This window comes from Bradyrhizobium sp. AZCC 1721 (assembly GCF_036924715.1).
Classification (GTDB): domain Bacteria; phylum Pseudomonadota; class Alphaproteobacteria; order Rhizobiales; family Xanthobacteraceae; genus Bradyrhizobium.
Window position 1 is genome coordinate 340490 of sequence record NZ_JAZHSB010000001.1, and the last position, 115343, is coordinate 455832.

The 115343-nt window shown below is 62.7% G+C and carries 101 protein-coding genes, 1 tRNA gene and 3 pseudogenes (2 of these 105 running past the window's edge); 56 read left to right on the top strand and 49 right to left on the bottom strand.

Annotated features, from left to right (window positions below):
• Positions 1-935, top strand: the 3' portion of a protein-coding gene (locus V1273_RS01635) for an NAD-dependent succinate-semialdehyde dehydrogenase (protein WP_334365947.1). 562 nt of this gene lie to the left of the window's left edge; 935 of the gene's 1497 nt are visible here — the last part of the coding sequence; the start codon falls outside the window, past its left edge; the stop codon is at positions 933-935.
• Positions 936-1058: 123 nt separating this feature from the next.
• Here V1273_RS01635 and V1273_RS01640 read toward each other — a convergent pair whose 3' ends face one another.
• The 3 genes from V1273_RS01640 to V1273_RS01650 all read right to left on the bottom strand — a co-directional run bounded on the left by V1273_RS01640 (position 1059) and on the right by V1273_RS01650 (position 3954).
• The gene (locus tag V1273_RS01640; RefSeq protein WP_334365948.1) at positions 1059-1862 is read right to left on the bottom strand and encodes a crotonase/enoyl-CoA hydratase family protein; all 804 of its coding nucleotides are present in this window, start codon (positions 1860-1862) and stop codon (positions 1059-1061) included.
• Between the two features lie 190 nt (positions 1863-2052).
• The gene (locus tag V1273_RS01645; RefSeq protein WP_334379564.1) at positions 2053-2967 is read right to left on the bottom strand and encodes a phosphoribosylaminoimidazolesuccinocarboxamide synthase; all 915 of its coding nucleotides are present in this window, start codon (positions 2965-2967) and stop codon (positions 2053-2055) included.
• Positions 2968-3036: 69 nt separating this feature from the next.
• Positions 3037-3954 carry a pirin family protein gene (locus tag V1273_RS01650; RefSeq protein WP_334379563.1) on the bottom strand — a complete coding sequence of 306 codons (918 nt, stop codon included), beginning with the start codon at positions 3952-3954 and terminating at the stop codon, positions 3037-3039.
• A 360-nt stretch (positions 3955-4314) separates the two neighbouring features.
• Here V1273_RS01650 and V1273_RS01655 point away from each other — a divergent pair, with 360 nt between their 5' ends.
• A complete protein-coding gene (locus V1273_RS01655; protein WP_334408504.1) occupies positions 4315-5379 on the top strand; it encodes an AraC family transcriptional regulator in 1065 nt (354 codons plus the stop codon).
• A 149-nt stretch (positions 5380-5528) separates the two neighbouring features.
• Complete coding sequence (locus tag V1273_RS01660; protein ID WP_334408505.1) at positions 5529-6959, top strand: serine hydrolase domain-containing protein; 1431 nt, start codon at positions 5529-5531, stop codon at positions 6957-6959.
• 219 nt (positions 6960-7178) lie between these two features.
• Here the strand turns inward: V1273_RS01660 and V1273_RS01665 are convergent, their stop codons facing one another.
• The 7 genes from V1273_RS01665 to dnaA form a co-directional block, all read right to left on the bottom strand.
• Positions 7179-8549 carry an MmgE/PrpD family protein gene (locus V1273_RS01665; protein ID WP_334408506.1) on the bottom strand — a complete coding sequence of 457 codons (1371 nt, stop codon included), beginning with the start codon at positions 8547-8549 and terminating at the stop codon, positions 7179-7181.
• A gap of 199 nt (positions 8550-8748) precedes the next feature.
• Positions 8749-10161 (bottom strand): MATE family efflux transporter, encoded by a 1413-nt coding sequence (locus tag V1273_RS01670; RefSeq protein WP_442893693.1) that lies wholly within the window; start codon positions 10159-10161, stop codon positions 8749-8751.
• Between the two features lie 177 nt (positions 10162-10338).
• Positions 10339-11637 (bottom strand): UDP-N-acetylglucosamine 1-carboxyvinyltransferase, encoded by a 1299-nt coding sequence (gene murA / locus V1273_RS01675; protein WP_334379559.1) that lies wholly within the window; start codon positions 11635-11637, stop codon positions 10339-10341.
• 14 nt (positions 11638-11651) lie between these two features.
• A complete protein-coding gene (gyrB, locus tag V1273_RS01680; RefSeq protein WP_334408507.1) occupies positions 11652-14090 on the bottom strand; it encodes a DNA topoisomerase (ATP-hydrolyzing) subunit B in 2439 nt (812 codons plus the stop codon).
• Positions 14091-14365: 275 nt separating this feature from the next.
• Entirely contained in the window at positions 14366-15502 is a 1137-nt protein-coding gene (gene recF / locus V1273_RS01685; protein WP_334408508.1) for a DNA replication/repair protein RecF, read from the bottom strand.
• 221 nt (positions 15503-15723) lie between these two features.
• Complete coding sequence (gene dnaN, locus V1273_RS01690; RefSeq protein WP_334408509.1) at positions 15724-16842, bottom strand: DNA polymerase III subunit beta; 1119 nt, start codon at positions 16840-16842, stop codon at positions 15724-15726.
• A 413-nt stretch (positions 16843-17255) separates the two neighbouring features.
• The gene (gene dnaA, locus V1273_RS01695; RefSeq protein WP_334365959.1) at positions 17256-18686 is read right to left on the bottom strand and encodes a chromosomal replication initiator protein DnaA; all 1431 of its coding nucleotides are present in this window, start codon (positions 18684-18686) and stop codon (positions 17256-17258) included.
• A 1119-nt stretch (positions 18687-19805) separates the two neighbouring features.
• Between dnaA and V1273_RS01700 the strand changes: the two genes are divergently transcribed.
• Entirely contained in the window at positions 19806-19988 is a 183-nt protein-coding gene (locus V1273_RS01700; protein ID WP_334365960.1) for a hypothetical protein, read from the top strand.
• 21 nt (positions 19989-20009) lie between these two features.
• On the opposite strand, the gene rpsT is transcribed toward V1273_RS01700, so the two are convergent.
• The gene (gene rpsT, locus V1273_RS01705) at positions 20010-20276 is read right to left on the bottom strand and encodes a 30S ribosomal protein S20 (protein ID WP_028347803.1); all 267 of its coding nucleotides are present in this window, start codon (positions 20274-20276) and stop codon (positions 20010-20012) included.
• Between the two features lie 370 nt (positions 20277-20646).
• Here rpsT and V1273_RS01710 point away from each other — a divergent pair, with 370 nt between their 5' ends.
• The 4 genes from V1273_RS01710 to V1273_RS01725 all read left to right on the top strand — a co-directional run bounded on the left by V1273_RS01710 (position 20647) and on the right by V1273_RS01725 (position 23935).
• Entirely contained in the window at positions 20647-20964 is a 318-nt protein-coding gene (locus tag V1273_RS01710) for a hypothetical protein (protein ID WP_334365961.1), read from the top strand.
• 123 nt (positions 20965-21087) lie between these two features.
• Positions 21088-21744 carry a peptide-methionine (S)-S-oxide reductase MsrA gene (msrA, locus tag V1273_RS01715; protein WP_334408511.1) on the top strand — a complete coding sequence of 219 codons (657 nt, stop codon included), beginning with the start codon at positions 21088-21090 and terminating at the stop codon, positions 21742-21744.
• Between the two features lie 143 nt (positions 21745-21887).
• Positions 21888-22640, top strand: coding sequence for a polysaccharide biosynthesis/export family protein (locus V1273_RS01720; protein WP_442894052.1), 753 nt, complete (start codon positions 21888-21890; stop codon positions 22638-22640).
• A gap of 287 nt (positions 22641-22927) precedes the next feature.
• A complete protein-coding gene (locus V1273_RS01725) occupies positions 22928-23935 on the top strand; it encodes a Bug family tripartite tricarboxylate transporter substrate binding protein (protein WP_334365962.1) in 1008 nt (335 codons plus the stop codon).
• 142 nt (positions 23936-24077) lie between these two features.
• Here the strand turns inward: V1273_RS01725 and V1273_RS01730 are convergent, their stop codons facing one another.
• The 4 genes from V1273_RS01730 to V1273_RS01745 form a co-directional block, all read right to left on the bottom strand.
• Entirely contained in the window at positions 24078-24752 is a 675-nt protein-coding gene (locus V1273_RS01730; protein WP_334408513.1) for a dienelactone hydrolase family protein, read from the bottom strand.
• 50 nt (positions 24753-24802) lie between these two features.
• A complete protein-coding gene (locus V1273_RS01735; protein ID WP_334408514.1) occupies positions 24803-25147 on the bottom strand; it encodes a hypothetical protein in 345 nt (114 codons plus the stop codon).
• Positions 25144-25932, bottom strand: a complete 789-nt coding sequence (locus tag V1273_RS01740; RefSeq protein WP_334408515.1) for an alpha/beta fold hydrolase — start codon at positions 25930-25932, stop codon at positions 25144-25146. The genes V1273_RS01735 and V1273_RS01740 overlap by 4 nt, the downstream gene beginning before the upstream one ends.
• Positions 25933-26134: 202 nt before the next feature.
• The gene (locus V1273_RS01745; RefSeq protein WP_334408516.1) at positions 26135-26746 is read right to left on the bottom strand and encodes a TetR/AcrR family transcriptional regulator; all 612 of its coding nucleotides are present in this window, start codon (positions 26744-26746) and stop codon (positions 26135-26137) included.
• A 101-nt stretch (positions 26747-26847) separates the two neighbouring features.
• Between V1273_RS01745 and V1273_RS01750 the strand changes: the two genes are divergently transcribed.
• Together V1273_RS01750 and V1273_RS01755 are read left to right on the top strand one after the other, a co-directional pair.
• Entirely contained in the window at positions 26848-27660 is an 813-nt protein-coding gene (locus V1273_RS01750) for an oxidoreductase (protein ID WP_334412149.1), read from the top strand.
• A gap of 250 nt (positions 27661-27910) precedes the next feature.
• Positions 27911-29008 carry an HD-GYP domain-containing protein gene (locus tag V1273_RS01755; protein ID WP_334408517.1) on the top strand — a complete coding sequence of 366 codons (1098 nt, stop codon included), beginning with the start codon at positions 27911-27913 and terminating at the stop codon, positions 29006-29008.
• 9 nt (positions 29009-29017) lie between these two features.
• Here the strand turns inward: V1273_RS01755 and V1273_RS01760 are convergent, their stop codons facing one another.
• Positions 29018-30607 (bottom strand): AMP-binding protein, encoded by a 1590-nt coding sequence (locus tag V1273_RS01760; protein ID WP_334408518.1) that lies wholly within the window; start codon positions 30605-30607, stop codon positions 29018-29020.
• A gap of 95 nt (positions 30608-30702) precedes the next feature.
• The gene (locus V1273_RS01765; protein WP_334365969.1) at positions 30703-31122 is read right to left on the bottom strand and encodes a VOC family protein; all 420 of its coding nucleotides are present in this window, start codon (positions 31120-31122) and stop codon (positions 30703-30705) included.
• Positions 31123-31271: 149 nt separating this feature from the next.
• Here V1273_RS01765 and V1273_RS01770 point away from each other — a divergent pair, with 149 nt between their 5' ends.
• From V1273_RS01770 to V1273_RS01820, 11 genes are all read left to right on the top strand, one after another.
• Positions 31272-32249, top strand: coding sequence for a Bug family tripartite tricarboxylate transporter substrate binding protein (locus V1273_RS01770; protein WP_334408519.1), 978 nt, complete (start codon positions 31272-31274; stop codon positions 32247-32249).
• A gap of 81 nt (positions 32250-32330) precedes the next feature.
• Positions 32331-32588, top strand: a complete 258-nt coding sequence (locus V1273_RS01775) for a DUF3551 domain-containing protein (protein WP_334365971.1) — start codon at positions 32331-32333, stop codon at positions 32586-32588.
• Positions 32589-32740: 152 nt separating this feature from the next.
• Positions 32741-33211 carry an ArsR/SmtB family transcription factor gene (locus V1273_RS01780; RefSeq protein WP_334408520.1) on the top strand — a complete coding sequence of 157 codons (471 nt, stop codon included), beginning with the start codon at positions 32741-32743 and terminating at the stop codon, positions 33209-33211.
• Positions 33211-33552 carry an SRPBCC family protein gene (locus V1273_RS01785; protein ID WP_334412150.1) on the top strand — a complete coding sequence of 114 codons (342 nt, stop codon included), beginning with the start codon at positions 33211-33213 and terminating at the stop codon, positions 33550-33552. The genes V1273_RS01780 and V1273_RS01785 overlap by 1 nt, the downstream gene beginning before the upstream one ends.
• Before the next feature lie 16 nt (positions 33553-33568).
• Entirely contained in the window at positions 33569-34306 is a 738-nt protein-coding gene (locus V1273_RS01790; RefSeq protein WP_334408521.1) for a DUF899 domain-containing protein, read from the top strand.
• 181 nt (positions 34307-34487) lie between these two features.
• Positions 34488-34850 (top strand): DUF1428 domain-containing protein, encoded by a 363-nt coding sequence (locus tag V1273_RS01795; RefSeq protein ID WP_334365973.1) that lies wholly within the window; start codon positions 34488-34490, stop codon positions 34848-34850.
• 147 nt (positions 34851-34997) lie between these two features.
• Complete coding sequence (locus V1273_RS01800; protein ID WP_334408523.1) at positions 34998-36155, top strand: ABC transporter ATP-binding protein; 1158 nt, start codon at positions 34998-35000, stop codon at positions 36153-36155.
• A gap of 28 nt (positions 36156-36183) precedes the next feature.
• Positions 36184-37098 carry a carbohydrate ABC transporter permease gene (locus V1273_RS01805; protein WP_442894134.1) on the top strand — a complete coding sequence of 305 codons (915 nt, stop codon included), beginning with the start codon at positions 36184-36186 and terminating at the stop codon, positions 37096-37098.
• Positions 37095-37931: a carbohydrate ABC transporter permease gene (locus tag V1273_RS01810; RefSeq protein ID WP_334408525.1), complete on the top strand. Its 837-nt coding sequence runs from the start codon at positions 37095-37097 to the stop codon at positions 37929-37931. The genes V1273_RS01805 and V1273_RS01810 overlap by 4 nt, the downstream gene beginning before the upstream one ends.
• Positions 37932-37961: 30 nt before the next feature.
• Complete coding sequence (locus V1273_RS01815; protein WP_334408526.1) at positions 37962-39236, top strand: ABC transporter substrate-binding protein; 1275 nt, start codon at positions 37962-37964, stop codon at positions 39234-39236.
• A 76-nt stretch (positions 39237-39312) separates the two neighbouring features.
• A complete protein-coding gene (locus tag V1273_RS01820; RefSeq protein WP_334408527.1) occupies positions 39313-40137 on the top strand; it encodes a phosphodiesterase in 825 nt (274 codons plus the stop codon).
• Positions 40138-40171: 34 nt separating this feature from the next.
• Here V1273_RS01820 and V1273_RS01825 read toward each other — a convergent pair whose 3' ends face one another.
• Positions 40172-41290: an amino acid ABC transporter permease gene (locus tag V1273_RS01825; RefSeq protein ID WP_334408528.1), complete on the bottom strand. Its 1119-nt coding sequence runs from the start codon at positions 41288-41290 to the stop codon at positions 40172-40174.
• 4 nt (positions 41291-41294) lie between these two features.
• Positions 41295-42482, bottom strand: coding sequence for an amino acid ABC transporter permease (locus V1273_RS01830; protein WP_334408529.1), 1188 nt, complete (start codon positions 42480-42482; stop codon positions 41295-41297).
• Between the two features lie 146 nt (positions 42483-42628).
• Between V1273_RS01830 and V1273_RS01835 the strand changes: the two genes are divergently transcribed.
• From V1273_RS01835 to V1273_RS01850, 4 genes are read left to right on the top strand one after another with little or no spacing between them, the layout of a single operon-like run.
• Positions 42629-43504 carry a MurR/RpiR family transcriptional regulator gene (locus tag V1273_RS01835; protein WP_334408531.1) on the top strand — a complete coding sequence of 292 codons (876 nt, stop codon included), beginning with the start codon at positions 42629-42631 and terminating at the stop codon, positions 43502-43504.
• 5 nt (positions 43505-43509) lie between these two features.
• Positions 43510-44859 (top strand): aspartate aminotransferase family protein, encoded by a 1350-nt coding sequence (locus V1273_RS01840; protein ID WP_334379546.1) that lies wholly within the window; start codon positions 43510-43512, stop codon positions 44857-44859.
• A gap of 10 nt (positions 44860-44869) precedes the next feature.
• Complete coding sequence (locus V1273_RS01845; RefSeq protein ID WP_334379545.1) at positions 44870-45880, top strand: amino acid ABC transporter substrate-binding protein; 1011 nt, start codon at positions 44870-44872, stop codon at positions 45878-45880.
• 57 nt (positions 45881-45937) lie between these two features.
• A complete protein-coding gene (locus V1273_RS01850) occupies positions 45938-46579 on the top strand; it encodes an arylsulfatase (protein ID WP_334408532.1) in 642 nt (213 codons plus the stop codon).
• Between the two features lie 28 nt (positions 46580-46607).
• On the opposite strand, the gene V1273_RS01855 is transcribed toward V1273_RS01850, so the two are convergent.
• Together V1273_RS01855 and V1273_RS01860 are read right to left on the bottom strand one after the other, a co-directional pair.
• On the bottom strand, positions 46608-47816 hold the full coding sequence (locus V1273_RS01855; RefSeq protein ID WP_334408533.1) for an MFS transporter: 1209 nt from the start codon (positions 47814-47816) through the stop codon (positions 46608-46610).
• Between the two features lie 12 nt (positions 47817-47828).
• Positions 47829-48398, bottom strand: a complete 570-nt coding sequence (locus V1273_RS01860) for a hypothetical protein (RefSeq protein WP_334408535.1) — start codon at positions 48396-48398, stop codon at positions 47829-47831.
• A 332-nt stretch (positions 48399-48730) separates the two neighbouring features.
• Between V1273_RS01860 and V1273_RS01865 the strand changes: the two genes are divergently transcribed.
• Positions 48731-49504, top strand: a complete 774-nt coding sequence (locus V1273_RS01865) for a helix-turn-helix transcriptional regulator (RefSeq protein WP_334408537.1) — start codon at positions 48731-48733, stop codon at positions 49502-49504.
• Positions 49505-49622: 118 nt separating this feature from the next.
• Here V1273_RS01865 and V1273_RS01870 read toward each other — a convergent pair whose 3' ends face one another.
• On the bottom strand, positions 49623-49934 hold the full coding sequence (locus tag V1273_RS01870; protein WP_334365986.1) for a hypothetical protein: 312 nt from the start codon (positions 49932-49934) through the stop codon (positions 49623-49625).
• Positions 49935-49946: 12 nt separating this feature from the next.
• On the opposite strand from V1273_RS01870, the gene V1273_RS01875 reads away from it, so the two are divergent.
• Positions 49947-50150 (top strand): hypothetical protein, encoded by a 204-nt coding sequence (locus V1273_RS01875; RefSeq protein WP_334365987.1) that lies wholly within the window; start codon positions 49947-49949, stop codon positions 50148-50150.
• 44 nt (positions 50151-50194) lie between these two features.
• A complete protein-coding gene (locus V1273_RS01880) occupies positions 50195-51892 on the top strand; it encodes a methyl-accepting chemotaxis protein (protein WP_334365988.1) in 1698 nt (565 codons plus the stop codon).
• Positions 51893-52005: 113 nt separating this feature from the next.
• On the opposite strand, the gene V1273_RS01885 is transcribed toward V1273_RS01880, so the two are convergent.
• On the bottom strand, positions 52006-53109 hold the full coding sequence (locus V1273_RS01885; protein ID WP_334408538.1) for a transporter: 1104 nt from the start codon (positions 53107-53109) through the stop codon (positions 52006-52008).
• Between the two features lie 389 nt (positions 53110-53498).
• On the opposite strand from V1273_RS01885, the gene V1273_RS01890 reads away from it, so the two are divergent.
• Positions 53499-54017 (top strand): copper chaperone PCu(A)C, encoded by a 519-nt coding sequence (locus V1273_RS01890; RefSeq protein WP_334408539.1) that lies wholly within the window; start codon positions 53499-53501, stop codon positions 54015-54017.
• 640 nt (positions 54018-54657) lie between these two features.
• Positions 54658-54882, top strand: a complete 225-nt coding sequence (locus V1273_RS01895) for a hypothetical protein (RefSeq protein WP_035726722.1) — start codon at positions 54658-54660, stop codon at positions 54880-54882.
• A 163-nt stretch (positions 54883-55045) separates the two neighbouring features.
• Here V1273_RS01895 and fabA read toward each other — a convergent pair whose 3' ends face one another.
• Positions 55046-55576, bottom strand: coding sequence for a bifunctional 3-hydroxydecanoyl-ACP dehydratase/trans-2-decenoyl-ACP isomerase (gene fabA / locus V1273_RS01900; RefSeq protein WP_334412151.1), 531 nt, complete (start codon positions 55574-55576; stop codon positions 55046-55048).
• A 233-nt stretch (positions 55577-55809) separates the two neighbouring features.
• Here fabA and V1273_RS01905 point away from each other — a divergent pair, with 233 nt between their 5' ends.
• The gene (locus V1273_RS01905) at positions 55810-57117 is read left to right on the top strand and encodes an MFS transporter (RefSeq protein WP_334408540.1); all 1308 of its coding nucleotides are present in this window, start codon (positions 55810-55812) and stop codon (positions 57115-57117) included.
• A gap of 291 nt (positions 57118-57408) precedes the next feature.
• Here V1273_RS01905 and V1273_RS01910 read toward each other — a convergent pair whose 3' ends face one another.
• Together V1273_RS01910 and V1273_RS01915 are read right to left on the bottom strand one after the other, a co-directional pair.
• The gene (locus V1273_RS01910; RefSeq protein ID WP_334379532.1) at positions 57409-57807 is read right to left on the bottom strand and encodes an MAPEG family protein; all 399 of its coding nucleotides are present in this window, start codon (positions 57805-57807) and stop codon (positions 57409-57411) included.
• Positions 57804-57953, bottom strand: a complete 150-nt coding sequence (locus tag V1273_RS01915; RefSeq protein WP_334408541.1) for a hypothetical protein — start codon at positions 57951-57953, stop codon at positions 57804-57806. The genes V1273_RS01910 and V1273_RS01915 overlap by 4 nt, the downstream gene beginning before the upstream one ends.
• 550 nt (positions 57954-58503) lie before the next feature.
• Here V1273_RS01915 and V1273_RS01920 point away from each other — a divergent pair.
• From V1273_RS01920 to V1273_RS01930, 3 genes are all read left to right on the top strand, one after another.
• Positions 58504-59784 carry a 2-hydroxycarboxylate transporter family protein gene (locus tag V1273_RS01920; protein WP_334408542.1) on the top strand — a complete coding sequence of 427 codons (1281 nt, stop codon included), beginning with the start codon at positions 58504-58506 and terminating at the stop codon, positions 59782-59784.
• A gap of 42 nt (positions 59785-59826) precedes the next feature.
• Positions 59827-60756 (top strand): LysR substrate-binding domain-containing protein, encoded by a 930-nt coding sequence (locus tag V1273_RS01925; protein WP_334408543.1) that lies wholly within the window; start codon positions 59827-59829, stop codon positions 60754-60756.
• Positions 60757-60878: 122 nt separating this feature from the next.
• On the top strand, positions 60879-62960 hold the full coding sequence (locus tag V1273_RS01930; protein WP_334365997.1) for a DUF4387 family protein: 2082 nt from the start codon (positions 60879-60881) through the stop codon (positions 62958-62960).
• 221 nt (positions 62961-63181) lie between these two features.
• Here V1273_RS01930 and V1273_RS01935 read toward each other — a convergent pair.
• A tRNA-Arg gene (locus V1273_RS01935) sits at positions 63182-63258 on the bottom strand.
• A gap of 69 nt (positions 63259-63327) precedes the next feature.
• Complete coding sequence (locus tag V1273_RS01940) at positions 63328-64080, bottom strand: GntR family transcriptional regulator (RefSeq protein WP_334408544.1); 753 nt, start codon at positions 64078-64080, stop codon at positions 63328-63330.
• A 149-nt stretch (positions 64081-64229) separates the two neighbouring features.
• On the opposite strand from V1273_RS01940, the gene V1273_RS01945 reads away from it, so the two are divergent.
• The 4 genes from V1273_RS01945 (at position 64230) to V1273_RS01960 (ending at position 67836) form a co-directional block, all read left to right on the top strand.
• Positions 64230-65237 carry a TRAP transporter substrate-binding protein gene (locus V1273_RS01945; protein ID WP_334408545.1) on the top strand — a complete coding sequence of 336 codons (1008 nt, stop codon included), beginning with the start codon at positions 64230-64232 and terminating at the stop codon, positions 65235-65237.
• Between the two features lie 70 nt (positions 65238-65307).
• Entirely contained in the window at positions 65308-65856 is a 549-nt protein-coding gene (locus V1273_RS01950; RefSeq protein ID WP_334408547.1) for a TRAP transporter small permease, read from the top strand.
• Positions 65857-65882: 26 nt separating this feature from the next.
• Positions 65883-67193: a TRAP transporter large permease gene (locus V1273_RS01955; RefSeq protein ID WP_334376964.1), complete on the top strand. Its 1311-nt coding sequence runs from the start codon at positions 65883-65885 to the stop codon at positions 67191-67193.
• Between the two features lie 166 nt (positions 67194-67359).
• Positions 67360-67836: a universal stress protein gene (locus V1273_RS01960; protein ID WP_334371323.1), complete on the top strand. Its 477-nt coding sequence runs from the start codon at positions 67360-67362 to the stop codon at positions 67834-67836.
• Positions 67837-67855: 19 nt separating this feature from the next.
• Here the strand turns inward: V1273_RS01960 and V1273_RS01965 are convergent, their stop codons facing one another.
• Positions 67856-68263: a YccF domain-containing protein gene (locus V1273_RS01965; RefSeq protein WP_334366002.1), complete on the bottom strand. Its 408-nt coding sequence runs from the start codon at positions 68261-68263 to the stop codon at positions 67856-67858.
• 144 nt (positions 68264-68407) lie between these two features.
• On the opposite strand from V1273_RS01965, the gene V1273_RS01970 reads away from it, so the two are divergent.
• Entirely contained in the window at positions 68408-69439 is a 1032-nt protein-coding gene (locus tag V1273_RS01970) for an LLM class flavin-dependent oxidoreductase (protein ID WP_334408548.1), read from the top strand.
• Positions 69440-69653: 214 nt separating this feature from the next.
• A complete protein-coding gene (locus tag V1273_RS01975; RefSeq protein WP_334408549.1) occupies positions 69654-71588 on the top strand; it encodes a patatin-like phospholipase family protein in 1935 nt (644 codons plus the stop codon).
• Here V1273_RS01975 and V1273_RS01980 read toward each other — a convergent pair.
• The 4 genes and pseudogenes from V1273_RS01980 to V1273_RS01995 form a co-directional block, all read right to left on the bottom strand.
• Positions 71504-74568: pseudogene (locus V1273_RS01980) on the bottom strand (bifunctional diguanylate cyclase/phosphodiesterase). The gene V1273_RS01975 and the pseudogene V1273_RS01980 overlap by 85 nt on opposite strands.
• Before the next feature lie 138 nt (positions 74569-74706).
• Positions 74707-76482: a putative bifunctional diguanylate cyclase/phosphodiesterase gene (locus tag V1273_RS01985; protein WP_334408550.1), complete on the bottom strand. Its 1776-nt coding sequence runs from the start codon at positions 76480-76482 to the stop codon at positions 74707-74709.
• Between the two features lie 162 nt (positions 76483-76644).
• Positions 76645-77607, bottom strand: coding sequence for a sensor histidine kinase (locus V1273_RS01990; RefSeq protein ID WP_334366006.1), 963 nt, complete (start codon positions 77605-77607; stop codon positions 76645-76647).
• A 13-nt stretch (positions 77608-77620) separates the two neighbouring features.
• Positions 77621-77797 (bottom strand): hypothetical protein, encoded by a 177-nt coding sequence (locus tag V1273_RS01995; protein ID WP_334366007.1) that lies wholly within the window; start codon positions 77795-77797, stop codon positions 77621-77623.
• Between V1273_RS01995 and V1273_RS02000 the strand changes: the two genes are divergently transcribed.
• On the top strand, positions 77796-78632 hold the full coding sequence (locus tag V1273_RS02000; RefSeq protein WP_334408551.1) for an SDR family NAD(P)-dependent oxidoreductase: 837 nt from the start codon (positions 77796-77798) through the stop codon (positions 78630-78632). The genes V1273_RS01995 and V1273_RS02000 overlap by 2 nt on opposite strands.
• 33 nt (positions 78633-78665) lie before the next feature.
• A complete protein-coding gene (locus tag V1273_RS02005) occupies positions 78666-79163 on the top strand; it encodes a cupin domain-containing protein (protein ID WP_334366009.1) in 498 nt (165 codons plus the stop codon).
• A gap of 145 nt (positions 79164-79308) precedes the next feature.
• Here the strand turns inward: V1273_RS02005 and V1273_RS02010 are convergent, their stop codons facing one another.
• Both V1273_RS02010 and V1273_RS02015 read right to left on the bottom strand, forming a co-directional pair.
• Positions 79309-80685, bottom strand: a complete 1377-nt coding sequence (locus V1273_RS02010) for a cytochrome P450 (protein ID WP_334408552.1) — start codon at positions 80683-80685, stop codon at positions 79309-79311.
• Positions 80686-80907: 222 nt separating this feature from the next.
• Positions 80908-82149, bottom strand: a complete 1242-nt coding sequence (locus V1273_RS02015; RefSeq protein WP_334366011.1) for an LLM class flavin-dependent oxidoreductase — start codon at positions 82147-82149, stop codon at positions 80908-80910.
• A 251-nt stretch (positions 82150-82400) separates the two neighbouring features.
• On the opposite strand from V1273_RS02015, the gene V1273_RS02020 reads away from it, so the two are divergent.
• Positions 82401-83807 carry an MFS transporter gene (locus tag V1273_RS02020; RefSeq protein WP_334408554.1) on the top strand — a complete coding sequence of 469 codons (1407 nt, stop codon included), beginning with the start codon at positions 82401-82403 and terminating at the stop codon, positions 83805-83807.
• 127 nt (positions 83808-83934) lie between these two features.
• Positions 83935-85146: an extracellular catalytic domain type 1 short-chain-length polyhydroxyalkanoate depolymerase gene (locus V1273_RS02025; protein WP_334408556.1), complete on the top strand. Its 1212-nt coding sequence runs from the start codon at positions 83935-83937 to the stop codon at positions 85144-85146.
• Between the two features lie 34 nt (positions 85147-85180).
• Here the strand turns inward: V1273_RS02025 and V1273_RS02030 are convergent, their stop codons facing one another.
• Positions 85181-85861: an MBL fold metallo-hydrolase gene (locus tag V1273_RS02030; RefSeq protein ID WP_334366014.1), complete on the bottom strand. Its 681-nt coding sequence runs from the start codon at positions 85859-85861 to the stop codon at positions 85181-85183.
• Positions 85862-86046: 185 nt separating this feature from the next.
• On the opposite strand from V1273_RS02030, the gene V1273_RS02035 reads away from it, so the two are divergent.
• From V1273_RS02035 to V1273_RS02045, 3 genes are all read left to right on the top strand, one after another.
• Positions 86047-86880 (top strand): RMD1 family protein, encoded by an 834-nt coding sequence (locus V1273_RS02035; protein WP_334366015.1) that lies wholly within the window; start codon positions 86047-86049, stop codon positions 86878-86880.
• 159 nt (positions 86881-87039) lie between these two features.
• Positions 87040-87525 (top strand): MmcB family DNA repair protein, encoded by a 486-nt coding sequence (locus tag V1273_RS02040; RefSeq protein ID WP_334408557.1) that lies wholly within the window; start codon positions 87040-87042, stop codon positions 87523-87525.
• A 376-nt stretch (positions 87526-87901) separates the two neighbouring features.
• A complete protein-coding gene (locus V1273_RS02045; protein WP_334366017.1) occupies positions 87902-88114 on the top strand; it encodes a DUF2945 domain-containing protein in 213 nt (70 codons plus the stop codon).
• A gap of 49 nt (positions 88115-88163) precedes the next feature.
• Here the strand turns inward: V1273_RS02045 and V1273_RS02050 are convergent, their stop codons facing one another.
• Positions 88164-88382 (bottom strand): hypothetical protein, encoded by a 219-nt coding sequence (locus V1273_RS02050; RefSeq protein WP_334366018.1) that lies wholly within the window; start codon positions 88380-88382, stop codon positions 88164-88166.
• 61 nt (positions 88383-88443) lie between these two features.
• A complete protein-coding gene (gene opgC / locus V1273_RS02055) occupies positions 88444-89826 on the bottom strand; it encodes an OpgC domain-containing protein (protein ID WP_334408558.1) in 1383 nt (460 codons plus the stop codon).
• 417 nt (positions 89827-90243) lie between these two features.
• On the opposite strand from opgC, the gene V1273_RS02060 reads away from it, so the two are divergent.
• Positions 90244-90906 (top strand): response regulator transcription factor, encoded by a 663-nt coding sequence (locus tag V1273_RS02060; RefSeq protein WP_334366020.1) that lies wholly within the window; start codon positions 90244-90246, stop codon positions 90904-90906.
• On the opposite strand, the gene V1273_RS02065 is transcribed toward V1273_RS02060, so the two are convergent.
• The 4 genes and pseudogenes from V1273_RS02065 to V1273_RS02080 all read right to left on the bottom strand — a co-directional run bounded on the left by V1273_RS02065 (position 90901) and on the right by V1273_RS02080 (position 97232).
• Positions 90901-93021, bottom strand: a complete 2121-nt coding sequence (locus V1273_RS02065) for an MASE1 domain-containing protein (protein ID WP_334408559.1) — start codon at positions 93019-93021, stop codon at positions 90901-90903. The two genes, V1273_RS02060 and V1273_RS02065, sit on opposite strands and share 6 nt — an antisense overlap.
• Positions 93022-93322: 301 nt before the next feature.
• Positions 93323-95042, bottom strand: a pseudogene (locus tag V1273_RS02070) (SulP family inorganic anion transporter).
• Between the two features lie 194 nt (positions 95043-95236).
• Positions 95237-95791, bottom strand: a complete 555-nt coding sequence (locus V1273_RS02075; RefSeq protein ID WP_028347745.1) for an ActR/PrrA/RegA family redox response regulator transcription factor — start codon at positions 95789-95791, stop codon at positions 95237-95239.
• 115 nt (positions 95792-95906) lie between these two features.
• Complete coding sequence (locus V1273_RS02080) at positions 95907-97232, bottom strand: ActS/PrrB/RegB family redox-sensitive histidine kinase (RefSeq protein WP_334408561.1); 1326 nt, start codon at positions 97230-97232, stop codon at positions 95907-95909.
• 125 nt (positions 97233-97357) lie between these two features.
• On the opposite strand from V1273_RS02080, the gene V1273_RS02085 reads away from it, so the two are divergent.
• From V1273_RS02085 to V1273_RS02100, 4 genes are all read left to right on the top strand, one after another.
• A complete protein-coding gene (locus V1273_RS02085; RefSeq protein WP_334366024.1) occupies positions 97358-98152 on the top strand; it encodes an ABC transporter ATP-binding protein in 795 nt (264 codons plus the stop codon).
• On the top strand, positions 98149-98967 hold the full coding sequence (locus V1273_RS02090) for an ABC transporter permease (RefSeq protein WP_334379509.1): 819 nt from the start codon (positions 98149-98151) through the stop codon (positions 98965-98967). Before V1273_RS02085 ends, V1273_RS02090 begins: the two co-directional genes overlap by 4 nt.
• Before the next feature lie 128 nt (positions 98968-99095).
• Positions 99096-100445, top strand: a complete 1350-nt coding sequence (locus V1273_RS02095) for a polyhydroxyalkanoate depolymerase (RefSeq protein WP_334379508.1) — start codon at positions 99096-99098, stop codon at positions 100443-100445.
• A 226-nt stretch (positions 100446-100671) separates the two neighbouring features.
• Entirely contained in the window at positions 100672-101493 is an 822-nt protein-coding gene (locus tag V1273_RS02100; RefSeq protein WP_334366027.1) for a M48 family metallopeptidase, read from the top strand.
• Between the two features lie 152 nt (positions 101494-101645).
• Here V1273_RS02100 and V1273_RS02105 read toward each other — a convergent pair whose 3' ends face one another.
• Positions 101646-103862, bottom strand: a complete 2217-nt coding sequence (locus tag V1273_RS02105; RefSeq protein ID WP_334408563.1) for a transglycosylase domain-containing protein — start codon at positions 103860-103862, stop codon at positions 101646-101648.
• 145 nt (positions 103863-104007) lie between these two features.
• On the opposite strand from V1273_RS02105, the gene V1273_RS02110 reads away from it, so the two are divergent.
• Positions 104008-104433 (top strand): DUF1330 domain-containing protein, encoded by a 426-nt coding sequence (locus V1273_RS02110; protein ID WP_334379506.1) that lies wholly within the window; start codon positions 104008-104010, stop codon positions 104431-104433.
• A gap of 81 nt (positions 104434-104514) precedes the next feature.
• Here the strand turns inward: V1273_RS02110 and V1273_RS02115 are convergent, their stop codons facing one another.
• Complete coding sequence (locus V1273_RS02115; RefSeq protein WP_334366030.1) at positions 104515-105741, bottom strand: ABC transporter substrate-binding protein; 1227 nt, start codon at positions 105739-105741, stop codon at positions 104515-104517.
• 107 nt (positions 105742-105848) lie between these two features.
• Here V1273_RS02115 and V1273_RS02120 point away from each other — a divergent pair, with 107 nt between their 5' ends.
• Positions 105849-105992, top strand: a complete 144-nt coding sequence (locus tag V1273_RS02120; protein ID WP_334408565.1) for a hypothetical protein — start codon at positions 105849-105851, stop codon at positions 105990-105992.
• Between the two features lie 34 nt (positions 105993-106026).
• Here V1273_RS02120 and V1273_RS02125 read toward each other — a convergent pair whose 3' ends face one another.
• Positions 106027-107250 (bottom strand): ABC transporter substrate-binding protein, encoded by a 1224-nt coding sequence (locus V1273_RS02125; RefSeq protein WP_334408566.1) that lies wholly within the window; start codon positions 107248-107250, stop codon positions 106027-106029.
• A 274-nt stretch (positions 107251-107524) separates the two neighbouring features.
• On the opposite strand from V1273_RS02125, the pseudogene V1273_RS02130 reads away from it, so the two are divergent.
• Positions 107525-108037: pseudogene (locus tag V1273_RS02130) on the top strand (methylated-DNA--[protein]-cysteine S-methyltransferase); the annotation flags it as partial.
• 833 nt (positions 108038-108870) lie between these two features.
• Here the strand turns inward: V1273_RS02130 and V1273_RS02135 are convergent.
• The 3 genes from V1273_RS02135 to V1273_RS02145 form a co-directional block, all read right to left on the bottom strand.
• Positions 108871-109257, bottom strand: a complete 387-nt coding sequence (locus tag V1273_RS02135; RefSeq protein WP_334366032.1) for a response regulator transcription factor — start codon at positions 109255-109257, stop codon at positions 108871-108873.
• A gap of 95 nt (positions 109258-109352) precedes the next feature.
• Positions 109353-110024 (bottom strand): response regulator transcription factor, encoded by a 672-nt coding sequence (locus V1273_RS02140; protein ID WP_334366033.1) that lies wholly within the window; start codon positions 110022-110024, stop codon positions 109353-109355.
• Positions 110021-111787 carry a PAS domain-containing sensor histidine kinase gene (locus tag V1273_RS02145; RefSeq protein WP_442894053.1) on the bottom strand — a complete coding sequence of 589 codons (1767 nt, stop codon included), beginning with the start codon at positions 111785-111787 and terminating at the stop codon, positions 110021-110023. Before V1273_RS02145 ends, V1273_RS02140 begins: the two co-directional genes overlap by 4 nt.
• A 161-nt stretch (positions 111788-111948) precedes the next feature.
• Between V1273_RS02145 and V1273_RS02150 the strand changes: the two genes are divergently transcribed.
• Entirely contained in the window at positions 111949-112470 is a 522-nt protein-coding gene (locus V1273_RS02150) for a hypothetical protein (protein ID WP_334408567.1), read from the top strand.
• A gap of 278 nt (positions 112471-112748) precedes the next feature.
• On the opposite strand, the gene V1273_RS02155 is transcribed toward V1273_RS02150, so the two are convergent.
• On the bottom strand, positions 112749-115343 hold the 3' portion of the coding sequence (locus tag V1273_RS02155) for a [protein-PII] uridylyltransferase (protein ID WP_334408568.1). Its footprint extends 201 nt past the window's final position; only the last 2595 of its 2796 coding nucleotides appear in the window; its start codon lies beyond the right edge, outside the window — the gene reads right to left on this strand; the stop codon is at positions 112749-112751.

Genomic DNA, 115343 nt, shown 5'->3' on the forward strand with positions numbered 1-115343 from the left:
CCGGCTGCACCGTGGTGCTCAAGCCCGCCAATGAAACGCCGCTGACCGCGCTGGCGCTGGTCGCGCTCGCCGAAAAGGCCGGCGTGCCCAAGGGCGTGTTCAACATCCTCACCGGCAATTCGTCCGCGATCGGCAAGGTGCTGTGCGAGCATCCCGCGGTGCGGTTCGTCGGCTTCACCGGCTCGACCGAGGTCGGAAAGATTCTCTATCAGCAGGCCGCCGTCGGCGTAAAGAAGCTCGGCCTCGAGCTCGGCGGCAACGCGCCGTTCGTGGTGTTCGACGACGCCGATATCGATGCCGCGGTCGAGGGCGCGATGATCTCGAAATACCGCAACATGGGCCAGACCTGCGTCTGCGCCAACCGCATCTACGCCCAGGACAAGATCTACGACGCGTTCGTCGAGAAGCTTTCCAAGAAGGTCGCTGCGATGAAGATCGGCGACGGCACGGAGCAAGGCGTGGTGCAGGGTCCACTGATCAACATGGACGCGGTGCTCAAGGTCGAGAAGCACATCGAGAATGCGGTGAAGGGCGGCGCCAAGATCGTCACCGGCGGCAAGCGCCATGCGCTCGGCGGCAGCTTCTTCGAGCCGACGGTGCTTTCGAATGTGAAGCCGGACGCGCTGGTCGCGCACGAAGAAACGTTTGGGCCGCTGGCGCCGGTGTTCCGCTTCAAGGACGAGGCCGACGTGATCGCGATGTGCAACGCCTCGCCGTTCGGCCTCGCCTCCTATTTCTATTCCCGCGATCTCGGCCGCGTCTGGCGCGTCGCCGAAGCGCTGGAATCAGGCATGGTCGGCGTCAACACCGGCCTGATCACGACCGAAGTAGCGCCGTTCGGCGGCGTCAAGGAGTCAGGCTTGGGCCGCGAAGGCTCGCATCACGGCATGGAAGAATATGTCGAGATCAAATACGTGATGATGGCCGGGGTGTAGCCTGGTCCCCGCGAACGCGGGGACCCATAACCACCGGCTTCAGCTTCGAAAGAAGATGGAGCCACAGCGACCTTAACAACAGACATCAGTGGTTATAGGTCCCTGCGTTCGCAGGGACGACAGTCAATCGCTGGCGTCACTCGCAAACGCGCCGTGACGTCCCACGCCGGAAGCAAACCGCGTCGCGCCCGACAGCGTTTCGCCTGAGGCAATCACCGCGAGCCCGCCGCGCATCTCGTTGTCGATCGCTTCCTCTTCCGCAAGATCCCATTGCCGCAGCGCCGACAGCCGGTCGGCGCGCAGGCATTTTTGCGGAAAGCGCGCGATCTCCCGCGCCAGCGCAATCGCCTGGGCGGCAGCCTCGCCGCGGCCAACGACGCGATTAGCCAGCCCCATCCGCAGCGCTTCCTGCGCGCCGACCGGCCGGCCGGTGAGGATCAGATCGATCGCCTGCGAATGGCCGATCAGCCGCGGCAGCCGGATGGTGCCGAGATCGATCAATGGCACGCCGAACCGGCGACAGAAGATGCCGAAAGTCGCGTCTTCCGCAACCACGCGCATGTCCGCCCATAGCGCGAGCTCCATGCCGCCGGCCACCGCAAAGCCTTCGACCGCGGCAATCACGGGCTTCGACAGCCGCAGCCGGCTCGGTCCCATCGGCGCGATCGAATCGTGGCCGCCTAGCTCGCGCCGCTTATTGGGATCACCCGCCGCCACCGCCTTGAGATCGGCGCCGGCGCAGAAATAGCCGCCGGTGCCGGTGAACACCGCAACCGACGCGCTCTCGTCGGCATCGAAAGCAAGAAACGCGTCGTAGAGTTTCCGCGCGGTCGCGCCATCCACGGCGTTGCGGCAATGCGGACGGTTGATGGAAACGATGGTCACCGGACCATCACGCTCGACGAGCACGGAATCGACTTCGGTCATTGAGGCGCTCCCTGAATGTTATTTCCCGGAAGCTTGGCATTAGACGCGAGGGTGACGCAATCCCAACGCCATCATCGCGAGCCAACCGGTCGCGCGAATGCGCGCCCGACGAGAGGCTACGCGAAGCAATCCACACTTTCCGTGCGGCGGGATGGATTGCTTCGTCGCTGCGCTCCTCGCAATGACGCGGTTAGATACTCAACTCATCCCCCGTTACGCGCTGGTACGCTTCGAGATAGCGCTTGCTCGTCGCCTCCACCACGCTGTCGGGCAGCGGAGGCGGCGGGGCGTCGCCGTTCCAGCGGCCGGCATGGCGCTCGGCGTCGAGATAGTCGCGCAGCGGCTGCTTGTCGAAACTCGGCTGCGGCCGGCCGGGCCTGTAGACGTCGGCCGCCCAGAACCGCGAACTATCCGGCGTCATCACCTCGTCGATCAGGATGATGCGGCCGTCCGCCGCGCGGCCGAACTCGAACTTGGTGTCGGCGATGATGATGCCCTGGTGGCGGGCGATCCGCTCGCCGAAATTATAGACCGTGCGCGCCATGCTCTCGAGCTTCTCGGCGACATCGCTGCCGACGATCTCGCGCATGCGCGCGATGGTGATGTTCTCGTCATGGCCGGTCTCGGCCTTGGTCGCCGGGCTGAAGATCGGCGGCTCGAGCTTTCCGCTTTCGAGCAGACCTTCCGCCAGCTCCTCGCCCGCAAGCGTGCCGGAGGCCGCATACTCCTTCCAGGCGGAGCCGGAGATATAGCCGCGGATCACGCATTCGACCGGAAACACGGTGGTGCGCCGGCACAGCATCGCGCGCCCGAGAATGTCGGCGCGGTGGTCCTTGAGGCCAGGCACCTTGCGGATGATCTCGTCGGCGTCGGCGCTGATCATGTGATGCGGGACCACGCCTTCGAGCTGGCGGAACCACCACGCGCTGATCTGCGTCAGCACCGCGCCCTTCATCGGGATGGTTTCCGCCATCACCACGTCAAACGCGCTGATGCGGTCGGTGGTCAGCAGCAGCACGCAGTCGCTGCCGACGGCGTAGATATCGCGCACCTTGCCGCGGCCGATCCGGGGCAGGGGCAAGTCGCTGGCGAGCATCGCGTTCATCTGGTCAGGCTTTCGAACAGGCGGCCTCGTGCAAGCGCGAGGCGGCAAATGAGAAAGCGGAGCAATAGCTCACTCCGGCAGCGGAATGAACTCATGTTCTTGCGGAACGGCTGCAAACCGGCCGGTTTTCCAATCCTGTTTGGCCTGCTCGATCCGCTCCTTGCTTGAGGAAACGAAATTCCACCAGATGTGCCGCGGGCCTTCCAGCGCGTCGCCGCCGAGAAACATCATCCGCACCGGCGTGACCGCCTTCACCGTGATGCGGTCGCCGGGCCGGAAGATCAGGAGCCGCGGCCCCTCGTAGCGCTCGTTCGCGATCTCGACTTCGCCTTCGACGAGATAGATCGCGCGCTCCTCATGGTCAGGGTCGAGCGGCACGCTGGTGCCGGCCTGCGCCGTCACTTCAGCGTAGAACCAGGGCGAGACCATGCCGACCGGCGATTTCACGCCAAAGCCGCTTCCTGCGATAATGCGCGCGGTGAATCCGCTCTCCTTCACGGTCGGCAGCGCTTCGGCCGCGTAATGCTGGAACGACGGTGCGATTTCTTCGGAGCCCGCCGGCAGCGCGATCCAGCTTTGCAGGCCGAGCATCTTCTGGCCATCGCGGCGCTGCACATCGGGCGTGCGCTCGGAATGAGCGATGCCGCGGCCTGCCGTCATCAGGTTCATCGCGCCGGGCTGGATCTCCTGAATGTTGCCCTCGCTGTCGCGGTGCATGATCGAGCCGTCGAACAGGTAGGTGACGGTGGCAAGTCCGATATGCGGATGCGGCCGCACGTCCATGCCGCGGCCGGCCATGAACTGCACCGGGCCGAAATGGTCGAAGAAGATGAACGGCCCGACCATCTGCCGCTTGCCATGCGGCAGCGCGCGCCGCACCGCAAATCCATCGCCGAGATCGCGGGTGCGCGGCACGATGATGAGGTCGAGCGCGTCGCAGCTTTTGGGGTCGCCGAGCACGGGATCGTTGGACGGTTGCCAGCTCATGGGGAGCTCCTTGATGTTTGCGACGATTATAGCAGGAATCGCGGGATTGCGTTCAAATGCCTCAGCATGTCGTCCCTGCGAACGCAGGGACCCATGCCCCGTGTCCTATCGTTTGGCAGGAATGGCAGATATCGTCTCCAACAATCGACAACGGTGGTTATGGGTCCCGGCGTTCGCAGGGACGACGTAGGACGATGAATCAATGATCCCTCCGCTCAAGCCCGGCGCAAAATTGCTGAAGGTCGATGGTCCCGTCATCGAGACCGCGCGCCTGGAAAGGCTGATCGGTGGAAATTGAACCACAAAATGATTCACACTAGATTGACGGCGCGGGGATGACCCGCGCGAACGGACCGTCCGATGCTGCTATCCACCTTCGACATCGCCCTGCGCGGCGCCACCGTGGCGCTGCTCCTGGTGCTGGCGGCGTCGCTGTTTCGCAGTTTTGGAACGGTGCTCGCCGGACGGCTCGCAGTGGCCGTTGCAGTGGGATCAGCGGCGCATGCCGTGACCTCTTCGATCGGTGTGACATCGAAGGTAGCCCCGGCGCTCGCGCCCGTGATCGCGCTGTCGACCGGCAATGCCGTGGTGTTCTGGCTGTTTACGCGCGCGCTGTTCGAGGAGACGTTCAAACTGCGCTGGTGGCACGCGCTGGTCTGGGTGGCGGTCGCAGCTTTCAGCTTCGTCAACTGCATGTGGCTGGCGCCCGCATCCGGCGTGCAGTTCTCCATCATCACGGTCAACATTCTCGCGCTCGGCTTCATCGTGCTGGCCGTCGTGCAGACCGTCGCATCATGGTCGGCCGATCTGGTCGAGGGCCGACGCCGCATCCGCGTCTTCATCGTCAGCGCGGCGGCACTGTACGGCGGGCTGAATGCGGTGCTGCAGATATCACTGTCCGGCGGCGGCGCCGCGGACCTTGCCAACACGCTGAATTCGGCGGTGCTGGCCGCGGTAGTGGCGGCAATCGCGATTGCGATGATGCGTGTCGATGGGGCCGATTTGTTCCCGGCCGCCGCGGTCGGCAAGGCCGATCCAATCGAAGCAGCGATCGTCGCCGAGTCCAGCGCCGCCGATCGAAAACTCATCGATGCACTGACGCGCCTGATGGCCGACGAGCGCATCTATCGCCACGACAACGTCACCATCGGCACACTCGCAACCAAACTCGCCATTCCCGAATACCGGCTGCGGCGGCTGATCAACCAGCGGCTCGGCTACCGCAATTTCAATGTCTTCCTCAACGAGCACCGGATCGCCGAAGCCAAGGCGGCGCTGGCTGATCCAAGCCAGGCCGAGGTCCCCGTGATTACGATCGCGATGGATGCCGGCTTCCAGTCGCTCGGCCCGTTCAACCGCGCCTTCAAGGCTATCACAGGCGTCACGCCGACCGAATATCGCCGGCTGAAGACGAGCGCGGCCTAGTCCGCATCATATTGTTGTTGCTGCATAATTTTAGAATCGTCGAGGCGTGTCGAGCATTCGGCCAGCGCGAATTCCAAATCCGGCGAGCGGCCGGCGGCGGCCTCATCAACATCTCCGGCACGCGCTGATGCGTCATACCGGAGGCCTCCGTGACCAGACGAAATCTCACCCTCATCCTCGCCGCCACCACGGCGATCAGTGCGCTCGCGCTCTCAGTTGCCCGCGCCCGCGACGTGCCGAAGGTCGCGACCGGCTTCGTCGCCAGCGTGCTCTGCACCGAGACCTTCGTCTCCGGCCTCGACCCGGCGCGGGTATTCGCCGAGACCACGTCCGCGATGCCGGGCGCCGGCCTGATCGCCTGGGCGCTCGACTATCGCCTCGACCGCGCGCGCAAGGACGTCACCGTGACACTGTTCGGCCTGGGCGGGAGCCACGCGGTCTACCGCGGCGAAGGTCTGGGCTGTTATCTCGATCATGGTGGTGCCGTGGCCGAGATTGTGTTGCCGCCGTCGGAGACCAAACCGGCGCTGCTGCCCGACATCGCTGGCCGTGCCATTGTCGAACCGCAGGCGCCGCAACTGGCTCTCGCACTCGACCGCGCCTTCGCCGAGCCGGACAGGTCGACGCCGCCAAATACCCGCGCTGTGGTGGTCCTGAAGGACGGGCGCATCGTGGCCGAACGCTATGCCGAGGGCATCGGCGTCGACACGCCGCTGCTTGGCTTCTCCGCCACCAAATCGGTCATCTCGGCGCTGGCCGGCGTCCTCGTGCGCAAGCGCGCGCTGAAGCTGCATGAGCCCGTGCCGATCGCCGCGTGGCAACAGCCTGGTGATCCAAGGCGCGCCATCACGCTCGATCATCTGCTGCGGCACACCGCGGGGCTAAAGCTCGGCAGTTCGCTGCAGGCCTCGCTGGCGTCAGCGCTCGAGCCGGTCAATCGCATGAAGTTCATGGAGCCTGATATGGCGGCCTATGCCGTGAGCATGCCGCTGGAGTCGGCGCCGGGCGCGGCATGGAACTACCACGACGGCAACACGGTCATCCTCGCGCATCTGATCCGCCAGGCCACCGGCGGCAGCGCGGCCGATATGATCGACTTCGCGCGGCAGGAGCTGTTCGAGCCGCTCGGCATGCGCAGTGTGACGCTCGAATTCGACACCTCGGGCAATGCGGAAGGATCAAGCCAGTTACTCGCCAGCGCGCGCGACTGGGCGCGCTTCGGCCAGGTCTATCTCAACGATGGCGTTGCCGGTGGAAAGCGCATCCTCCCCGAAGGCTGGGTGAAATATACGGCGACGCCGACACCGAACGCCTGGGTCGGCCAGGGCGCCGGCTTCTGGACCAATCTCGGCGACAGTTTTGGCGCAACCTACCGCACCGAGCGCGGCTGGCCGCGCGACGCGTTCTACGCGAAGGGCACGCTCGGGCAATACGTGATCGTCGTGCCCTCCGAACGGCTGGTGATCGTCCGGCTCGGGCGCTCGCCGAATTGGCCACCGGAAGCCGACGGCGTGTTCGAGCTCGTGCGAAATGTGGTCGCCGCGACGGGCAATAAGGGGAAGGTGGCAGGGACGAATTAAGGCGCGCATACCCTCCCCTGGAGGGGTCCGAGACGAGCAAAGCTCGCTCGTGGGTCGCCGCTCATGAAATAAGCGGCGGGGTGGGGTGACGGTCTCTCCACCTCCAACAAAGCCCGAGTGGAGAGATCACCCCACCCCGTCTCGCATTCACTACGCTCACGCGAGCCGACCCTCCCCCTCCAGGGTAGGGTAAACGCCGCCGATGTTGATAGTTTCGGTCTACTGCCGCCCCAATTGCGTGGCCTTCTCGACGCGGTCGAACCGCTCCAGCGACAGGATCGCGTCGGCGAGCTGATCGGCGCGGCCGTTCAGCACGGGGCGGGCGAGCGTGAGGAATTTTTGCTGCATCGCCTGCGCGTCGGGAAACGTATCCGGCTCGCCGGAGGGATCGGCATAGAGCCTCTCATGCACGCCGTCGTCGGTGGTGATCGAGACGCGCGCACCGAAGGGATGGGTGCGGCCGATTTCCAGGCGATCGTCCTGCACCACGTCGAATTTATCCGCGAGCGCATTGACGGCGGCATCGCCGAGCCGCTCGTAATCGTCCCAGCCAAAACGGCCCTGGTCGAGCGCCAGCGCGCCGGTGAAGAACATCGAGAATTGTCCGCCGACGATCGAGGTCGGATGCCGCTTTGTGGCGGCATCGCCAGTCAGTGTGATGCCGTTGCGGTGCAGGCCAATCTCGACCCGCTTGATCTGATCCGGCGTCAGATTGTGCTCCCTGCGCATCGCGATCAGCGCATCGAGCGCCGCATGAGTATAGCGGCAGCTTGGATACGGCTTCACGCCGATCCGCAGCGTCTCGTAGGTCTTGCCGAGGCCGGCTGTCGCCTTGTCGGGATGAGCGTCGTCGCTGTAGCCGACGAGGAGGCCATGCTTGCCCTCGACCGACTCGGTCGAGCCGACAAAATTGTTGCGTGCCAGCGTGGCGGCGATGACGCCGTTCATGGCGGCGGCACCGACCTGGTAGCGCTTGTTCCACGCGCCGTTGACGAGGAACTGCAGCGAGCCGGCGGCCTGGCTGCCGGAAACGCCGAAGGCTGAGATGATCTGGTCCTTCGAGAGGCCGAACAGCTTCCCCGCCGCGGCTGCCGCGCCATAGGTTCCCGCCGTCGCGGTCGGATGAAAGCCGCGCGCATAGTGCGAGGTCGGATCGAGCGCGTTGCCGAGCCGACAGCACACTTCATAGCCGGCCACGATCGCAGTCAGCACGTCGCGCCCGGATGCGCCGACCATTTCGCCGACCGCAAACGCCGCTGGCACCACGGGTGCGCTCGGATGCAGCGAGGAGTCGGCATGCGTGTCGTCGAAATCGAGGGAATGGCCGAGCGCGCCGTTAAGCAGCGCGGCGACCGCGGGCGTCCAGGTCTTCGCATCGCCGAACACAGTGGCCTCGCCCTTGCCGTCCAGCGCCAGCGCTTCCAGCATCTTCAGCAGCGAGGGCGTGGATTCCGCATCGCGCCGCGCCCGGATCGTGCTGCCGAGGAAATCCAGCGTCAGCACCTTGGCGCGCTCCAGCACTTCGGGCGGAATATCTCTAAATTTCAGGTCGGCGACATAGGCTGCGAGCGTTGCGGTTTCGTGGGCCATCGTGTTTCCTCGTTCTGCCTGATAAGGGTAGGCGGGCCAACTTGACCTTTCAAGCCGCCTCCCGTCGCAGGCGCCAGCCGTGCTTGACGTCGTCTAGCACAGACGCGGCGCGCAGATTCCGGAACGCGGCGCATGATGGCCTTCGCAAAACGCATGCTTGGATCGCTTCGCAGCCGCAAGACGCAACTGGCGCTAGCGGTCAGGCTCGCCATCGTCGCGGCCTGCTCGCCAGCAGCCGGAAGCGCAACAGCAGAAGCACGGCATAGACAGCGGTCCCGACCGAGAGCCCGCTCCACACGCCGACGGCGCCCAGCGAGGTCCAGAAGCCAAGCCACCAGGCGCAGGCGAACCCGATCAGCCAGTAACTGAGGATCGCGAACAACAGCGGCACGCGCGTGTCGTTCATGCCGCGCAACGAGCCGGCGGCAATCGTCTGGATCGCGTCAGCGATGAAGAAGGTCGATCCGACCAGCAGCAGCGTTGCCGAGAGTTCGGCCGTCGCGTCGGTGTTCTCGCCAAGAAAAATCTCCGCAATGCCAAAGCGGCTGATCACCACCGCGAGTGTCAGAATCGCCGCCAGTACGATGCCGAGCCAGGTTGCGACGTAACCGGCACGCCGCACCGCGCCGGCGTCGCCGCGGCCGATGGCATGACCGACCCGCACGGTGGCGGCCATGCCGATGCCGAACGGCACCATGAACAGGATGGCCGCGACCTGCAGCGCGATCTGATGTGCCGCCAGCGCGGTGGTGCTGATGATGCCCATCAGCAGGCCCGCGGCGCCGAACAGGCCGTATTCGAGCAGGAAGGAGAGCGAGATCGGCGCACCGATCACAACGAGCTGCCGCATCAGCTTCCAGTCGACGTGCCAGAAATGGCCGAGTATCTGAAATTTTCGGAATGGGCGGCGCCGTGCGGCAAACCACAGGCCCGCCAAGAATGTGCCGAGATTGACGATCGAGGTCGCCAATCCCGCGCCGAACAGGCCAAGCTGCGGCAGGCCGAAGGCGCCATACAGCAAGAGATAGACCAGTAGCGCATTGGCCGGGATCGCGGCGAGCGTGATCCACAGGATCGGCTCGGGCCGGTTGACCGCGCTCATGAAGCCGCGAATCGCCATGAACCACAGTGCGGGCAAGACGCTCCAGGTCAGGCCGAGCAGATATTCTTGCGCAAGGCGTGCAGCCGTCGGCGCCTGGCCCAGCATCAACAGGATCGGCTCGCCGTAGAACGACAGCGCCATCATCGGCAGCGACATCAGGAATGCAGCCCACATGCCGACGCGGAGCGACCGCCGGATCAAATGCGGATTGCGTGCGCCAAATGCCTGCGCCGCCAAGGGTGCTACGGCGGATACCAGTCCCATGCCGAAGGTGAAGCTGACAAAGAAGACGGTATGCGCCAGCGCGGCCGCAGCCATGGCCTCGCTGCCGAGCCGGCCGATCAGGGCAATGTCGGTCGTCATCATCGCGATCTGCCCGAGTTGGGTCAGCGCGATCGGCACCGCGAGTTTGAGCGTCTCGGCAAGCTCGATCGCGAGGTGACGGCCGGGCACGGCCGCAGAGACGGGCGGCGCCATCGCTGCGCGTTCAATTTTATCAAGCGAGGTCATTGCAACAGACTAACACCGGCGAAGGTCAAAAAAGTGACGCCGGCGTTCGCGGCCTGGAGCGTTTTCCAGCGAAAGCCGCCCCGGACTTGGTCCGGGGTGGAAACCGGTTCGCGTCAAGAAAACGCGTCAAAACAAGAATCTAGAGCCCGGTTCTGATGCAATCAGAACCGAAAGGCTCTAGTGGCCGTCGCGTGCCGGAACTCGGGTAATTCGCGCGCCCAGCGCATTGAGCCGCTGCTCGATGCGCTCGTAGCCGCGCTCGATCTGGTCGGCGTTGTTGATCGTTGACGTGCCTTCGGCGGCGACCGCCGCCAGCAGCATCGCCATGCCGGCGCGGATGTCGGGCGAAGTCATCGGCGCGCCGCGCAGCCGGCTCGGGCCGGCCACGATCGCGCGGTGCGGGTCGCACAGCACGATACGGGCGCCCATAGAGATCAGCTTGTCGACGAAGAACATCCGCGACTCGAACATTTTTTCAAACATCAGGATGACGCCGTCGCATTGCGTCGCGGTCACGATCGCAATCGACATCAGGTCGGCCGGGAAGGCCGGCCACGGCTGGTCCTCGAGCTTCGGCACATGGCCGCCGAAATCATCATGGATCTTCATGGTCTGGCCCGAGGGCACCACGAGATCGTCGCCCTCGACGCCGCAGACGATGCCGAGCCGTTCAAATCCCATCCGGATGGAGCGCAGATGCTCGACGCCGGCCTTGGCGATGCGCAGCGGCGAGCGCGTCACCGCGGCAAGTCCGATCAGCGAGCCGACTTCGATATGGTCGGGCTGGATCGAATAGCTTGCGCCGCAAAGCGTCGCCGGGCCGTGCACGATGATGGTGTTGGTGCCGATGCCCTCGATCTTGGCGCCGAGCGCTACGAGGAAATGCGCGAGGTCCTGTACATGCGGCTCGGAGGCCGCGTTGCGCAAGAATGTGGTGCCGTGAGCGGCGACCGCCGCGACTAGCGCGTTCTCGGTGGCCGTAACGCTCGGCTCGTCGAGAAAGACGTCGGCACCCTCGAGGCGGGAGGCGCGGAATTCCAGCCGGTGGGTGGCGGTGACGGTGGCACCTAACTGCTCAAAGGCGAGAAAATGCGTATCGAGACGACGGCGTCCAATGACGTCGCCGCCGGGCGGCGGCAGCGCCACCTCGCCGCAGCGCGCCAATAGCGGCCCGGCCAGCAGGATCGAGGCACGGATCCGCGCGCAAAGTTCAGGATCGAGATCGGCGGCGCGGACCTCCTTGGCGTGGATCGCAAGCGTATTGCGCGCCTGCCATTCGGCGGAAGCGCCGACCGAGCGGATCAATTCAACCAGCGTCTCGGTGTCGCGGATGCGCGGCACGTTTTCCAGCGTGACCGGATCTTCGGTGAGCAGGGCGGCCGCGATAATCGGCAGCGCAGAATTCTTGTTGCCGGATGGCTCGATTGTTCCCGCCAGCCGGTGGCCGCCTTCAACGATATACTGAATGGGCGGCATGGGCGCGTCCTGCCTCACACGTCGACATTGGCGCTGAGCGAATTATCCTGGATGAATTCGCGGCGCGGTTCGACGACGTCACCCATCAGCTTGGTGAAGATGTCGTCGGCCTCGTCGACCTCCTTGATCTTCACCTGCAGCAGCGAACGTTCGTTGGTATCGAGCGTGGTTGTCCAGAGCTGTTCCGGGTTCATTTCGCCGAGGCCTTTGTAGCGCTGCAGCGCCACGCCCTTGCGGCCGGCGTCGGTTATCGCCTCGAATAGGCTGACCGGTCCATAAACGGCGGTTTCCGTATCCTTACGGCGCAACACCCCGGTCGGGTTCGGATAGGCCTCCTGAAGTCTCACGGCATAGTCGTCGAGCTTGCGGGCGTCGGCGGAGCCGAGCAGGGCGTCGTCGATGATGGCGACATCCTTGACGCCGCGGATGGTGCGCTCGAAGAAGAAGCCTTCGCCTTCGGTGAAACGGCCGATCCAGCCGCGCTCGACCTCGTCGGCCAGCGCATCGAGACGCCTGGCGATGTAATCGGCGGCGGCATTGGCGGTGGCGATGTCGCCGGTGATCCTCGGGTTGAGCACGCCCGCGATAGCGGCTTGCTCGACCACCTTGCGGTTATAGCGGCTGTGCAGATTGTTCAGGATGCCGCGGATCACGCGCGCGTCCTCCACCAGCGACAGCAGGTCGCGCCCGCCGCGTTCCGAGCCCGACGCCGGCTTGAACACGCAGTCATCGAGGCCGGTCGCGATCAGGTAATCCTCCAGCGCCCGCTCGTCCTTCAGGTACTGCTCGGACTTGCCGCGCGTCACCTTGTAGAGCGGCGGCTGCGCGATATAGAGGTGGCCGCGGTCGATCAATTCGCGCATCTGCCGGTAGAAGAATGTCAAGAGCAGCGTGCGGATGTGGGCGCCGTCGACGTCGGCGTCCGTCATCACGATGATCTTGTGATAGCGCAGCTTGTCGGCGGAGAAGTCGTCGCTGATGCCGGTGCCGAGCGCGGTGATCAGCGTGCCGATCTGCTCGCTCGACAGCATCTTGTCGGTGCGGACGCGCTCGACATTGAGGATCTTGCCGCGCAGCGGCAGCACCGCCTGGAATTCGCGGTTGCGGCCCTGCTTGGCGCTGCCGCCGGCCGAGTCGCCCTCGACGATGAACAGTTCGGACTTGGCTGGATCCTTCTCCTGGCAGTCGGCGAGCTTGCCGGGCAGCGAGGAAACGCTGAGCGGGCTCTTGCGCGTCAGTTCGCGCGCCTTGCGGGCGGCTTCGCGCGCGGCCGCCGCCTGGATCACCTTGCCGACGATGACCTTGGCCTCGGCCGGGTGCTCCTCGAACCACGCCGCCAGCGCCTCGTTGATGACGTTCTCGACCACCGGGCGCACTTCCGAGGACACCAGCTTGTCCTTGGTTTGCGACGAAAACTTCGGGTCCGGCACCTTGACCGACAGCACGGCGGTGAGGCCTTCGCGGCAATCGTCGCCGGTCAGCGCGATCTTTTCCTTCTTCGCGTTGGCGTCAGCATAGCCGTTGACCTGGCGTGTTAGCGCGCCGCGGAAACCGGCGAGATGGGTGCCACCGTCACGCTGCGGGATGTTGTTGGTGAAGCACAGCACGTTCTCATGGTAGCTGTCGTTCCACCACAGCGCCGCCTCGACGCCGATGCCGTTGGATTCCGACCGCACCATGATCGGGACAGGCACAATCGCCTTCTTGTTGCGGTCGAGATATTTGACGAACTCCTCAACGCCACCGTCGTAGCGCATCTCCTCGCGCTTCTCGACCGCGTGACGCATGTCGGAGAGGATGATGTGAACGCCGGAATTGAGGAACGCGAGCTCGCGCAGCCTGTGCTCCAGCGTCGCGAAATCATACTCGATGTTCTTGAAGGTCTCGCCCGAGGCGAGGAAGGTGACCTCGGTGCCGCGCTTGCCTTCGGCCTCGCCGATCACCTTCAAAGGTGCCAGCGCGTCGCCGTGGGCGAACTCGACGAAATGCTCCTTGCCGTCGCGCCAGACCCTGAGCTTCAGCGAGCTCGACAGCGCGTTGACGACGGAGACGCCGACGCCGTGCAGCCCGCCCGATACCTTGTAGGAATTCTGGTCGAATTTACCGCCGGCGTGGAGCTGGGTCATGATGACCTCGGCGGCGGAAATGCCTTCACCCTTGTGGATGTCGACGGGAATGCCGCGGCCGTCGTCGCGCACGGTCACCGAATTGTCTGCGTTGAGGATCACGTCGACGCGCGTGGCATGGCCCGCGAGCGCTTCGTCAATGGCGTTGTCGACGACCTCGTAGACCATGTGATGCAGGCCGGAACCGTCATCGGTGTCGCCGATATACATGCCCGGCCGCTTGCGAACGGCATCGAGGCCCTTCAACACCCGGATCGATTCCGCACCATATTCAACGGGAATGGGATGCTCAGTGTCGGCAGGGGTCCGCCGGGCAGGTTCTGTCATGTGAGGCCTTCGAGGGTGTCCCGAATCAGCTGCGCAATATGAGGCGCTGATTAGTCTATTTGTGCCATGAAACAGGCACCGCGCCTAGCGCAATCTCTCTGTACGCAAGTTATTGAATAAATGGTGGTTTTTTACCCTTTTTCAAGGTCTCCAAGGGCCGATTCTGGAGGCCCCGAAAAGCGCGATTCGGGGGCCTGTTCTGCGCTCTCGATCGCCGGATTTTTGGACGCCGCGCGATGCGAAATGGCAGTCTGTTGCGAGGCGTTGAACAGCTTCTAGGTACGGCGGCTCACCTGGCCAGACTCGACGTCAAAAATCTCGCCGGTCTCGCCGATGTCGACGAACGCTGCCGGATCGGCGCCGGTCATCCAGATCTGCGCGCCGAGCTTTGCGAGTTCATCGAACAGCGCCTTGCGCCTGACGGGATCAAGATGCGCGACGACTTCGTCGAGCAGCAGCAGCGGCACGATCCCGGTCATCTCGGCGACCAGCGTGGCATGGGCCAGCACCAGCCCGATCAGCAGCGCCTTTTGCTCTCCGGTGGAGGCGTCGCGGGCCGGCATGTTTTTTGGTGCGTAGATCACCTGCAAGTCCGTGAGATGGGGCCCGTCCAGCGTGCGGCCGGCGGCGGCGTCGCGGGCGCGGCTGGCGCGCAGGATATCGCGGTAGCGATCCTCCACGGCGGTTGCGGATTCATTGACCAGCGCATTCTCCATCCAGCCGTCGAGCATGATCTGCGCCGACGGAAAGGCCGAAGCCGCGCCACGTTCACGCAGCATCGCCGCCAGTCTAGTCACCGTCTGGCCGCGCGTGGCGGCAACCGCAACCGCCAGTTCGGCAGTTTCGCGCTCGATCGCGTCACACCAATGGTCGTCATAATTGCGCACTTCGAGCAGACGGTTGCGCGAACGCAGCGAGCGCTCCAGCGCGGAAACGCGACTGGAATGCTCGCTGTCGATCGCCAGCACCAGGCGGTCGAAGAAGCGCCGCCGCTCCGAGGCCGCGCCAAGGAACAGGCCGTCCATCGCCGGCGTCAGCCACACCATGCGCAAATGATCGCCAAACGCCGCCGCCGAACCCACCGGCTCGCGGTCGATCCGGCAGCGACGGCTGGACGAGGCCTCTGTTCCCGGCGCGTCGATGCCGGTGCCGAGCGTGGCAAGCCCCAGCGCGCCCTCGACCTCGGCCGATACCGCCCAGGAGCCGTCGCCCTGATTGTCGGCGACATCCTCCAGCCTCGCGCGCCGCAGGCCGCGTCCCGGCGACAGAAACGAGATCGCCTCCAGGCAATTGGTCTTGCCGGCGCCGTTTGGCCCCACCAGCACCACCATATCGCCGCGCACCTGCACGCTCGCCGCGCGATAATTGCGGAAATGTGTGAGCGAGAGCCGATGGATACGGGACGGGGTCATAGCCACTCGTCATTGCCAAGATTCAGAAAAATGGCGGCAACCTCTGTCGTCATCATCCGCGAAGGCGGATGAATCCAGTACGCCGAGCTGCTCGATTTTTTCACTGAGGCTGGCGATTACTGGATACCCGCCTTCGCGGGTATGACAGTTGGATTCTTGTCGTGTGCCACCCTCTCCTCCAAGAGGAGCGGGACGATCAGTGCGCGTCTCGCCAGAAGGGGTCACACCCGCATCGGCATCAGCACGTAGAGTGCGCCCTTGTTGTCCTTGTCCTGTACCAGGGTCGGCGAGCCGGGGTCGGCGAGGCGGAGCACGGCGACTTCGCCTTCGATCTGGGCGGCGATGTCGAGCAGGTAGCGCGAGTTGAAGCCGATATCGAGCGCGTCGGAGGCGTATTCGACTTCGAGCTCTTCGGTGGCGCTGCCGGAATCCGGATTGGTCACCGACAGCACGAGCTTGCCGGCGGACAGCGCCAGCTTTACGGCACGGCCGCGCTCGCTCGAAATGGTCGAGACACGATCTACCGCCGCCTCGAAATCCTTCTTGTCGACGATCAGTTCCTTGTCGTTGTTCTGCGGGATGACGCGGCCATAATCCGGGAAGGTTCCATCGATCAGCTTTGAGGTCAGCACGACATTGCCGAGGGTGAAGCGGATTTTGCCCTGCGACAGTTCGATTTTGACTTCGGCTTCATTGTTCTCGATCAGCCGCAGCACCTCGCCCACCGTCTTGCGCGGCACGATCACGCCGGGCATGCCGGTGGCGCCGGAGGGCAGCGCCAGATCGATCTGCGCCAGCCGATGTCCGTCGGTCGCAACCCCGCGCAGCGTCGCGGCCTTGGCGCTGCCGGCCGTGTGCAGGTAGATGCCGTTGAGGTAATAGCGGGTCTCTTCCGTCGAGATCGCAAACTGCGTACGGTCGATCAGGCGCTTGACGTCGGCAGCCGCGAGCGAGAACGAATGCGTCATGTCGCCGGCGGCGAGATCGGGGAAATCGCTTTCAGGCAGGGTCTGAAGGGTGAAGCGCGAGCGGCCGGCGCGGATGGCCATCACCGAGCGGTCGCCGTCGGCCTCCAGCACGATCTGCGCGCCGTCGGGCAGTTTGCGGACGATGTCATAGAACATATGCGCCGGCACGGTGGTGGAGCCGGCGGTTCCGGTCTCCGCCGCCAGCGTTTCGGTCACCTCGAGATCGAGGTCCGTAGCCTTCAGCGACAGCCTGGCGTTTTCGGCGCGGACCAGCACATTGCCGAGGATCGGAATGGTGTTGCGGCGCTCGACCACGCGATGGACGTGACCCAGCGATTTCAGCAGTTGCGCGCGTTCGACGGTGACCTTCATTGCAATATCCGCCAGAGATGGAAAAGCCGGGCGGCCCGTCAAGGCAGCGCCGCGGCATTAGGAAACCCGAAAAGCCGGATCAGGACCGGATTTGATCAAACCCCCGGGGGGACCGCAAGGTGGCGCGGATGGGGCGCCGGTGCAAGGGAGGCAGGCCGCCGTTCCCCCACTTTTGCGGCGAAAATTGGCGGCAGAAAAAAATTCTCCCGCCCACCCAACTCGGGTTTACCCGAGTTGGGTGGGCGGGAGAGGCTGGGGAGGAGCCAGATCCTGTTCCCTGCTGGAGCATCGGCTCTGACTGAATCAGAACCGATGCTCTAGATTCGTGTTTTGACGCGTTTTCTTCACGCGAACCGGTAACCATCCACGGATCAAGTCCGAGGGACATGCTTCGCTCAAAAACGCCATAGGCGCTATTCCTGCAATTGCCGCTTCAGAGAGTCGACCTCTTCGGACAGCGCGATATCCCGGGCCACCAGTGCCTCTATCTTGCGCACGGCGTGCAGCACCGTAGTGTGGTCGCGTCCGCCGAACCGTCGGCCGATTTCGGGCAGCGAACGCAGTGTCAGCGTCTTTGCCAGATACATCGCCACCTGGCGCGGGCGAACCACGTTCGCGGTCCGCCGCGATGACAAGAGGTCCGAACGGCTGACATTGTATTGCCGGGCGACAACCCGCTGGATGTCCTCGATCTTGATCCGCTTCGGTTCCTGCGGACGGATCAGGTCGCGCACTTCGCGCTCGGCCATTTCCAGCGTCACCGGCTGGGCGTTGAGCTTGGAATGGGCGAGCAGGCGGTTGATGGCGCCTTCGAGGTCGCGGCCGTTGTGGGTGATGGTGCGCGCCAGATAATCCAGCACTGCCTCCGGCACATCGAAGCTCGCATGATGCGCGCGGGCTGCTGCGACGCGCGATTTCAGGATGCCGAGCCGCAGCTCCTCGCCGAGCGAGCCCATCTCGACAACGAGACCGCCAGCCAACCGCGAGCGCACGCGGTCGTCCAGACTCTCGAGATCGGACGGCGGGCGGTCGGCGGCGATCACCACCTGACGTCCGGCATCGATCAGCGCGTTCAGCGTGTGGCAGAACTCGGCCTGGGTCGACTTGCCCTGCAGGAACTGCAGGTCGTCGATCACGAGCACGTCGATGCCGCGTAGCGCCTCCTTGAACGCCAGCGCCGTCTGTGTCTTCAGCGCAGCGACAAAGCCGTACATGAATTTCTCGGCGGTGAGATAGAGCACCTTGCGCTCGTTCCCCGAATTGCCGGCCCATGTCACGGCCTGCAGCAAATGGGTTTTGCCGAGGCCGACGCCGGCGTGAATGTAGAGCGGGTTGAACATCACGGGATCGCCGCGGCGGCCTTCTGCAACCTGGCGAGCCGCCGCGTGGGCGAGGGTATTCGAGCGACCGATGACAAAACTTGCAAAGGTCAGGCGCGGGTCGAGCGGAGAGCCGCCGAGCGCATCATGGCTGGCGGACACCGGCGCAGTGGCGGTGGCGCGCAGTTCAGGCGCGGGCCGGCCATTGATCTGCTCGATACGGCGTTGATCGGCCGGCGCGGTCGGTTCCTTGACGGGCGCGGCGGATCGCATCGCCGTGCGCACGGTGAGGTCGATCCGGTGTACTTCCGGCATCTCGGCCTGCCAGCAGGTCAGGACACGGTCGGCGTAATGCGCCTGGATCCAGCTCTTGAGAAAGCGGGTCGGCACCGACAGACGGACGCTTTCGTCCTGCACGCCTTCGAGGTCCATGCGCGCAAACCAGCTCGTGTAGACGTCCTCGCCCACACTCGTCCGCAACCGCCCCTTCACGCGCGACCAGCGATCCTGTTCCGTATTTGTCATTGCCTGAGAACTTTTCTGAATGAGTAATGGTGTCTTGTGAAATCGGCTGGCGGTACCTTTGCAGGTTTCCTGCCAGACCTGACCTCGGCGCGGCGCTTCAACCACCAGACACAGATCTAACGTTCGGCGGAATCGCCGTTGCACAGATCAAAGGCTGGATGGAGTGGAAGGCTGCCGCGAGGTCAGCGCGTACTCGACGCTCGGTGTGGAGCTCGCGTAGGGGGACGGCCAAAAACGTTGTTCAGGAATTCTGAAGCGGTCTCGATGGAAATAAGCGTGCCGAATGTCGCGTTGATTTCGTAAAGCATAGTACCTCCCCCTCTCGCCGCGAGAGCGCGCGGCGAGTAACCAAATCACCAGTGTTTCAAAGCCAGTCTGCCGCTACCGAACATCCGCTTGTCCGACCGCTGCGTCCGCCGCGTACCTCAGTCTGTCGTCTTCAACACGTTCACGAGCTCCGCGTTCCCAATCGCTGCATGGTCGGCAAGCATCTTATTCCCCTTGTCCGGAGCGCGCTTCAAACGTGAGCGCCACGTCGGGAAATTTAGACACAGAACAACCGTCCTCATATTGCTATGAGTTACCAACTCAGCTTCGCTTGGAAAGCGTCGCTAACGCGCACACCGCCGCCGATTTGCACGTCCGCTCTTGGGTCTCATACCGCGCTGGTCAGGAGAGCCTTGAGCGTCGCGAACGAGTAACAAATACACCAAGCGTGATTTCTGACAATCCGTGATTCGACGATGTCGCGTGACTCTTCGGCTGTGTTGCAACACTGCAAATGCGACACTCCACACCAAGTTTTTGAATCAGCGCAGAGAATCCCGCGGCGCGAACGATCGTGACAATTTTCGCCGCACGCGCAAAATTTTTTAAGAAACCGTTACAATCTTGGTTACCGGGACCAATTTTCAAAACGCTTGTCCTCGCTATGTGGATAAGTGACTAGCGAGACGAAGCTTTTCGGAATTGTTTTTGCAGGGTAACTCGCGCGGCGATGCCGGCGGAGAGGCGGGTGTTGTCTGATCAGGTCAGCCGCCGCGATCGCACTTCGCGCAAATGCGCACGGCAACGCTGGTGCAATAAGTTGCACCTCGTAAAACTACGGGTGCCCGAAATATGACACGCAAGCCGGCGCTCAGCAACGAGACAATTGAATTGTCACGGTTGATCCGGCGCGCGGCCTTTGGTGTGTGTCCGAAATCCAACAGGGTGCACGTCCGTGACGAAAATGAATTTCGTGCTCGTGCTCATGCGCCGGTATGGCAGAAAAAGAAAAGCCCGGCGGCGCCGGGCTTTTGACGAATATCTATTTCTGTCAGTTCACTTCGCGAGCTTGGCGATCGCATGCGTCAGGCGCGACACCTTCCGGCTCGCATTGTTCTTGTGAATGATGTTGCGCTGCGCCGCCTGCATCAGTTCTGGTTCCGCGCGCTTCATTGCTTCCAGCGCCGCATTGCGGTCGCCGCTCTTGATCGCTTCCTCGACGGTCCGGACCGCGCCGCGCATCTGGGTGCGACGCGACTTGTTGACGATGGTGCGGCGGGCAATCTTGCGGGTCGCCTTTTTGGCGGAAGTCGTATTGGCCATGTTCTCAACTATCCTTCGGCTGTCATCGCTCGGGTGGTCGGCCCTTGAGCGCGCCGGCCGTTCAAATCGCGTGATCGCTGGTTGTATTTTCCAGGGTGTTCGTGACCTAAGCCGTTCTTGAGGATGCCATGGACGGAAGCCAAAATGCTCCCGCAGCGGCGCTCCTCAAAGAACAGCGGCGGCGGGATTGCGCCCGCCGCCATTGGGGGTCTTATAGAGGGCGCATCCTGCACCGTCAACGCTTTCCGGCTTCCCGAAAGGCCGGAAAAGGCGGCGAAACGGGGCGCGTAAGGTGCTGACGAGGTTGAATTTCCGGGGTGCCCCCGGTATTGGCTGACGGCCTTTGGGGGCGACAGATATAAGGTGACCCATGATCCGCGGTTTTTTCCGGCTTATCGGCCTGCTCCTTCTGGCCGGCGGATTCATCTTCATGGTCTATGACGGGGCCCGTTTCGTTGCCGACCAGACCCTGCGGTTTACCCGGTTCGGCCAGTTCTGGAACGATGTCCATCAGTCCAGCCAACTTGCGTTCCGGACCTGGATCGAGGCTAACGCACCCTGGCTCTGGGACAGTATTATGAAGGTCCTGCTGGACCAGCCGGTATTCGCCGTCCTGGGCGTGGTCGGCATTCTGCTGATGATCCTGTTCCGGCCCCGCAAGCCGTTGATCGGCTATTCGCGGGACTAGCCTGGCCGGCCGCCGGCCTCGGCCAGGTAACAGGGCTGCGGCAACAGGCGTAAAGACATATATAGAAGTCCAACCGGCCGATGCTGTCGTCGCGTCCGCCGATCTCCCGCCTGGAGGTACTCCATGTTGTTCATGCGCAAGACCACCGCGTTGCCGAGCGCAGCCGAAGCGCTGCCGGGCCGTGCCACCCCGATACCGACCGCAACCACGCATTTCGTCAACGGCCGCAAGCTTCAGCCACCCTATCCTGCGGGCCTCGAACAGGCAGTTTTTGGATTGGGTTGCTTCTGGGGCGCCGAGCGCAAGTTCTGGGAGCTCGGCGACGGCATCTATGCGACCGCCGTCGGTTATGCCGGCGGGCATACGCCCAACCCGACCTATGAAGAGGTTTGCTCCGGTCGCACCGGTCACACCGAAGTGGTGCTGGTCGTGTTCGATCCGAAGATGATCACCTACGAGCAGCTCCTGAAGACGTTCTGGGAAAATCACGACCCGACGCAGGGCATGCGCCAGGGCAACGATGTCGGTACCCAGTATCGCTCGGCGATCTACACGTTTGGGGACGCGCAGCGCCAAGCCACCGACGCGTCGAAGACTACGTACCAGAAGGCGCTGGCGGCGAAAGGCCTTGGCGCCATCACCACCGAGATCACGCCGGCGGGCGAATTCTATTTCGCCGAGGACTATCATCAGCAATATCTCGCCAAGAATCCGGCGGGCTACTGCGGGCTAGGCGGCACCGGCGTGTCCTGCCCGATCGGCGTCGGCGTGAGTGCTTGATTCTTGCTTCTCTCTCCCTCTCCCCGTGAAGAACGGGGAGAGGGAGCTTTGAGCGCCGTCGTCGCACTCGACCTTCCAAAAAACCGTTTATTAACCATACCCGATGCAAGACTAGAGCTGTCTCGCTTTGAGGGATGGCCTAGGTGCGGGTTGTGCGCGCGTTTCGAATACCGATCACTGCGATCATCACCGCGCTCGCGCTGTCGGGCTGCATGCGCACGACCGGGCCGGTTGCGGTCGCACCACAAGGCGATCTCGACCAGATGGCCTATGGCCAGCCCAACAGTCCACCGCCGCGGACGGTCGTGGTCGATTCCGGTGGTGGCGCCATTGGCGCGCTTCGCGCCGCCTTTGCCGCGGCGCCACGCACGGCGTCGGCACCCGCCGTCGTTGCCGCGCCTGTCGCCTATCCCGAACCCGCGCCCGCGCGATACGACGCGGCCTATCATCTCGATGCCGGCGACAAGCTGCGCGTCGTCGTCTATGGTCAGGAGGGCCTGACCAACACCTACGCGATCGACGCCGGCGGCGCGATCACGATGCCGCTGATCGGCTCGGTGCGGGCGCGCGGCCGCACGACCGCGGGGCTGGCGGCGGCGATTTCAGCGAAACTGCGCGCCGGCTTTATCAGGGAACCATCGGTCGCCGTCGAGATCGAAGCCTATCGGCCATTCTTCATCCTCGGCGAGGTCGCAGCACCCGGGCAATATCCCTACGTCCCCAACATGACGGTCGAGAGCGCGGTGGCGATCGCCGGCGGCTTTTCGCCGCGCGCCCGCCGCGACAGTGTCACGGTCACCCACGCCGATGCGTCCGGCACGTCGCGCTTCGTCGTTCCGCCCGGCAGCCCGATCAGCCCCGGCGATACCGTGCTGGTCAGCGAGCGCTGGTTCTAAAGCGCCACGCCATCATCGAATTGTCATCTCGACCGGGCTTGTTTCCTGAGCATTTGTGTCAGGCAAATGCCTCGCATTTGACCAAGAAAATTCACCATCCGTTGTGCGTGAGCGCGAACGCTGCGTTCTGCATCACCTCGAGCCGCTTCGGTGCGATGAATTGGCGCTATGCGCCGAATGCGTTCGAAAGCATGTTCCATCTTGCGCTGCAGCGATGTAGAAACCCGCGTCATTGAATCGAGGCGCTCCGGTTTGTCGGTTGAGTGCCTGCAATCCGGAGTATGACCATGAACTATCACTTGCCGGTCCGCGTGGTGCGCGCGGCGACTGCGGCAGCGTTGCTCGCTTCCATCGCCGTGACGGCCCTGTGCGCCTCTTCGCATCCGGTGTCGGCGGCGGATCCCTATCCGAGCCGGCGCATCACCTTCGTCGTGCCGTATCCCGCGGGCGGCGCCACCGACGTCCTCGCCCGTCTGCTTGCCAACAAGCTGTCGGAGTCGTGGAAGCAGACCGTCCTCGTGGAGAACAAGTCCGGCGGCGGCGGCGTGGTCGGCAACGACTACGTGGCCAAGGCACAGCCCGATGGTTACACCGTGCTGGTCGGCATCACGCAGATCATTCAGGCGCCGAGCCTCGTTACGAAGCTGCCCTACGATGTCTTCAAGGATCTCGCGCCCGTTACCCAGATCGCCTTGTCGACCATCGTTCTGGTGGTCCCCGAGCAGCAGCCGATCAAGTCCGTCAAGGAACTGATCGAATATGCCAAGGCGAATCCCGGCAAGCCTTACGGCACCTTCGGCAACGCCACGACGTCCCACCTCTACGGCGAATTGCTCAAGAAGACCGCCAATATCGACATGACCCATGTCCCCTATCGCGGCTCGGCTCCGCTGACGAACGACCTGCTCGCCAACACGGTTACCTCGGCGTTCCAGGACCTGACCACGGCGAGCTCGCAAATCAAGGCGGGCAAGCTCAGGGCGCTGGCGGTTGGCGGCGAGAAGCGCAGGAAAGCGTTGCCCGACGTGCCGACGATGGGCGAACTCGGTTACCCCGGCTTTGAAATCGAAGGCTGGCTCGGCGTGTTCGTGCCTGCCGCAACGCCCAAGGAGATCGTGAAGAAGCTTTCGGACGAACTCGCCCGCATCATCGCCTCGCCCGAGGGCGTCGCCGGGATCGAGACGCTCAGCCTCATACCGGTGGGCGGATCGGCGGAAACGTTCGAGAAAGTCCTGCTCCGCGACCACGCGAAATGGGCCGATGTCGTGAAGGCTACCGGCGTCAAGGGCGAGTGAGCAGGGGCACTGGTACTTGTGTCGTCGTTCCGGGGCGCGTCGAAGACGCGAACCCGGAACCTCGAGATTCTCAGCTGCGCAATTGCGCACCATAGTTCGCGCTAAAGCACGCCCCGGAATGACGGCGGAGAGGGTGCGCGTCCTACTTCTTCAAATGCTTCTCAAAGAACGCCAGACTGCGCGGCCAGGCGATATCGGCGCTGGCCTTGTCGTAGTTGGCGCGCTCGTCGCAGTGAAAGCCATGCTGCGCGCCGGGATAGAGATGGACTTCGACGTCCGGCCGCTTGGCCTTGATGGTTTCGACGTCGGTTAGCGGAATGCCCGCATCCTTTTCGCCGAAATGCAATTGCGTCGGCACTTGCGGCCTGTCGTCGGCGAAGCGGACAACGGCGCCGCCGTAATAGCCGACTGCGGCAGACAAGCCCGACAATTTGGTCGCTGCCGCATAGGCGATGCTGCCGCCGAGGCAGAAGCCGATGATGCCGACCGGGCCGACATCCTTCACGGCGTCGATCGCGGCCTGGGTATCGCGCAGCATCGCGGCCCAATCCGGATTGGCGATGAACTTTCGTGCGTTTGCAATCTCGTCAGGCGAATAGCCGCACTGGAAGTTCGGTTGCGTGCGATCGAAAATCGACGGCGCAATCGCGACATAGCCTTCGTCCGCCAATCGGTCGCACACCGAGCGGATGTGGTGGTTGACGCCAAAAATCTCCTGGATCACGACGATCGCCGCTTTCGGCCGACCTGCAGGATCGGCGCGATAGCCGCCCAGCTTGAAACCGTCCGAAGCCGTCAGTTCGATATCTTGTCCCACGGGTCATCCATTTGCGTTTGAGTTGCACGAGATCGATGTTCTGGGGTCGGCTACTGCCACATCCAGTTGTGACCCCAGTCGCCCTTCCAGCCGGCCAGCCTGCCCTTGCGAAATTGCAGATAGAGCCGGTCCTTCTTGTAGAACAGCCCGCTGCCGCCGACGTTGCGGAACGCGAGAAAGATTTCATCGCCGGGACGGCCCCTTATGTAATTGAGCGGGACGCCGAGCGCGCGTTCGGCTTCATCGGTCTCCATGCCGAACGCCAGCGGGATGTTGTTCGACAGCGTCTCAGTGAACGGTGGCGGGTAGGGGCCGCCGAGCGGCGGCAAGTGCTGCGCGGCCGCTTGCGTGAAGCTGCCTGCGATAAGGGCGAGGGCCACTGCGGCTGTCTTCATGACGCGGCCTTCTGCGGTGCCTTGGCATCTAGACTGTCGAGGAACGGCAGCACGGCATCGATGAAGGCCTGCGGTTGGTCGATGTTGACGGCGTGGCCGGCAGCCGGGATCACCACCTTCTGCGCGCCCGGAATCTTGGCCGCCATGTAGTCGGAAGCGGCGAGGAACGGGGTGTCGTCGGCGCCGACCACGATCAGCGACGGCACCTTGATATCGGGCAGCGATTCGATCACGCGGGCATCGCGCTGGGTCAGCATGCCGCGCGCGGCGCGCGCCAGTCCCGACGCATCGCGATGGGTGACGCTGGAGCGTTCGCGGCTGGCCGATTTCAAAGCCTCCAGGCCCTCGCGCTCGAAGCGATCGCCAGTATCGTTCGCGCGCTTGTTCCAGGCCTCGCGGGCCTCGTCCTTTTTGAAGCCCGGGCCGGTATCGATGATCAGCAGCGCGCGGACGCGGTTTGGATGGGCACGGTAGAACGCCAGCGACATGTAGCCGCCCAGCGAGAGCCCGCCGACGATCGCCTTGTCGGTGCCGACGGCGTCAAGCAGCGCCGCCATGTCGGCAACCGTCAGCGCTTCGCTATAGGCTGCGGGATCACTGGGATAATCGGACTGGCCGTGGCCGCGCATGTCCCACAACACGAGCTTGTGATGCTTCGACAAGGCCGCGATTTGGCCCTGCCACATCCCACTGGTCGATGAATAGCCGTGGGTCAAGAGCAACGGTGGGCCGGAGCCGTGAACCTCGTAATAGATGCGGACCCCGTCGCGATCGATCGTCGGCATTGCGGCTCCCTGGGAATTCCCATGCAATTGTCGGCCGCATCCTAGCGCGATCTGATCGCGAATGGGAAATGCGGAAAGCGAGGGGCATATCAGCGCTTTGACAAGGCCATGACCGCTTGTTGACGACAGCCCGAATTACTCCAGCGAACGATGAGCAAAACAGCGACCAGCATCGGCTCGCGATCTCCGCCGCTTTAATATTTCATCCTTGTACCCCTTCATGTTCGGCCGAACCGTCGGCCAAGCCGGCAAGCGCCGTTGCCGCACGAATGCCCGCAGCAAGCATGGCGTCTGACAACTCCGGGTCATCGACGGCGCGCGAAAGCTGAAGCGTCCCGATGAAGACGGCAAGGATCGCGATCGCTGTATCCTGCGCTTCGGGGATGGAGTTCTCCTGCGGCAACCGTCGCGCCATCTGGTCGATAAGCGTGCGTAACCGAGCGGTGTAAGCCTTCCGGATGGAGAGGGGCTGGCGCGCAATTTCGGGCAGTAGCGCCGCGGAGGCACACCCGGTGCCGGGCCGGTCACGATGATGCTGAGACAAATAAGAACGGATCAGGTGAGCTAATGCGCCCGGCCTGGGGTCGGGCTCGGCCAGGCTTTGCAGTTGGTCGGCGAGCGCTCGCTCCAGGCCTTGCCTGACCAGGTCACTCTTCGAGCGGAAGTGCGAGTAGAACCCGCCGTTCGTCAGTCCTGCCTCCGCCATGATCCCGGTCATTCCGGCGGCAGCAATGCCGTCCCGTCTGAGCCTTTTCGCTGCAGCCTTCACAATTCGCTCGTGCGAGATCTCTTTTTGTCGCTTGGCGTAGCGCATCGCGGGGTCCTCCGGCGCCGGAACGCCTATTGCATTACGATCATCATGTGATAGTTATACCTTAATCTAAACTGTTGTTCAACGTGTCGACGGAGGTCCTCATGCGGCAAGACGGTAAAGTGGCGATTGTGACCGGGGCTTCCACGGGCATTGGGTTGGCTTCAGCAAAGGCCTTGCGCGAGGCCGGATTTCGCGTGTTCGGCACCAGCCGACGGATGGCCGCAAGCGGCCCCGACGGCATTACGATGGTCGCCTGCGATGTGACCGATGACGGTTCGGTGAAGCTTGCCGTCGACAAGGTGCTCGATACGACGGGCAGGATCGATGTTCTTGTCAACAACGCCGGGACCGGCCTGATGGGCGGAGCTGAGGAATCGTCAATCGGTCAAGCCCAGGCGCTGTTCGACGTAAACCTGTTCGGAGTCATGCGCATGAGCAATGCGGTGCTGCCGCACATGCGAGCTCGGCAGGGTGGAAGGATCATCAATATAAGTTCGGTGCTTGGCCTGATACCGGCGCCGTTCTCGGCGCTCTACGCCTCCACAAAGCATGCGCTCGAAGGCTATTCGGAATCTCTCGATCACGAGGTACGGAGCTTCGGCATCCGCGTTTGCTTGCTGGAGCCGGCGTATACCAGCACTTCCTTCGAACAGAACATGGTGCTTCCGGATCAGGCACTGGATGCATACCGCTCGGCGCGAATGCGAGCGGTCACGGTTCTGCAGGACGTGATGAAGACGGCAGATAGGCCCGAAGTCGTCGCCACGAGAGTGGTTGAGGCCGCGACTACAGCATCGCCTCGTCTCCGATACACGTGCGGTAAGATGGCTGGCCGGGTGAGCGTGCTGCGCCGCTTTGTTCCCGAGAGCATGTTCGACAAGAGCCTTCGTAAGCAAATGGGGCTGCCGGCATAGTCGTTTTCACGCGCCATCTTCAGACCAACGGTGCGGCTCATGCGCAACGACGTGGGCAATCGCATGCCAATGCTCGACAAGACATCCGCTCTCGCGGATGATGACGTCGCGGGTGCGGCGCATCGCGAACCAGATCGCTAAAATTTTAGCGTTCACAGTAGCCTAAATTCACGATGCCTCTTAAGCCTCGGGGAACCCCTTATCCGCTAGCCTCGGTTGCAAGTCATCATCGCTAGGGGTCTGGGGTTTCATGACATCCGCAACCAACAAGACTGCGACCAGGCGCCGGCTGTTGCTCGCTTCGGATCGGAGCGATCAGAGCAGCGAACTCGCCAGCATTTTGCGGTCCGTCGGTCAGGTCGACACCATCGCAACTTCTGACATTCCCGACAGCCCGGAACGGGACCTTGCGGGCATCGTGGTCGACATCAACCTGCGTTCCGCCGAGAGCGTGCAACTGGTGCGCAACAAGCTGCGGGCCGAGGCCTATCGCGAGATGCCGCGGCTGTTCGTGCTGGCGGACGCGCTTCACCACGGATCGATGCAGGCCTGGGCGCTCGGTGCCACCGACACGATCGCGCGGCCGTTCGATGCACAAGGCATCCTGCAGCGGATCCGCGCCGCGTTTCCGGACAGCGACGGCTACGACGAGACCGATCGCGGCAAGGCCCTCAACAGGGGCGTCGAGGCGGCGCATGCCGTGATGGTCAAGATCTTCGAAAAGCTTCCGGCCGGCGTTCCCCTAAAGTTCAGCGACATCGTCGAGGCCGAAAGCAAGATTCTCAAGGCGATCAAGCATTCCTCCTTGCGGGAATGGTTGACTGCGGTCGGCTGCCACCACACCGGCAGCTATCGCCATTGTCTCTTCGTCACCGGCTTTGCGGTGGCGTATGCGCAGCATCTCGGCATGCGCGACGACGACCAGCGCCGTCTCGCCCGCGCTGCCCTGCTGCACGACGTCGGCAAGGCGTTCATTCCGGTGGCGATCCTGGACAAGCCGGGCCCGTTGACGTTGGAAGAGATGGAAGAGATGCGCCAGCATCCGCGCCGCGGCTACGACGCGCTGTCCGCGCAAGGCGGCTTCCCGCCCGAAATGCTCGACGTGGTGCTGCACCACCACGAATTCCTCGACGGCACGGGCTATCCCAACGGCCTGAGCGGCAAGGAGATCAGCGACATCGTGAGGCTGACCACGATCGTGGATATCTACGCGGCCCTCGTCGAGAAGCGCGCCTACCGGCTGCAGTTCACCCACGCCCGGGCCTATGGCATGATGGAAGAAATGGGCGACAAGCTCGACCAGCATCTGCTGCACGCCTTTCGCCCGGTGGCGTTTGGGTATTATTGATCTCTCGCTCTACGTGCTGCTATCCAGCATCTTCCGCAGTTCCGCCTTTGCGACCTTTTCCAGCGTCGAGCGCGGCATCTCGTCGACGAAGTGAATTTCGCGCGGTACCTTGAAGTCGGCGAGGGCGGTCCTGCAGGCGGCCATCACGGTGTCGTGCAGATCGCGAGGGGCGCTCGCGACGCCGGCTTGCGGAATGATGAAGACCACGGGCACTTCATCCAGCATCGGGTGCTTCTTTGCCACCACCGCGGCCTCGCGCACGCCGGGCGCCACCGCGATCACCTGTTCGATCTCGGACGCCGCGACGTTTTCGCCGCCGACCTTCAGCATGTCCTTGGTGCGATCGCCGAACTGGATGAAACCGTTCTCGAGCAGCGAGACGCGGTCGCCGGTGATGAAATAGCCGTGCTCGTCGAAACTCTCGCGCGTGGCTTTTTCGTTGTGGAGATACTCTGAAAACAGCGACAAGCCGGGAATGCCCTTGATTAGGAGATTGCCGGTGTCGCCGACTTCAGTCGGCGTGCCGTCGTCCTCGACGATGCGGATCTGATATTCCGGCGCCGCGCGGCCGATCGACATCGGCGTATTGGGCTGGTCGACTTCGCCGACGATGCCGTGGGTGATGGTCTCCGTCATGCCCCACCAGCCGATCGTCTTGACGCCGAAGGCGGCAAACGGCGGCGGCTCGGATACCGCGGCGCCCCACAGCCGGAATTTGTGGCTCTTCGGAATCTCGTGTTCCAGCAGCGCCTTCATGCAGAAGGGAATCGTCGAGGTCCAGGTGCAGTTGTGCTCGAGCGCCACACCCCAGAAGCGGCTCGCCGAAAACCGCGGCTGGATCACGCAGGTCGCGCCCACCCACAGCGAGGCCAGCATCGAATAGGCCAGCGCGTTGGTGTGAAACAGCGGCAGATAGGTCTGGTGCACGTCGCCAGCATGCAGGTCCTCATGCGCGGCGTTGATCTTGGCGCCCCACAATGCGTTGGCATGCGTCCACAGCACTGCCTTTGGCCTTGACGTGGTGCCGGAGGTATATTGAACGCTGCACGGCGCGAACGGATCGGCGGCGCGGCGTGGCCGGTCGGCGCTGTCGGCGAAGAGCTTCCCAAAACTGTCGCCGCGCGGCGCGACTTGCGCCGGCGTACTGCCAGCGTCGTGCGAGATCACGGCGATCCAGCGCAGGTCGCGGCAATTGGCCGAGATCAACTCGGCATAGGCCGGCTGGGTGATGGCGGCGACCGCGCCGCAATGGCCGGCGAAATACTCCATCTCGGCTGCCGCCGAGCGGGTGTTGGTGGTGACGGCGATCGCGCCGAGTTCGACGCAGGCGAACCAGGCCAGCATGGCCTCGATGCAATTGTCGAGATGGATCAGGACGTATTCGCCGGGCTTGACGCCGCGCTTGGCAAGGCCAGCGGAAAGCGCGCCGACGCGCTCGTGGAATTCCCCGTAAGACCAACTCCGCGCCGGCCCCTCGAACGGCGCCCAGATCAGGAATGGATGGTTGCGGCGGCTTTCGGCGCGCATCCGCAGCAGCCACGGCACGTCGAGCCCTGCGAACGGTCCGACAATGCCCGGTGCGGCCTGCGAAAGTGGCATGATTCCTCCCGCGCGGCTCTACGGCCGCCTTGATTTTTGCTTGGGAGTAGTTCTGCCATCGGACGGCGCGGGGCGCAAATCGGGATTCCTACGCTTTAGCCCGTCCTGTCCTCGTACGACGAAATCTCGATCAAGCTCCCGTCCGGATCACGGCAGTAGACCGAGCGCAGCGTGCCGCGGGCGCCTTGCTTCGCGACTGGGCCTTCCTCGATCGCGACGCCGTTGGCCTGCAGGTGCGCCACGACTTCGTCCGGCGTGCTCGACGTCAGGAAGCACAGATCGTCGCTGCCGGCGGTTTCGTGGTCGGCCGTGAACCACTCGACCTTGTCGGCGTCGCGCGGCCGCACGTTGATCTTCTGGTCACCAAACACCAGCGAAGTCCGCGGCGTTTTGCCCGGACCGGGATCGAACACCTTGACCTCCATGCCGAGGATCTTCCGGTACCACTCGGCGGAACGCGCCACGTCCGACACATTGATGACGAGATGGTCGAGAGCGTTAACCCTGACAGACATGCCTTATCCTTTCGTCGCGGTCGGAGACGCTGCGCCCCACTGGCCGCACCCGGGTTTGTTTGTTACAACGCGCGCCGCGTTCGGTTCAATGGAACCGGCCTCAATAGAAACGGACCGGGCCTGAACCCCGGCCTCCAAGGAGAAATTTTATGATTTCACGCCGTACCGCGATTTGCCTGGCCGTCATCGGCCTTTCCACTGCCGCTTCGATCGGCAGCGTTTCGGCGGCGGATTATCCGACCCGGCCGGTGAAATGGGTCGTCGGATATCCGCCGGGCGGCGCGACCGACATCATTGCGCGGCTGATCGGGCAGCGGCTCTCCGAACGGCTTGGCCAGCAATTCGTGATCGAGAACAAGCCCGGCGCCGGCAACAATATCGCGACCGAATCCGTCATCAACGCCGAGCCGGACGGCTATACATTGCTGCTGGTCAATCCCGCGAACTACATCAACGCCACGCTCTACTCCAATCTGAAGTTCAACGTGGTCCGCGATCTTGCGCCGATCGCGGCGTTCAATCGCGTGCCGAACGTGATGACGGTCAACAAGGACGTGCCGGCCAAGACGGCCGCCGAGTTCATCGCTTATGTGAAGGCCAATCCCGGCAAGGTGAACCTGGCCTCGTCCGGCAACGGCACGTCCGTGCATCTGTCGGGCGAAATGTTCATGGCAATGTCCGGCGCCAAGATGCAGCACGTGCCCTATCGCGGTGCCGCGCCCGCGATCACCGATCTGCTCGGTGGCCAGGTCCAACTGATCTTCGACAACATGCCTTCCATCCTCCAGCATGTTCGTGCCGGCTCGGTGCGGGCGCTGGCCGTCACCAGCACGACAAAGTCGCCGCTGTTGCCTGATGTGCCGGTGCTTGCCGACACCATCCCCGGCTATGAGGCGAGCGCGCTGTTCGGCGTCGGTGCACCGAAGAACACGCCGAAGGAAGTCATCGCCAAGCTGAACAAGGAGATCAACGAGATCCTCGCCGAGCCGGCGATCAAGGCCCGCCTGACCGAGCTTGGCGGCGAGCCGCTGATCGGACCGCCGGAGGCATTCGGCAAGATGATCGTGGCCGAAACCGAAAAGTGGAAGAAGGTGATCGAGGAAGCCAAGGTCGAAAAGGTGCAGTGATCTTCCTCACGGAACATAGACGCAGCCGCGGTGTTTTATGGCAAAGGCGACGCGGCTTGCGTCATGTGAAGGAGATCGAAGATGCGCAGTGCAATACTAGCGACATTGGCGCTGACGGTGGCGACAGTCGCCACCGTCGCGGGCAGTTCACCCGCGGCGGCGTATGACTATCCCTATTGCCTCCAGGGTCGGACGATCGGCATTCCTGGCGACTGCTCCTACAGCAGCTATGGTCAGTGCATGGCATCGGCGTCGGGTCGCGGGCTCTACTGCAACGTCAACCCTCGCTTCGCCTATGGGCAACAGCAGCGGCGGATGCGGGTTTATCGGGATTATTGATCGCGCCTCGCAAGCCTTCCGCATGATGGCCGGACGAGAGCGCTGCTCGCGCTGAACGATCCGGCCATCGGTGTCTCTCTCTTCCGCCACTCCCGACTTCGTGATGCATGCGCCGGCTTGACGGCGTTTCGTTTGCGTCTATACTAAACCTTATGGTTAAGTATCAGGAAGACGTTCTCGACCGCACCTTTGCCGCACTGTCCGACCCAACCCGGCGCGCGCTGCTGGCGCGGCTCGGCGATCGAGACAGCCTGTCGGTCAGCGAACTGGCGCAGCCATTTTCGATGTCGCTGCCCGCGATCATCAAGCATCTCGATGTGCTGTCCGATGCCGGCCTGATCGCGCGCGAAAAGACCGGACGCACGGTCGCGTGCCGGTTGACCGCCGAGCCGATGGAGCAGGCGATGGACTGGCTCAACCGCTACCGGCGCTTCTGGTCCGACGCGCTCGACCGCCTTGCCGCTTTTGTGGAGGAAGACCAATGGCCACCCAGTCAAGCCTTGCCAAGCACGATACTGCCCGCGACGGCGAACTCGCCGCGCGCCCCAGTCTCACGCTCACGCGCCGGTTCAGCGCGGCGCCCGAAAAAGTCTACGCCGCGTGGGCCGACCCGCAAAAGCTAGTGCAATGGTTCGGGCCGACCTCCGTCGAGGAGGGCTCGGTCAAGGCCGACATCGATCTGCGCGTCGGCGGGCGCTACCGCATCAGCTTCCGCGCCAATGGCGATTACAACGAGGTCGGTGGCGTCTATCGGGAGGTCGTTCCGAACGAGCGGTTGGTGTTTAGCTGGGCATGGCATTCCACGCCGGAGCGGGAATCGCTGGTCACCATCTCGATCAGGCCGGAAGGAAGCGGTTCGCTGCTCGTCTTCAATCACGCGCAGTTCGTCGACGAGAAAGCGCGCGACAATCACCAGCGCGGCTGGACCGAATTCCTCGGCAAGCTTGAAGTCTACCTGGCCTGAACAAGAGGAGCCCATCATGCAGCCGCATCCCGTCGTCTCCCGCGAGGAATGGATCGCCGCCCGCAAGGCGCACCTTGCGCATGAGAAGGAATACACCCGAGCGCGCGAGCGTCTGAGCGAAGAACGGCGCGCGCTGCCCTGGGTCAGGGTCGAAAAGAACTACGTATTCGATGGGCCCGGCGGAAAGGTTTCACTCGGCGACCTGTTCAAGGGGCGTAGCCAGCTCGTGGTGCAGCACCTGATGTTCGCGCCCGACTGGAGCGAGGCCTGCAAGAGCTGCTCGTTCTGGGCAGACGGGTTCGAGCGCATGATCCCGCATCTGGCCGCCCGCGACACCACGATGGTCGCGATCTCGCGCGCGCCGCTGCAAAAGCTTACCGCATTCAAGCAGCGGATGGGCTGGACCTTCGATTGGCTGTCGTCGGGTGCAAATGAGTTCAATTACGATTACGGTGTCTCGTTCACACCCGAGCAGCTCAAGTCAGGCGCAACGCTCTACAATTTCGGCACGACTCCCTTCGGCGGCGAAGAGGCGCCGGGCATCAGCGTGTTCTACCGCGACGAGGCCGGGAACGTCTTCCACACCTATTCCTGTTTCTCGCGCGGCCTCGACATGATGAATGCCGCCTATCACTATCTCGACCTCACCCCGCTCGGGCGTCACGAGGAGGGCCTGCCGTATCCGATGGACTGGGTGCGACTACGTGACCAATACCAGCCGTCACAGGTTCAGGCATCCTGTTGTCATGGTTAGTCGTCGCTAGCCCCACATTCCCAGTCGTCATTCGGGATGGTGCGCAAGCACCAGACCTCAGATGTGCAATTGCACATCGGGGAATCTCGATATTCTCAGGTGCGCAATTGCGCACCACAGTTCGATGCTGCGCATCTCCCGAGATGACGTCGTATCGACAGAAATACCGGAGAGTAATGCAATGCCTTACGTCGATGGCTTCATCGTCGCCGTGCCGAAGAAAAATCTCGAGGCCTACACCCGCTTGTCGAAGAAGGCCGGCAAGATCTGGCGCGAATATGGCGCGCTCGACTATCGCGAATGGGTTGCTGAGGACGTCAAGGTCGGCAAGGTCACGTCGTTTCCGCGCGCCGTGAAGCTCAAGCCGGGCGAAACCGTCGTGTTCGCCTGGATCACCTACAAGTCGCGCGCCCAGCGCGACAAGATCAACGCCAAAGTGATGGCGGACCCGCGGCTTAGCGAAATGATGGATCCGAAATCGAAGCCGCCGTTCGACGGGAAGCGGATGATCTATGGCGGATTCGAGAGCCTGGTGAAGGTGTAGGCGGAGCTTCGCCGGTGCATCAGCCATGTTTCGGGGGGCGGCCGGTGGAAAGCTGGGGCCAAGCCCGGCGGTTCGTTCCATTGTGATACAACTGTCAAACAAGCCCTTTAGGACATCCGGTACCGCAGCCACGGATACCGGATTGAAATGGCCGAGATCGAGATTCGGGCGCTTCGCAAGGCTTTTGACGGCGCCGAGGTTCTGAAAGGCGTCGATCTCACGATTCAAGACGGGGAGTTCATCTCCCTCGTCGGCCCATCCGGGTGCGGCAAATCCACGCTTCTGCGCGTTATCGCCGGTCTCGAACCGCAGTCCTCCGGCGAAGTCCGGATTGATGGTGTCAGTGCCGACGGCATCAGGCCGAGCGCGCGCAATCTGGCAATGGTGTTCCAGTCCTACGCGCTTTATCCGCACCTGAGCGTGTTTGACAATATCGCCGTTCCGCTGCGGATGAAGCGCCTGTCTGCGCTGGAGCGGGCGCCGTTCGTGGGCCGGCTGATGCCGAGCCGCCGCCGCGCCGAACGCATCATTCGCGACGATGTCGAAAGGGTGGCCGAGCAACTCGAAATTTCGCCGCTGCTGAAGCGCAAGCCCGGGCAATTGTCCGGCGGTCAGCGCCAGCGTGTAGCCGTCGGCCGCGCCATTGTGCGTCAACCGCGTGCGTTTCTGTTCGACGAGCCGCTATCCAATCTCGACGCCAAGCTTCGCGTGCACATGCGCGCCGAGATTGCCCAGTTGCACCGTCAGCTCAAGACGACCTTCATCTATGTCACCCATGACCAGGCTGAAGCCATGACCATGTCGGGCCGGATTGCCGTCATGATCGGCGGCGAGCTCATTCAGGTCGGCACGCCCGCCATCGTCTATGACGACCCCTGCGATATCCGCGTCGCCGAATTCGTCGGAACGCCGAAGATAAATGCATTTCCCGGTCGTATCCGCAGCGATGGCCGGTTGGAGATGCTCGGACATGTTCTCCATGTGGCGACCGCGGCGCCGGAAGGAGAGTGCCGCATCTGCGTCCGGCCGGAGCGGATCGAGCTGGCTTCGCACGGATTGCTTTCCGGCACGGTCGTGCATCTGGAAAATCTGGGATCGGAAGCCTTCGTCCATATCGGCAGCGCGGGCACGGATGCGCCTGTGGTGGCGCGCGTCAACGACCCCAGCCAGTTGCCCGCGATCGGGACCACCGTCGGCTACGGCTTTGCGCCGGAGGCGGTTCGCGCCTTCGACGCTGATGGCAAGCGCATCGTGACTTCGGTCCCGTCGCGCGTCGAGCGGCCGCGGGAGATGGCCGTTGTCTGACGCCGCCACCGCGCTGCAGGGAGTGGCGATGGCGCCACGCGTCCCTGCGCGGGTGTTTGCCAGTTTCCGCCGGACAGGGCGATCGCAGGCAGCCTATGCGCTGGCCGCGCCAGCCCTCGTGCTGATGCTGCTGATGCTGATCGGCCCGCTCGCCGGCGTGATCGCGCTCTCGTTCACCGACTATCAGCTCGGCGCGCCTGCGTTCTCCTGGATCGGCCTCTCGAACTACCGGGAGATGTTCGCCGACCGGGTGTTCTGGATTTCGCTGAAGAACACGCTGACCTATGTCGCGATCGTAGTGCCCGGCGCGGTGGCGCTCGGGCTCGGCGTTGCGCTCCTGATCCAGAGCGGCGCCGGCCTCAAGAGCTGGTATCGCACCGTCTACTTCCTTCCTGTCATGGCGACGTTGATTGCGATGGCGATCGTCTGGGAATTCATGCTGCACCCGCAGTTCGGCCTGGTGAATGGACTTTTGCGCGCCGCCGGCGTGCAGGGCCATAGCTGGCTGCAGGATCGCGGCACCGCGCTTTATTCGCTGTGCTTGATCGGTATCTGGCAGGCCACTGGCTTCAACATGGTGCTGTTTCTCGCCGGCCTCGTCTCGATCCCGAAGCATCTCTACGACGCGGCCGAGATCGACGGCGCCGAAGGCGCGTGGTCGCGTTTCCGCCTGGTGACGTGGCCGATGCTCGGGCCGGTTACCCTGTTCGTGGTGGCGATCTCGGCAATCCGCTCGTTCCAAGTGTTCGACACCGTTCAGGTCCTGACTAAGGGCGGCCCCTCGAAATCGTCGGAAGTGCTGATCTACACGATGTATACCGAAGGCTTCGAGTTCTTCCGTTCCGGTTACGGCGCGGCCGTTACCGTCGTGTTCCTGGCCTTCGTGCTGCTGCTCACCCTGCTCAAATCGGCGCTCGGCAATCGGGAAGTGCACTACGCATGACGCCGCGGGCCCACATGCTTCTGTGGTCTGCGACCCGGCACATCGTGCTGCTGGCGGGAGCGCTGGTGATGCTGACGCCGTTCATCTGGATGGTGTCGACCGCGTCAAAACCTCAAACCGAGATTTTTTCATCCGATCTGCACTTGATCCCCTACCACTTCGCGCTGTGGGACAATCTGCTGATAGCTTTCGCCAAGGCCGATCTATGGCGCTATCTGCTCAACGGCTTGATCGTCACGGCCTCGATCTTCGGCCTTCAGGTGCTGGTCGCCCTGCCGGCCGCCTACGCCCTCGCCAAATTGCGCTTTCTCGGCCGTGACGTGCTGTTCGCGCTCGTAGTGTTTTGCATCCTTATTCCGCCGCAGGCGACCGCGATCCCGGTCTTCCTGCTGCTGCATAAACTGGGTGTTCTCGATAGTTATGCGGCGCTGGTTCTGCCGTTCACGATCTCGGTGTTCGGCATTTTCCTGATGCGCCAGTTTTTCAAGACCGTGCCCGACGACCTGATCGACGCCGCGCGAATGGACGGGATTTCCGAGTTCGGCATCGTCTGGCGCGTGATGCTTCCGACTGCGATTCCGGCGGTGACCGCGTTCGGCATCTTCTCGGTGGTCGCGCACTGGAACGATTATTTCTGGCCGCTGATCGTGCTGAACAGCGAGCATTTGCAGACGCCGCCGCTTGCGGTCGCGCACTTCCGCAACAATGAGGCCGGAACCAACTACGGCCCTCTGATGGCAGCGGCGATGGTCATCATCGCCCCGCTCGTCATCGCCTTCCTGTTCGCCCAGCGACGCTTCATCGAAGGCATCACGCTCACCGGCATCAAGTAACCGAGTTTTTTCAAACCTCAGGAGACGACAATGTTCAGAACATGGATTGCCGCAGCCGCCCTTTCGCTTGCCGCCGGCCTCGCGCATGCGCAGACCGAAGTCGTCGTTCAATACCCCTATGCCGAATTGTTCGAAGGCACGCACAAGCGCATCATCGAGGAGTTCGCCAAGGTGCGACCGGACATCAAGGTCACGCTACGTGCGCCCTATGATTCCTACGAGGAAGGCACCCAGAAAGTGCTGCGCGAGGCGGTGACCAACCAGATGCCCGACGTGAGCTTCCAGGGTCTCAATCGCATCCGCGTGCTGGTCGACAAGAACATTCCGGCCGAACTCGACGGCTATATCGCGGCCGAGAAGGATTTCGACAAGCAGGGCTTCCATCAGGCGATGTTCGATATCGGCACGGCGAGCGGCAAGGTCTATGCGCTGCCGTTCGCGATTTCGCTGCCGATCGTCTACGTCAATCTCGATCTGGCGAGGAAGGCCGGCGCCGACCCGACCAATCTGCCGCGGACGTGGGACGGGCTGATCGATCTCGCCAAGAAGATCAAGACATTGGGCCCTGATATCAACGGCATCACCTATGCCTGGGACATCACGGGCAACTGGCTGTGGCAGGCGCCGGTGTTTTCGCGCGGCGGCACCATGTTGAACGCGGAGGAAAACAAGGTGGCGTTCAACGGGCCGGAAGGCCAGTTCGCGATCAGGACCCTGGCGCGCCTTGTCAGTGAAGCCGGCATGCCCAATCTCGACCAGCCGGCGATGCGCGCGACCTTTGCCGCCGGCAAGACCGGCATTCACGTCACCTCGACCTCCGACCTCAACAAGACCACGCAGATGATCGGCGGCAAGTTCGAGCTGAAGACCCACACGTTCCCGGACGTGGCATCGCCGAACGGCCGGTTGCCGGCCGGCGGGAATGTCGTGATGATCTTGGCCAAGGATAAGGCCAAGCGTGACGCGGCCTGGGAGGTCGTGAAATTCTGGACCGGCCCGAAGGGCGCTGCGATCATGGCGGAGACCACCGGCTACATGCCGCCGAACAAGGTCGCCAACGACATCCACCTGAAGGATTTCTACGTCAAGAATCCGAATAATTACACAGCGGTCAGCCAGCTCGCGCTGCTGACCAAATGGTACGCCTTCCCCGGCGACAACGGTCTCAAGATCACCGACGTGATCAAGGATCATCTCAACTCCATCGTGACGGGTGCTCGCACCAAGGAGGCGGAAGCCGTGCTCGCCGACATGACGAGCGACGTGCAGAAGCTGCTGCCGAAGACGGTAGGTTCGGTGCGTTGACGACAACTGCCTTACCAGGAACCGCTGCGGCTACCACGCCACGCCGCGGCGGTCGCTAGCAGGGAGACACGGTTCGATGAAATTCGTCATTCTCACCGACACTCATTTCGTCGCCCGTGGCCGTAAGCTTTACGGGCTGGATCCCACCGAGCGGCTTGGCGCGGCGGTCGAGCGGATCAATCGCGATCACCCGGATATTTCCTTCGTGATCGTGACCGGTGACCTTGCCCATTGGGGCGAGGACGCCGCTTACGAAAATCTCGCCTCGGTCCTGGCGCGGCTGAAGGCGCCGACCATCCTCTTGATGGGCAATCACGATAAGCGCGGTCCGTTTGGCCATTTCTTCCCCGGCGTGCCGCGCGACGAATCCGGCTTTGTGCAGTCCATTCATTTGTTCGATGCTGCCACGATCGTCACGCTGGATACGCTGAACGAGGCCGCCCCTGATCATGCCGGATGGCTGTGCGAGGCGCGGCTCGCCTTCCTCGAACACGCGCTCGGCTCGGCACCTGCCGATCGCCCGCTTTTGCTGTTTCAGCACCATCCGCCGTTCGATGCCGGGTTGCGCTACATGGACAACATCAAGCTCGCCAATCCCGAGGCCGAATGGGACGTGATCGCACGCACGCGAAAGCCGGACTATCTGTTCATGGGCCATCTGCACCGGCCGATCTCGGGCGTCTGGCGCGGCATCCCCTTCCACATCCAGCGCGCGCTATCGCATCAGGTGGCGTTCGACCTCGATACGGCGGATCACATTCCCGGGTCGCACGAACTGCCGGACTATTCGCACGTGACCGTCAGCGCCGGGCAGGTGGTGATTCACCAATGCTCGTTCCTTTACGATGGACCGCTGTTTTCGTTGCAGGACCGCGCCGCAATCGAATGGACCGACCGATAACGCCGGGTAAGGCCAGGCACGCCGCGATCGGCCGTCAGCCCGGCCGGGACTGCGCTTCCAGTTGCCGGCTGTAGCGCGACATAGCAAAGCAGAACGCGAAATAGATCAGCCCGACGAACACGTAGACTTCAACGCTGAACTGCTGCCAGGCGGGATCGATGATGGAGGTCTTCGCCGTCGTCAGCAGGTCGAAGATACCGATGATCAGCACCAGGCTGGTGTCCTTGAAGAAGGCGATGAACGTATTCACCAGTGGCGGGATCACATGGCGAATCGCCTGCGGCAGGATGATCAGGCCGTTCTTCTTCCAGTAGGTGAGTCCGAGCGCGTCGGCGGCGTCGTGCTGTCCTCTCGGAATGGCCTGAAGGCCGCCGCGGATGACTTCGGCAAGATAGGCGCCGGCGTACAGTATGAACGCGATCTGCGCCCGGAGCAGTTTGTCGATGTTGACGCCGTCGGGCAGGAACAGCGGAAACATCACGCTCGCCATGAACAACAGGCTGATCAGGGGAACGCCGCGGATCAACTCGACATAGAGCACGCAGAGCGACCGGATCGCAGGCAATTTTGAACGGCGGCCCAGCGCCACCACGATCCCGAGCGGGAAGCCGAACGCCAGCCCGAACGTCGCCAGGATCAGCGTCACCGGCAGCCCGCCCCAGCGATCCTGTGAAACGTAGGACAGCCCGAAGACGCCGCCCCACATCAAGACGCCAATCAGGACCAGCGCCGCCGCCCACACCAATACCAGTTCCTTGCGCCACCAATTGCGCCGGCTCGACACCCAGAACAGCGCAATGAAGGTGAGGCACACCAGCGCCGGCCGCCACTGCTCATTGAAGGGGTAAGTGCCGAACAGGATGAAGCGATATTTTTCAGGGATCACAGCCCAGCAGGCGCCGAGCCCACGGATCGACCGGCAGGGGCCGGTCTGGTTGCCGGAAACGATCCAGATTGCATTCCAGTAGCCCCACTGCACCAGGCTGACGAACGCCTTGGCGAGCAGCGCGATCAGGAGCACGGAAATGATGCTTGACGTGACCGAGGCGAACAGGTTCGCGCGCAGCCACCGGATGGCGCGACCGGCCGGTGTCCTGCGGGGTCGCGCGTCGAAGGGAAGCGGATTTTTCGGAGCGTCCGTGATCGACGTCATGGCATCAGCGCTCCACCAGCGCGATGCGCGCATTGTACCAGTTCATGAACAGGCTGATGCCGAGGCTGATGGTGAGGAACACGGCCATGATGAGCGCGATGGCTTCGATCGCCTGTCCGGTCTGGTTCAGCGTGGTATTCGCGATCGACACCACGTCCTGATACCCGACCGCAACCGCAAGCGAGGAATTCTTGGTCAGGTTCAGGTATTGGCTGGTCATCGGCGGAATGATGACGCGGAGCGCCTGCGGCAGCACGATGCGCTGAAGCACAAAGCTACGGCGCAGGCCGAGCGCATTCGCGGCGTCCCATTGGCCCCGTGGAACAGCCTGAATGCCGCTGCGCACGATTTCGGCGATGAACGCCGAGGTGTAGGTGACGAGCGCGATCAGCAGCGCAAAATATTCCGGTGCGAGTGTCAGTCCGCCGACAAAATTGAAGCCGCGCAGTTCGGGCAACGTGATGGTCCATGACGCGCCGAGGCCAAACGACACCAGCGCCGGCAGGCCGACGAGCAGGGCCAGCGCATAGGGCCAGAGCGGACGCGCCTTGCCGTCCGCCATTTGCCGCGCCACTAACTGCCGCCGCAATAGATACAGGGCGCCCAGGCCGGCAGCGGCCGCAGCGATGACCCACAGATTTGCTTCCTCGATCGGAATCGCTGGCAAGACCAGGCCTCTGTTCGACAGAAAGACGCCTTCGATCGGCTTCCAGGCCGCGCGTGCCGCCGGAAGTCCCTGCATCAGCACGTACCAGAACAACAACTGCAGCAGCAGCGGAACGTCGCGCAGCACTTCGACGTAGACCGCAGCCAGCCGCGACAACAGCCAGTTCGACGACAGCCGCGCGATGCCGATCAGCGTGCCAAGCACGGTCGCGAGCACGATGCCGATGACCGCGACGCGGAGCGTATTGACGATGCCGACGATGAAGGCGCGGGCGTAAGGATCCCTGGGGCTATAGGCAAGCCAGCTATCCGCGATCGGCATTCCGGCCTCGCGGCCGAGAAAGGCGAAGCCGGTCGAAATCCGGCGCACCGACAAATTGTGCAGGGCGTTGGACCAGAGCCAGCCAACGATCGCGACCGCGATGGCTACCACCACGATCTGCCAGACGAGGCCGTTGATCTGCTGGCGATTCAGGCGGAGGCGCATCCGCCAGCGGCGAGGGAATTCGGGCGTGGATGTCGTCACAGCACAAGGATCCTCGACTTAAGCGGCGATGACTTTGAGCAACGATGTATTGCAGCAGCGACCTTCCAGTAGCGATCTTCGGCGATGGGCCCGCAAGGCGCATTTCAAATGTTGCACCAAAATGAATTCTGTGCAACATATGTTTCATGGCGCAGCTCCGGCCGAAATCCTCGCCGCTGAACGATTTGTGCAGTGCGCTGCCATCGTTGCCGATGCGGCTGCAGCAAGTCGGCCGGTTCGTTGCCGCCAATGACTATGACGCCACCACGCGCTCGATGCGTGATCTCGCCGCCGAGGCCGGCGCCGATCCCGCCGCTTTCACCCGGCTTGCAAAAGCGCTCGGCTATTCCGGATGGGACGAATTGCGCGCCGCGCTGACCGAGGCCCGCCGGCCCGCGCAATCTTCGCCGTTTTCGGGTCGCGCCAAAGGCGGCGGGAAAGGGCCCAACGCCGAGATGTCGCTGGTCTCCGACAAGCTGGAAGCCGAGGCGGCAGGTCTTGCGCGCATTTCGGCCGGCTCGGTGGCCAACGCGGCCAAGGCTCTGCACGCCGCGCGGCGCATCTGGATCGCCGGCTTTCGGAGCTGCCGCAGCGTTGCGGAATTGCTCAATTATCAGCTCCGCCTGTTCCGGCCGGACGCGGTGCATCTGGTCGGCGGCTCGGGTCCCGAAGATCTCGATCTGGGCGCGTTCCATAGCGGCGATGCCGTCGTCGTTATCGGGTTTGCGCCCTATTCGAGGGCAAGCGTTTTGTCGGCGCGGGTGGCCCATGATTCCGGCGCCACGCTGGTTGCGATTGCCGATACGATTACGGCGCCGATGGCGGAGGGGGCTGACCATCTGTTGCTGTACGAGGCCGCCGCGTCGCCGGGATTCTTTCCGAGCCTCACCGGCGCCATCGCCATCGCACAGTCGCTGGCCGCCGTGACCTTCGTGCTGGGCGGCGCCGGCGCCAAGCGGCGCCTCGAAGAGACCGAAGGCCGGTTGGCCGCGCTGTCGCAATATGTCGCGGAGAAAGGTTGATCGCCATGGGAGCCAGCAAAAGCCGGTTGCTGCACCGAAGCCTGCGTGAAACGCCGCCGAAGGCCATCGGCGGCGATGGCGTCTGGCTGGTCGCCGAGGATGGCAGACGGATTCTGGATGCTTCCGGTGGCGCGGCCGTCTCCTGCCTCGGCCACCAGCACCCTCGCGTGCTCGAGGCCATGACGCGGCAGGCATCGAAGCTGGCCTTTGCCCATACCGGGTTCTTCTCGTCGGAGCCCGCCGAAGCGCTGGCTGAGGCGCTCGTTGGCGACGAGCCCGGCGGCCTGGCCTACGCCTATCTCGTCAGCGGCGGGTCGGAAGCGATCGAGGCCAGCATCAAGCTGGCGCGGCAATACTTTGTCGAAAGCGGCCAGCCGCAACGCCAGCGCTTCATCGCGCGCCGCCAGAGCTATCACGGCAATACGCTGGGCGCGCTCGCCGCCGGCGGCAACGCCTGGCGGCGCGAGCCCTACGCGCCGCTATTGTCGTCGGCCTTCAGCCACGTGACGCCGGCGTTCGCCTATCACGAAAAACGTGACAGCGAATCCGAGGCGGATTTCGTGGCGCGACTGGCGGCCGAGCTCGAAGCCGAATTCCAGCGCCTTGGTCCGGATACAGTGGCGGCATTCATTGCCGAGCCGGTGGTGGGCGCCACCGCCGGATGCGTGCCGGCGCCGGAGGGATATTTCCGCGCCGTCCGCGAGATCTGCGACCGGCATGGCGCGCTCTTGATCCTAGACGAGGTGATGTGCGGCATGGGCCGCACCGGCACGCGCCACGCCTGGGAGCAGGAGGGCATCGCGCCCGATATCCAGACCATCGCTAAGGGGCTTGGCGGCGGCTATCAACCGATCGGCGCCATGCTCGCCGGCGGGCGCATCGTCGATACGATCCGGGATGGCTCGGGCGCATTCAAGCACGGCCACACCTATCTGGCGCATCCGCTCGCCTGTGCCGCGGCGCTCGAGGTGCAGCAGGTGATCGATGATGAGCAACTGCTCGACAGGGTCAAGGATCTTGGCCGCCAGCTCGAACGGCGCCTGACCGAGCGTTTCGGCAATCACCGCCACGTCGGCGATATCAGGGGGCGGGGCCTGTTCCAGGCCATTGAGCTCGTCGCCGATCGTGCCGCCCGCGCGCCGTTCGATCCTGCGCTCAAGCTCCACCAGCGGATCAAGGCCGCCGCGTTCGAAGGCGGCCTTGCCTGCTATCCCTCGGGTGGAACGGCGGATGGCCGCAGCGGCGACCACGTCCTGCTGGCGCCGCCCTATATCGCGACATCAGACGATATCGACATGATCGTCGACCGGCTGGGTCACGCCGTCGACTGGGCCTTGAAGAGTGTTGGTCATTAGGAGGAGCAGAATGAAGAGAATCATCATCGCTACAGGCTTGCTCGCCGCGTCGGGCTTGATGGCGCAAGCCGCAACGCTCGATACGGTCAAACAGCGCGGCACGCTGGTGTGCGGCGTCAGCATCGGCTTCGCCGGGTTCTCCACCCCGGACTCGCAGGGCAATTACAAGGGGCTCGACGTCGACTATTGCCGCGCCTTGGCGGCCGGTGTGCTCGGCGACGCCAGCAAGGTGCGCTATGTCGCGCTCACGGCGCAGAACCGCTTCACGGCTTTGCAGTCGGGCGAGATCGACGTGCTCTACCGCAATTCGACGCAGACCTATCTGCGCGGCGCAACACTGGGGCTGCGGCAGGGGCCGGTCAATTTCTACGACGGCCAGGGTTTTGTCGTAAGGGCCGACGCCGGCGTAAAGGACCTCAAGGGCCTCAATGGCGCCACCGTCTGCGTCGCGCAGGGCACGACCCATGAAGTGACGCTCGGCGACTACGGCCGCGCCAACGGCATCGAATGGAAACCGCTCGTGTTCGACCGCACCGATACCATGTACCAGACGTTCTTTGGCGGGCGCTGCGATGCCATGACCCAGGACGCTTCCGCGCTCGCCGGCGCGATCACCACCGCGGCTTCCAATCCGGCCGACTACACCGTGCTGCCGCAGACCATCAGCAAGGAGCCGCTCGGGCCGTTCACCCGCAACGGCGACGACGTGTGGACCGACATCATCGCCTGGCTTCACTATGGCTTGATCGAGGCGGAAGAGCTTGGTGTCACCGCTGCCAACGCCGAACAAATGGCAAAATCCAATGTGCCGGCCATCCAGCGGCTGCTCGGTACTTCGGGCGAGCTCGGCTCGCGATTTGGCCTCGACAACAAATGGATGCTGCAGGCGATTAAGGCGGGCGGCAATTACGGCGAGATCTTTGAGCGCAATGTCGGCAAGGCGAGTCCGCTAAAACTCGATCGCGGCCTCAACGCGACCTGGACCAAGGGCGGCCTGATGTACGCTCTGCCGTTCAAGTAGTGACACGTTGCGGCGCGGCGGGTTGACACAAGTCGCGCCGCAGCCAGACTGACCCATATGCGCATTACCCTGATCCACGCCCTGAAACACTCGATTGCGCCGATCGAGGCTTCCTTCGCCAGGCTTTGGCCGGAGGCCCGCCTGATGAATCTGCTCGACGACAGCCTGTCGGCCGATCTGGCGCGTGACGGCGGGCTCACCGACGCGATGACCGCGCGTTTCCTCCAGCTTGGATGCTACGCCGTCGGTACCGGATCGGATGCGATCCTGTTCACCTGCTCGGCGTTCGGTCCCTGCATCGAAGCCGTCGCACGGGCCCACGCCCCGATGCCGGTGCTCAAGCCCAATGAAGCGATGATCGAGCAGGCCGTCGCGCGTGGCCGCAGGATCGGGCTGTTGTCGACGTTTCCGCCGACGCTCGCCTCGATGCCGCCGGAGTTTCCGTCGCAGGTCGAGCTGGTGCCGATACTGGCGGAAGGCGCGTTAGCCGCGCTCGATCGCGGGGATCGCGCGACCCATGACCGCCTGGTGGTGGAAGCATCGAGGAGCTTGGGCGACTGCGACCTGATCGCGCTCGCCCAGTACAGCCTGGCGCCAGCGGCAGACGCGGTCGCCGAGGCGACGGGACGGCCGGTGCTGACCACGCCCGACAGCGCGGTGCAGAAACTTATGAAGATGCTCGGCGTGGACCGAACCTAGGCTTCTTCCTCGTTTGGCGTCTTTTCGGCTAGGCTTGCTCAACGTCATCTCTTGCCGCGGGCCGCTGGCCAGCGGCAAATGCTGCTCCAATCGCAGCAACAAGCAGAGCGGCTCCTCCCCAAGCGAGCGCATCCGCACCGAACCAAGTGATCAGGCCGCCACCGAAGGCGCTGCCGAGCATTTGCCCGAAATACGTGGCGGACAGGTTCAATGCCGCCGAGGCTGAAGCCAGTTCCGGCGCCAGGAGCACCAGCCGTGCCTGCTGAGACGGATGAATAGCGAAACCGCCAAGCCCCCAGATCGAGATCGCCAGCATCGTAGTCACCAGCGAGCCGTATGCGATGGGCCACATCGCAAACGCTGCAATCATAAGGGCAAGGCAAACGCCAACCACACGTCCGGCGCCAATGCGATCAATCACGCGGCTCGCGAAGTAATTGCCGGCAAGCCCCGCTACTCCGAACCAGCCGAACAGAAGGCCAATTCCCGTCGCATCGATGCCCAGGCTGTCCCTGAGGATGGGAGCCAGGTAGGTATAGAGTGTAAATTGACCTGCACACTGGAGAGCCGTGGTCAGCAACAACCATAGAATGACTGCGTTGCCCGCCAAAGACCGCCATGCGTTCCAGTCTACCGGTGTATTCGGCAGTTTGGCTGAAACCGTGAGCGCGACCCACGCCGCGCTCGCGAACGACATTGCGCAGACAAGGCCGAGCGTTACGCGCCAGCCAAGAACCGCTCCGAGTGCGTTTCCTGCAGGTATCCCGATCACGATCGAGAGCGTGAACCCGAGAAACATCGTGGCGATGGCTCTTCCGCTCCGTCCGGGCGGAGCTGCAAGACCCGCGGCAGCGATCGAGTGCGGAGTGGCGACCGCGGCAGCAAGGCCTGCAAATATGCGCGCCGCTGCAAGCGTGCTGTAGGTCGGCGCCACCGCCGCGGCAAACTGCAGGACTCCAAACAAGCCAAGTCCCGCCGCAATCAAGTCCCGCCGACCAAATCGCCTCGTAAGAGGTATCAGCAGCGGCGCCCCGACCGCGAGCGCAAGCGAGTAGGCGGACATCAACTGTCCCGCACCTGCGACTGACGTCCCAAGCTCCCGCGCGATTTCGTTGAGCAGACCAGTCACCGCGAAAGCGCCGATCCCCACAACGAAGTAGCCGAATGCAAGAGCTGCGGTGGATTTTGGTTCTGCGCACACGACCTCACGTAAGCTCCGGATGTGGTCGCTGGACACGCCGGCAGCCGCTCACATGCGGCGCGCACGAATATCGACTTCCTTCCGCCAGTTTTCGTGGTCCAAACTCCGCTCCGCCGTCCAATGAAAAGACGCCGGTTCAATTTCGGAAAAGGTCCAGCGCATCGAGCCGCCTCGTGGATCCGGACCTTCCTGCACAATATCTCGGTCTCGTGCGCGGCCGATCTGTTGCGTGAAAACGTCGGTCGCAGGGTCATTCCATAGAATGCGCCAAGCATCGAGATTCGGATCGTAGATGCGCAGCGTCGTTCCGTACCAATTTCCTGCCCCGGGGAGCTGTTCAATACCCGGGCGCCGTTGCTCGAGGCGCGGGATCATCCAAACGTCCTGTATGGCGCGGCCCTGCAATATCCAGCCTGCGTGAATCTCGCCGCGACCGGCATAGGTGGACCCGTCCTCAAGTATTGTGGTGACGTCCATCTCCCACTGACCGACGAGCCACGAATACAGTTCTAGCTTGGCCTTGCGCTCTGGATCCGGGCCATCGGCGTGGAGCACGCGAGGAAATGATGTGGTAAGCGAGCTTGGCGCTTGCGCATTTCTGGTGTGCGCAGATGTCATCGTAGCCTCCTCTGACTCTAACGATTGGCCTAACAGTGGGCCTCGATCCGATAATCCATCGGGATAAATCAAAGGTCGCCGCATGGAACTTGCTGACTGTCACGGGCCGTGCCGCGAAACTGAAGCGCAAGCCTGAGGCGGGATCCGGATCGACCGGTTGGCCCTGCAGATGTGGCGCGGCGCCGGTTTTCGCTTGGGAAAAATTGCTAAATATGGTGGGGCTGGCCGGAACAGCCCGTTGCCCGCTCTGTTGGAGAACCCGAGACCGAATTGTGCGTTCTGGTGTTATGGCACTCAAGATTCAGGTATTGGCGTCTGGCCCCGGTTGGAGCGTGCGCGACGTGGTCTGCGACTTCGGGCCGCACGACCACTCTTTCGTCGAGCAGCATGCCGAAACGGCAATCTCGCCAGTGGCGCAAGGAAGCTTTCAGTACCGGACGCAGGTTGGAGCCGCGACGCTCGTGCCGGGATCGCTTCTGCTCGGCAATGCCGGCAGTTGCTTCGAGTGCGGGCATGAGCATGCGCAGGGCGACCGGTGTCTCGCGTTTCATTTCGCGCCAGCATTCTTCGAGAGCATTGCCGCAGGCGTGCCGGGCGCACGCAGGACTACATTCGTCCATGCCGGCTTGCCTCCGACAAACGAACTCATTGGTCTACTCGCCGATGCTGAAGTCGCCCGCGATCAGCGCGACGGAGCAGCTCTTGAGGAAATCGCGACCCGACTTGCCGGCGCCGTTTTGATGATGACCGCCGACAAAGTCGCGCCTATCCGCACTCCAAGCGCGCACGATGAGCGGCGGATTACCCGGGCGATCCGCCGTATCGATGCACAACCAGATGGAAGGCTAGGGCTCAACGCGCTTGCCCGCGAAGCTGCAATGAGTCCCTATCATTTTCTGCGCACGTTCCGGCAAGTAGCCGGAATGACGCCGCATCAGTACATTCTGCATACGCGGCTCCACCGCGCTGCAAGGCGGCTCCGCGAGAGCTCGGATCCGATTTCCAGGATCGCTTTCAAGGCTGGCTTCGAGGATCTGGCCACTTTTAACCGGCGATTCCGCCGACTGATCGGTACAACGCCGAGCACCTACCGCGCGGTCAGTTAGACAGTCACTGCGGCGAGCTCGAATAGAGAGCAGGTTCTTGAGCACTTTGCTGGCAGGATCGCTATTGTAACCGCTGCAACAAGCCGCATCAGAAGGCGATGCTTGGCACCGATCGCGGCTAGGCCTCTTTCTTCTTGGCCGGCTTTTTCGCCGCCTTCGCCGTCGCTGCTTCCTCGGCCGCGTTCCTGATCGCCCGCGCGTAACTATCGGCGGTGTTTTGCGCCGAGTTTTGCAGCCGCTTGGCCGCGGCCGTGCCGAGCTCCATCGTGCTCTTGGCGATCAGCCGGAATTGGTCCCGCGTCTCCTTGTCCTTTGCCTTGGCCGCGCGGGCCATGATCTGGTCGCGCCGCTTCTTCACGGCTGCCATCAGGCTCTTGTTCTGCGCTTTTGCGATTTGCCGGATGACGACGTCGAGATCGGCTTCAGCCATTATGAGTCACTCTTGCCGCACCATGCCACCGGTCAGGGTGCGCTGATGCATTGGCGCATTACGGTTGATGAAGGAACAGGCAACATTGTGTCGCCCCGGCGTGATGATTTCAAGCGCGATTTGGCAGCGGTGCGGCGTGACGGCTTGCTCAACCTTGAAGCTGACGCACAAAGCCGGGCGTCATGCCGGAAGGATCCGCCGATAACCGTCGGTTAACGTTGTGTTGCTACGCATTCGCAACCGGCAGGAAAGGCAAGCGGATGCGAAACCTCACCGTCTATCAGCGCTTTGCGATGGTCATTGCGGCGCTGACGATCGTGCTGCTGGCCGTCTCCGCCTTGCAGATCCTGGTGCTGCGCGATGCGGTCCTGGCCGAGCGGCGCACCACGGTCCGCAATCTTGTCGAGTCCGCGACGAAGATCCTCGCCCAGTACGAAGGTGAGGCCAAGGCCGGCAAGATCGAGCCTGACCGGGCGCGTCAGATGGCCTTTGCTTCGATCGGCGCCATGCGCTGGGGTGAACACGCCGACTACATCGGCGTGTACGGCACGGGAAGCGCCGATGCCGGCGTCACCTATGTGCACGTCAATCCGAAATACATCAACGTCAACCGCTGGGAGTTCAAGGACAAGAGCGGCAAGCTGTTGATCCAGGATATCGTGCGGACCGCGCGCGCCGGCGGCGGCTTTGTCGAGTATCTGGCGCCCCGCTCCGCCGGCGGAGCCGAACTTCGTAAGCTCGCCTATGTCGGGGCGTTTGGCACAGGCGACAAGCTTCTCGCCATCCAGGCCGGCGTTTATGTCGACGACATCGACGCGGTGGTCTTCAGTCGGATGATCTGGGCTGGAATCGCCGGGCTGGCCGGACTGGCAATCGCGGCCTTCTCTGCATTCTGGCTCGGCCGCGGCATGGTCGTCCCGCTCAACAGAACCTGCTCGGCGATGGACGAACTGGTCAAGGGCAACCTTGCTGCCGAGATTCCGTTCGTCGACCGGACCAACGAGATCGGCCGGATTGCGCGAAGCCTCCAGGTCTTCAAGGATCATCTGGTGGAAACCACGCGGCTGCGCACCGAACAGGAAGCGATGAAGACGCGTTCCGCCGAGGAGCGGCAAGCGGTTCTGTCCCGCATCGCCGACGAATTCGAGCGTAGCATCGGCGGGGTGATCCAGGGCACCGCAACGGCCGCCGACGAATTGCAGAATTCGGCTTCGTCGATGTCCACGATTGCGGTGGGAACGACGGATCAGAGCGCGAAGGTCGCGGCCGCCGCCGAGCAGACGGCGTCGAATGTCCAGACCGTTGCTGCGTCAGCGGAGGAGCTGTCGTCCTCGATCCAGGAGATCGCGCGGCAGGTTACCCAATCTTCGTCAATTGCCCAGAATGCGGTCGGGCAGGCCAACCGGACCGAGGCCATGGTCGGCCGCCTGGTCGAGGCCTCGCAAAAGATCGGCGAGGTCATGGCGCTGATCCAGACCATCGCGGGACAGACGAACTTGCTGGCGTTGAACGCGACCATCGAAGCTGCGCGGGCCGGCGAGGCCGGCAGAGGCTTCGCCGTCGTCGCCAACGAGGTGAAGGCGCTGTCGGCGCAGACCGCCAAGGCTACCGACGAAATCACCAGCCAGATCCAGGAAATCCGCGATGCGACCGGTTCGACGGTCAATGCAATCCGCGAGATCGGCACCACGATCGGGCAAATGAACGAGATCGCAGGCTCCATTGCGGCCGCCGTCGAAGAGCAGGGCGCTGCGACCAACGAGATCGCCCGCAGCGTCCAGCAGGCGGCGCAAGGCGCCCAAGAGGTGATGCAGAACATCACGGGCGTGCGCGAAGCTTCGAGCAAGGTCGACGCTGCCGCGAGCCTCGTGCTTAATGCCGCCGGTCAACTGACGTCGCAATCCGAGCAGCTCAAAACTGAAACCGGCAAATTCCTCGGCAACGTCCGGGCCGCGTGACATCTCGCGTCAGCCCTTCCGCGTTTGAAAGGGACTTGCGATGATCAGTCGCCGAGCCGCAAATTGAGCTCGCGCCCGAGCCACTCGCCTCGATCGGCCAGCGGCGTCAGCGTTCAGTTCAGCCGCGCGCTGATCCCCGTGAGCACGCGATAATCCGGCTTGGATTGAACGCCGTTGTGCTGGTTGATGACCGGCACGCCGACGGAGACAAAGCCGGAGAAGCGATCGAAGCCCACCCGCACGCCGGGCGAGAGATAGACCGTGGTGCCGCCCGAATTGGGGTCGGGAATGCCGGCGATGCGCTGCTTGTCGTGCCACTCGCCATTGAGCTCGAGAACGAGGTCGAGCGTATAGGGCGTCTTCTTCATGTCGCTGTGGTCGTGGTTGGCGTGATAGAGGCAATGCTCCTGCAATTGATTGCGCGGCTGCATGCAGTATTCGTGCAGCTCCACCTCTTTCGCGGATCCGGTTGGCCCGACCAGGCGATACGACACGGCGGTGCCGAACAAAAAGCGGTCGCCGAGATTGGTGTCCTGCGTGCCCGTGCTGATCAGGTAATAGAGGCCGCTCACGTCGAACGACCAGCGGCCAGCGCGTTTGGTCAAGGCGGCGCCGAACAGGCCGTCCCAGGACCCCGAGCCCGGCTGAAACTCGGCCTGAAAAAGCTGACCGGCGGCGTCACGCTGGTTGGTGCTGCCGGTCGGCGCCTTGAAGCCGAACAGCACGGCGGCCGACGTTCCGCTCTGCGCGTTGCTGTGGAAACGATACTGCCCGAGCATGGTGACGTCGCCGAACCCCGCCGAATTGCCGCGCCGGTTGATGCCGTCGGGGCTCATCAGGCCGCTCATGTCGCTCGCATCCATCATGCCCATATGGCCGCCGCTCAGCATGTCCTGCCCGGGCTCACGGATATCCGAGCGGCGGACGCCGGCCGCGCGAACGGCAACGGTCAGGTCGTTGGTGATGCCGTAGGCGACCGAAAGCGAGACGCTGTCGATCGAGCGGATCGAATGCGCGTGCGTGCCCCGGTTTGCTGCGGCGAGCAGGTCGGCATCGCTGAGTTGGCCCAATCGGATGAACTCGTAGCGGATGGATGCGGCGATCAGTCCTTCGGAAAGCGTGTCGGCCGAGATGGTGTTGATGGGCCCGCCGCTGCCGGTATTGCCCCCGCCGCCGGGATGATGCGCTTCTGCGGGAGCGGTGAGAAAAAGTATCATGGATGAAAAGATGCCGGCCGCCGGCCGTCGAAGATACGCACACACATACGCCCCCTGTACTCACTGTCTGGCGATTAGCCATCGCAATCGGGCGCGAGATTGACTGGATCTTGCGAGAAGCGCGGCTGGCTGGCGACCGAAGCGAAGCGGAAAAGCGAGCGCGTCATCGCGGGCGAGGCGTCTGTGTGGCTGTCGCGTGTTGGGCGAATGGCGAGAGAGGCGCAATCGTTTGCTTGGTTGTATGTCCGGGGTCGCTCGCGTCACAGCGCAGTGGCCGCAATCACGTCCGGCAGCGGCCGTAATCACGGCGAGCGCCAGCCGTAATCGCGTCCGATTGATTCTCTACATGCTTCTCTGTCCAGCGCGCGTATCGGAGTAGGACAATAATTATGACAACTATCGTCAGAGATATCTTTGTGTTTGTCACCGCGGCTATTTTTGTCGCAGCGAGTTTGCTCATTGCGAGCGGTGCCGGCGCGCACGAGTACAAGGTCGGCGCGCTCGATATCGGTCATCCCTGGTCGCGCCCGACTCCCAAGGATGCCAATATCGCGGGCGGCTATCTCACCATCACCAACAAGGGAAAGACTGCGGATCGTCTGATCGGCGGCACGTCGCCCGCGGCAGGCCAGATCGAGGTGCACGAGGTGGTCGATGTGGACGGTATGGCGAAGACACGGCCGCTCGCGAACGGTCTCGAGATCAAGCCCGGCAAGACCGTGGAGCTCAAGCCCGGCGCCTATCGCATCCTGCTGATGGGCCTCAAGGAGCCGTTCCTGATCGGCCAGAAGGTGAAGGGCACGCTGGTGTTCGAGAAGGCCGGGCCTGTCGATATCATCTACAACGTCGAGGAGAACGTCGGAGCCGCCGTCAGTGGCGTCAATGGTGCCGCACACAAGCACCATTAAGGTACGGCTTCACATCATCGTCGGATGAGTATCAACACCGCGCCTAGGTGTGTCCTGACCACCAAACGTGTGCCCAAGTAGTCGCGCGATGATTGCAAGTTGCGGCTTCGTCGCGCGTCCGGCGTCTCCCCGACGGACCAGCAGTAGCGCTGGTTGAAGTGTCATCGTGGGCAGTGATTTCTTGCAGTCCGAACTCCTCATTTTCAGGTCGATCGAATGTCAGTCATCACTGCAAGCGAGCCGCAACCATCGCCGCGAGGAGAGCGGGCAAGACTGCCGTCCGCGGCCGCACTTCTGTCTGCATCACTTCTCGGCCTCGGGCTGGCCTACCTCGCCTGCGCCCTGCTGATCCCGGCGATAGCGCGCGAGGGGAGCACTGTGTCCCTTATTTCGGCTGGCAATCGTTCGGAAGGGGTTCTCTGTTCGAATAGCAATCCCTCGACCTCGCCGCAGTCAACGCGCACAGCCCAGATGAGTGAAGCGGTCGAGCGTGCGGACTCCGGTGGGGCCGCACCGTCGGCCGAGCATCCGCCGTCAACAGTTCGGAAACCACACGCGCTCTCTTCCAGTCCCGCTAACTAATCGAAAATCGTTCTGCCGCAAATTCGTGCCCGGGAAAGGGAATGGGGAGATCCAAACAATGAACGGGCTGGCCATCATGGAAAACGTTCGCCGCTACCGCACAATCGCATCGTTGTACCGCCAGACCGCGGCCTTCCGGCCGCTTCATAGCGGTTCCCTGCTGGCGCAAGCCAGGGAATGGGAGCATCGCGCCGTAGCGGAGCTGGAAGCCTATTATGAGGCTTTCTGTCAGGCCGCTTCCGGCAATACGCCAACCCACTCCGCAAGCTGCGCGGTGAACTGACGGCGGTGCGCTCCGGGAGTTAACGAATTCAGGCGGCGTGGGTAAGATCCATTTACCTTCGCCGTCCCAGATGGGTAACTCGATCGATCCAACTGCCATCCTCGACAGTGATACGATCGAAATTTACGGTGGCCCGCTTGGGGCTTCTTTCCTGGGTTGCATATCAGCTCGCCGACGCTATCAGTCCGACCCGCATATCCCTGGCGACATAGACGCATGTATCGTCGGCAAACACACGTCCGTTCGCAATCGCAACCGCCAGTTTGCCGCGCCTGACGTGGCGCATGCTGACCTCGTATCGCACGCGCCTTGTGTCCGGCTTGACACCGCCTTGTAGCTTGACCTCGCCAACGCCGACCGCGCGTCCTTTGCCTGGGGAGCCCGACCAGCCAAGCCAATAGCCAATGACCTGCCACATGGCGTCGAGACCGAGGCAGCCCGGCATTACCGGATCACCGGCAAAGTAGCAGTCAAAAAACCAGAGGTCCGGCGTGATATCGAGCTCGCCGATGACATGGCCTTTGCCGAATTCGCCGCCGTCTACGCTGATCTCGATGATGCGGTCCATCATCAGCATGGGCGGTGCCGGGAGCTGAGCATTGCCCGGGCCGAAATAGCCGCCTTCGCTCGACTTGAGCAGATCCTCTCTTGTGTAGGACGATTGCGGAGCGTGAAAGTCGCGCGGGTTGGACACGGCCATGTCACCTCTGACGATGTTTAGCGGGCGGTTGTCAAATGTGCTTTCCGTAGCCTGACTTCAAGCCAAAGTTTCCGCCGCATGCCTTCGGGTCGCGCTCGATGGCCGGCAATGGTCCACGCGGCGGCCCATCCGATACGCTGGGCGCGAAACTTCTTATGATCTACGGTCTTATCAACACATCGTAGATTCAATGAAACTGGACTCTGGTGACTGTTGAGTCGATCCGGATGCCGAAGACCTTGCGCCCGATCGTGTCGTTGCTCCTGGGGCTGGCGTTCCTGCTGGCGGGCAGCGGCTTGCAATTCACGTTGCTGCCGTTGCGCGGCAGCGCGGAAGGTTTTGACGATCTTGCGCTCGGTGTCATCAGCTCGGCCTATTACGTCGGCTTCGTCAGCGGCTGTCTGCTCGCGCCTTATCTGATCCAGCGCGCCGGACACATTCGCGCTTTTACAGCGATGGTGGCGGTGGCGGCAGCCGTGGCGCTTGCCCACGCGCTCGCGCCGGTGGTCGTGGCCTGGATAGTTTTCCGCGGCGTAACCGGCCTCTGCCTCGCAGGTCTCTACCTGGTGGTCGAGAGCTGGCTCAACGATCGCGCCTCCAACGAGACTCGCGGGCTCGTGCTGTCGGCTTACGTGGTGGTCAACTACGGCGCCATCACATTTGGTCAGGCCCTGGTAACGCTTTATCCGATCGCTGAGGCTGGGAACTTCATGGTGGCTGCCATGCTTTCCTCGTTGGCCATCGTTCCGGTGGCCCTGACCCGTGCGGCGCAACCAGCACCGATTACCACCGTCAGCCTTCGCGTCGGACAGCTATACCGCGCGGCACCCGTCGCGCTGGTCGCAAGTTTCATGATTGGCGCAGCTAACGGTGCATTCTGGGGCCTTGCGCCGCTGTCGGCCGCCGGCAGCGGCCTCAGCATCGATCAGGTGGCGCTGTTCATGAGTACGGCAGTGCTGGCCGGAGCCATCGTCCAGTGGCCGGTAGGCCGTCTGTCCGACCGCGTCGATCGCCGCCTGGTGCTGCTCGTTCTCTTGATCGGAGCCGCCGCCGCGGGCATTGCCTCGTGGCTGATCTCCGCATCCGGAATGATGCTGCTGCTGTTCGGTATCCTCTTCGGGGCGCTCGCGCTGCCCGGCTATTCGCTCGCTGCGGCTCATGCCTATGACAAGACCCCAGCGAGTGATGTCGTACCGATCGCCGCCACGATCCTGCTCACCAACGGCCTCGGTTCAGTGGTCGGACCGCTCATTGCCGCTGCCTTCATGTCGGCGGAAGGGCCACGCGCCTTGTTCCTGTTCACCGCGATGGTCCAGGCGTTGCTTGCGGCCTACGTTTTGTATCGGACGCAGGTGCAGGTCTCGCTCGCTTCGCCACAGAAGACCGACTTCGATCTTGCCTCGACAGCACTCGTGGGTACGGTGGTAACGCACGATGCACTGGACCCGGCCGATCCCTCGATTATTATCCCGGAGGCCTATGCGCGCGCGCCCATGCAAGCCAATGCCAGATCGACTCCATCGTCGGAGAGCTGACCTTGGGCGGGCTCGCCGGTTGACGCGGCATCATGAACGACAAGGCCTGCTGGTCGAGCCGCACGCTTTTAGCGGAGGCGCAGCGTGAACTTGGCCGGTAGAGCCGCGACTATCTCGTCGCACGCGTGCGCCCGGCAACAGTGCGCGCGCCACGGTCGATGGAGAGGGCACTATTGCTTCGCCGTGGCGCTATGATGGCGCAGCAAATTCGCTGATGGTGTACGCTGTTGCGCGCGGCGATGCGCAGGGTGCCTACGCAAAAGAAGCCCGCATCCGGTGCCGTCGGGCGCTTCAGCGCGGCACGAAAGGCGCTGCCAGGACCGCGAGCATGCCAAAGGCGGCGATGTTCCAGAACAGCGAGCGGATGAGCGGTATTCCGGATATATAAAGCGCGGTGTAAGCGATGCGCCCGCAGATATAGGCAATCGATCCCCAATGGGTCAGCTCATTGTGAACGCCCGCCGCCTGAACAGTGAGAACCGCCGCGGCAAAGAACGGAAACGTCTCCATGTAGTTGCGGAAGTTACGATTGATGCGCCCGGGGATGGGCGTGAGCGGCGGCATCTCGACGTCGCGCGGGCTCGCGGCCCATTTGAGGCCGTACTGCGCGTTTGCGGCCTGCGCCGCAGCGACGAGCTGAAGGAAGCCCCAAAGAGTTGCGGTTGCCAGCACCATTAGCTCGAAGCTCATGCCCATCCTGTGTCCTCTTTCAAAAAGGTGCGGCGGGCTTTCAACATTCCCGCGTTACCCCGCACTCCAAACGCCATGCCGAGGGCCCCGTCGACCATTTGCGCGACAAAGCCGATCGCGATCAGAGTGAGAAACTGAATGTCCATCGAGGGGCAATCCCCGGCCTGGGTCCCGCGTGGTCACGTGTTATAGAGGAGGCGCGCCTCTCTCGTCAGGTGTCGATGGCGCCTTTGATACGTTTTCGCGCAAGCGGCGGTTCGCACAGAAGCGTGCCGGTGGCGCTCACCACGGCATTCGCAAGGCAGCCGCGATTGCGGGGGAAACGCTTGACCGGGACGTATATCAGACATCAGACGGACGTCGACGTACCCGGCAGCCAGCTAGCGAAACAGCGGGATCGAACAGGTGCTCCAGTCGTGGTGGTGATCCAGGTCTGCTTCGGCGTGGCGCACCCGACACGATTCGAACGTGTGACCTTTGCCTTCGGAGCAAGATAACGTGCCCATCCGAAAAATGCGATAGGGCACGCTATGCTACTATCCATCTGAAGCAACTGGATATTCTCAACAACACGAGCGGCGTTCCTATCCGAAAACCCGCACTGATTTTTCTCCCGCGTGCTTACGCACTGCTTACGCGGCTTGTGCAGGCTGTGGCGCTTGTGCCTTATGATGGCCAAGAGCGCAGGTGGCCCCGATGCCCGAGTTCAAAAAAAGTGCGATATCCAGCACGGCAAGTTCGCATCGGTGGATGGCGCTAAGTACGCGTCTCCTAAGCGCTGTTGTATTAGCGCTCGTTGTTGGCGTCGTTGCGGCTGTCGCGGATTCGGCTGTGTCTGTGGGCAGCCTTGGCGCCGCTCTCGCGATTGTAGTTCTCGGCGCCTTCGTCTGCACGGAGTTCCGCCGCGTTTCGTGGCTACGCTTGATCGGCATTGACACCGCGCTCTGCCTAGTCGTCCCATCGCTGCTTGCAGACCTTTCATGGGTGCCCCGAAACACGATCGGGTCGCTGGGCGCCGCCATGGAGCGTTTGGACGTCGTGGGATGGGTTATCAGCGTTCTTGTTCTCGGCGGCTGCGTGCAGGTCGACTGGAAAATCATGCGGAGCATGGCCATGAAGCTTGGCGTCCCGGTCTTCTGCGGAAGCCTCGCGGCATTGGCGGCGACATGGGGTTGGGCGGCCCTATGGGCGACGGATTTCTCCAGTGCGTTTTTCCTGCAGGTGGCACCGATGATGGCCGGTGGGTTGACTGCTGGAGCGCTGCCGCTTGCGACGGGTTACGCCAACCAATGGGGGCAGATGCAGGGGGCGCTGCTGGCCCAGATGCTTCCTTCGCTGCTCGTCGCCAATCTCCTGGCGATTGCCGTCGCGGGGATAATCGGCATGATCCGTCCGGCCGATGGGGTCCGGGGCGCCGCCGCTACATCGGCCGCCGCGGAGTCTGTCCGCGCCGGCGATATCGGCATGGCGATCGGCGCCATCATCGCGCTGTATGTCTGCGGCGCCGTGGTTTCGCATTGGTTCGGAGTTTCCAGCCCCTTGGTCGTGATCCTCGTGGGCATGACGGCCAGCGCGCTGGATGGTATACCGGCACCCGTTGTGCGCGGAATGAAAGCCGTCCAGAACTACTTCACGTCCTACCTGCTCTTTCCCGTGTTGTGGCTGGTCGGCCTGATGCTCGTGCCTTGGGAATACCTCGTGGCGGGCCTTGCAGCGCCCCTCCTGAGCATGGCGTTCGCAGCGGTCCTGGCTCTTTCCGTTACCGGTTATCTCGTCTCGAGATGGATGGGGCTGAACCCGGCCGACGGCGCAACGATCACGCTTTCAAGGGTAGCCATGGGCGGAACTGGCGCCATTGCGATCCTCAGCGCAGGAGATCGCGTGAACCTCCTACCCTTCGCGCTTCTGGTGACTCGCCTCGGCGGAGCGCTGACCGTGTTGCTCACGTTGCAGGCCGCGACTGTGCTACAACCTTGACGAGGTAAACCGAGACGCACGCGGGCGCGAAAAGGGGGCAGCTTGCAACTGCGGCACCTGCGATACTTCGTCAAGATCGTCGAAGCGGGAAGCTTCTCCCGGGCCGCCGCGACGATCCATGTGGCGCAGCCCGCGCTCAGCCAACAGATTGCGGAACTCGAAGAAGAACTCGGCGTGCCGGTGTTGCAGCGCCATGCGCGGGGCATAAGCCCTACGCCCGCTGGCGAGGTGCTTTACCGCGAAGCAGTGGTCATATTGCGGCGGATCGAGCAATTGCCGGGAATTGTGCGTTCGACCGGCGGCGAGCCTGACGGCGTCGTGGCTCTCGGCATGTCATCCACTCTGGCGGCGACGGTTGGCGGGCCCTTCATCCAGACGTGCCGCGAGCGGCTTCCAAAGGTGATGGTGAAGTTTCACATCTCGGACAGCGAGACGCTGAAACGCGAAATCTCGACCCATGCGCTCGACCTGGCGCTTCTTTTCGAGGATCAGTTTGCCGCCGGCTACTCTCGAGCGCCTCTTTTCCGACAGCGTCTCTATTATATCGGAGACAAGCGGATATCGCGGTCCACCGGGACGATCTCGATGGAAAAGCTCGCAAAGCTTCCGCTTGTTCTTCCGACCGCACCGAACATCCTGCGCTCCGTTCTCGATCGCGAGTTCGCCGGGATCGGCGTGTCGCCGAATATCGTCAGCGAGGGAGATCAGCTCAGCTCGATCATGTCTCTTGTCCGACAGGGGCTGGGCGGGACAGTGTTGCCGCGCGGCTTCGAACATGGCGAAGGAGCCGCCGATCTCGGGGTCCCGTCACTGATTGAGCCGCCTCTCTTCCTGACAGCCTCCGTGATGTGGTCGAGCGACACTGCGCTCAGCCGTGCGGCGGAGGCCGTACGCCTCGCGCTAGCGGACTACGTCATCGCGCTTACGCGCGAGCATGTCTATCCAGGGCTCGAGCTTCTTGGTCAAAGTTAGCTATCGGCGGTCAATATAGGCGCATACGAAGACGGTATTTGTGCGCCTTATGGAGATCGGGTTTGTCTGCGGTCCAATGAAGTCGCGCCAATACTGGCGGCCGGCATTGAAGGATCGAAGCAATGGCAAATCTGATTTACCGCGTGGTGTCTGCCTGTGGCGCGCTGGGCTACGGCTATCCGAAGGAATGCCTCGACGAAGCGCTGAAGGGGCGCATCGACGCCATCATTTCCGACGCCGGCTCGATGGATGCCGGTCCCTACTATCTCGGGACGGGCACGGAATATTTCGAACGCGATGCCGTCAAACTCGACTATCGGCACATGGTCGAAGCTGGCAGCAGGCTCGGCGTTCCCGTCATTCTGGGAAGCTGCGGCATGGCCGGCGGCGACCGCAATCTCGACTACATGCTGGATATCGCCAAGGAAGTCTTCGCCGAACTGGGGATCGCCAACGCCAAAGTCGCCGTGATCAGCGCCGAGCTGGACCCCGAAGTCGTCATCAACGAGCTCAAAGCGGGCGCGCTGCGCTGCACCGGGCTCGGTCCGGAGCTCGACGAGGAAGCGCTGCGTGAGAGCACGATCGTCGGACAGATGGGAATCCACCCGCTGATCACAGCGCTGGAGAGTGGCGCGCAATATATCTTTGCCGGCCGCTCTTGTGACATCGCGCTCTTCGCCTCGGATATGATCCGCCGCGGCATCGATGCCGGCCTCGCCTACCATGTCGGGCATGTACTTGAATGCGGCGCGCTAGCCTGCGATCCAGGTTCGCCGTCGGATTGTCTCGTCGCCGAAGTCTACGACGACAACTCGGCGCTGTTCGTCGCCCCCAATCCCACACGCCGCTGCACTTCGTACTCGATCGCCGCGCACTCGCTCTACGAAGAGAGCCATCCGCAGCTCCAGTTCTACCCCGAAGGCATCCTGGCGATGGAGAAGACGGAGTTCTTCTCAAAAGATTCGCGGGTCGCCGGCATACGCAACAGCCGCTTTGTCCGATCGGGTAAGCCCTGGCCGTGGAGCATCAAGCTGGAAGGAGCCCGCCGCCTCGGCGCCCGCAAAGTGTCGCTGCTCCATATCGACCCCGCCGACCTGCCGAAAGTGCCGGCGGACGTGCTGGTCTACGGCCGCAACGGCGTGCAAGCCCAACCCACGGCTTCCGGCCATCGCGAGCTTGGCATCATCATCGAGACCACCGCAAAGTCCGAAGAGGCTGCCGTGCTGCTGGCTAGCCTGCTCACCCATTACCTCATCCACTACGGCTATCCAGGACGAAAGGCAACCGCCGGCAACATTGCCTATCCGCTCTCGCCCAACCTCGTCAACTTCCGCCGATCTAACGGCTCGTTCGGTGCGATCGTTCCTAGCGGCACCCGCGATCCGGTGTTCTTTGCCAACTATGACAAGATCAAGAAGGCGGTGATCAACCTGATCGAAGCCGAATTTCCTACGGCACTTAAAGATGCGAGCTACCGGATCATCGATGCCGACGAGACTGCCCCCGCGATCCTCGTACGCACCATCGATCGCGATGCCGCATCGCTCGCGGCGCGACACGCTGCCGAGGTCGCACGGATCACCAATCTTGTCACGCCCAAGCCAGGCTCTTTGATCGGGCTCGATGCACCCGACGCTTACGAGTGGACGCTCTACCACCTCCTTCAGAACGAGGATGTGATCAAGAACGCCATGTTCCCGATCACCTACTACGACGCGAAAGGAGCGAGCTGGACGAAGACCGGAGAAGCGCGGCCTGCCTATTTCGACGTTGGCGAGACCGGATACTCGCGAAGCCTGGACGACCGCACCCTCTGCCTCATTCAGGAAGTGCCCGTCTCCGGCCTCCGGGTCGGTGAGCATCGGCTGCTCGACATGGCGGTGGTCATCCGCTCCAAGGACGCCGGCATCAATCGGCTTACCTTCGATGTGATCTTCACCTCCGGCGAGAACTACGAGATCGCGTTGAGCTCGAACATGTTCACGCGCGAGAGCGTGGCGCGCATCCTCGACCTGCCGTTGGATCGCGTCGTCGGCACCTTCTTCGTCGATACGTGCAACGCGATCAAGATCTCGATCGACCGGCTCAATATTTCGGCCTCGCCCGACGAACGTGATGTGTTCGGCGCACAGCAGCAGTCCGCGATCGAGAACCTTTCGGTACCCGTCTATGCCCAAGCACTCGCCAAGGTGTCTTCGTTCTGAGCCAACGTCCGCGGGGAGCACTGTCTCCCGCTCCCCGCGACTTTCCTTCAGCAATACCACTCATGGAAGCAATTGTTCTTCGAGCTTCCGACCAACATCGTCAGTTGCCATGCTATCTGCACTCGGTGACGATTTCCCTCGGAATTGCCTACTCCCTCGAATGAGACAGAACTGGAGTTTCGGTTCGCGCGCGCATATCGCGTTGTAAAATAAAGGAAAGATGGCGCACCCGACACGATTCGAACGTGTGACCTTTGCCTTCGGAGGGCAACGCTCTATCCAGCTGAGCTACGGGTGCAACAGGGCTTCATTTAGCCGATTGGCCGGGCAGGGGCAACGGCCCTGCGGGATTCGTTTTTGGAGTGTGTCAGGCACCTGCGCCGTCCCCGAAACGTTGCCGGTAGGCGCGGACATAGGCCTGCTCCGCCGGCTTGAGGTGACGCCTTGTCAGCATGATCAACTCGTCGCGGCGGGAATGCCGAAGGGCCTCGATCATGGCAATGTGATCCTGGCGGGCCTCGTTCAGCGCGCCCGGGTTGGCGTAGGCATAGGAGCGGATGCCCGAAACCTTTTGCGCCAGATTTTCGATGGTCTCGATCAGGCAAGCGTTGCCGCATAGCCCGAACAGAGCGCGGTGGAATTGCACATTGCTGTGGAACACCGCCAGAAGGTCGCCGGCATCCACGGCCTTGCCGTGCTCGCGCTGCACAGCTTCCAGCCGGACGATATCGGCGGGCGCGACGGGAAACGGTAGAATCCGCACCGCCATCACCTCGAGTTCCTCGCGAACATTGTAGATGTCGCTCACCTCACGCGGCTTCAGATCGCGCACGATCGCGCCGCGGTTCGGAATGCGCTCGACGATGCCCCGCTTTTCCAGCTCGAACAGTGCCAGGCGGATGTCGCCGCGATGGGTGTCGAAGGCCGCGCACAGATCCTGCTCAACCAGACGCTCGCGCGGATGTCGCCTGCCGAGCACGACATCTTCCTCGAGCTTTCTGGCGATCAGATGCGCGATCGGCTCGCGCTCATGCGTCGCCGCCGGCGGCAAGACAGCCCCGGAAGTTTTCGCAATGTCGCCGCGAGGGGGCGCCCTTTTGGAGGTTTTGGCAGTGGCCATGGCGCCAATGTGCCATCGGCCGAAACAGTATACAATCTAAAATACTATCTTGTTAACAGAGTGGCTTCGGTCATAATGACCTGCCGCGGCCTGTCAGGGCGAGCGGCGGCAATCAGCCCGCAAAAGCGGCGAAGCAGGGGAGGAATTCAATGTCCGTTTCACGGTATCTGCCGTTCGTTCGCGGCATTCTGCTGGGCGTTGCCATTGCGATGGTGTCGTCGCCAGCGTCGGCGCAAAAGCGCGAATTCTCGTTCGCCTACGACCAGCCGAAGAACAGCGGCTACGGCATCGGCGCCGAAATGTTCAACAAGAAGCTGATGGAGCTCAGCAAGGGCACGCTCTCGATCAATCAATATCCCGGCGCCCAGCTCGGTACCGAGGCGCAGACCCTGCAAAAAGTCCAAACCGGCGACATCGATTTCGTGATGCTGTCGACCGCCAATGCCTCGACCGCGCAGCCGGAGTCGGGCGTGTTCTCGCTTCACTATATCTTCCGCGATGAAGCGCACGCCATCAAGGTGCTCGGCGATCCCGCCGTCATCGCGGCGATGAAGGAATTATACGCGGCCAAGATGAAGGGTGCCCACATGCTGGGGCTCGGATCGCAGGGCCTGCGGCACATGTACGGCAAGAAGCCGGTGCAGGCGGTCGCCGACCTCAAGGGCGTCAAGGTTCGGGTGCAGGCGACCGTGACCGAAGATACGCTTTTCCCGGCCTATGGCGCCCAGGTCGTGCACATGCCGTTCGGCGAAGTCTACACCTCGCTGCAGACCGGCGTCGTCGACATGGCCGAAAACGGCATCAACAATTATCTCGTCAACAAGCACTACGAACCCGCCCCGGTGCTCTCGCTCACCGAGCACGAAGCGAACAATGCCGCTCTGTTCGTCAGCGACAAGATATGGAGCAGCCTCACCGACGAGCAGAAGAAGTGGGTGCAGGCGGCCGCCGACGAGGTCAGCAGGAACGAGCCGGCCCAGGCCTTCAAGCTCGAACACGATGCGCAGGCGAAGCTCGAAAAGATCGGCGTCAAGGTCGTCAAGAGCGTCGACAAGAGCGGCTTCATGGCGATCAGCAAGCCGATCCAGGACAAGTTGGCGGCCGATCTCGGACCGAACGCCGTCAAGGTCCTAGGCATGGTGCGTAACGTCCAATAGCTGGCGGTTCATGTGCGGGCAGCTCGGCGGTTGCCCGCAGTGCCAGTGTCTTGCGGATCAGAGAATCGACATGTCCGGATTCAATAGCCTCGTCCTGGAGGAGCAGCGTCACCTGAAGTGGCGCGCGCTGGACTGGCTCGAGCAGGTTCTGATGATTCTCTGCGGCGTCGCCATCACCGGGTTCTCCGTCCTGGTGATGTGCGACATCGTTACCCGCACCATCGGTCATCCCTGGCTCTGGCTCCAGGAAGCGACGATGACGTTTTTCATCTATGGCATCTTCATCGGCGTGGGCGCGGCGACGCGGCGCAACGATCATCTCTATCTTGCCGTGCTGGCGGAATCGCTCACCGGCAACACGCGGCTGTTCTTCGAGACGTTCAACCGGCTGGTGGTGCTCGGCGTCGCGCTCTGCATGATCTATTTCGGCTATTTGAATTTTCTGGACGGCTTCAAAAGCCTGCGCATGCCGTCAATGACGCCATTGGCGAGCCTGTACGCAGCCATTCCGCTCTGCGGTGTGCTGATCGCCCTTTTCACCATCGAGCAGATCGCCAACGGCTGGAAGAACGGCTTCGGCGGCCTGTCGGATGCCGACGAGAAGAGGAGGGCGCTGTGACGACCAATGGCGGGCTCATCTTCCTGATGGGATTTCTCTTTCTGTTTCTCGGCTATATGGGCGTGCCGGTGGCTTTTGCCCTGATTGCGTCCGTGCTCGTGGTGACGGCGTTCACGCCGGTCAGCCTCGCCTCGATGATGGCGCAGCTCTTCAACGGAATGGATACCGAAGCCCTGCTCGCGGTGCCGTTCTTCCTGCTGGTCGGTGACCTCATGACGTCGGCAAACGTCACCGCCCGCATGATTGCGCTGTCGCAAACGCTGGTCGGACATTTGCGCGGCGGTCTTGCGCAGGTGGTGACGATCTTCAGCATGTTCTTCGCGGGCATCTCCGGCTCGTCCGCCGCCGACGTCGCCATTCTGTCGCGAACGCTGGCGCCCGAAATGAAGCGGGAAGGCTATGATCTCGCCTTCACGGCGGCGCTGATCGCCTCCGCCTCGACGATGGCCAATCTCATCCCGCCCAGTATCATGGCCGTGGTGTATGGCGCGACCGGCAATGTCTCGATCGGCGGCTTGTTCCTCGCTGGCGTGGCGCCCGGCGTATTCGTCGGCATCGGACTGATGATCTACAGTCACTTCTTCGGGCCCGTCGGCATCAAGCGCGAGCGCGCCACATTTGGCATGGTCGCGACTGCCACGAAGCAGGCGGCCGTGCCGCTGATGATCCCGTTCATCATCATGGGCGGCATCCTCACCGGCCAATTCACACCGACCGAGGCGGGCATCATTGCTGTGGCATATATCGTATTCGTGGCGATCCCGTTGCTCAATCGCCGGCATTATCGGCACTTGCCGCGCGACATGGCGCTGACCGGACTGCTTTATTCGATCCCACTCATCACCATCGGCGCCGCATCGGTGTTCGGCTGGATGCTGGCCTATCTACGGGGGCCTGCCGTGGTGTCAGGCTGGATATCGTCGGCGGCTGGCGGCGATCCCTTCCTGATCATGCTGTTGCTGGTCCTCTTGTTTGTCGTGGTCGGCGACTTCATCGATGCGATCCCTGCGATCATCATTTTCATGCCCATCATCGACGATCTGACCAAGAACGCCGATATCAATCCGGTGCACATGGGCGTCGTCATCATCGTTACGCTGGCATTCGGGTTGATCACGCCGCCTTACGGGCTTGCGCTGCTGATGGCATCGAAATTCGTCGGGGTGCGCTTCGGCCGGGCGATGCTGGCGTCGCTCCCCATCTACATCGTGTTCCTCGCCGCGATCGCGTTCTGCATCTTCTTTCCCGAAGTCGTGCTGTGGCTGCCCAAGCACCTGCTTCCGGAATCGGTCGGCTGCTTCAAGAATCCGAGCGGTGCGGGCTATATCTGTCCCTGAGACGACCGATGTGCCCGCAACAATGGTCATTCAGCCGGCAGGCCGGCCGGAGCGCCCCCCAATGGGCAGGGGCACGGTTCGCGCCTTCCGCCAAAATTCTGATCCGTTCCGGCGAATTGGTGCTAGTCTTGACGCGTTGATCTTCTACCATGGATGGGGACGTCCGATGTATAAGAAGGTTCTTCTCGCCTATGACGGTTCGGTCGAGGGGCGGCGCGCGTTGCGGGAGGGCGCAAAGCTCGCACAACTCTGCCGTTCCGAGGTCTTTTTGCTCGCCGTCGTCGAGGTCTCCTCGATCATGACGCCCGAGGCCGGGCTTACGATCCCGATCGAGCTGCAGACCGAGGATTACAAGGCCATCCTGAACGAAGGCGCCGAGCGGCTGAAGGCGCTGGGATTTTCGCCGACCGTGCGGCTCGAGGTCGGCGATGCCGGGCAGAAAATTGCCGAGGTCGCCGAAGAAATCGGCGCGCATCTCGTCGTGGTCGGGCATCGCCCGCAGGGGACGCTGGCACGCTGGTTCGGCTCGATCGGCAGCTATCTGGTCAAGCGCCTGCGCTGCAGTGTGCTGGTGGCCCAGACCGAGATCAGCGACGCCGAATTCGAGCGGTTGAAACCGGCGGAAACGGTGGCCTCGGGATAGCCGTAAGGCTGCGCCGAACTTAGTTCGCGGGAACGATGATCTTGCCGATCGGCCACAGCGCGATCCCGGCAAGTTTTAAGTGTGCCCAGGCAAAGGGAACGCCGATGATGGTTACGGCCAGCAGCACGGCCGTGACGACATGGCCGAGCGCCAGCCACCATCCCGCCAGCACCAGCCAGATGATGTTGCCGATCACCCCGAGCGGGCCGGTGCCGATATCTTCCTGGCCCGTATAGGCGTCGCGCGAGACCGCCGTGAAGCCGAACGGGAACAAGGTGTAGGCCGCGATATTGAACGCGGCCCGCGCCCAGGGAATGCCAATGAGCGTGATCGCCATGACGACGGACGCGACCAGCCAGCCGAACGCCATCCACGCGCCGCCGAGCACGACCCAGATCACATTGAGGAGCAGTGAGACCGGTGACATGGCTGCTATCCCTGTGTTGACGCAATGCTGACGAAACCGCGCTGCGGGCGAACCCGATTGCCCCAGGCCCGGCAGACGCTAGACTGATTCCCACGACGATCAAGCAACAAGCGCGCCAAAGAGCACGTCAAGGGAGAAGCGTTCATGCGTCCGCTCGAATTCGGCTGGTATCTGCCCACGCATGGCGACACCACGGCCTATGGCCTGATGGAAGCGCAGATTCCGGGGTCTCCTGAACTGTGCGACCGCGTGGTGCAGGCGGCGGAGACGGCTGGCTTCGAATATCTCCTGATCCCGGTCGGTTCCGTGTGCTGGGAAGCCTGGATCACAGGTGCGTTCATGGCGGCGCGTTCGTCGTCGATCAAGCCGCTGATCGCGGCGCGGCCTGGGTACATCAATCCGGTGCTGCTGGCGAAGATGATCTCGACCTTCGACCAAATGTCGGGCGGGCGGATCTGCATCAATCTGATCGCCGGTCAGAACGAAAGCGAGGTCGAGGGCGAGGGCGTCCGTTATCCGAAGGAAGCGCGCTACGAATTGATGGAAGAGGAAGTCTCGATCCTGAAGGCACTTTGGACGACGCGCGGGCCGGTGAATTTCGAAGGCAAGTTTCACAAACTGTCTGGCGCGCACATCCGCCCGCGCCCGCACCAGCAGCCGTTTCCAAAGTTCTATCTCGGCGGCGGCTCGCGCCAGGCCTGGGAATTGTCGGCCAAACATTCCGACGTGCATTTGTTCTGGGGCGATCTGCCGGAAAAGATCGCCTCGAATATCGCCGAGATCAGGGAGATGGCGCGCGCGCATGGCCGCGAGAACGACATCGGCTTCGGCATGCGCCTTCAAGTGATCTGCCGCGAGAACGAGGCGGACGCCTGGGGGGCCGCCGATCATCTGGTACGGCATGCGACCGAGCGGCAGAAGCAGGAAATGAAAACGCTTTACAACAAATCGGAAGCGAACCAGCGCGTACAGCAGCTCGCCCGTGAGCATGGCGATCTCCTGCTGCCGCATCTGTGGACCGGCATCACAAAAGTCCGCCCCGGCGCCGGCATTGCCGTAGTCGGCAATCCCGTCCAGTGCGCCGACACGCTGCAGCAATTCATGACGCCGGCTGCCACTCGTTCTGCCTGTCCGGCTATCTGCATGACGAGGAAGCCGAGCGTTTTGGCCGGCTGATCCGGCCCATTCTCGCCGAGAACAATCGCGGCCGGTGGGTGGCGTAGCGCGGACGGCGGATGCCGGCCGTCATGCTGCAGTGCAGCCGAATGCCCGATGACGCCGGGCGCATTGCTGCGCTGCGCCGAGGCACACTCTTTATATCGCTATATCGCTCGCGGTGGTGTGTGGGCGGCGCTAAAGTCGGGCCGCGAATTCAACTGGGTACCGCCAAATGAGTGGATCGAGCTCGGTACTTGCGTGGAACTCCGCGTTGGAGGAATTCGCGCTGTTTCGAACGCTCAGTACCGAACAGCGGCTAAAAGCCCTCAACGCCATGGTCCGCCAGGATCTGGTGCGCGGGCAAATGCTGGTCGCGCAAGGCGGGCCGTCGGACTCGCTCTTCCTGGTGCTGCACGGCGCGCTGGCGGTGCGCAAGACCGGCTATCTCGAACCGATTGCCGAGCTGCGCGCTGGCGAACTGGTCGGCGAAATCGGCTTCTTCGCCGATGTCCCGCGCACCGCTGATGTGATCGCCATCCGCGACACCAGCGTGCTGGCGTTGACGCGTCCGGCCTATCAGAAGCTCGTCGAAGAAGCCCCCGCCATCGTGGAGGCGCTGCTCGCGGCGCTGGCGCGGCGGTTCGCCAAGGAGACCGCGCGCATCACGCCGTTCCCCACTTCGCCGAAAGCGCGAACGGTGGCGCTGATCGACGGCGGATTGGAGCCTCTGCCGGAAACCTTCGATCGCCGGATGCGCGAGGGGCTGGCTGCGACCCATGCCGAGATCGTCGACGCTGCGCGTTTGCATGCGATGTTTCCCGGGCGCGCGCTCGATGCGCATGAAGTCACCGAATGGCTCAACAGGCTCGAACACGCCGCGCCGCTGGTGGTCTATCTCGGCGGCCGCGAGGCTCAGCCCTGGGCGCGCAAGGCGATCCGTCAGGCCGACATGGTCGTGTTCGCCTGTCGCGGCGATGCGCCCGCGGCCCCATTGACGGAAATCGAGGCTTTCGCCTGCGAGGTTCATTCGATTTCGGCCCGCCGTCTCGTCCGCATCCATGACCGGCGAAGCGGCGAGGTCTCCGGCACCGCGGCATGGCTCGCCCGGCTGCCGGCCTTCATGCACCATCATGTCGCGCTCGAAGACCAAATCGATATCGACAGCCTGATTCGTTTTCTATGCGGCCGCGCCGTCGGCTTCGTCGCCGCCGGCGGCGGCAGTTTTGGAACCGCGCATGTCGGAATCTACAAGGCCTTTCGCGAGCGCGGCGCGATGTTCGACATCTTCGTCGGCACCAGCGTCGGCTCGGCCATGGTCGCCGGTTTTGCCAAAAATCTCGAAGCCGAGCATCTCGAGCGCGGCACGCATGAAATCTTCGTCAGGAGCCGAAGCTTTCGGCGGCCGACCTGGCCGCGCTACGCGCTGTTGGATCACAAGGCGTTCGATCGGGCGCTCGCCAATCAATACGGCGCTGACTGCCGGATCGAGGATTGCTGGCGGCCGTTCGCGGCCATCGCTACCAATCTTTCGACGCACAATCTCGAACTGATCCGCACCGGGCCGCTTTGGCAGGCGGTCCGCGCATCGAGCGCGATACCCGGGCTGTTGCCGCCGTTCTACACGGCTGAGGGCGCGATGCTGGTCGATGGATGTCTGATCGACAATGTGCCGGTGGCATCGATGCACCAGCTCAAGAGCGGCCCCAACCTGGTCGTGCATTTCGGCGAACCGGCGGCGGAGATGTTCGATGTCGATTATGCCTCGCTACCGGGACGGCTGGAATTGATCGCCGCGATGCTGACGCCGTTCCGTAAAAAACTGCTTCCGGCGGCGCCGAGCGCGGTGAACGTTTTGTGGCGAAGCCTGGTGGCGCACCAGCGCTACGATACGTTGCCGGTCGGGCCGTTCGATACGGTGATGCGGCCGCCGCTTCCGCTCGATATCGATGTGACGGATTTCGATCGCCACACGGAAATCTTCGAAGCTTCCTACCTCTGGGCCAAGGGGGCCATCGCGGCGCTGGAAGCGGGAGGCAGTTCGGCCATCTCAGCCATCCTCGACGCCGGCGCGCTGGAGCGGCGTCAGGCGACGGCTGTCGCGGCCTCCAATCGCCCACCCAGCAATCGTCTCGCCTCGGCCGCCGGCTTCGGCGCGCTGAACAGATAGCCCTGCATCTGGGTGCAGCCGAGCTGGCGCAGCAGCTCGCGCTGCTGTTCGGTCTCGACACCTTCCGCCGTCGTGCTCATGTTGCGGGCGGCTGCAATGTTCACCACTGCCTGCACGATCGCCGCCGAGCCGTCGACCTCGATGTCGCTGACGAAGCAGCGGTCGATCTTGATCTTGTCGAACGGGAATCGTTTCAGATAGCTCAGCGAGGAGAAGCCGGTGCCGAAATCGTCGAGCGCGATGCGCACGCCGATGGCGCGAAGCTGATGCAGGATGGCGAGAGCCGATTCGTCGTCATGGATCAGCACCGCCTCGGTGATTTCGATCTCGAGCCGGTCGGGCGGCAGGCCGGAGGCGGCCAGCGCGCCGGTGATCCGCAGCGCCAGCGTCGGCGACTTCAACTGGATCGGAGAAACGTTGACGGCGAGCCGAACCCGAGACGGCCAGCTAGCCGCCTCGGTGCAGGCGGTCTGCATGACCCAATCGCCGAGTTCGTTAATCAGGCCGGTGTCTTCGGCAATCGGAATGAATTCGGCCGGAGAGACCATGCCGCGTTCGGGATGCCGCCAACGCAACAGTGCCTCGCAGCCCGTCACCTCACCGCTCGTGAGATCCAGCAGCGGCTGGTAGTGAATTTCGAAGCCGCCGTCGGCCAATGCCTGTCGCAGATCCTGCTCCATGGTGAGCCGTGCCTGGGCGCGCGCATCCATCGCTGGCTCGAAGAAGCGATGGGTGCGGCGTCCCTCGGCCTTGGCGGCGTACATGGCAAGGTCGGCGTGCTTGATCAACTGGTCGAGTTCGATGCCGTCCTCCGGCGCGAGCGCGATGCCGATGCTCGCATCAGTCGAGAGATGATGGCCGAGGCACCGATAGGGCTGCCGTATTGCCTCGTAAACGCGGGCCACGAATTCCTCAACCTCCGTGCGGCCGCCGATCGCGGTCTGGATCACTGCGAATTCGTCGCCGCCGAGACGGGCAATTAGATCGCCGGGCTTGATGCAATCCTTGAGGCAGGCTGCGATCGCCTTCAGTAGTTCGTCGCCGACATGGTGTCCGAGCGAGTCGTTGATGCCCTTGAACTCGTCGATGTCGATATAGAGCAGTGCGAATCGGTCTCCGCCTGCGGCCTTGCGAAGCTCACGCTCGATCTGCTCGCGGAACAGCACCCGGTTCGGAAGGTCGGTCAGCGCGTCGTAATGCGCCAGATGCGCGATCTTCTCATTGGCAAGCCGGCGCTCGGTAACGTCGTCGACGACGTTGATGATGTAATGCGCCTGGCCCGCCGAGTTGCGGATTCCGAGCCGTTTGGAGGTGACGTAGCGCGGGCCCATCCCCTGGGTTTCCCAGACATGCTCGTCCTTGAACAGGCCGTCGGGAGATTGCAGCGTTTCCTTTCGTCGGCCGCGATGATCTCGGCGGCGGCCTGCGGAAAGATGTCGGAGGCCGTCCTGCCGATGATCAGGTCGCGCGAGATGCCGAACTGGGCTTCCGCCACGCGGTTGACCAGCAGATAGCGCCGGTCGTGCACGTCCTTCACGGTGATCTGGGAGGGGATGTGATCGATGATCTGGCTCAGGAAGGCGTAGTTGCGGTCGCGCTCCTGCTCGAGGTTGCGCCGCTCGGTGATGTCTTCCATGGTGGCGATCCACCCGCCATCCGCCAGCGGCTTTCTCACCGTCAAGAATGTGCGCCCGTCGGCGCATTGGATGACGCTGTGACCCGCCTGGCCGCGCGCGATGTTCTGCACGACCGAATCGCAGAATTCATCGACGTCGCCATCGAACGAGCCGCGATCCTTGCGATGCTGCATCAGGTCGCGAAGATGACAACCGGGCTTGACCACGTCGGCCGACAGATTGTGCATGTCGATGTAGCGCTGGTTGAAGGTGACGAGGCGAGCCGAGGCGTCGAACGTCGCCAGACCCTGAATCATGTTGTTCAGGGCGGTATCGAGCCGGCCCCGCTCCGTTTCCAGCCGCTGCTGCGCTTCGCGGCTCTGGCGGATGATCAGGAACAGGATCAGGGCGATCACCACAGCGGACAGCGTTGCCGCGATGAGCAGGAATCTGGTTTGCTCCTGCCAGTCGGCGAGTGCGGCGGCAACCGTGTTGGTCGCGACCACCACGCCCGAGTAGTGCGCGAGTGGAGCCGCAGATCCCAGCCTGGCAGTCTGGTCGATCGGACTTTGCACGCGCAGCGTCTGCGCGCTGCCGCTTTCCCGCACGCGCTGCAGCAGCGGCGCGTTCGAAAAATTCTGACCGATCAGTGCGTCAACACGCGGATAGCGGGCCAGCAAGGTGCCGTCGGCATGAAACATCGAAATAGCGGCGCCGGTTCCGAGCGCGACGGAAGCGAAGAATTTTTCGTAGTTGGCAGGGTTGATGCGCCGCGTCATCACGCCGAGGAAGATGCCGTCTTCGCCCTTCAATCGATGAGCAATGACGGAATTCAGGTTGCCCGTCAGATAGCTGCGAACCGACTCGGCTAGAATGGAAGGTGATCGCGAATCGAACTTGAAGCTCTTGAAGTAGGCCCGCTCGGAAATGTTGAGCTTGGGCGCCGGCAGCGGCCGCGACCAGTTGATCATGTCTCCATTGGAATCGAAGATCGAGATGTCGCCGAGATAGGACAAGACGCCCGCCTTCGATCTCAGGACTTCGTGCGCTTCTGCGCTCGCGACGCGTTGCCGGAATTCCTTCTCCGAGCCGATGCCGGAAATCTGCAGCCGGGAGATCACGTCGTCGGCGAGCGTGTCGGAGTCCTCGAACTGCTGGTCGAAATGGCGGGTGAGCAGAAGAACGGTGTTCTCCAGCTCGCGCTCGCTGTTGACGAGCGCGCGCTCACGGAAATCGCCGGCCATCATGATGGTACCGACGAAAATCGCTGCGACCAGCAAGCCGCCGCAAAGGGTCAGCCACAACACCGGGCCCCGGATCGTTGCGGCAAGGTGCCGTCCGACGGCCGCGGTTCGGGCCTTCATGCCTCGCAGGTGGGTGAAACAGGTCGCGCATTCTCCCTTCTCCCCGGGAACATGCATACGATGCGCGCATGTCATAAGCCGTTAGGAAATCCGGTTACCTAAGCCTTAATCGAGGGTCCTTCGGGGCAATCGCCAGGTCTAACGGCGATAGCCACCGGCTCGCGAATAGGTGGGACGGTTTTCCTGTGCCGGCCGGCTAGTCTGGCTGGCGCGCGCCTCGCTGGCGCGCGGGGTCGTCAGTTTGAGGTCTTCCAGGAAGATCGGTTTTGAAAAATAGTAACCTTGGGCGTAGCGGATCTTGGTCGCTGCTTGCAGGTAGGCCAGTTCCTCGAAAGTTTCGATGCCTTCGGCGATCACGGTCATGCCGAGCGCTTCGCTCAGGGATTCGATTGCCCGCAAGATGCCCTGGCTGCGCGGACGCTTATGGATATCGGTGATGAAGGAGCGGTCGATCTTGATCTCGTCGGCGGTAATGTCGGCCAACGCCGACAGCGACGAATAGCCGATCCCGAAATCGTCGATCGAGATCTTGACGCCGAGCTTGCGGAAGATCGGCAGGATCTCGTCCTGGAAATGCGTCTTGGTCACGAAGGCGTCTTCCGTCACCTCGATCATGAAGCGCTTTGGAAATCCGGTGGCTTCGATCGCCTCGGCGAACGGGCGCATGAATTCGAGATTGCCGGCCTGTTTGGCCGCGACGTTCATGCTGATCGTGGTGTCCGGGCCGAAGTTTTCGTTGATCAGGTCGATCGATTTGACGATCTCGGCCAGCACCAGGTGAGTCAATTCGTCGATCAGGCCGAGTTCGGTGGCAAGATTGATGAAGGTGCTGGGGGCTTGAATCACCCCCTCGTCGTCGCGCAGTCGCACCAGCGCCTCGACGCCCATGAGCTCCTGGGTCCGGATATCGACCTTGGGCTGGAAAGCGCAGCAGAAGCGTTTTTCCAGGATCGCCACCCGCAGCGCCTGCTCGACCTTCATCCGCGCCAGCGCTTCGCGTTCCATGCTGGCGTCGAAGAACGCGGCGGCGCCCTTGCTGCCGTTCTTGACGCGGTACATCGCGATATCGGCGTTTTGACGCAACTCTTCATAGCTGCGTCCGTGCTCGGGGTAGAGGCTGACGCCGATCGAGGTGGAGGCGAAGATTTCAGACTGGTCGATGAAGAACGGCGCCTTCAGTCGCTGCAGAATGAAGCGGATGAATTCGGCGACCTCGCTCTCGCTCTGGACCGGGTTGAGCAGCAGCACGAACTCGTCGCCGCTGATCCGCGACAGAATGTCGGAGTCGCGCAAATCAAGTCCCACCCGCTTGGCGATCTCCGCCAGCAGCCCGTCGCCGACCGAATGTCCATAGTAGTCGTTGATGTGCTTGAAATTATCGACGTCGAGGAAGGCCAACGCGAAAAGGCCCTGTCCGCTGTCGTACTTCAAGAGACTGTTGACGCGATGTTCGATCACGCGCCGCGTCGGCAGCCCGGTCAACTCGTCGTAGTAGGCGGAGCGGAACAGATGCTCCTCGAACGCCTTCTGTTCGGAAATGTCGGTCGAGCTCGAGATCAGTAGATTGCGCTCGGCGATCCGAACCGGCCGGTGGGATGTCAGGAATACCTGCTTGGCTTTGCCACCGGCAATGGATTCTTCCAGCACCGCCGGGCGGCCGGAACGCAGCAATTCGAGGCAGGTTTCGCGGCGATCGTTCAGGTGCGAGGCCTCCGGCGCGGCGGTGGCCATCTGCAGCGCGGCTGCCGCGGCGTCGTTCACCAGCACGAACTCGCCGTTCTCGTCCTGAACCGTCACGCCGGTCGGAAGCAGCCTGAAGATATCCTTTAGGATATTCAGTTCGGATTCGAATGCGCTTTCGTTGCCGGCCTGCGTAGCCGCCGTCTGAAAGTCGTTCTTGTAGGGACTTTGCATGCCGCGGAGCTTGGCAAAGTCGGTTGTAGTATTGGTTAAGCGCACTTCCGAAAAGCCGCAACAACCGTAGGAGTCGGCGATTTCGAACCGCACCGGGCTCGATCGTCATTAACAGAGTGTCAACGCAATGCGAGAGAGTTCGCGCGTGCCGGCGGCAATCGCCTAGCTCGCCGGGATCTTGCATTGCATCGTGCAATGCACGCCGGTCTTCAGGAAGCTGATCTCGGTCTTGCCGTCGAACGAGCGCAGTGCCGATTGCAACAGCTTGGTGCCGAAGCCCGGCGGGCCGACGCCTTCGATCACGGGGCCTTCGGTTTCATCCCAGGTGAGATTGAGGCGATCGTCCGACACCGACCACGACACCTGCAGCAGCCCGCGGGCCGAAGAAAACGCGCCGTACTTGCCTGCATTGGTGGCCAGCTCGTGGAAGATCAGCGCCAGGCTGACCGCGAGTTTGGCCGGCAGAAACAGCGCATCGCCGTTCAAATTGAACCGGACATGGCCGTAGGGTCCGAGCTCGGAACGCAGCATATCCTTGATGTCACAGCCGCTGCCGTCCAGCCGCGCGATCAAATCGTCGGTCGCCGACAATGCGCGGAGGCGGCGATCGATACTGCCCCAGATCTGCGGCTGGTCCTGCAGGACCTGGTGCAGCACGGCGTGGATCGTCGATGTCTTGTTCTTGAGCCGGTGCTGCAACTCCTCGACCAGGAGCTTGCGATATTCCTCTTCCTGGACCAGGCGTTTGGCGTCTTCCCGTTGTTGCGCGACGATCCTCCGGTAATGGTCGACGCCCCAAATGGCAAAGCCGCAAACTGCCCAGAACATCACGAGCAGCGCAAACCGTGCGGAATCGGCCGTGGCACTGCTGAAATTGACGAAGACGCCGAGCGCGCCTCCCGCGATTGCCGTCGCGATCCCGACCCGGGCGCCGCCGACGGCGGCGGCCAGGAACACGGCTGGAAAATAAGGCGTGAAGAATACGTCCGGACGAATCTGGGCAATGCCCCACCGGGCGATCGTCGACAAGGCAAGACAGCCGGCCGCGAACACGGTGCTGGAAAGCAGGGAGGGCTGGGAGATCCCCTGCCAGCCGTGCCTGAGCTCGTCGATCAATTTCTTCATCGGGGTTGTCACTTCACGTGATCAGCGCATCCAAAATATGGCCGATCATACCGAAAATCGGGGATTTCGTGGCGCGGAAGGCAGCAAGGCCAGCCGAGCGCCGGGCGATTGCGATGGAACAAGCTCGCTTGCCTTGTCCTTGAGAGGCGGGAATATTGGCATCAACGAATTTCGACGGGGGTAACAACATGGGACGGCTGGACGGCAAGGTCGCAGTGATCACCGGCGCGACCAGCGGCATCGGATTGCACACCGCGGAGCTATTCGTCGCCGAGGGCGCAAAAATCGTCATCGCCGGGCGCCGCGCGCCGGAGGGCGAGGCGCTGGCCACGAAGCTCGGCGCCAACTGCATCTTCCGCCAGACCGACGTCACGGTGGAAGAACAGATGAGCGCGCTGATCGGGCTTGCGGTGGAAAAGTTCGGCCGCATCGATTGCCTGTTCAACAATGCCGGCGGCCCGGCGCAGACCGGCGGCATCGAAGGCCTCGAGGTCGAGCGGTTTGACGCCGCGATGGCGACGCTGGTGCGCAGCGTGATGCTCGGCATGAAACATGCGGCGCCGCATATGCGCAAGCAGGGTTCCGGCAGCATCATCAACAACGGCAGCATTGCCGGCCGCCTCGCCGGCTTTTCGTCGTCGATGGTCTATAGCGCGGCAAAGGCCGCCGTCATTCATCTCACCAAATGCGTGGCGATGGAGCTCGGCGAAGCCAACATCCGCGTCAATTCGATTTCGCCCGGCGCGATCGCGACCGGCATTTTCGGTAAAGCGCTCGGCCTGTCGGTGGAAGCCGCCGAAAAGACCTCGGCCGTGATGCGCGAGGTCTACAAGGCCGCGCAGCCGATTCCGCGCGCCGGTCTGCCAGAGGATATCGCGCACGCCGCGGTGTTTCTGGCCAGCGACGAATCCTCCTTCATCAACGGCCACGATCTGGTGGTCGACGGCGCCATGACCGGCGGCCGCAACTGGAGCCAGCAGCAGCAGGGTTATGTCACGCTGAGGAAGGCGTTCGATCAGGGGTAGGGTCACGGCTACAAATTGCAAGCGGAGACGCAAATGTCTGCAACATTCCGGCTGTCACAACCAGCCAACTCTCGCCCGTTCTATCTCGCCATCATCGCCGGGGTCGCCTGTGCCTTCGTCATCAGCAAGACGCTGCCGTCGACCATGGACGCGGTGTCAGCGATCATCGAGCCGCTCTGCGCCAACAGCGTGACCGGTTCGACGCAGGATGTCGTCGAGCCGATCAGCTCGCATGCACTGCCGAACGTGCCGGGCAAGCGCGTTACGATCGTGCGCGTATTCTACGGCCCGGGCGGCTTTACGCCTGCGCATCAGCATGCCGGCTCCGTCACCGCCTACGTCACCAAGGGCGAGATCCGCTCGCAGCTTGCCGGCGGCCCGATCGAGACGTTTGGGGTGGGTCAGTCGTTCTTCGAGCCGCCTGGCTCAACCCACCTGGTCTCGGCCAATGCCAGCACTACGGAGCCGGCGGAATTGATCGCGGTGTTCGTGGCCGATGAAGGCGCGCAGCTCACGACGCTGGTGAAGTAAGAGCGCACCCCGATCCCAACTCGTCATGCCGCGGGCATAGCCGTTCGAAGAACGGCGTCGCTTCCGCTCGCCTATGCCCCGCGCATCGATCGAAAAGAATCAAGCGAAGCGCGATGGATTGCCGGGTCAAGCCCGGCAATGACGGCTAGATCGCCTTCACCACCACCCGCAGCCCGTCCCGCGGCTTCGGGATCGGCCACATCTGCCAGTCCGCCTTGTAACCGGACTCCAGCGACACTTCGAGATTCTGCAGGAAATGCCGTGCAAAGGTCTTCGCCTGCATGTAGGCGAAGTGCAGGCCGAGGCACATATGCGCCCCGCCGCCGAACGGCACCCAGGCGAAGCGGTGGCGGGTGCGCTGCGCCTCGTCGGAGAAACGCATCGGATCGAACTTGTCCGGCTCGGGCCAGATCTCCGGCATATGGTGCGTGAACAGCGGATTGACGCCGACCAGCGTGCCGGCGGGAATGTCGTACCCCTTAAACGAAAAGCCGCGCACCGCGCGGCGCGGCATCGACGGCACCGGCGGCTTCAGCCGCAGCGCCTCCTTGAACGCCATTTCCGACAGCGGCATCTTTTCGAGATTGTCGATGCTGGAGGGATCGTTGGCCTCGATGCCGAGGCCTTTGACTTCCTCGCGCAACTGCTGCTGCCATTCGGGGTGGGCGGCAAGCTCGCCGACAAAGGATGTCAGCGACGATGTCAGCGTGTCATGCGCCGCCATCATCAGAAAACTCATGTGGTCGATGATGTCCTGGGTCGACAGCAGCGCACCGTCCTCGTGCGTCGCCTGGCATAGCTGCGAGAATAGGTCATCGCCGCCGCCACGCGCGCGGCGGATCGGAATCTGCTCGGAGAAGTAGGCAACGATCCGCTTGCGGCCCGCAACGCCGCGACCCATCTGCGTGAACGGCAGCGGCCGCCGGATCGGCGCCACGGCGGCGGCCACCATGTCGATGAAGGCGCGGGTGATCTCGTCGACCTCAGGCCCGATATCGGCGCCGAGGAACGACGTCGCCGCCAGATCGAGCGTGAGCTGCTTCATCGCCGGATACACCAGCATCTCGCCTGGCTGCGCCTTCCACTGCTTGACCCGCGCGGCAATGCCGCGGTCGAGATCGACGAGGTAGGACTTCATCGGTCCCGACTTGAACGCGACCGACAGCGCGCGGCGGTGCAGGCGGTGCTCTTCAAAATCCAGCAGCATCAGCCCGCGCGGAAACAACAGGCCGAGGATCGGCCCCCAGCCATGGGTGGAGGAGAACAGGCGCGCCTGGTCGAATAGCACGAGCTCGTTGGCCTCGGGCCCGAGCATCGTCACGCTGGTCTCGCCGAACAGATGGGTACGGTAGATCAGACCGTATTTGGCGGCCGACTTCTCAATCTGTCCCTTGGGGTCGGCCAGCACCGCCAGCGTGTTGCCGATGAACGGCCACCCTTCGTTACCGGGAATGTGCCGCAACGCCTTGGGGTTCGGCGGCACCGGGATATTGACGGGGGAAGCCACACTCTGCATCGACATGGCAATTGCTCCGGTTGAGCTTCGGATTGCGAGTATTATCGCCCGTGTCAGCGGCTTTGTCGCGGCCTTAAATTGTCTCCCGGTATGGCAATAGGGCAAAGCTGCCAACCCCGTCATTGCGAGCGTAGCGAAGCAATCCATGTCCCCCGCTTGTGGCGCTATGGATTGCTTCGCTTCGCTCGCAATGACGGGGACAGATCTCGTTGCCCCTCACAAAGCCCATTACGCCTTGCGCTTCGCCGCTTCCTTCTGCAGGTCGGGCGCATTCACGGCGGGAATCGCGACGCGGCCGGGGCCGGTGTGCTGCAAGGCGGCGGCGGCCTTTTCGTTTTCCATGATCTTGGCCATCACGGCCTGGCCCGCGCGCTCGAACACCGCGCGGTTCTCGACCAGGAATTTTTGCGATTCGCGCAGTTTTGCGACATAGCCGTTGATTTCGGGGATCACGTAGCGCGCGACCATGTCCCAGCTACGCCTTGTGTTTTCCGGATTGGCCCAGTCGTGCACGAAGCCGATGATGGCCCCGACGCCGCCCGAGACCTGCATCAGGTTCTTGATGGTTTTGACCAGATCATCCGGCGTGCCGATGGTGGAGGCGGCATTTTCGCCGCCGGCGGTTTTCTCGATCGCGTCCTCGGGCGAGGTGAACGGCTCCAGCCCCGGCCGCTGCAGCGTGCGCACATTATATTCGTTGTGCCAGCGCATCAGGCCGGCACCGGCCTCGCGCTGCGCCTGTTCGCGCGTCTCGGCGATGTGCCAGCTTAGCAGCACGCGCCAGTCCGAACGGCTTACGGTGGTGCCGGCCTTTCTGGCGGCATCCTCGGCAAAGCCCCATTGCGTCGGCAGCGCCATCAGGCCCTGCGTCGACATCGAGCCGAGCGAGATGATGCCGATGCCGTATTTGCCGGCAAGCGTCATGCCTGACGGTGAAATCTGCGACGCCACCACGAACGGCATGTCTTCCTGCAGCGGCAGCAATTGCAGCGCCGCGTCCTGCATGGTGAACCAGTCGCTCTTGGCGGTGACGCGCTCGCCCCTAAACAGCCGGCGGATGATCGCGATCGCCTCGTCCTGGCGGTCGCGCTGCGTCATCGGATCGATGCCGAGCGTGTGCGCGTCGGAGGCGAGCGCGCCCGGACCTGAGCCGAAAATGGCGCGGCCGCCGGTCATCCAGTCGAGCTGCACCATGCGCTGCGCGACATTGTAAGGGTGGTGGTAGGGCAGCGAGACCACGCCGGTACCGAGCTTGATGCGCTTGGTCCGCTCGCCGGCAGCGGCCAGAAACATTTCCGGCGAGGCGATCATTTCCCAGCCCGAGGAATGGTGCTCGCCGCACCAGAATTCGTCGAAGCCGAGCGTGTCGATCTGTTCGACAAAGTCGAGGTCGCGACGAAATTGCAGCAACGGATGCTCGCCAATCGGATGATGCGGGGCGAGAAAGGCTCCGAATTTCAGGCGTGCCATGGGTGGTTCTCTCCGGGTCTATTGTTCTTTGGAATTGCTTGGCAGGAAACCTACGGGGTGGGCCGTAGCAAGGCAACCTCGTCAGCCCGCCGGCAGCGCATGGTTGTCGCGCGTAGTTGGCTGACTTGCCGCCGCCCGGAATTACGCGCGCCTTCCCGGCTGAATTTGAGGAAAGTTACCCGCCAGGTAATCGCCGGGATGATCAGGGCTTGAGATCATCGGGCGCAAGGACCCCGGACAAGGCCATTCTCATGCATCAGATCGTCTCCAATCCCGTCGATACTTCGCGTCGCTGGCTCGTGCTCGCGACCGTCGTTGCGGCACAGTTCATGTTCGGGGTCGATGCCTTCATCGTCAATGTCGCGATCCCGACCATTGCGGCCGAGCTGCACGCGAGCGCGGCGCAGATCGAGGCGGTCATCGCGATATACCTGATCGCCTATGCCACCCTCGTCATCACCGGCGGAAGGCTCGGTGATATCTACGGCACGCGCAACGTGTTCATCGCAGGCGTCGCGGGCTTCACAATTACCTCGCTGTGGTGCGCGCTGGCGCAATCCGGTTCCGAACTGATCGCCGCGCGCTTGGCGCAGGGCGCGACCGCAGCATTTATGGTGCCGCAGGTGCTCGCCACCATTCACCTCTTGTTCGCGGACGCCTCGCGCGCCCGCGCCTTTGGCATCTACGGCATCGTGCTCGGTTTGGCCGGTGCCGCCGGCTTTCTGCTCGGCGGCGTTCTGGTGGCGCTCGATCTCGCAGGCCTCGGCTGGCGTGCGGTGTTCTTCGTCAAAGTACCCTTTGGCGCTGTCATCATGGCTGCGGCTTTCAGGATCATGCCGATGGCGCCGCGCCGGGCCGGGACGCGGCTCGATATATCAGGCGCCATCGTCCTGTTTCTCGGGCTGTTGTGCCTGATCGGCCCGCTGCTGTTCGGCCATGACCTGCACTGGTCGCTAGCGGTCTGGCTGGCGATGGCGGTGGGTCTTGCCATCATCGCCGCCTTCCTGCGGCTGGAGCGTGCGGTCGCCTGCCGCGGCGGCATGCCGCTGATCGATCTCTCGTTGCTGTCGGATGCCGCGTTCATGCGCGGATTGGCTGCGGTGTTCTCTTTCTTCTTCGCCAACCTGTCGTTCTATCTCGTTATGACAATTTACATGCAGAAGGGACTGCACATTCCGCCGCTGCAGGCTGGCCTCGTCTTCCTGCCGCTGGCGCTGACCTTCGTGATCGCCTCGCGGCATAGTGGAATACGGGCCAAACATCGCGGCACGCTGGTATTGATCGAGGGTTGTGCGGTGCAGATTGCGGGCCTTGCGGTCCTGGCGGCAGCGGTCGAATGGATCGAGGCGCCGTCCGCGATCGTACTTGCGCTGGTGCTGACGATTTTCGGTTATGGCCAGGGGCTCGTGATGGCACCGTTGTCGAGCGCCGTGCTCTCGACTGTGAAACCGGCAAGCGCCGGTGCGGGCTCCGGCATGTACGGCACGACCGCGCAAATCGCCAACGCGGCCGGCGTGGCCGCAATCGGCGCGGCCTTCTTCGCGATCGAAGCCGCCCAGTCGGCGCGGCCGGCGCTGCTCGTCGCGTGCGCGCTGTTTGCGTTGTCGATCATCGTCTGCGCCGCATTCCTGACATGGATGCGTCGGATCACAGGATGACAAATTAACGTCAACTGCCAAAATTTGATTGTGGGGAATGACAGTGCACGGCCTTTCTATTTTGCAGTGCAACAACTATCTGTTCTGGGTAGCGTGATTTAAGAACAATCGCCCCAGGAGCCTGTCGTTGTCTCTCGCCAAGAACGTCGAATTCTTGCGCCATTTCCCGAAGCTGAACGGGTTCAATGGCCTGGGAATCTATGGCCGAAGCACGTTGCCAGGGGCCGGCAGTCCGCTCGTCGAAATCAGCGGATTCGGCACCAATCCAGGCGCGCTCAAAATGTTCGCGTTCGTGCCGGAGCAATTGCTGCCCGCACGCGCCCTTGTCGTCGTGCTGCATGGCTGCGGCCAGACCGCGGCCGGTTACGATTTCGGCACCGGCTGGTCGACGCTCGCCAAACGCTACGGGTTTGCGTTGCTCATGCCCGAGCAGCAGGCGTCGAACAACGCCAACACCTGCTTCAACTGGTTCAATCCGGGCGACATCGCGCGCGGCCGCGGCGAGGCCGCTTCGATCCGTCAGATGGTTGCGCGGATGGTCGCCGATCACAAACTCGATTCGCGCCGCATCTTCATCACGGGGCTTTCCGCCGGCGGCGCGATGACCTCGGTGATGTTGGCGACCTATCCGGACGTGTTTGCGGGTGGTGCCATCATCGCCGGTCTGCCCTACGGTATCGCCAGCAATGTCCGCGAAGCGCTCGGCGGCATGATGCAGTCGACATCACGCCCCGCCGGCAAGCTGGGCGATCTCGTGCGCAAGGCCTCCAAGCACAGGGGGCCATGGCCGAAAGTATCGGTATGGCACGGCAGCGCCGACCGCACCGTCAACCCGGGCAACGCCAATGAGATCGTCAAGCAGTGGCTCGACGTCCACGGCCTGCCGGCGGCGCCGATGTCGATGGGAGACGTCGACGGCCATCCGCGCGAGGTGTGGTGGAACGAAGACGGCGAGACCGTCGTGGAGTCCTATACCATCACCGATATGGCCCACGGTACGCCGCTGGGGCTTGCCGGCAATGACGAGCGCTACGGCGCGGAAGGCGCGTTCCTGATCGAGGCGGGAATTTCCTCGTCGTATCACATCGCAAATTTTTTCGGCCTGACCGAGCGCGTCAGTCCGGCCAGCGAAGCGGCCAGGCCAGCGCAGGCGCCAAAGATCGTTCGGTCGGCTGCCACGGAATCCCTGCAGTCGTCCGATATCGCCGCAAGACTCTGGTCGAGGACCCACCAGCCGGTTCGCGAACACAAGCCGGCGCCGCGCGAACCGAAGCGCCGCGGCATCGATGTCGGCAGCGTCATCACCCGCGCGCTGACGGCCGCAGGCTTGATGAAGTAGCCGGACACCACAGCGTCAGCCGGACAATTTCAGCTCACATCGCGTCGGTAAGGAACGGATTGGTCAGCCGCTCCTGACCGAGGCTGGAGCCGGCGCCATGGCCGCAGATGAAGCCGACGTCGTCGCCGAGCGGCAATAGCTTTTCCCTGATCGAATTGATCAGCGTGGCGTGGCTGCCGCCGGGCAGGTCGGTGCGCCCGACCGATCCGTTGAACAGCACGTCGCCGACATGGGCGAAGCGCAATTCCTTGTTGAAGAACACGACGCTGCCGGGTGAATGGCCGGGGCAGTGCAGGATGTCGAAGGTGAGTTCGCCGATCGAGACCTGATCGCCTTCGTCGAGCCAGCGGTCGGGCCCGAAATTGCGCACCCCGGTGATGCCGAAGCGCTCGCCGCTCGAGACGACGTTGTCGAGCAGGAATTTATCGGCGATATGCGGACCCTCGATCTTGACCTGCAGCGCGTCACGCAAATCGGCGGCGCCGCCGACATGATCGATATGGCCGTGCGTCAGCCATATCTTCTCGACCGTGACGCCGGTCTGCTTGATCGCCTCCAGAATTTTGGGAACGTCACCGCCGGGATCGATCACCACGGCCTTCTTGGAAGGCTCGTGCCAGATGATGGTGCAGTTCTGCTCGAACAGCGTCACCGGCACGATCATCGCGCCGGCCTTCGCCTGGTTCTCGGCCTGGGTATCGGTTCTGTTTTCCATCTGGGGAACATATTCATCCCCGGAAGGTCGTCAACACGGGGTTTGCGATCATTTTGTATCCGGCGTGCGATCCACACGGCTCCGTGATAGCGTTGCGCGTCGTGTGACGGGTTGGAGTGCGACGTCTTGTATCGCCTTCGCCGGCCAGTTTCGGATTTCATCGGGGTTCGGCAGTTGGGATTTCCATGAGCCAGGATTCTGCATCGAATAAGGCTTCGACATCGTCGCTGGTCGGGCCTCGCACCACGGCTCGCGCCTTCTTTGTCAGCGATCGCCTGAACACGTCGGGCCTTGAGCGCGGCGATGTCCTTGCCACCACACCGCTTGCGTTTCGCGTCAACGAGAATGGTGTCGCGATTCTCTTCCGCTATGGCGTGGTGGTCCTGATCGGACTGAACGCGCTGGAAGAAGAGGAATTCCTTCGCGGCCTTGACAAGCGCATGACGGGCAAGTTTGCGCGGCGTGACGAGGAAATCGCAATCGTCGAGCTGGCCCCGGAAAGGGAGGACCAGATTCCACCGGGCGGGCCGATCTGTCTGCAAAGCCTTTCGCCCGAGCGGCTGATCCTGATCGGCGAGGCGCTGGCGAAGAGCGTCGTTCTGGCTCGGCATGAACGCGAGGTTGCCAGCGTATTTGACACGACCGAACCGTTCGCGCGGGAACTGGCGCTGAGCGGGCGTATGCGCGGCAGCCGTCGCTCGATCCTGAAAAATATCGGCAGCGCGCTACTGGTGCGGCATCGGGTGTCGGGGCCGGTCGAGGTGGCAGAGAAACCCGACGTGCTCTGGGACAAGCCGCATTTGGAGCGGCTGTATGCCCGGCTGGAGGACGAGTACGAGCTCAATGAGCGTGCGGAATCGCTGAACCACAAGCTCGCCGTGATTGCCGAGAGCGCGCAGGTGTTGACCGATATCATCGACACGCGTCGCTCGCTTCGGCTCGAAGTGATCATCGTGCTCCTGATCCTGTTCGAGGTTCTGGTGACGATCTATCAACTCGCCATGGGTCGGCACCCCTGAGCTTTGTCGTCCCGGCCAAGCGAGCCAACGGGTCGCGCGAACGCGCGCCCGATGACAGGCTCCGCGAGCGCCGAGCCGGGGGCCGGGGAACAAATTTGCGGCCGACGCGGCGAGGGACCGCCTGTTGGACGGCCCGGAATCGGCTAAGGTTCGAGCGCCATGGAATCACCCGCCCGCCACATCAGCCTCGCGCCTCCGCCCGACCGTCGTCAGTCGGAGACGGCGCTGGCGATCGCGCGCGGCACCGCGCGGCTGCTGCGGTCGCTGGGCTTTTCGTGCGTCAGCGAATTGCCGCTACCGTCGGGCCGGCGTGCCGACCTGGTGGCGCTGAACGAGAAGGGCGAGATCTGGATCGTCGAGATCAAGTCATCCGTGGAGGATCTGCGCGCCGACCAGAAATGGCAGGATTACCGGATGCATTGCGACCGGCTGTTCTTCGCCTTCACGCTGGATTTGCCGTGCGAGATCTTCCCGCAAGATACCGGCCTGATCATTGCCGACGCCTATGGCGCACACCTGCATTGCGAGGCGCCCGAGCATCGCCTGCCGGCCGCAACGCGCAAATCGATGACGGTGAGGTTCGCGATGGCCGCCGCGCAGCGCATCAACCGGCTGGTCGATCCGCAGGGTCACGGCGAGTTTTAGACCGCGAAGCGGGTTCGCCGGCGCATCCGCAATTCGAGAGCGCGTCTGCCAAATGCAGCCAACGAGACGGGCGGGCCGGTACAGAGCCCGCCGCGCTAGCGGCGCTCTGCCCCGAATTCATAATCGATGATGTCAGCTTTTGAGCGCACAGCGGACTCGGATCGGAGATTGCGCGAGGTTCGAAATGGGCCACTTCCGGACATCGCCGGACTCAACGTCACGCCACATCTCGACTGATCGATCTTCGCTCTCGCCTGTGCGGCGCGACATGGCTATTCGCTAGCAGGCAGGAACACAAATTAGCGATCAAAGTTACACAGACGCGCTCTTCTCATCGTGCGTAGCCCTACGATAGGGAGCGGACCAGGATTGAGCCATGGCCAAAGCGTTTAAGGTTGGCGATCACGTGAGCTGGAATTCGGAAGCCGGACGTGTGCGCGGAAAAATCATCAAAGTGCACAAACGAGCAGTCAACTATAAAGGCCACATCCACCGTGCTACACGGGAGGATCCGCAGTATGAAATCAAGAGCGACAAGACCGATCACATCGCCTTGCACAAGGCCGGGGTGTTGAGGCGCCTCGGCTGATGGCCCGACCGTGAATTCGAAAGCACTGCGGCCGGCGTGACGTCGTGTACTAAGTCCGCTTGCGCACGCCAGTGGAAACGGTCTCGTGTGCACGCACCGGGGTGCAGGTCGTGACTACGAGCGCAAACCTGCTGCACTGCCAGTCAGCGCCGAGCGCGGCGCTGGTGGGTGATGTCAGGTTGACCGACAGTAATGCCACTACGCAGGCAAACACCATCCACGCCGCGATCAGCACCGCTCCCTTGTGGGTCCTTGGGTGGGAAATCATGGCCTTGGCTCCTGTACGATGGCCGGAAGAATAAGGGGCAGGCTCCACAGTCCTTGGTGATCTAACTCACATCCTGGTCCACATTTTTCGCTAATGGCCCCACGGCGTGCGCGATTGCTGGCACTGGATCAGCGCCGCAGCCGGATTCGCGCGCCGGGGCAAACAGCATCTTTATTCGATCACCTCGCCGGCACGAGGCGAGCAGCGTGGGCGGAATGTCAACGCCGAGCGCCTTGGCTGTCCTGAGATCGACGACCAGCTCAAACTTGGTTGGCTGCTCGACGGGCAGGTCGGCGGGCTTCGCGTGCGGCTGCCTGGGTTTGATCTTGATCAAGTTCAGCATCGTCGCCGCCACGATCATCACCAACACGCCACCAACGCTGAGCGTGATCTGCAGCGCAAGTCCGTCCGAGATGTCGAGCAGCGCCAGGTGGCTGGCGAACGTCAAGAGAACGCCGACGCAATAGATTGGCAGCGAGTTCTGGCCACAGAGGATCGCGCCGCGCATCACCGGCGTCATCAACCCTCGCCACTTGCGGGGCACGAGCCATGCCGCCAAAACCGCAAGGGCCAAAAAATGCAGCAGTCGCAATGGATCGAGATTCGATTTGTCCATCGGGAAAAGCACCGTCAGCAGCGCCTGCGGGACCAGCACTTCCAGCGGTTTGATGCGCCAGCTCAACGCGATGATGAGGCTGAACACCAGATAGAGAACGGCAGCCACAAGCGCGGCGCGCGAGGTCCCCCACGGCCGGGCTCTCTCGCCTTCGATCATCCACCACGCGCCAAGCACGATCAGCAGCTGCCAGGCCAGCGGATTGAAGGCCCAGTGGCCGTTCGGCCAGGCCGGGACGGTCCAGCCAAAGACATGCACCAGCACATAAAGCGCCAGCGAGGCGCCAAGCGTTGCGTTCGGCGCTCGCAGCAGCAGCCACAGCAGCGGCGCAAACAAGAGGTGAAGAAGCACGAAGACCGGCAACACGTCGGTGTTGACCGGACGGTATTGCAGGATCGCCGCGCGCGCGAACGTTGCGCCCGGATGGTCCAACAAGATACGCGTATTGCTCTCGTCAGCAATACGGCCCGTGCCTGCGAGGTGAACCAGGATGGCGCAGGCGAGCGTGAGCAGCAGAAATGCGACATAAATGTCCCAGCTTCGCCGCAGCGTTCGGCTGATCACTCCGGTCCAGCCCTCGCAGCGCCATGCTTTGCCGTAGGCCAGCGCGCAGGTTACGCCCGAGACGAACATGAACACTTCCGCGGCATCGCTGAAGCCGTAGTTCCGCAGCGTCAGCCAGCTCCCGATGTTGTTGGGGACATGGTCAAGAAAGATGCACCAGAGCGCGATGCCCCGGCAGGCATCTATTCGCAGGTCACGACCCTGGCCTTTCAGCTCCGGCAGCGCGCCTACCAATGGCTTCGGGGTGGCGGTTCGATCATCCATCTGGTTGCCCCATCCGGCGTGCGAGCGCGCTTCAAGAGGGACCGAATTTGATAAAAAACATCGCCGCCGCACTGCCGGATCGTGACAACGCCGCAGTCTAGAGCTGCTTCACGCCGAACTCGGCCACGAAAAGCTATTGCGATAACGACCATATGCGCTTGGTAGAATCTCCTAGCGCGTGAGGCTATCCGTTGACGATTATCGTTCAGCGGCTCGGCGCGCGTAAATCAGCCGGAGGTCCACACAGACAGGTTCCTAGGTCCTATGATTAAGGTACCGTAGAGATCTCGGCATCAATTGATGGACGGATTCGGGAGCCAGTCTTCCGCCAGCCTCTTCCTCGCCAAAGACCCGAAGGTGGGTATATGATATTCTTTTCAATTGGATCTCCGTGCAATGGGATGACGGAGAGCTTTTATGAAAGTTCTTATTGTCGACGATCATGCATTGATTCGCGAGGCGTTGCGCGGTGTCCTGAAACAACTGAAGCGAGACGCCGTCATATTTGAAGCTTCGAACAGCCGTCAGGCAATGCACATAGTCGAGGAACATCCCGACATCAGCCTCATTTTGCTTGATATCAATTTGCCTGATCGAGATGGCTTCTCTGTCCTCCGCGAACTGCGAGACCGCTATGCGACCATTGCTATCATCATTCTCTCATCCTCGGATGATCAAGATACAGTCAAGCGCGCTTTCAAACTTGGCGCTCTGGGTTTCATCCCGAAGACTACCGAACGTGAGGTCATGCTCAACGCCATTAAGTTAGTGTTCTCCGGTGGTATTTACATTCCCTCGGAGATTCTGGAGGAAACAACGTCTCCGCGGCTTACAAATAAGCTAGCAACGCACGACTCTCTTAAGGATCTCGGGTTGACTGATCGGCAGATTGAAGTGCTTGCGCTCCTGATGAAGGGAAAAAGCAACAAGGTCATTGCCAAGACCCTCAATATGGCGGTGCCGACAGTGAAGAACCACGTCACGGTCGTTCTCAAGGCACTCGGCGTAACAAGCCGCACCGAGGCAGTAATTAAAGTAGGAAAAATGGGCTGCGAATTGTCGCCGAAATCTGAGTCATAAAGCCGTCCCGGTGTCTCTCCTATTGTCATGATCCATAAAGAGCTCGCGCATAACAGCGCGGAGCCGCATTGGGTCGACAGGCTTGTGCAGCAAAATGTATCCTCTATCCTTAGCGTCACGTAATGGTTCAGGTGCCGTATCGCCGCTGATGAGAATAGCTGGAATTGATGAACCAAACGCCGCATTGATTTGTTCAATTGCTCGAATCCCGGTCTTGCCGCTCGCAAGATGATAGTCCGAGATTATAAGATCGGGGCGTTGTTCGCGCTCAGCAAGTCGGTAAAGTGCAGCTTCGTCGGACCCGGCGGTAAGGACGGAGTATCCCCATTTGCCAAGCAATCCGCCCGTTCCCTCCTGCACAATTGGAGCATCTGCAATAACAAGAATTACCTTGCCTTCGACAGCGAATGCTGCGGGTTGAGGTGGGTCGACCGGCTCGGTGGACGTGACGCATTGATCTGCCATCGGAACCAGGATCGCGAATCGCGAACCTCGGCCCACAGTCGAAGCTAACTCGATTTGATGGTTGAGAAGCAGGCGAAGCCTGTCGACAATGGCTAAGCCAAGCCCCAGGCCGCTGTACTGGTTCCGTCCGGGGGCAGGAACTTGGAAAAACTCGCCGAAGATATTCTGCTTCTGATCCTCAGGAATGCCGGGACCGCTATCCCATACTTCGATACGCAACATTTCACCGCGGCGACGACATCCAACAATGATCCCGCCCTGCAAGGTATAGCGCACAGCATTGGATACCAGATTGAGCAGTATGCGTTCGAGCAGCATGGCGTCGCTGCGCACCCAGGCGTCACTTCGCCTAACACGTAGACGCAGGCCTTTTTCTCGCGTTGCCTGATCAAACCTCGTCTCTAGCGTTTCTAACAGGCGCGCGATCGGGAACTCGGTAATTTTGGGGGTAAGCATCCCAGCATCGAGCCTGGAGATATCCAGAAGCGAATTGAACATATCGTCCATTTCTTTACGCGTTGCATCGACCCGCTCGATCGTCTTTGTTCTTTCCCGCGATTTGAGAGGCGTGCGCAACTGTGCAACGAACAGGCCTAGTGCATGTAAGGGTTGCCGCAAATCATGGCTTGCCATGGCAAGAAAGCGCGATTTTGCTGCATTGGCGAGTTCCAGCTCTTGCGTTCGCTCTGCGACCTTCCGTTCGAGTTCGATCTGCGCGCGGCGCAGACTTTCCTCCGCTTTCTTGCGCACCTCGACATCAGCACTCAGTAACAAGCTTGGAACGGTAATACTGATCAAGAACATCAACACCAGCAGGAATGAAGCGTTGAGATCCGCAGTCGTGAAGGGACCGCCGCCCATTAGCGTCCCCCAAATCGTGATGCCCGCAAGCACCAGCGCAACCGTTGCGGTGTCGCGTGGACCGCGGCGCAGCGCCGCCCACAACATTGGCAAGATCGCAAGAAAACCCAATGGATCTCGGCTTGGCGTTTGCTCGATCAGGGGACTGAAAGCAATGAGTCCAACAGTCGCTGCGGTCGCGAGGACGCCGACCGTCTCCAAAAATTCATTGCGGTTGAAAGCGTGATAGTGGCTTGATGCCCAAAGCACAATAACAGGGGCAATGACCAGCGCACCGGTCACATCTCCCAGCCACCATGTGACCCAGGCGTCCACGAAATTCGTCGGTTCGATGTACCCGGCGGTTGCAAGGCTGGTCAGTCCAATGCTGGCGCTGATTGGTGTCGCGATCACGAAGCAAATCAGAGCAAACTTCGCGACAGAATTTGGCATCGAAAACGTATTACATCCGCCCGACCATCGATTGATCAGGTAAGCGCCAACAATCGCTTCAAGAGAGTTACCGGTCGCAATCGCAATTGCGGTGGCAACCGAGCCGGCGGTCGTCGCATTGGCGATCACCGCCGCCGTGAAAATTGCGGGCCAAGTCCGATATCCCCACAATAGCACCGCCCCCAGCGCGACACCCGTCGGTGGCCAAATTGGTGTTGCACTGGGATGAATAGAGGCGAGAGCAAGGCCGCCCTTTGCCAGGGCGAAATAGATCAGTCCAATTGCGACCAGACCGCCGGCATAGCTAATGCCTCGGCGGAACTTTATCTCCGGCGTTAGTGATCGTGGATCGGACATCGTTGACGCCTGGACTAGGCAGTTGGATCGTCTGCCTGACTGACCCACCCCGGCGGCCACCGCAATTGCCCTGCATAATCGCAATTCGGGTTCGTTGAGAAAACTACCCAGAGGTAGCAGAACGCGCAGCTGGCAGTAAGCCTTTGCCCCGCGAAGTCTGAAAAGGGGTCATTCTCGGACATCGCGGCTAGACCCTCGAGGTCCGCTCTTCCCTGACCAGCGGACATTTGTCGGGACGTCGATCACAGCCACCAAGTGCCAAGGGCGGAAGTCGATCAGCGTGTGCCCGGCATGTCACCCCCTAACGTTTGGCTCGGTCCTCCCAGTCCTCCCTCTACGTCATGGACTTCCAGGTAGCCGGTAACGGCTGCGCCGACGGTTGGGAAAAAGCAATTCTCGCCAAGCTGCGCCAACAGTCCGAATTTCTTCAGCTTGTCCTTTACGGGATCCTTGAGTTCGGCAAAACAAAGCTCGATACCCTGTGCGTGCAACGTCTCGTCCAATACGGCGAGCGTATCGCCGGCGGTGACGTCCACGCTGGTGACGGGCTCGGCCGCAACGACCAGCCAGCGGACGGGCGTCGGCGATCTCGCCACCGCGTCCAGAGCGCGCTCCTTAAAAAATTCAGCATTGGCGAAGAACAGAGGCGCATCCCATCGGAACAGAACCAGCCCGGGGATCTGGCGTGCATCCGCATATCTCGTGATGTCGTGATAACCTTTGACGCCGTCGGCGCGCCCCAATACGGCGGAGTGCGGGCGCCAGGCGTCCCATAGAAATTCGGCAATGGCGATAGCGATTGCCAGACCTATTCCCGGAATCACTCCGAGAGCGACAACGCCCGCAAAGCAGACGATCGATAGCCAGAACTCCCACGGCTGAATGCGGAAGATCCGCTTGAGGTCGGTGACCTCAATCAAGCTGATCGCAGCGGCGATGACGACAGCGGCCAACGCAGCGTTAGGCAAATACTGAAGGAGGTTGGGTGTCGCCAGCAGAAGGAAAGCGATGGCAAGCGCACCAACGATGCAGGTCAGTTGAGTGTGGGCGCCGGCGGCTTCCGCAACAGGCGTACGCGAACTGCTGCTGCTGATCGGAAAACCTTGAAAAAGACCGGTTGCCAGATTGGCGGCACCGAGCGCCACCATCTCCTGGTTGGGATCAACGTGATCGCCCAATCGTGCGGCATAGGCGCGCGAAAGCACGCTGGTATCTGCAAAAGATACCATGGCGATCGCGCAACCGCCGATCAGCACCGGGACTATATCGCCGGGATCGATCCGGGGAACAGCGAAACCCGGCAGACCCTGCGCAAGGGGACCCAGAACCGCCACGCTGTAACGCGTCGTAAGGTCCAGCGCAGCGACAGCGGCGGTTGCCCCGACGACTGCAATCAGAATGCCCGGCAGCCGCTTGTATTTCTGGAGCAGCAGGATAACCGCCAACGTGCCGAGCCCGATCCCGAAGGCCACCCAGTTGGTCTTTCCTTCAAGGAAGGCGCCGGCGATCGCCCACAAGCTCCGCAAAGATCCCTCGCTCTCGATCGAGAAGCCGAACAGCTTTGGCAGCTGGCTGATCAATGCGGTCAATGCAATTCCGTTCATGTAGCCGTAGCGTATCGGCTTGGAGGGCAGCTCGGTCACAAAGCCCAGGCGCGCGATGCCTGCCAGAATGAGTACCGCCCCGGAAACGATGGCCATCATGCCGGCCAAGGTTGCCGCGCGGACCGGATCCCCGCCAGACAACGGAACGACAACGCCAAGGATGATAGCTACAAGCGCCGAGTCCGGTCCCAGCACGAGGATGCGGCTTGGGCCGAACAATGCGTAGGCAAAGAGCGGAATGATGGTTGCGTACAGACCGTAGATGCCGGGCAAGCCCGACGCCTCCGCGTAGGCAATGCCAACCGGGACCAGCATGGCCGACAGCGCGAGCCCGGCGAGGATATCGTGCCTGAGCCACCCCGCTTCATATCGAAGGAGGGTGTCGAGACCTGGCAGCCAGCGCATCCAGTGCTTCATTGCCGGTCACTCCCAAGCCTAGCCGGGCGCGCTTGGGCTCGGCGCCGCTGCGACCGGTCTTCACGCATACCCTGCCGTGCGAGATTTTCCCTTGATCCGGGCTGACTATAGCCGATGCCTGCGGCGCAGGACGACGGCCGCCTTCGGCAAACCTGGAGGGGCCCCGAGATGATCGGGGATTGATAGCGGGGGGACTACCGCGGCGCGCGCTTGGCCAGAATCCGCTGCAGGGTACGGCGGTGCATGTTGAGCCGCCGCGCGGTTTCGGAGACGTTGCGGTTGCACATTTCATAGATGCGCTGGATGTGTTCCCAGCGCACGCGATCCGCCGACATCGGATTGGACGGCAACTCGGATTTCTCGGTGCCGCTGGCGAGCAGCGCCGCGACCACGTCGTCGGCGTCGGCAGGCTTCGAGAGATAGTCCACCGCGCCCATCTTCACCGCCGTGACGGCGGTTGCGATGTTGCCGTAGCCGGTCAGCACGATGGTGCGCGCGTCGGGGCGCTTGCGCTTGAGCGCCGACACCACATCGAGCCCGTTGCCGTCGCCGAGCCGCAGATCCACGACCGCAAAGGCCGGTGCTGACTTGTTGATCTGCGCCAGCCCGTCAGACACGGTGTCACAGGATGTCACCGCGAAACCGCGGGTTTCCATCGCTCGCGACAGGCGCTCCAGAAACGGCTTGTCGTCCTCGACGATCAGCAGCGAGCGGTCGGCGAGATCGTTCAGTTCGGCGATGTCGTTCAAGGCAAGGTATCCCGGTTGCGGATGCGGAGCACTTATAGATCATATGGCGCGGTAATTTTGCACTGCCAAGGGCCCCAGCGTCGAGCAGCCCCGGTTTCCTGAATCTTAACGCCTTTTAATCCACTGGCCCGGCAGCACTTTCCTCGGCCTCGAAGCGGACGCGCGGCCACGCGATCCGCACCACGGCGCCGTGATCGGGAAAGGTCCGGTTGGAGAACGAAACTTTCGCGCCGGTGCGTTCCAGGAGCGTCCGGGCGATGAACACGCCAAGGCCGAGGCCGGCGCGTTCGCGGTGGGGTTCATCGGCGCTGCGGCGCCTTGATAAATAGGGCTCGCCGATCCGTTTCAGCATGTCGGGGGCGATGCCGGGGCCGTCATCGGAGATGACGATTTCGACCGTATCCGCGTTCCACCAGGCGTTAACCTCTACCGTCGTCCGCGCGAAATCGACGGCGTTCTCCAGGATGTTGCCGACGCCATACAGAATCGCCGGGTTCCGGGCACCGACAGGCTCCCGGGTGGCTGCGACAGCAAGCCGCACCCTGATCGTGACGCCAAAATCGCGGTGTGGCGCCACCACTTCCTCGATCAGCGTAGACAGCGGCATGAGGTCGAACGGCGCCCCGGACGAAGATAGCTGGGTGATCTTGGCGAGGATGTCGCGGCAGCGCTGCGCCTGCTCGCCCAGGGTCCTCAGATCGGAGGCCAACTGGTCATTGCTCTCGACGGTCTTTTCCAGCTCCCGCGAAATCAGGAAGATCGTCGACAGCGGCGTGCCGAGTTCATGCGCGGCAGCCGCGGCCAGCCCGTCGAGCTGGGTCAGATGCTGCTCGCGCGTCAGCACCAGCTCGGTTGCGGCCAGCGCGTCGGAAAGTTTGCGCGCCTCCTCGGTCGCCTGGAACGCATAGAGACTGGTGACGCCGATCGCGAGCACGATCGAGAGCCAGACGCCGAACAGATAGATCGGCGGCAGCACCAGCGGGTCTTCGCTGTCCCAAGGGAGCGGCAGATGGAAGAACACCAGCGCCGAGGCGCAGGCGACCGCCAACAGCCCGAGGCCAGCCGTCATCCGGATCGGCAGCACCGTAGCCGAGATCAGGACGGGGCCGAGGAACAGAAATGAAAACGGGTTCTGCAAGCCGCCGGTCAGGAACAACAGCGCGGCCAATTCGACGATGTTGAGCGCGAGCAGCGTCGCCGCATAGACCGGTTCCAGCCGTTGCATCGGGTTGAAGGCAACCTGCAGCGCAAGATTGAGCAGCGCCGAGATCCCGACGACGGCCACGCAGGCAACAACGGGAAAGTCGAACTCCAGTCCATGCGCCACGATGAAGATCGCGGTGAGCTGGCCGAGCGCCGCCAGCCAGCGCAGCCGGAGGATCGTATCGAGACGGACATAGCGGTGCGGATGGCGGAAATCGGAGGCTGCGACGTCGGACATTGCTGGAGTTTAGCTGTCGCGGCGCGCGATCACAAATTCGTTGGATCGCGTGTGGGGCAGGGCCTCATGGCCACGAAGTTCAAAGCCTTGCGCTCATCCCCGCGATGGCCCAATGAACGGATTGCATGACGACAGGTGACGCCACGCCAGCGCAATCGCCCGCGGCCGGGCCGCAAGGTCCCGCCGCGATCGAGGTTGCGCATCTGATAAAGCTCTACAAGACCACCCGCGCGGTCGACGATATCTCGTTCCGGATCGCGCGTGGCAGCGTCACCGGGCTGCTCGGCGGCAATGGCGCCGGCAAGACCACGACCATTGCCATGATCATGGGGCTGGTGCTGCCGACCTCGGGCCGCGTCCAGGTGCTGGGACACGCGATGCCGGAGCAGAGCGCCGAGGTGCTCGGGCGGATGAATTTCGAGAGCCCGTATGTCGACATGCCGATGCGGCTCACGGTGCGGCAGAATCTCACCATTTTCGGCCGGCTCTATGCCGTGGAGAATCTCGCCGAGCGCATCGAGCAGCTCGCCTCGGACCTTGACCTGAAAGATTTTCTCGATCGCGCCAATGGCAAGCTCTCGGCCGGGCAGAAGACCCGCGTCGCGCTGGCAAAGGCGCTGATCAACCAGCCGGAGCTGCTGTTGCTCGACGAGCCGACGGCCTCGCTCGATCCGGATACCGCCGACTGGGTGCGGCAGCATTTGCAGAACTATCGCAGGACCCATGACGCGACCATCCTGCTGGCCTCGCACAACATGCTGGAAGTGGAGCGGCTGTGCGACCGCGTCATCATCATGAAGCGCGGCCGCATCGAAGATGACGACAGTCCCGACCAGATCATGGCGCGCTACAACCGCACCACGCTGGAAGACGTGTTCCTCGACGTCGCGCGCGGCCGGGTGGCGGAGACCGCGCCATGAGCGCTACCGCCACCCATCACGGGATTTCCGCGCACCGCATCCAGGCGATGGTGCTGCGCTACTGGTATCTCCTGATGTCGTCGTGGCCGCGGCTGTTGGAGCTGATCTACTGGCCGGCGCTGCAGATCATCACTTGGGGCTTCCTGCAGAACTACATCGCGCAGAACGACAATTTCTTCGCGCGCGCCGGCGGCACGCTGATCGGCGCCGTGATCCTGTGGGACATCCTGTTCCGCGGCCAGCTTGGCTTTTCGATCTCATTTCTCGAGGAGATGTGGGCGCGCAACCTCGGCAACCTCATGATGAGCCCGCTGAAGCCGATCGAATTCCTGATCTCGCTGATGATCATGAGCCTGATCCGGCTCGCGATCGGCGTGATTCCGATGACGCTGCTGGCGCTGTTCTTCTTCGATTTTAATTTCTTCGCGATCGGCCTGCCGCTGATCGCGTTCTTCTGCAACCTGATCTTCACCAGCTGGTCGATCGGGATCTTTGTTTCCGGCCTCGTGCTGCGCAACGGGCTGGGCGCCGAGAGCATCGTCTGGACGGTGATGTTCGGCCTGATGCCGCTCGCCTGCGTCTACTATCCGGTCGCGGTGCTGCCGGCCTGGCTGCAATGGATCGCGTGGATGCTGCCGCCGACCTATGTGTTCGAAGGCATGCGTACGCTTCTGATCGATCACGTGCTCAGGATCGACCTGATGGTCTGGTCACTGGCCATCAACGCGGTGCTGTTTACCGCTTCCTTTGCGATCTTCCTCGCTCTTTTGCGCAGTGCCAAACATCACGGATCTTTGCTCGGGGGTGGCGAATAAGTCACAGTTTCCCGTGGTTTTCCGGGGTTTCTACGCCTTTTGGCGCGTGGACAGGCCCCTTCGGCGCATTGACGCATTATTTTGCATTCTGCACTATGCTGCGGCGCAAACAGAAGGTCAGAAATAAAATGCCGATTGGTGAGTTTGGCGGCGCACCGCCGCTGGTGGCCGAAGGCAGTCCGGCGCTCACGACGCCGATGTACTGGATGTACGAAATGGGCCACGCGTCGCTCAATCCGGCACGGGCCGTGACCGACGCCACCAAGATCCTGTTTCAAAACCCGCTCAATCCGTGGTCGCACACGCAATTCGGCAAATCGATCGCGGCGGCCTGCGAATTGTTCGAGCGCACCACGCGCCGCTACGGCAAGCCCGAATGGGGGCTCGACTTCACCGAGGTTAACGGCATCCATACGCCCGTCGAGGTCCGCACGATCTGGGAAAAGCCGTTCTGCCGTTTGCTGCACTTCGATCGCAAGCTGACCCGGCCGCTGCGCGCGCCCCATCCGCGCGTTTTGATCGTGGCGCCGATGTCCGGCCATTACGCGACGCTGCTGCGCGGCACGGTCGAGGCGTTCCTGCCGACGCATGAAGTCTACATCACCGACTGGTCCGACGCGCGCATGGTTCCCCTCACCGAGGGCCGCTTCGATCTCGATGACTACGTCGATTACGTCATCGAGATGCTGCATGTGCTCGGTGGCAACATGCATGTGATCGCGGTGTGTCAGCCTTCGGTGCCCGTGGTGGCGGCGGTCTCCGTGATGGAAGCCGTGCGCGATCCCTTCGTGCCGCTGTCGATGACCTTGATGGGCGGCCCAATCGATACCCGCCGCAACCCGACCTCGGTGAACAACCTTGCGGCCGAACGCGGCATCGACTGGTTCCGCAACCATGTCATCACCAAAGTGCCGTTCCCGCATCCCGGCGTGATGCGCGACGTCTATCCGGGCTTTTTGCAGCTCTCGGGCTTCATCAGTATGAACCTCGACCGCCACACCGACGCGCACAAGGCGCTGTTCAACAATCTGGTGAAGGGCGACGGCGACATGGTCGACAAGCACCGCGAGTTCTATGACGAGTACCTCGCGGTCATGGATCTGACGGCGGAGTATTACCTGCAGACCGTCGATCTCGTGTTCGTCAAGCACGCGCTGCCCAAGGGCGAGATGACTCATCGTGGCACGCCGGTCGATCCATCAAAGATCCGGCGCGTGGCGCTGATGACGGTGGAAGGCGAAAACGACGACATCTCCGGGCTCGGCCAGACCGAAGCGACGCACGCTTTATGCCCCCATATTCCCGATCATCGCCGCGTCCATTACGTGCAAAAGGGCGTCGGACATTACGGCGTGTTCAACGGATCGCGATTCCGTTCCGAAATCGTGCCGCGCATCTCCGATTTCATGATGTCGGCGACGAATACCAATGAGTCAGCGGCTAAGATCAAGCCAACATTGGTCCGTGCGGCCGAATAGTGCGCCGGCGGCACCGATTCCGTGTCGCCCATAAGTTGCTGGGAAGATTCAAACAATCCGGATTTCGGCCGAATCAAGGGGTGAGTTCAGACTCACTCCTTGAGACCGCTTTTGACGTCCGGTTCCAACCGAAATTTTGAGTTCCAGGCCCATCCCCTAGGGGCGATTCGTCGCCAAGCCCCTGTATATTGGGCAAATGATTTGTTTTTTGTGCCGAGCAATTTAGATGCGATTTCCCTGGCGGCGGATATGGCAGAATCCGGGCGAACTCCTGCTCCCCGGACTCCAAGAAATGGCTACTCGCGCCCTCCTTTATCGGCGGCCCGCCGAACCCGCGACTCTTTTGGTCAAACACTGCTCGCAAGTCTTTGCGATCAGGCTGCGCCGACATCGGCGGGCGCGGCGTTACACCTTACGCATTCACCCAACCGATCGCGAAGCCATCCTGACGATGCCGCCGCGCGGCACGCTCGCGGAAGCCAAGGACTTTGCGCAGCTTCACGGCGGCTGGATCGCCGCCCGTCTCGGCCGTTTGCCGAAGGCTGCGCCCTTTCAACCCGGCACGATCGTACCGTTGCGCGGCGTGCCGCATCGCCTGGTGCATCGCGCCGGCGAACGCGGCACGGTGTGGACTGAAACCCGCGACAGCGGCGAGAGGATTCTGTGCGTGGCCGGCGGCTACGATCACATGGACCGGCGCGTCCACGACTTCCTCAAGCGCGAAGCGCGCAAGGATCTGCACAAGGCATCGCTCGCCTATGCCGCGGAACTTGGCGTGAGGGTCAGGCGCGTGTCGATCCGCGACCAGTCGAGCCGCTGGGGTTCGTGCACCTCGGCCGGGTCGTTGTCGTATTCCTGGCGATTGATCCTCGCGCCGCCCTATGTGCTGGACTATCTCGCCGCCCATGAGGTCGCGCATCTCGTCGAGATGAACCATTCAGCCAGGTTCTGGAGGGTCGTCGACCGCATCTGCATTCATGTCGAACGCGCCAAGCGCTGGCTCGACACCCACGGCAACGATTTGCATCGCTATGGGGTAGAGGATTAGGTCCCGTCGCCCCTGCGAACGCAGGGGCCCATAACCACAGCAGTTCGTTGCGCGTAAAGGCGTCTACCCCATCGCCTACCCGACAGGCCGCGGCGTATGGATCCCTGCTGGATCCCTGCGTTCGCAGGGACGACGGATTGGTTTGCGGCTCGCTACCTTCCAAACAGCCGGTCCACCAGCCAGCCATCGAGTCCTGCAGCCGCCTCGGGGCGCGCATTTGGATTGGGGGGCGGCGCGGAGGTTCGTGCCGGCGCAGGCCGATATCCGCCGCCTGATGGGACCGGCGCGGACTGCGGCGGCTGTGCACTGACCTGCGACGCGGTCTGGAACATGTTCGACAAAAATCCGCCCCGCTGCGCGTTCGGCAGGCCTGCCACCGGCACGCCCTGATGCGCGGAGCGCATGAAGCGGGTCCACACTTCCACCGGCAGGCCGCCGCCGGTCGCCTTCTTGGTCGGCGAGTTGTCGTCATTGCCGAGCCAGACGCCGGTGACGAGATTGGCCGTGTAGCCGATGAACCAGGCGTCGCGGAAATCCTGGCTGGTGCCGGTTTTGCCGGCGGCCATCCAGCCCGGAATCTCCGCTTTCCGCGCGGTGCCCGAGAGCAACGTCTCCTGCATCATCGCGTTCATCATCGCGACATGGCGCGGCTCGATCACCTGCCCGAGCGGGTCGGCCGTGCGCCTGTACAGCACTTTGCCTTCGTTGGTGCGAATCTTCGTCACCACATACGGGGACACGCCGAGCCCGCCATTGGCAAACGGCGCGTAGGCGCCGACCAGCTCAACGACCGAGACTTCAGAGGTGCCGAGCGCAATCGAGGGATTGGCCTCGAGTTTTGATGAAATCCCGAGCCGGTGTGCGGTCCGCACCACGTTCTTCGGCCCCACTTCCAGGCCGAGCCGCACCGCGACCGTGTTGAGCGACATTGCCAGCGCCTGCGTCAGCGTCACCGAGCCGAAATATTCATGCGTATAGTTCTCCGGCCGCCAACCTTTCAGGTCGAGCGGCGCGTCCTGTCGGATCGTTTCCGGCGAAAGCCCGCCCTCGATCGCGGTCAGGTAGATGAACAGCTTGAACGCCGAGCCGGGCTGGCGTTTGGCGGTGACTGCGCGGTTATACTGGCTCTCGGCGTAGTTCCGCCCGCCGACCATGGCGCGCACCGCGCCGTCGGGCGTCATCGCCACCAGCGCGCCTTGCGTGACATGGAACTTCACGCTCTTGGCCGCCAGCTCGTCGATGATCGCGGCTTCCGCCACGCTCTGCAGCTTCGGATCGATCGTGGTCTCGACCACGATGCTCTGGTCGATCTGGCCGACGAGATCGTCGAGCACTTCGCCGATCCAGTCGGCGACGTAGTTGATGGTGCCGGCGCCGGCCGGCTTCACGTTGTAGGAGGGATGTCCGATCGAGGCCTTGGCCTGGGCGTCGCTGATGAACTTGGCTTCCGCCATCGCCGCGAGCACGATTCCGGCGCGCGCTTCCGCGCCTTCGGGGTTGCGGTTCGGCGCCAGCCGCGACGGCGACTTGACGAGGCCGGCCAGCATCGCGGCTTCCGCGACGGTGACGTTCTTCGCCGACTTGCCGAAATAGCGCTGCGCCGCGGCCTCGACGCCATAGGCGCCGGAGCCGAAATAGACGCGGTTCAGGTAAAGCTCGAGAATTTGGTTCTTGGAATGCTTGCGCTCCAGCCATAGCGCGAGCTCCACTTCCTGCAGCTTGCGCGCAATCGTCCGTTCCTGGGTCAGGAACAGGTTTTTCGCGAGCTGCTGCGTCAGCGTCGAGCCGCCTTGCGAAACGCCGCGATGCAGGATGTTGGCGACCGCGGCGCGTGCAATGCCCACGGGATCGATGCCGTAATGCGAATAGAAGCGGCGGTCCTCGATGGCGATGAACGCCTTCGGCAGGTAGGGCGGCAGATCCTTCAGCGCGACATTGGCGCCCGGCGCTTCGCCGCGCGAGGCCAGCACGCTGCCGTCGATGCCGACAATCTGGATGGTCGGCGGGCGCTTTGGAATTTCCAGCGACTGGATTGCCGGCAGATGCGCGCCGACCCAGACCACGACGCCGATGATCGCGATCGCCGCCCACAGGCCGAGCACCGCGCCCCAATAAACGAGACGGCCGAACCTGAAGCGGCGTTTCGAGCGCCGCTTCGCGCCGCTTTTGGCGCCACGCGGCTTGCGCTCGCGCGGCGGCTCGTCCTCGTCGTCTTCGTGCTTGCGCTTCGGCACTGGCTTTTTCGGTTCGTCGTCGTCGGTGGCAGCCGGAATGCGATCCTCGGGCGAGAGACGCAGCTCCGCGAGCGCTGCCGGAAGCCCGAACAGCGGCTCCTTGCGTCCGCCGCTCCTTTTCCGTCCCCACGCCATGCCAAACGCCGTTCACACCCGTCTCGCCGCACGCTAGCGGTCGCTGTTTAAGGGTCGGTTACGGAAAGGTTAATGCGGGATTAGGAGGTGCGGCGGGGCCGTATTAGGATTGACGCAAACGGCAGCGTTCTAAGGAGAAAGCGGCATGGGCCACATCGATCCCACCAAGGAAGTGTTCGCGCAATTCAAAGCCAATGACCGGCCGGGTCCGATCCACATGCTCAACCTCGTCCGGCTGCGCGTCGAGGCGGCCTATCCCGACGGCCGCAAGGCGACCGGCGCGGAAGCCTATGCTGCCTATGGGCGCGAAAGCGGCCCGGTGTTCGAACGGGTCGGCGGACGGATCGTATGGCAGGGCAGGTTCGAACTGATGCTGATCGGGCCGCAAGACGAGCGCTGGGACCATTGCTTCATCGCCGAATACCCTGATGTCGCAGCGTTCGCGGAAATGATCCGCGATCCCGTCTACCGCGAGGCGGTGAAGCACCGCCAGGCCGCAGTCGAGGATTCCCGCCTGATCCGCCACGCTGTGCTGCCGGCCGGCAAGACGTTCGGGGAGATTCCGAAATGAGTGCCCGTCCTACAAAAAATCGGCGGTCCCCGAAGGACCGCCGATCGCTCTTCCGCCGATCGTTCTCTTCGCTCAACGGGCCTAACCCGCCGCGCCCTTGTCCTCGAGGATCGGGCCGAACATTTCCCAACGCTCGCCGTTGAACTTCATCATCTGCAACTGCTTGTTGACGCGGTAGTCGGTCGGCGTGGTGCTGACCGAGATGCCCGGCAGCAGCAGGTCGAGCTGAACGTTCTTCAGGTTGGTGGCCTGTTTCAACACGTTCTCGCGGGTCAGATTGTCGCCGCATGCCTTGAGCACATGGATCAGCAATTGCGTGGTCATGTAGCCATAGGAGTTGAAGCTCGAATCCTTGTCGCCTTCAGGATAGTACTTCGCCATGAACTCGAAATACTTCTTCATGCCGGCGTCGTCCTTCCAGGTCGGATCGAGCGGATCCTTACCGTAGTTGACACTGATCACGCCCTTGGAAGCCTCGAGGCCTGCCGGCTTCATCACCGCGCCGACCGAGGTGGCGTTGATGTCGAGGATGTGCACCGGCTTCCAGTTGAGCTCGGCGATCTTCTTGATCGCCTGCGCCGCCTGCTTCGGTGTCGACGCCGAGAAGAACAAGTCCGCGCCGGCGTCCTTGATCTTGAGGATCTGCGAATCGATGGTCGGATCGGAGACTTCGTAGGAAGCTTCCGCCACGATCATCTTCGCCGCCTTGTCGCCGAGGCCGGCCTTGATGCCGTTCAGATAGTCCTTGCCGAGGTCGTCGTTCTGGTAGAGCACGCCGATCTTGGCGTTCGGATGTTCTTTCAGGATGTACTGGCCATAGATGCGCCCCTCGACGAAGTAGTTGGGGTTGAAGCCCATCGTCCACGGAAAATTCTTCGGATCGGTGAACTTCGACGCGCCGGTGGCCGCGAATAGCTGCGGCACCTTCTTCGCGTTCAGATACTTTTGAACCGCTGCGTTCGAGGGCGTACCGAGAACCTGGAAGGTGAGCAGCACCTCGTCGCTCTCGACCAGCTTGCGTACCTGCTCGACCGCTTTCGGCGGCGAATAGGCGTCGTCATACTGAATCAGATTGATCTTGCGGCCGTTCACGCCGCCCTGATCGTTGATCATCTTGATGTAGGCCGCCTGGGTCTTGCCGATCGTGGCATAGGAGGAGGCCGGTCCGCTGAATGGATTGGTCTGGCCGATCTTGATCTCGGTGTCGCTTGCGCCGGTGTCGTATTTTTTCTGCGCCGACGCCGTCGAGACCGACAGCGCAAGTGCGAGCGCCGTGCCGGTGGCCAGATGGAAAATACCCTTCCTCATAATGCTGCATTCCTCGTGTGTTTTATGATTGGCGCTGATCTGTCCGCCGGCCGGTCCGGCCGCACGGATGTCGTCGCTGCCACAATAGTGGCGGAAGCCATGTTGCAATGCAAGGCATCCAAAAGCCGGGTTTCGAGCGTCAGGTTCCGTCTGCTCAAAAAGAATCCATTGCTTGTGTCAGCCGCAAAATGATGCACGGCCACGCGGCCATTGCGTGGCCCAAACAAGCAAAGGCCGCCGGCATCGTGTGATGCCGACGGCTGCTGTCTTGAATCGGGGCAGGCGCTAACCGCTCGGTCCGGTATCCTCGATGATCGGGCCGAACAGTTCCCAGCGCTCGCCGTTGAACTTCATCATCTGCATCTGCTTATTGATGCGGTAGTCGGTCGGCGAGGTGTTGGTGACCATGCCGGGTAGCGACAGGCTGCCGGTGACGTTCTTCAGATTGGCGGCCTGCTTCATGATGTTTTCGCGCGTGAGGTTGTCGCCGCATTGCTGCAGGATCTTCACCAGCAATTCCGCGGTCCCATAACCGTAGACGTTGACGGTATTGAGCTTGTCGCCCTCCGGGTAATATTTGTCCATGAAGGCGAAATAGGCCTGGATGCCGGGATCGTCTTTCCACTGCGGATCGCCCGGATCCTTGCCGTAGTTGGTCGAGATGATGTCCTTGGAGATGTCGAGACCCGCCGGCTTCAGCGTCGCCGAAACCGGGCTCGCATTGATGTCGAGGATATGGACCGGCTTCCAGCCGAGGTCGGCGACCTTCTTGATCGCTTGCGCCGCAAATTTCGGCGTCGAGGCGTCGTAGAGCAGGTCGGCGCCGGCGGCCTTCAGCTTGACGATCTGCGAGTCGATGGTCGGATCGGTCAGCTCGTAGGAGACTTCGGCGACGATCATCGACGCGGCCTTGGAGCCGAGCCCTTCTTTCAGGCCCGTGACGTAGTCGCGGCCGAGATCGTCGTTCTGATACAGAATGCCGATCTTGGCGTTGGGATGATTTTGTAGAATGTATTTGGCGTAGATGCGCCCTTCCGACTGGTAATTGGGATTGTATCCCATCGTCCAGGGAAAGTTCTTGGGGTCGGTGAATTTCGAGGCGCCGGTCGCGGCGAGGAGCTGCGGCACTTTTTTGGCGTTGAGATATTTCTGCACGGCGGCGTTCGAGGGCGTGCCGATGATCTGGAAGGTGAACAGCACCTCGTCGCTCTCGACCAGCTTGCGCACCTGCTCGACGGCTTTCGGCGGCGAGTAGGCGTCGTCATACTGGATCAGGTTGATCTTGCGGCCGTTGATGCCGCCTTTTTCGTTGATCATCCTGAAATAGGCGGCCTGCGTCTTGCCGATGCCGGCATAGGCCGAGGCCGGGCCCGAGAACGGAACGGTCTGGCCGATCTTGATCTCGGTATCGCTCGCGCCGGTATCGTATTTCTTCTGCGCGTTGGCAGGTGAGGCCAGCGCGATCGCAACCGCCGTGCCTGCGATCAGACGAAGAACGCCACTTCTCATATAGCTGCTCCCTTCCCTTGATCTGCGACCGATGATCCTGTTCCGGTCATCCGTTCGGAAGGCCGGACGTCATCGTTGGGAGCAAGTGTGGCGGAACGGTTTTGCCAATGCAAGGCAGTACGGGGAGGCCGCTATGCCAGCCAGAGCAGCACCAAGGCGAGCGCCACGGGCGCCGCCTGCACGCAGAGGATTCGGCCAGCCGGCAGCGGAATTCGGGTGGACGCTAGCACGCTGCTGGTGAAAAGTGCGGGTCGCTTGCCGATATTTTGCAGGGATGACGATGCTGGAGAATTTCAACCTCGACCGCCTGCCAACGCCGATCGGCACGGCGCTATTGGTCACCGATGCGGACGGCCTGCTCCGCGCGCTGGACTGGGAAGACTATGAGCCGCGCATGAAGCAGTTGCTGCGTCTGCACTATGGCGCGGTGAATTTGAACAACGGGCGGGCGCCGCGCGGTTTGCGCGCCGCCTTGACCGGCTATTTCAAGGGCGACCTCGACCGCCTCGCGGCAATCGAATGGTGCGTCGCCGGCACGCCGTTCCAGCAGAAGGTCTGGAACGCGCTGCCGAAGATCGCGGCCGGGACGACGATGAGCTATGGCGCGCTCGCCGCAAAACTTCGGATGCCGCGCGCCGTGCGCGCCGTCGGCCATGCCAACGGATCGAATCCGATCAGCGTGGTCCTGCCCTGCCACCGCCTGATCGGCGCCAATGGTTCGCTGGTGAAGTACGGCGGCGGGCTGGAGCGTAAGCGCTGGCTGCTCAAGCACGAGGGCGTGGAGATTGCGCGCTCGGGAACAGGAGAGGCGGATCGGCTGGGCGCGTTGCGCTCGGCGTCGTCACCCGTTTCAAGTCAATCGGGGTCACGGGGCGCGTTTCGCATGTCGCGAAGGATATAGATGAATACAATCAGCAGAGGCCCCCACGCCAGTAACGCGCCCACCAGCATCGCATTTACTGTTGCCATGCTGGCTCCTCCGCGATCACCGGCACGATAGATGGTCTCTGTGCGCCGCAGATTCCGGCACCTGGTAGAGCCACTTCCAATAGGTCCGGTTGCGCTCCAGTTGACGCTTGTAGATCTCGCGGCACTTCGACGAACAAAACTGCTGGAAGTACCAGCTACGCCGGACCAGCCCGAAGGGGCGCTTGCATTCCGGATTTCCGCAACAATTTTTCATGACGCAATCTCCGCATCGGCACGCCGTAACCAGCGAATGAAACTCTCGTGGCCCTTGTCGAGACAGAAGCGCCCGCAGTAGCGCTCGCGCGCTGGATTTCGCAGAGAGATGATTTTGGGGCCTTCGCTGTCACACTCGGAGCAACGCGGTTCTGTACGCATGGCGACCTCCTTCCGGGGAATTGCCATTTTCCGATCAAAATGTGTGATGCTTTGCGCCCTTCGTTTCTCGAAGGGTGATGCGAAGTCTGGCGTGGTCGGGGCTTGTCTGCAATTCGTCCAGATGTTTGGCGAGATCATCCTTACGTATGCTGGCTCGCCCTGGAGCGTTTTCCAGCGAAGTGGACACCGGTTCGCGTCAAGAAAACGCGTCAAGACAAGAATCTAGAGCCCGGTTCTGATTCAATCAGAACCGAGAGGCTCTAGGGACGGATCGGTTCATTTGGTTGCCGCCGCGCCATTTGGCGCCAGCGCGGCTTCGAGGCACTTGATCAGCGCTTCCCCATCGCACGGCTTGCTCAAGAAGCAGGTCGCTCCCGCCTTCATGGCCCGGGCGCGGTCGCTTTCGACCGAAAAGGCCGTGACGAATATGAAGGGAAAGCGATGGCCGGTGGCGAGTAGATGAGCTTGCAGCTCCAGCCCGCTCATGGCGGGCATTCTGACATCCGTTATCACGCACGAAGTGTCATTCAGATGCGGCGATTGCAGGAACTCCTCGGCCGATGCAAATGAATGGACGACGTAACCAAGCGACCTGACGAGATTATGGGTCGCGGCGCGAACCGACCCGTCGTCGTCGATGATTGATATGGCCCGATTGGACAAGGCGATCCTTTATCTGGAGACGACCAGAGGATGTCTTTTGCTGTGCCGCCGCGTCTTGGGAGAGTGCGCTGCAAATCAGCGAGGGAAAATCATACTTAGGTTTGCGACCGGCCGGATGCAGGCCCGGTCCCGAGTAGCTCGGCCATCCGTACCAGATCGGGCAGCGACTTCGCTCCCATTTTCCGCATGATATGCCCGCGATGTATCTTCACGGTGATCTCCGCCAGGCCGATTTCGGCTGCGATCTGCTTGTTCATGAGCCCCGACGTCACCAGCGCCATCACCTGCCGCTCGCGGGGAGTTAGTGTCGCGAAAAGCGCTTGCAGCTCCGAGAGAACCATCGCTTCGCCGCGGCTGTTGCGGTCGCGCTCGATTGCCGCGGTTACGGCATCCAGCATGTCCTGATCGCGGAATGGCTTGGTCAGAAAATCGACGGCGCCGGCCTTCATTGCGCGAACCGTCATCGGAATATCGCCATGACCGGTCATGAAGATGATCGGAATGTGAATGTCGGCCTTGGCCAGTTCGGCCTGAAAGTCGAGGCCGCTCAGCCGGGGCAGCCTGATGTCAAGAATCAGGCAACTGGGGGCATTCGGAAGCTTGTACTGCAGAAACTCGTGAGCCGAACCGAACACCTCGACGCGCAATCCCACGGAGCGAAAGAGATTGCTCAGTGACTCACGTACCGATGCGTCGTCGTCGATGACGAACACGACCGGTTCCTCGACGCTTGCGAGGCTGGAAGGCGATGCCGGCCGCGCGTTCACGCTGCATCCTCCTGAGTTAACGGCAAGGTGAACTGGAATGTCGCGCCAGGGCCGGCATTTCCGGACGCGGACAGCCGCCCACCATGAGCGCCGATGATGGAGCGGCAGATCGACAGGCCCATTCCCATGCCGCTGGATTTGGTGGTGAAGAAGGCGTCGAACAGCCGGCCAGCGTTCTCGGCTGCGAGGCCAACGCCGCAATCCTTCACCGTCACCACGATCTGCCCGTCTTCGTCCTGGCCTGTCCGGATCACCAGTTCCCGCGGCCGGTCCGTGACCGGCTGCATCGCCTCGATGCCGTTGATGACCAGGTTGAGAATGACCTGCTGCAACTGGACCCGATCGGCGATGACCAGCGGCAGGTCGGGGGAGAGCTCCAGCCGCAGCGATACCTGGTGGATGAGCAGTTCATGCTGCACCAGGCTGGTGACCTCGTTGATGACATCGTTAATGTGAAGCGCTGCCTTCTGATCGGTCGCCTTGCTCACGAGCGCGCGGACGCGCTGGATCACTTCGCCGGCACGATTGCCGTCCTTGATGATCGCCTCCACGGTCCCGCGCGCTTCCTTCAGGTCGGGAGGCTCGCGGTCGAGCCAGCGCCGGCATGCGGCGGCATTGGTGACCACGGCAGCGAGCGGCTGGTTCACCTCGTGGGCGATCGAGGCGGCAAGTTCGCCAAGCGCAGTCACGCGCGTGACATGCGCAAGCGTCGCCTGCGCTTCATGCAATTCCATCTCGGCTCGCTTGCGCGCCGTGATATCGGTTACCGCCCCAACGAATTCGATGCTGCCAGATGCATCCTTCACCACATGCGCGGTGGCGTGGACATGCTTGATCGATCCATCGGGCATCAGCAATCGATAGCTATGCGCGAAGCCTTTGCCCTCGCTGGACGCGCGGTCGATGGTCCGTTGCACGCGTCCGCGATCGTCCGGATGAATGCGTTGAATGACGGTGGCGAGCTTGACGGAGGGGGCCTTTCTGAAGCCAAATATTCTGAACGTCTCTTCCGACCAGATGATTTCGCCGCTGGCGACGCGCAAGCCGAAGCTGCCGGTGTGGCTCAATCGCTGGGCTTCGGCCAAATACATTTCGCTCTGCCGCAGCGCATTTTCAGCCTGCTTGCGCTCCGTGATGTCCTCGCACGCGATCAGGACGATTAATCGGCCGTCCAGCCGCCGCACGGCCTTGGCGTTCTCCCGAACCCAGAGGGTTGAGCCGTCCTTGCGAACCTTGCATATCTCCCAACTGTGGGTCTCGCCGATATTCTCCAGGCATATGGCGACGTTGCTCTGGGCGGCGGGTTGCTCTTCGGCCGGAAAGACTTTCAGCACGGATTTCCCGAGCAATTCGCTGACGGAGTAGCCAAGTTGTGCGGCGCCGAATGTATTGACGGACAGTACGGTCCCCGTCGCATCGACCATGAAGTACATCACCGGGTTATGCTCGAACACCTCCCTCCATTGCGCCTCGCTGTGGCGCAGCGCCTCGATCGCGCGCGCTTCGGCGCTCAGTCGGCCCTCAAGCACGGCTTCCACCTGCCGTCGGGTACGCCCCACCAGGCCCATCATGACCAATGAGGCGGCAAGCGAAGCAATCAGCAGCACGAACGCAATGAAATGAGGCGCGGCCATCGGTACTGGGCCGAGCAGCAGCCAGATTCCGGCCACCGCTCCCAACGCCAGCGCCATGCTGCCGAGCAGCCATTGCTCGGCCGAGCTCCCGGACTTTATCGTCGGCTTACGCACCATCAGCACTGACACTCGGCCATCCCGAGCGGCGCTGCGTCGCCAGGTGTTCGCGACCATTAGCGGCGACAACGTCGCCCTCCTAACGGGCTGGATACTAGCAGCTTTTCGGATTTCCGGCGGGTAAAATCGGCTGATCATCCGCGGCTCTTTAACGTTCGGGCGGGCGATCTTTCGTGGGCGAGGGCCAGATTGCGATCCTAAACCTCGGTATGATCCGCCCAACCGAATGGAATGTTTGGATCAACCTCCGTTCAATGGTCCGCTCCCCCTCGACGGTTACGCTGATTGGCTATCCGGATGGCGGCAGAGCGCAGGTTTTGCCATGCGGGAAGAGTGTTACGGAAAGGCCCAACGACCTGACCCCTTGCCGGCCTGTCGCCGTGGTCAAACCCGCTTCGTTGGGGATCACCGACCGAACTCAGGGGATTGATATGCCGAAAGCACATTTGCATTTGATCCGTTGCTCTGACGACATCGAACCCGCAACAAATCGCCGCGACCGCAGGTTTCAGCCTATCGTTATCGATGGAGGCAGGCGAGCAAATGTCGTCCCGGTGGAGAACCCGTGGGAACGCCTATTTGACCTGTTCGATCTGGGCATCCTGATTGCGCAGGCAAGCTATCTTACCTTCGTCGCGGCGAGCTTGGCCGCACTCGAGTCTCACGCTCGGACCGCGGCAGAACGGACTACTTAGCAGCGCAGCGTGGGCAAAGGCGCGCATGCGCCGTGCCCACCATCTCTCGGCGATCGCACTTCTCTGATGCGCGGTCGTCCCTGCGAACGCAGGGACCCATAACCACCGCACTTCGTTGTTGAAGCAAAGCCGTCTCGCCGTGTGCCATTTCCGCGGGCCGCGGCGTATGGGTCTACGTTCGCAGGGACGACAGTCGAGTATTGCGTTGCTACTTAGCCGTCATTGCGACCCCCGTTGGCTCGCAATGACGGCTGGACCGCCGCGAGAGCAATGGCACATCACGCCGCCGGCTTGGCGACGTTGTCTTCGGCAGAGAGCAGATGAAGCAGCGCGCTCTTGATCGCGGCCTGCCGGGTCGGCGCGTTGATCTGGGCGCCGAGCAAATCGGTGACGTAGAACACGTCGCGGGCGCGTTCGCCGAAGGTCGCGACATGGGCGGAGGCGATGTTGAGGTTGAGCTTCGAGATCGCGGTGGTGAGCTGATACAGCAGGCCCGGGCGATCGAGGCCGGAGACCTCGATCACGGTGTAGCGATCCGACCACTGGTTGTTGATGATGACCTCGGGCTCGACCGCGAATGCACGCACCTTGCCGCGGTTGGCGGCCTTGCGTGCCACCACTTCGGGCAACCGCAATTTGCCTTCGAGCACGTGCTCGATCATCTCGCCGATCCGGGTCGCTCGCCGTCCCTCGTCCTCGTCTCGGTCGTATTCCCTTGATATCGCGATGGTGTCGAGCGCGCGGCCGTCGGTCGTCGTATAGATCTGCGCGTCCACGATGTTGGCGCCGGCAGACGCGCAGGCACCCGCAATGATCGACAGCAGCCACGGATGGTCGGTGGCCAGTATCGTCAATTCGGTGACGCCGCGCGCCTCGTCGAAGCCGACATTGATCGCGAGTTGGTGCCCGGCCTGTTCGCTGGCGCGGATAAAGCGCGCCTGGCGGATTTTTCGCTGCAGATCGACCTTGAGCCAGTAGGCGGGATAATGCCGCGCAATGTAGGCATTGAGCTCCTCCTCCGGCCATTCGGTGAAGGCGGCGCGGAATTCGGCCTGCGCCACCGCGATGCGCTGGGCGCGGTTCACTTCCGAGAAGCCGCCGGTCAGGACCGGCTCGGTTTCGTAATAAAGCGTGCGCAGCAACTGCGCCTTCCAGCCGTTCCACACCCCGGGGCCGACGCCCCGGATGTCGGCGGTGGTCAGGATGGTCAGAAGCTTCATCTGTTCGACGGATTGCACGACGGCGGCAAAATTCTCGATCGTCTTGCGGTCGGAGAGGTCGCGCGACTGCGCCACCGTCGACATTGTCAGATGCTCTTCGATCAGCCAGGCCACCAGCTCGGTGTCGGCGGTGTTGAAGCCGAGCCGCGGGCACAGTCGCCGCGCCACCCTGGCGCCCGCGATCGAATGATCCTCCGGGCGGCCCTTGGCGACGTCGTGCAGCAGGGTCGCGACATAGATCACCGCGCGATGCTCGGGCTGGATCTTGCGGAACAGGTCGCTGGCGACCGTGAACTCGTCATTGCCGCCGCGCTCGATCTCCTGCAGGAAGCCGATGCAGCGGATCAGATGCTCGTCCACCGTATAATGGTGGTACATGTTGAACTGCATCATCGACACGATCTTGCCGAAGGCGCGGATGAAGTGACCGAGCACGCCGGTCTCGTTCATCCGCCGCAGCACGGTCTCGGCGTCGTTCGACGTCAGGATCTCCATGAACAGCCGGTTGGCTTCCGGATTTTCGCGGAGCTGGCTGTTCACCAGTTTCAGCGAGCGCGTCACCGTCCGCATTGCGTCGGGATGGAAGGCGAGGTTGTTCTTCTGCGCCAGATGGAAGATGCGGATCAGGTTGACCGGGTCGTGCTTGAAGACGTCGGGCGCGGCGAGATTGATGCGGTTGTTGTCGATGATGAAGTCGTCGCTGTCGGGCACCCGCCGCCGCTTGGGGGCCGGCCGCAGCCGCGCCACCATCCGGCTCAGGACCGGCGCGGGCTTGGCCTGCTCCTCTTCCAGCTTGGCGCACAGGATCGCCGTGAGGTCGCCGACGTCCTTCGCCACCAGGAAGTAGTGCTTCATGAAGCGCTCGACATCCTGCATGCCGGGGTGCGAGGTGTAACCGAGGCGGACTGCGATCTCGCGCTGCATGTCGAACGACAGCCGCTCCTCGGCGCGCCCCGAGACGAAATGCAGATTGCAGCGCACCGACCACAGGAAATCGGCGCAGCGGCGGAAGGTGCGGTATTCCTGCGCGTCGAACACGCCGCGCTCGACCAACTCCCCGGTCTCGCGCACGCGGTAGACGTATTTGGCGATCCAGAACAGCGTGTGCAGGTCGCGCAAGCCGCCCTTGCCGTCCTTGACGTTGGGCTCGACCAGATAGCGCGATTGCCCGGCGCGGCGGTGTCGCTCCTCGCGCTCGGCGAGTTTGGCGGTGACGAATTCGGCAGCCGTGCCCTGCACGACGTCCTTGTCGAACCGGGCGACGAGTTCGTCATAGAGCGGCCGGTCGCCGGTCAAGAACCGCGTCTCCAGGATCGCGGTGCGGATCGTCATGTCGCCGCGCGCCTGGCGGATACACTCATCGACCGAGCGCGTGGCGTGGCCGACCTTCAATCCCATGTCCCACAGGCAATAGAGAATGGCTTCGGCGACCTGCTCGCCCCAGGCGGTCTGCTTGTAGGGCAGGATGAACAACAGATCGATGTCGGATTCCGGCGCCATCAGGCCGCGGCCGTAGCCGCCGGTGGCGACGACAGCCATGCGCTCGGCGCCGGACGGCACGTGCGAGCGATAGAGATGGCGCGTCGCGGCCGCATATAGGATGCGGATGATTTCGTCCTGCATGAAGCAGAGCCGCTCCGCGCAGCGGCGGCC

Coding starts and splice junctions, on each gene's coding strand:
- V1273_RS01700 (WP_334365960.1), top strand. CDS start 19,806: ATGACACGCAAGCCGGCGCTCAGCAACGAGACAATTGAATTGTCACGG.
- V1273_RS02035 (WP_334366015.1), top strand. CDS start 86,047: ATGAGCCAGGATTCTGCATCGAATAAGGCTTCGACATCGTCGCTGGTC.
- dnaN (WP_334408509.1), bottom strand. CDS start 16,842: ATGAAGGTCACCGTCGAACGCGCGCAACTGCTGAAATCGCTGGGTCAC.
- V1273_RS01800 (WP_334408523.1), top strand. CDS start 34,998: ATGGCCGAGATCGAGATTCGGGCGCTTCGCAAGGCTTTTGACGGCGCC.
- V1273_RS01960 (WP_334371323.1), top strand. CDS start 67,360: ATGTATAAGAAGGTTCTTCTCGCCTATGACGGTTCGGTCGAGGGGCGG.
- V1273_RS02080 (WP_334408561.1), bottom strand. CDS start 97,232: ATGTCCGACGTCGCAGCCTCCGATTTCCGCCATCCGCACCGCTATGTC.
- msrA (WP_334408511.1), top strand. CDS start 21,088: ATGTTGTTCATGCGCAAGACCACCGCGTTGCCGAGCGCAGCCGAAGCG.
- V1273_RS01740 (WP_334408515.1), bottom strand. CDS start 25,932: ATGCCGACGATCGATCGCGACGGGGTCCGCATCTATTACGAGGTTCAC.
- V1273_RS01775 (WP_334365971.1), top strand. CDS start 32,331: ATGCGCAGTGCAATACTAGCGACATTGGCGCTGACGGTGGCGACAGTC.
- V1273_RS01745 (WP_334408516.1), bottom strand. CDS start 26,746: ATGCGCTACGCCAAGCGACAAAAAGAGATCTCGCACGAGCGAATTGTG.
- murA (WP_334379559.1), bottom strand. CDS start 11,637: ATGCCGCCCATTCAGTATATCGTTGAAGGCGGCCACCGGCTGGCGGGA.
- V1273_RS01940 (WP_334408544.1), bottom strand. CDS start 64,080: ATGGCCACTGCCAAAACCTCCAAAAGGGCGCCCCCTCGCGGCGACATT.
- V1273_RS01945 (WP_334408545.1), top strand. CDS start 64,230: ATGTCCGTTTCACGGTATCTGCCGTTCGTTCGCGGCATTCTGCTGGGC.
- V1273_RS01645 (WP_334379564.1), bottom strand. CDS start 2,967: ATGAACGCGATGCTCGCCAGCGACTTGCCCCTGCCCCGGATCGGCCGC.
- V1273_RS01815 (WP_334408526.1), top strand. CDS start 37,962: ATGTTCAGAACATGGATTGCCGCAGCCGCCCTTTCGCTTGCCGCCGGC.
- V1273_RS02095 (WP_334379508.1), top strand. CDS start 99,096: ATGCCGATTGGTGAGTTTGGCGGCGCACCGCCGCTGGTGGCCGAAGGC.
- V1273_RS02105 (WP_334408563.1), bottom strand. CDS start 103,862: ATGGCGTGGGGACGGAAAAGGAGCGGCGGACGCAAGGAGCCGCTGTTC.
- V1273_RS01930 (WP_334365997.1), top strand. CDS start 60,879: ATGGCAAATCTGATTTACCGCGTGGTGTCTGCCTGTGGCGCGCTGGGC.
- V1273_RS01710 (WP_334365961.1), top strand. CDS start 20,647: ATGATCCGCGGTTTTTTCCGGCTTATCGGCCTGCTCCTTCTGGCCGGC.
- V1273_RS02020 (WP_334408554.1), top strand. CDS start 82,401: ATGCATCAGATCGTCTCCAATCCCGTCGATACTTCGCGTCGCTGGCTC.
- V1273_RS01790 (WP_334408521.1), top strand. CDS start 33,569: ATGCAGCCGCATCCCGTCGTCTCCCGCGAGGAATGGATCGCCGCCCGC.
- V1273_RS02045 (WP_334366017.1), top strand. CDS start 87,902: ATGGCCAAAGCGTTTAAGGTTGGCGATCACGTGAGCTGGAATTCGGAA.
- V1273_RS01820 (WP_334408527.1), top strand. CDS start 39,313: ATGAAATTCGTCATTCTCACCGACACTCATTTCGTCGCCCGTGGCCGT.
- V1273_RS02030 (WP_334366014.1), bottom strand. CDS start 85,861: ATGGAAAACAGAACCGATACCCAGGCCGAGAACCAGGCGAAGGCCGGC.
- V1273_RS01805 (WP_442894134.1), top strand. CDS start 36,184: ATGGCGCCACGCGTCCCTGCGCGGGTGTTTGCCAGTTTCCGCCGGACA.
- V1273_RS01845 (WP_334379545.1), top strand. CDS start 44,870: ATGAAGAGAATCATCATCGCTACAGGCTTGCTCGCCGCGTCGGGCTTG.
- V1273_RS01655 (WP_334408504.1), top strand. CDS start 4,315: ATGCTGCTATCCACCTTCGACATCGCCCTGCGCGGCGCCACCGTGGCG.
- V1273_RS02115 (WP_334366030.1), bottom strand. CDS start 105,741: ATGAGGAAGGGTATTTTCCATCTGGCCACCGGCACGGCGCTCGCACTT.
- V1273_RS02010 (WP_334408552.1), bottom strand. CDS start 80,685: ATGTCGATGCAGAGTGTGGCTTCCCCCGTCAATATCCCGGTGCCGCCG.
- V1273_RS01885 (WP_334408538.1), bottom strand. CDS start 53,109: ATGATACTTTTTCTCACCGCTCCCGCAGAAGCGCATCATCCCGGCGGC.
- gyrB (WP_334408507.1), bottom strand. CDS start 14,090: ATGACAGAACCTGCCCGGCGGACCCCTGCCGACACTGAGCATCCCATT.
- V1273_RS01895 (WP_035726722.1), top strand. CDS start 54,658: ATGAACGGGCTGGCCATCATGGAAAACGTTCGCCGCTACCGCACAATC.
- V1273_RS01795 (WP_334365973.1), top strand. CDS start 34,488: ATGCCTTACGTCGATGGCTTCATCGTCGCCGTGCCGAAGAAAAATCTC.
- V1273_RS01770 (WP_334408519.1), top strand. CDS start 31,272: ATGATTTCACGCCGTACCGCGATTTGCCTGGCCGTCATCGGCCTTTCC.
- V1273_RS01890 (WP_334408539.1), top strand. CDS start 53,499: ATGACAACTATCGTCAGAGATATCTTTGTGTTTGTCACCGCGGCTATT.
- recF (WP_334408508.1), bottom strand. CDS start 15,502: ATGACCCCGTCCCGTATCCATCGGCTCTCGCTCACACATTTCCGCAAT.
- V1273_RS02050 (WP_334366018.1), bottom strand. CDS start 88,382: ATGATTTCCCACCCAAGGACCCACAAGGGAGCGGTGCTGATCGCGGCG.
- V1273_RS01765 (WP_334365969.1), bottom strand. CDS start 31,122: ATGTCTGTCAGGGTTAACGCTCTCGACCATCTCGTCATCAATGTGTCG.
- V1273_RS01650 (WP_334379563.1), bottom strand. CDS start 3,954: ATGAGCTGGCAACCGTCCAACGATCCCGTGCTCGGCGACCCCAAAAGC.
- V1273_RS02090 (WP_334379509.1), top strand. CDS start 98,149: ATGAGCGCTACCGCCACCCATCACGGGATTTCCGCGCACCGCATCCAG.
- V1273_RS01985 (WP_334408550.1), bottom strand. CDS start 76,482: ATGCAAAGTCCCTACAAGAACGACTTTCAGACGGCGGCTACGCAGGCC.
- V1273_RS01995 (WP_334366007.1), bottom strand. CDS start 77,797: ATGTTGTTACCCCCGTCGAAATTCGTTGATGCCAATATTCCCGCCTCT.
- V1273_RS02125 (WP_334408566.1), bottom strand. CDS start 107,250: ATGAGAAGTGGCGTTCTTCGTCTGATCGCAGGCACGGCGGTTGCGATC.
- V1273_RS01870 (WP_334365986.1), bottom strand. CDS start 49,934: ATGGCTGAAGCCGATCTCGACGTCGTCATCCGGCAAATCGCAAAAGCG.
- V1273_RS02100 (WP_334366027.1), top strand. CDS start 100,672: ATGCGATTTCCCTGGCGGCGGATATGGCAGAATCCGGGCGAACTCCTG.
- V1273_RS01670 (WP_442893693.1), bottom strand. CDS start 10,161: ATGACCTCGCTTGATAAAATTGAACGCGCAGCGATGGCGCCGCCCGTC.
- V1273_RS02040 (WP_334408557.1), top strand. CDS start 87,040: ATGGAATCACCCGCCCGCCACATCAGCCTCGCGCCTCCGCCCGACCGT.
- V1273_RS01880 (WP_334365988.1), top strand. CDS start 50,195: ATGCGAAACCTCACCGTCTATCAGCGCTTTGCGATGGTCATTGCGGCG.
- V1273_RS02110 (WP_334379506.1), top strand. CDS start 104,008: ATGGGCCACATCGATCCCACCAAGGAAGTGTTCGCGCAATTCAAAGCC.
- V1273_RS02085 (WP_334366024.1), top strand. CDS start 97,358: ATGACGACAGGTGACGCCACGCCAGCGCAATCGCCCGCGGCCGGGCCG.
- V1273_RS02065 (WP_334408559.1), bottom strand. CDS start 93,021: ATGTCCGATCCACGATCACTAACGCCGGAGATAAAGTTCCGCCGAGGC.
- rpsT (WP_028347803.1), bottom strand. CDS start 20,276: ATGGCCAATACGACTTCCGCCAAAAAGGCGACCCGCAAGATTGCCCGC.
- V1273_RS02015 (WP_334366011.1), bottom strand. CDS start 82,149: ATGGCACGCCTGAAATTCGGAGCCTTTCTCGCCCCGCATCATCCGATT.
- V1273_RS01860 (WP_334408535.1), bottom strand. CDS start 48,398: ATGACATCTGCGCACACCAGAAATGCGCAAGCGCCAAGCTCGCTTACC.
- V1273_RS02005 (WP_334366009.1), top strand. CDS start 78,666: ATGTCTGCAACATTCCGGCTGTCACAACCAGCCAACTCTCGCCCGTTC.
- V1273_RS01970 (WP_334408548.1), top strand. CDS start 68,408: ATGCGTCCGCTCGAATTCGGCTGGTATCTGCCCACGCATGGCGACACC.
- V1273_RS01920 (WP_334408542.1), top strand. CDS start 58,504: ATGCCCGAGTTCAAAAAAAGTGCGATATCCAGCACGGCAAGTTCGCAT.
- V1273_RS01975 (WP_334408549.1), top strand. CDS start 69,654: ATGAGTGGATCGAGCTCGGTACTTGCGTGGAACTCCGCGTTGGAGGAA.
- V1273_RS01760 (WP_334408518.1), bottom strand. CDS start 30,607: ATGCCACTTTCGCAGGCCGCACCGGGCATTGTCGGACCGTTCGCAGGG.
- opgC (WP_334408558.1), bottom strand. CDS start 89,826: ATGGATGATCGAACCGCCACCCCGAAGCCATTGGTAGGCGCGCTGCCG.
- V1273_RS01735 (WP_334408514.1), bottom strand. CDS start 25,147: ATGAAGACAGCCGCAGTGGCCCTCGCCCTTATCGCAGGCAGCTTCACG.
- V1273_RS01755 (WP_334408517.1), top strand. CDS start 27,911: ATGACATCCGCAACCAACAAGACTGCGACCAGGCGCCGGCTGTTGCTC.
- V1273_RS01850 (WP_334408532.1), top strand. CDS start 45,938: ATGCGCATTACCCTGATCCACGCCCTGAAACACTCGATTGCGCCGATC.
- V1273_RS01825 (WP_334408528.1), bottom strand. CDS start 41,290: ATGACGTCGATCACGGACGCTCCGAAAAATCCGCTTCCCTTCGACGCG.
- V1273_RS01840 (WP_334379546.1), top strand. CDS start 43,510: ATGGGAGCCAGCAAAAGCCGGTTGCTGCACCGAAGCCTGCGTGAAACG.
- V1273_RS01665 (WP_334408506.1), bottom strand. CDS start 8,549: ATGGCCCACGAAACCGCAACGCTCGCAGCCTATGTCGCCGACCTGAAA.
- V1273_RS01835 (WP_334408531.1), top strand. CDS start 42,629: ATGGCGCAGCTCCGGCCGAAATCCTCGCCGCTGAACGATTTGTGCAGT.
- V1273_RS01965 (WP_334366002.1), bottom strand. CDS start 68,263: ATGTCACCGGTCTCACTGCTCCTCAATGTGATCTGGGTCGTGCTCGGC.
- V1273_RS01990 (WP_334366006.1), bottom strand. CDS start 77,607: ATGAAGAAATTGATCGACGAGCTCAGGCACGGCTGGCAGGGGATCTCC.
- V1273_RS01910 (WP_334379532.1), bottom strand. CDS start 57,807: ATGAGCTTCGAGCTAATGGTGCTGGCAACCGCAACTCTTTGGGGCTTC.
- V1273_RS01725 (WP_334365962.1), top strand. CDS start 22,928: ATGAACTATCACTTGCCGGTCCGCGTGGTGCGCGCGGCGACTGCGGCA.
- V1273_RS01915 (WP_334408541.1), bottom strand. CDS start 57,953: ATGGACATTCAGTTTCTCACTCTGATCGCGATCGGCTTTGTCGCGCAA.
- V1273_RS01950 (WP_334408547.1), top strand. CDS start 65,308: ATGTCCGGATTCAATAGCCTCGTCCTGGAGGAGCAGCGTCACCTGAAG.
- V1273_RS01750 (WP_334412149.1), top strand. CDS start 26,848: ATGCGGCAAGACGGTAAAGTGGCGATTGTGACCGGGGCTTCCACGGGC.
- V1273_RS01640 (WP_334365948.1), bottom strand. CDS start 1,862: ATGACCGAAGTCGATTCCGTGCTCGTCGAGCGTGATGGTCCGGTGACC.
- V1273_RS01780 (WP_334408520.1), top strand. CDS start 32,741: ATGGTTAAGTATCAGGAAGACGTTCTCGACCGCACCTTTGCCGCACTG.
- dnaA (WP_334365959.1), bottom strand. CDS start 18,686: ATGACAAATACGGAACAGGATCGCTGGTCGCGCGTGAAGGGGCGGTTG.
- V1273_RS02000 (WP_334408551.1), top strand. CDS start 77,796: ATGGGACGGCTGGACGGCAAGGTCGCAGTGATCACCGGCGCGACCAGC.
- V1273_RS01905 (WP_334408540.1), top strand. CDS start 55,810: ATGCCGAAGACCTTGCGCCCGATCGTGTCGTTGCTCCTGGGGCTGGCG.
- V1273_RS01955 (WP_334376964.1), top strand. CDS start 65,883: ATGGGATTTCTCTTTCTGTTTCTCGGCTATATGGGCGTGCCGGTGGCT.
- V1273_RS02120 (WP_334408565.1), top strand. CDS start 105,849: ATGCAAGGCATCCAAAAGCCGGGTTTCGAGCGTCAGGTTCCGTCTGCT.
- V1273_RS01810 (WP_334408525.1), top strand. CDS start 37,095: ATGACGCCGCGGGCCCACATGCTTCTGTGGTCTGCGACCCGGCACATC.
- V1273_RS02060 (WP_334366020.1), top strand. CDS start 90,244: ATGAAAGTTCTTATTGTCGACGATCATGCATTGATTCGCGAGGCGTTG.